The sequence below is a fragment of the Klebsiella sp. HN106 genome, from assembly GCF_051209435.1.
Taxonomy (GTDB): Bacteria; Pseudomonadota; Gammaproteobacteria; order Enterobacterales; family Enterobacteriaceae; genus Klebsiella; species Klebsiella oxytoca.
On record NZ_JBLURD010000006.1, the window covers coordinates 1 to 104,691 of the forward strand.

Sequence of the window (104,691 nt, forward strand, 5' to 3'; positions counted from 1 at the left end):
ATGAAGGCGCTGACCAGCGAGAAGGAGCGGAAAATCCGCATGGTGCAGCTGCGCACGGTGAGTAAGCGGGAAAAAATCCTCTTCCCGGCGGTGCTGTTGCTGCTGGTGGCGCTGCTGCTGCCGGATGCGGCGCCGCTGCTGGGGATGTTCTGCTTCGGCAACCTGATGCGCGAGAGCGGGGTGGTGGAGCGCCTGAGCGACACGGTGCAGAACGGGCTGATAAATATCGTGACGATATTCCTCGGATTATCGGTGGGCGCGAAGCTGGTGGCGGACAAGTTCCTGCAGCCGCAGACGCTGGGGATACTGGTGCTGGGGGTGACAGCGTTCTGCGTGGGCACGGCGGCGGGCGTGCTGATGGCGAAGCTGCTGAACCTGTGCAGCCGGCACAAAATCAACCCGCTGATTGGCTCCGCCGGGGTGTCGGCGGTGCCGATGGCGGCAAGGGTGTCGAATAAGGTGGGGCTGGAGTCGGACGCGCAGAACTTCCTGCTGATGCACGCGATGGGGCCGAACGTGGCGGGGGTGATTGGCTCGGCGATTGCCGCCGGGGTGATGCTCAAGTACGTGCTGGCGATGTGAATCGTTACCTTTCCCCGGATTGCGCCGTAAACGGCTTATCCGGGCCACCAGACTGCACGGACCCGTAGCCCGGTCAGCGCAGCGCCACCGGGAGATTTCCTATAAGGAGGCTTTGATGAATGAAACCATAACATTACGCCCCGAAAGCAGGGCATCGACAAAAGATGTCATTATCGATTACATGCTGGCATCAGTAGATGAAGTTGAACAACTGCAGCCCGCGCTTAACCTGTTAGCGCACCCATCGGTTGCCCGCGGAGGCCATGATTTTTTTGTCCATTGCTATGAGGCGGGTACGCAAAATAAAGCAGCTGAAACAGAACCGGCGCTACCTGATACGGTATTTCGGGACTCCACGCCGTGGATGCAAAGAAGTGGGCTGCTGTGTGCCGCAGCGGGTCATCTGGATGCCCGGGGGCTGGCGCTGACGCACAATCGTCTGTGCGACCTGGCCGGTCAGTATTGTGCCGGCGCGGCGGATGCCGATGCTGAAATCCGCAGCGGATTTTATACCGTGCGCAGCATATCGCTGCCGGTTTACCGGCGACTGCTGCGGGACAAGCATCCTCATGGCGTCTGCCTGCAGCAGTCGCTGCTGCATCTGCTGGCCTGGAAGAGCGAATCACCCTGGGCGCGGCAGCAGGCTCAACGGTTGCTCTGGCAGGGCGGCGTACTGGGTGATAACGGCGAATTTGCGCTGATGACGCTCGATGACGAGCTGCGGGAGCGGCAGTTTGCCTGGCCGGGGCTGTGGTCGCTGCTGGCCGTCACCGGGTTTCTGGCGAAATTCCCGGCCGGGCCGATTTTTGCTGATTAAATAGCGCTCCCCGTTCGGGGAGCCTGTTAGTTGGTCGCAGGATATTCCTGTACGGCGATATGCAGCGTAATTTTTTTATCGTCACGCATAATCACCACCGGAATTTCCGAGCCCGGACGGATCTCTGCGACCTGATCCATGGTTTCCAGGGCGGAAACGGCGGGTTTATCGTTAACCGAAATAATCACGTCATTGGCGCGGATCCCTGCCTGGGCTGCCGGGCCTTCCGGCGCCACATCATTGACTACAATCCCCTGCAATTGATCGATACCGCCGCCGCTCTGCGCGTGCAGCGGCGCAATTTCGCGGCCGCTGATCCCAATGTAGCCACGAATCACGCGGCCATCGCGGATCAGCTTATCCATAATCTTGGTCGCCAGCTGGAAAGGAATCGCAAAGCCGATGCCCTCCGGCGTTTCGCCATCGTTGCTTTTATCAAATGACAGGGTATTGATACCCATAAGCTCGCCCAGCGAGTTCACCAGCGCGCCGCCGGAGTTACCGTGGTTGATTGACGCATCGGTCTGCAGGAAGTTCTGGCGCCCAGTGGGGTTCAGACCGATACGCCCGGTGGCGCTGATAATGCCCTGGGTAATGGTTTGCCCGAGGTTGTACGGGTTGCCAATCGCCAGCACGACGTCACCGATATGCGGCACGCGTTTCGGGTTAATCGGAATAACCGGCAGACCGCCGCTGGCGTTGATTTTTAATACCGCCAGATCGGTGAGGGTATCTGAGCCGACCAGCAGCGCTTCAAAGACCCGGCCATCCTGCAGGGCAACAATAATCTGATCGGCATCGTTGATGACGTGCTTGTTGGTCAGAATATAGCCGCGCTGGTCCATGATCACGCCGGAGCCGAGCGTTAACTGATTATGACTGGTGCTGTTAAGGGCGCGGTTATAGACATTGACGACCGCAGGCGCCGCGCGACGGACGGCGGAATTATAGCTGGCGGGGGATTCATCCGCGCTATCGTATTGCGTGGTCGGCGAAAGCTGCCACTGGCGCAGGGAAGGCATGACGGCCAGCAGCAAACCGCCGACGATCAAACCGATAAGTATCGAACGTAAAAGCTTTGCAGGCATGATGCAGATATCTTTGATGGATAGACAGGCGAAGCATAACACGACTTGTCCGGACATCGCACTGCACGCGATGTCCGGAAGGCGAGTTAGCGCAGCAGTAGATAGATGCTTTCGCTGCCGCGAACGACGTTCAGTGCAATGACCGTCGGTTTGCTTTCGAGTACTTTTCGCAGTTCGGCAATCGAGCGCACGCGTTCGCGATTGAGGCCAATAATGATATCGTCCTTATGCAGGCCGGCCTGCGCGGCAGGGCTGCCTTTATCGACGTTATCAATGATGACGCCTTTGGTCCCATCCTTCATCTGACCGTCGCTTAACGATGCGCCCTGTAGCGCCGGAGCGATAAGCTCTGCGCTGGCGGAAGACGAGGTGCTCTTGTCCAGCGTGACCTCCACTTCAACGGGTTTCCCTTCACGCAATAGTCCTAATTTCACCTTGGTTCCCGGCTCGGTCGTGGCGATGCGTGAACGCAGTTCGGCGAAGCTGTTGAGCGGTTTGCCGTTCAGGCTGACGATAACGTCGCCAGATTTAACGCCCGCTTTAGCCGACCCCGAGTTTGGCAGGACTTCGCTAACGAATGCGCCGCGCTGGACGTCAAGATTCATCGCTTTGGCGATATCCGCGCTCATTTCCATTCCTTTAATACCCAACAGGCCGCGTTTGATTTCGCCAAACTGGATAAGCTGCTGAGAGAGGATTTTTGCCATATTGCTGGGAATGGCGAAACCAATGCCGACGCTGCCGCCGCCCGGGGCCAGAATGGCGGTGTTGATGCCAATCAGCTCGCCGTTGAGATTCAGCAGCGCGCCACCGGAGTTGCCGCGGTTAATGGAAGCATCGGTCTGGATAAAGTTTTCCAGCCCCTCAAGGTTCAGGCCGCTGCGGCCAAGGGCGGAAACAATCCCGGATGTGGCGGTCTGACCCAGGCCAAACGGGTTACCGACGGCGACGGCGAAGTCGCCAACCCGCAGCTTGTCCGAGTCGGCGATAGCGATTTGCGTCAAATTACTGGGCTTGAGGATCTGCAGCAGTGCAATATCGCTCTGCTCGTCGCTGCCGACCAGTTTGGCATCGAACTCACGCCCGTCGTTGAGCTGGACGCTGATCTTCTGGGCCTGATTAATGACGTGATTATTGGTCAGCACGTAGCCTTTTGCGGCATCAATGATGACCCCAGAACCCAGTCCTTCAAAAGGCTGCGCCTGCTCTTGCGGCGCGTTGTCGCCAAAATATTTTTTCAACTCTTCCGGCATATCCTGCGCGGGTGACGCGGTACCCTCAACCTGTACGCTCACCACCGCCGGCAACACTTTTTCCAGCATTGGCGCGAGGCTTGGCAGCGCGCCCTGGCCCGGAACTTGTGTCGGTAAAGACGCTGCTGCCGGAGGTAAGGCTGACAACGACAACCCAATGCTTAACGCTAACGCACTCAACAGCAAAGTTGGTTTATTCATTAGTTGCTGGCTCTCGTAACCTGAGGTGTATGGGAAACGTCCCGAATGGCCCGATGTTATTGAATTTTCGACCCGGTAACAACGTGGGCAATAGTTAAATTGTAGCTGGGATGAGAGGTTGAAACGGGCGCAGAGGGTGCGCCCGGAAAATATTTTTACTGGCGTTGCCGAATCAATCGCGCTTTACACCGCCGCGCAGCAGACCGGATGCGCCTTCAGAATAGTCGCGCGGCATCTGGACCGGAGCCTGATCGTTGCCCGCTTCGGACTCTTCCAGACGATTGCGGAACGGATTAGCGTCCGCCATGGTGTCCGGCAGGAGGTTGCTGGAGCTTTTCGCCATATGCTGATACAGCTGGCGGTAATCATGCGCCATGTTATCCAGAAGCTCGGCGCTCTGGGCGAAATGGCTCACCAGCTCTTCGCGGTACTCCTCCAGCTCTGCTTTATTCTTTTCCAGTTCAAACTGCAGCGCCTGCTGTTGGCGTAATTTACGATTGCCAAAACGCATCGCGACGGCACCGATAATGATGCCGACAACTAGCCCAATTAGCGCGTATTCCCAGGTCATGAACATCTCCCGTTGTTTTGTGGTTCCGTAGGGTGGCTATGAGGCTCTCCGCCTGCGCCCGATAGTGCCACTATAACCGCTAATTCCACAGAAGTGGAATCCTGGCGTATCATCACGTAGTGTAGAGCAGCCTTTTTTTCGTCAATCGTGAGCTACGGCATTACGGTTTTCAAGGAATAACAATTAGATCATGCAAAGCCTGTCCCCAACATCGCGTTACCTTTCCGCTCTCAAAGAGGGAAGCCATCAACCTGACGACGTTCAGCGAGAAGCGGTCAGCCGCCTCGATACGATTTATCAAGAATTGCAGAATAAACCTTCGGTAGCGCCGCAAACCGGCGGCGGTCTGCGGGCGAAATTCGGCAAGCTGCTGGGCAAGCGTGAACCCGCTGTCGAAACGGCCGCAGTTCGCGGTCTCTATATGTGGGGTGGGGTCGGCAGAGGGAAAACCTGGCTGATGGATCTGTTCTTTCAAAGTCTGCCGGGAGAACGTAAACAACGTCTGCATTTTCATCGCTTTATGCTGCGGGTACATGAAGAGTTAACCACGCTGCAGGGGCACAGCGATCCGCTGGAAATCGTTGCGGACCGTTTTAAAGCTGAAACCGATGTGCTCTGCTTTGATGAGTTTTTTGTCTCTGACATTACCGATGCGATGCTGCTGGGCGGTCTGATGAAAGCGCTGTTTGCCCGCGGGATAACCCTGGTGGCGACGTCGAATATTCCTCCTGACGAACTGTACCGTAACGGTCTGCAGCGCGCCCGCTTCCTGCCTGCGATCGACGCGATTAAGCAGCACTGCGATGTGATGAATGTCGACGCCGGCATCGATTATCGTCTGCGCACGCTGACCCAGGCGCACCTGTGGCTGTCGCCGCTGAACGCTGAGACCCGCCAGCAGATGGACAAACTGTGGCTGGCGCTGGCGGGCGCAAAGCGCGAGCAGATGCCAACGCTGGAGATAAACCACCGCCCGCTGCCGACGTTAGGCGTTGAGAACCAGACGCTGGCGGCTTCCTTTGCGACGCTGTGCGTGGATGCGCGTAGCCAGCACGACTATATTGCGCTTTCGCGTCTGTTTCATACCGTCATGCTCTTTGATGTGCCGGTGATGACCGGGCTGATGGAGAGCGAGGCGCGGCGCTTTATCGCCCTCGTCGATGAATTCTACGAACGCCACGTCAAACTGGTGGTCAGTGCGGCGGTTCCGCTGTATGAGATCTATCAGGGCGAGAGATTAAAATTCGAGTTCCAGCGCTGTTTATCGCGCCTGCAGGAGATGCAGAGCGAGGAGTATCTGAAGCGAGAACACCTGGCGGGGTAAAACCGGGTACAAATCACATAAAGGGGTCGATCTTTGACCCCGACTTCTCTATAATCTTGCGACCCCACGTTACGAGAAGGTTTTTTTCCCAAAACTTTCTATGTGCCGGCATAGGCTATTCGAAGGGGTAGGTTTGCTGGACAATGTCGTGTGAACCTCAACTGACTAAACGTTTGGGTGTTCACCAACGTGTAACTTATTTATTTGGGTAAGCTTTTAATGAAAACTTTTACAGCTAAACCAGAAACCGTAAAACGCGACTGGTATGTTGTTGACGCGACCGGTAAAACTCTGGGCCGTCTGGCTTCCGAACTGGCTCTGCGCCTGCGCGGTAAGCACAAAGCGGAATACACTCCGCACGTTGATACCGGTGACTACATCATCGTTCTGAACGCAGAAAAAGTTGCTGTAACCGGCAACAAGCGCGAAGACAAAATGTACTATCACCACACCGGCCACATCGGTGGTATCAAAGAAGCGACCTTTGAAGAGATGATTGCCCGCCGTCCTGAGCGTGTGATTGAAATCGCGGTTAAAGGCATGCTGCCAAAAGGCCCGCTGGGTCGTGCTATGTACCGTAAGCTGAAAGTTTACGCGGGTAACGAGCACAACCACGCGGCACAGCAACCGCAAGTTCTTGACATCTAATCGGGATTATAGGCAATGGCTGAAAATCAATACTACGGCACCGGTCGCCGCAAAAGTTCCGCAGCTCGCGTTTTCATCAAACCGGGCAACGGTAAAATCGTTATCAACCAGCGTTCTCTGGAACAGTACTTCGGTCGTGAAACTGCCCGCATGGTAGTTCGTCAGCCGCTGGAACTGGTCGACATGGTTGAGAAATTAGATCTGTACATCACCGTTAAAGGTGGTGGTATCTCTGGTCAGGCTGGTGCGATCCGTCACGGTATCACCCGCGCTCTGATGGAGTACGATGAGTCCCTGCGTGGCGAACTGCGTAAAGCTGGTTTCGTTACTCGTGATGCTCGTCAGGTTGAACGTAAGAAAGTCGGCCTGCGTAAAGCACGTCGTCGTCCGCAGTTCTCCAAACGTTAATTGTCCTCTGCTTATGCAGAACAATTTGCGAAAAAACCCGCTTCGGCGGGTTTTTTTATGGATAAATTTGCCATTTTCACTCTACAAACGCCCCATTATTACCACTTTTTCAGCATTTCCAGAATACCCTCACCACAACGTCTTCAAAATCTGGTAAACTATCATCCAATTTTCTGCCCAAATGCAGGTGATTGTTCATTTTTTGTTTGGATGATAAGCAAAAGTGATATCACGCAAATGGGGTTTTTACATCTGGCTGGCCATCCGTGGTCGGCAGCAGTACAAAATTCTGAATATACCTGGAGGTTTTCATGGCTGTCGCTGCCAACAAACGTTCGGTAATGACGCTGTTTTCTGGTCCTACTGACATCTATAGCCATCAGGTCCGCATCGTGCTGGCCGAAAAAGGTGTTAGTTTTGAGATAGAGCACGTGGAGAAGGATAACCCGCCTCAGGATCTGATTGACCTCAACCCGAATCAAAGCGTGCCGACGCTTGTGGATCGTGAGCTCACTCTGTGGGAATCTCGCATCATTATGGAATACCTGGATGAGCGTTTCCCGCATCCGCCGCTGATGCCGGTTTATCCGGTGGCCCGTGGGGAAAGCCGTCTTTACATGCAGCGTATCGAAAAAGACTGGTATTCTCTGATGAATACTATTCAGACCGGTACCGCTTCGCAGGCCGATACTGCACGTAAGCAGCTGCGTGAAGAGTTGCAGGCCATTGCGCCGGTCTTCACCCAGAAGCCCTACTTCCTGAGCGATGAGTTTAGCCTGGTGGACTGCTACCTGGCTCCGCTGCTGTGGCGCCTGCCGGTTCTTGGCGTCGAGCTGGTTGGTGCTGGCGCGAAAGAGCTTAAAGGCTATATGACTCGCGTATTTGAGCGCGACTCCTTCCTCGCTTCTTTAACTGAAGCCGAGCGTGAAATGCGCCTCGGTCGGGGCTAAATGATGGATGTATCACAGCTGACGCCTCGTCGCCCGTACCTGCTGCGGGCGTTCTATGAGTGGCTGCTGGATAACCAGCTGACTCCGCATCTGGTCGTTGACGTGACTCTGCCGGGCGTACTTGTGCCGATGGAGTATGCGCGTGATGGGCAAATTGTTCTCAATATTGCTCCGCGTGCTGTCGGTAACCTGGAGCTGGCGAACGACGAAGTGCGTTTTAACGCGCGTTTCGGCGGTGTGCCGCGCAATGTCTCCGTGCCGATGGCTGCCGTACTGGCGGTTTACGCGCGTGAGAACGGTGCGGGGACCATGTTCGAACCAGAAGCCGCTTACGATGAAGATGTCACCAGCCTGAACGATGAAGAAGAGCTGCCTGACAGCGAAACGGTCATGTCGGTGATTGATGGCGATAAGCCTGACAATCATGATGACGATCCGGATGATACGCCGCCGCCCCGTGGCGGACGTCCAGCGCTACGCGTTGTGAAGTGATATCAATAACAGGCCCTGCGGGGCCTGATTCATATATGAATTCATATGTGAATCAGACAGCATCCCCTATCCCGAGCGAAGCATTCATAGATATGCTTCGCTTTTTTTTCATTTTATAACTTTACTGCTGGCGTCGAGTCTCTTCTCCGTCAGGGCAAAGTGTGTTTCTGCGGCGGGCTGGGTCTGCACAGATTATTTTGCTGTGCCCTATGGTCATCCAGCACAGGAGATAGGGTATATTAGATGAAATGGGAGTGTGAATTCATATTTTTCTGGGTTTATTTATTGTAACTTTAATTAAGGTGTTTCTATGATGAATATGTGTTCTTATTTTACTATTGATGCCGTTTATTTATAAAGAGCAGATTAATTAACTGACCTGTGTTTTATTTAACTTACCTGCAGTTCATGTACTATCTTCTTGTAATCATTGAAGGTTTTTACTTTTTAAAATTTGCAATTATTTTTCTTGAGATTAGTCGTTCAATTAAGTAGATTAGCCGGCGGTGAGAGGAGTCTCTTTCATCATTACTTCCAGTGACTAATTCTTTTCTCAATAATTATTGAGGGGATGATTAGTGATAATGATTTAATTGGATAAAGGATATGCCGATATTTTAATTCATATCGGTCGTACTATACATTAAGGAAAATTGATATGTTCTCTAAAAAGTCACTTTCTGCGCTGTGCGTTTGCGCTGCTATTGTTTCTACTGCAGGCGCCAATGCTGCCACGGATGCCAATCTTACGGTAAAAGGAACTTTTACTCCGGCAGCATGTACTCCGGAACTAAGCAACAGTGGCGTCGTTGATTATGGCTCCATGAACAACTCGGTTCTCGAGAAAACAATTAACGGTAACTCCTTAGTTCAGCTGGGAAAAAAATCCATTACTTTAACGGTAAGCTGCGATGCGGCGACCAGCGTGGGTATTATTGCGCAGGATAACCGCGCGAGTTCTAAAGTCACGCTTTCAAGTTCGGCCTATATTGCAGACTATGTACCGGGTCAGAATATGTCGAATACTAATGCAGTATTTGGCCTCGGCACCGTTAACAACGTGAACATTGGTGCTTACACCGTTACGGCAATGAAGGATGGGTTAACTGCCGATGGTGCAGCAGTGGATATGATTGTGAAAGATACGGATGTAGCAAGTTCCGTATGGAAGAATGCGAACGGTGGTGGGTTATATTATCCTGATACTACCCGTATCGTTACCGTTGCTGAAACCGGCAAAACCACCCCAATGTTGTTTAAAGATTTAGTGATGCCGCTGGATATTGTTTCCGCCGTTCAGGACAATGGCGTACTGGGTGCCGGAACAAAAATCGAGCTCGATGGTAATGCCACGCTGAGTCTTGTTTATCTCTAATATTTATATGCTGTCCTTCTGAAATTCGGCCCAATAAATATTTTTATAAAATTTATTGGGCCTGTTAATAAGCTCTATCTCATTTTAATACACACCACTAATATGAAAAAAACGCTGCTGTTGTCGATATTGATATTGACGACCCGGGCCAATGCCAGCGGCATGGTGCCTGAGACATCTGTTTTACTCGTTGATGAACAAAAAGGTGAGGTGTCGATGAACCTCACCAATTCAGATCCGCATCCGTCCCTGCTTTATACCAAAGTGGTTGATTTAGCCGATAGCGATAAATCTATCCGCTTAATTGTTACACAACCGGTAGTACGCGTAGAGCAAGGGGACACGCAAAAGATCCGTTTTATTTTGCAAACCTCTAAACCGCTGCAGCATGAAGAGTTTAAACGGGTCACCTTTGAAGGCATTCCGCCGAAGGAAAAGGAAAAACTGAAAACAACGGTCACAATTCGTCAGGATTTACCGGTCATTATCCATCCGGCTGGCCTGCCGGAGGAGCCCGCGCCGTGGAAGCATCTGGTCTGGCGCAAAAAGGGCGGCCAGGTGGAGATCAGTAATCCGAGCGACTATGTCGTCAGGATGACGGCCATGTTTAATACTTTGCCGTCAGGTTCTCCCGGCGAGTTAGCGAAAACGTATCTCCTGCCGCACACCAGCGTCAGCGTAAAATTACCTGCTAAAGCGGGAGCGGATACGAAAGTCGAGTTTTATCCGGCAAGCCGCTATGGATATAAAGGAGAGCGCTACATCACCTCGTTGCAGTAACCATGTTCAAGGATGAACGGAATGCTCAGGAAAAAGCTGTTGGCCTGTCTTATCGGGTTGGGAAGCGCTCAACTGGCGGTAGCTGAAGAGGCCAAAAAGAGCGCGATAGAATTTGATAGTGAAACCTTAACGTCTTTGGGTATCGATCCGCAAATTGCGCATTATTTCTCCTCAGAAGCCAAATTCCTGCCAGGGGCGACCTCGGTTATGCTGGGCGTTAACGGTAAGGATAAGGGGAATATCGTTGCCCACTTTGATGATGACGGCCAGCTGTGTTTCGATAAAGCGTTTATGGAACAGGCCGGTGTTCACCAGCCCAGGAACGATAGCGAGGGCTGCTATGACTATTTACAGGCCCATCCTGAAACGATCCTAAAAGCGTCGCCCGGAAAAGGGCGAATCGATCTGATATTACCGCAGGAGCAGTTAGTCCACCAAAGTACCGACCTCAGCGGATACGACACGAGCGGTACGGCTGGGGTGCTGAATTATACCTTTTTCGCTTCGCGCAACGATTATAGCGGCGGTCATTCCGAGTATTCGCAGCTGATGCTGGACGGCGGTCTAAACGTGAATACCTGGCTGCTGCGTAGCCATCAGCTATTAAGCCGTGCGAATAATCAGTTTACCAGCGAAAATTCGCAGACCTACCTACAGCGCACCTTTACGCAGATAAAAAGCACCGTCAAGGCGGGTGAAATAGGCATGAATAACCCTTTGCTCGACGGCACCGAGCTATACGGTATCTCCTTGATGCCGGAGAGCGCCCTTAACGATGCCGGGAGCGGCGTGCTGGTAACCGGGATCGCCAGTACCCCGCAGGCGCGGGTTGAGATCCGCCAGCAAGGGATCATGGTGTATTCCACTTTAGTGCCTGCCGGCCCCTTTACTTTAACGGATATTCCCCTGCGCAACGTCACCAGCGATCTGACGGTCACCGTTATTGAGACCGATGGCAGCCAGCATAGCCAGGTGGTTCCCGCCTCATTGTATCGCTCCGGGCTGGGGCCTGCGGGCGGATATCAATTTTCATTAGGCCGGGTGAGCGATGCATATAGCCAGCAGCCCTGGGTAGCCAGCCTGGCTGGCGGCTGGAAGCTGAACGCCAGGCATAATTTAACTAGCGGCGCGATCGTTGCCCAGAGCTACCAGGCCTTAGGAATACGCGTTGACTCAGTACTGCCGCAGGAAATTTCGCTTTCTCTTCAGATTAACCAGGCGTTCGATCGCGATAATGCGCAGCAGGGCCAGAAGTACACTCTATCGACCTCCTGTGCAACACAGTCCGGTTTTGGGCTGAATGCTTCGTTGAGCAAATATTCTGAAAAGTATCGTGAGTTTTCTCAGGCCATTGATAAGAGTTTTAGCGCCACCAATAAAATGGAGTACTCATTGGGTGCGAGCTGGGGACACCCTGTTATAGGTACGATGAGCGCCAGCTTCTATGATGTAACAGGGTTCGATAGCCAAAATAATTCTCGCTACGCGACGCTTAACTGGGGAAAGAGTTTTAGCGCATTTTCCGTATCGGCAAGCTGGCAGCGCCAGCTCAGCGGCGGGAGTATCGAACAAAGCAATGATAATATTTTTTACCTGAACCTGAATATTCCCTTCCAGCAGCATTCGGTCAACGCTTACGCGCGCAGTGAAAAAGGGCGGAAGAGATACGGTACTTCGGTAACGGGCACTATCAGCGATGACACCACTTATACCCTCGGCGCCGAACGTGACCAGACCGAGAGTCGGAACAGCTTCAGCGGCGGGATAAATCAGAATCTGCATTACACGCAGCTAAGCATGAATGCGAGTACCAACGGTTCGCAGAGCCATAGCTATTCCGGAACGCTGCGCGGGGGAATGGCCGCCCACCGCCATGGTGTGACTTTTACACCGTGGGCGATTCGCGACACCTTTGCCATTGCCAGCCTGGATAAGCCGGTTTCCGGAGTGCGCATCGAGACATCGCAGGGGCCGGTGTGGACTGACTTCAGCGGTCAGGCAGTCATTCCTTCCGTTTCGGCCTGGCGAGAGGCAGCCGTTGAAATCAACACCGCGACTTTGCCAAAGAACATGGATATTGGCAATGGGCTCAGAATGCTCAAGCAAGGCCGAGGGGCCGTAGGCAAAATCCGCTTTTCTACCATCACGGAACGCCGGGTGCTGCTGGATGTCACGATGGGGAACGGTGATCCGCTGCCGAAGGGGGTCGCCGTAACGGATTCAGCGGGCAATTACTTAACGACTTCCGTCGATGACGGCGTGCTTTTTTTGAACAACCTCACAGGGAGACAAACATTGGTGGCGAAACTGGAAAAGGGAAGTTGCCGCATCTCGCTAACGCTGCCTGAAGCGCCAGACGCAGATGCGTTCTATGAAAATGCCAGCGGGGTATGTCAATGATTCGTCTATGGCTGGGCCTTAGCCTGCTGGCATTTTCCGGCGCCCTTCTGGCCGAATGCGAATTAAATAGCACGCAGCGTTCGGTTGACTATCTGCCCGTTCGCCCGGCAGAACGTCAGCAGGCGGGAGATAAGCCTGTGGTACTTCCGGAAAAGCAGTTCGTCCTGCATGTACATTGTGATAAGCCACAACGTATTCGGCTTTTCTTCGGTAGCGCCTATGCGCAAAACGGCAGGTTCGCACTTGGCAATCGTGGGGAAATGAATATTACCGCCGGGCAAGCGGTGGCTGACGATCGCGACGTGATGCTGGTCCCTGTACGGAGCGCCGGGGCGCCGATTACCGCTGAAGCAGCAAAGCGATCCCGCATTGTGCTCAATCAAGGGATCGCCTTTGTACAGGGAGAAGAGATTGAAGCCAGTCAGCTCTCTGTGGTTCTGAACGTGGCTTCAATGATGGAGAGCCAGGCGATTACGGATCGCGTAACGTATCGTGGGAATCTGCAGATCAGGGTGGTAACTCCATGAGGTACGCCTTTGTTTTATTCGCGCTTTTACTCAGTCCGATCCTTCACGCCGGCGACAACCTTAGTATTGATTTTACCGTGACCGCAGAAGCGGCGGCGTGCACGCCAACGCTGAGCCATAACGGCATCGTAGATTTCGGTGAACGGCATGTCGGGTCGCTATCAACGTCCGCATTTACCCAGCTAGGCGTGCGGGATATTACCTTAACGATTACCTGCGAATCCTCCACCGGGATCGCTATTACGGCGAGAGATGCGCGATCCAGTTCCGCTATCACGGGAAAAGATACACACGGCCATGAGGGAGTGCTTTTTCAGGTCAATGGCGGCGGATACATAAGCGACAAATTACGGCTTTTTGGTCTGGGTATGACGATGGAAAATAAACCTATTGGCAGCTATGCGATGCAAATCGATTCCGCCAATACCATCGCGGTTGATGATAAAAAAGTTGCCGTTGATATCGCCGGATCGGCCAGCAAGGAGGGACCGTGGGAAGTTTCCTCGCTTTTACCGCTCCCAACGGGACAGGACTATTTCTATACCTTTGTTAAAAAAGGCTCTTCGGTGCCGCAGCCAATCACGGCGGCAACGGTGCCTCTGCAGATAAGCGCATCGGTGGGAAGTAATCTCAGGAGCGGGCAAAAGGTGACGTTGGACGGCGAGGCGGTAATCAGTATTGTCTATCTCTGAATGAATAAGCTTGCGGGCTCCGGGACCCGCAAGCTTTTTTCGTTACACTTCCAGGTAGTTCAGGATGCCGTCAGCCGCCTTACGGCCTTCGGCAATCGCGGTGACCACCAGGTCAGAGCCGCGAACGATATCGCCGCCGGCGAAGATTTTCGGGTTGCTGGTCTGGAAAGCATTGTCGCTGCCTTCCGGCGCAATCACGCGGCCCTGAGAATCGAGCTCAACGCTGTGCTTCGCCAGCCATTCCATGCTGTGCGGACGGAAACCAAATGCCATGACTACGGCATCTGCTGGCACCACATGTTCTGAGCCGGCAACGATTTCCGCGCGGCGGCGGCCTTTCGCATCCGGCTGGCCCATCTCCGTACGCGCCATCTTCACGCCGCAGACTTTACCGTTGGCATTCACTTCAATGCCCAGCGGCTGAACGTTGAACTGGAATTCCACGCCTTCTTCCCGCGCGTTTTTCACTTCGCGCTTCGAGCCCGGCATGTTCTCTTCATCACGGCGATAGGCGCAGATGACGTGAGTCGCGTTCTGGCGAATCGAGGTACGCACGCAGTCCATTGCGGTGTCGCCGCCGCCAAGAACCACGACGCGTTTGCCTTCCATGCTGACGTACGGCTCGTCCGCCGTTTCACCAAAGCCCATGATCTGCTTGGTATTGGCGATCAGGAAGGGCAGCGCATCAAAGACGCCGCTGGCGTCTTCGTTTTCCAGACCGCCGCGCATTGACTGATAGGTACCAACGCCGAGGAATACCGCATCGTACCCTTTCAGCAGATCGTCGAGCTGTACATCGCGACCCACCTCGGTATTGAGTTTGAACTCAATGCCCATACCGGTAAAGATCTCGCGACGACGGGTCATCACCTCTTTTTCCAGCTTAAAGGCTGGAATACCAAAGGTCAGGAGGCCGCCGATCTCCGGATGGCGATCGAAGACTACCGCCTTCACGCCGTTACGGGTCAATACGTCGGCGCACGCCAGACCTGCCGGACCCGCGCCGATAATGGCGACGGTTTTGCCGGTTTGTTTCACGCCGCTAAGGTCAGGACGCCAGCCCATTTCGAACGCTTTATCGTTGATATAGCGCTCAATGTTACCGATGGTTACCGCGCCGAACTCATCGTTCAGGGTGCAGGAACCTTCGCACAGGCGGTCCTGCGGGCAAACCCGTCCGCAGACTTCCGGTAGGGTATTGGTCTGATGCGACAGCTCAGCCGCTTCGAAAATACGTCCTTCATTAGCCAGCTTCAGCCAGTTCGGGATGTAGTTATGCACCGGGCATTTCCATTCGCAGTACGGGTTGCCGCAGGACAGGCAGCGATCTGCCTGTGCTTTAGCCTGGCCTTCTGAAAACGGCTCGTAAATTTCCACAAATTCAATTTTACGGATCTTCAGCGCTTTTTTAGGCGGATCAACTCGCTGTAAGTCGATAAATTGATAGACATTCTGACTCATCTTAACCCCTTACTGCGCCTGCACCCGCAGCTCAGCTGCGGAACGACTACGGTGACCCAACAGTGCTTTAACATCGCTGGACTTCGGTTTGACCAGCGCAAACTTCGCCGAGAAGGCCGGCCAGTTGGCCAGAATCTCTTCACCGCGCTGTGAACCGGTAAGCTGCACATGCTCGGTAATTAAACCGCGCAGGTGCTCTTCATGGATGGCCAGAGAGTCAACGTCCAGCACTTCTACCAGTTCAGAGTTCACGCGTTTACGGAAGTCGCCGTCTTCATCCAGTACGTAACCAAAGCCACCGGTCATGCCTGCGCCGAAGTTGACGCCGGTTTTGCCCAGCACGCAGACGATGCCGCCGGTCATATATTCACAGCCGTTGTCGCCGATACCTTCGACGACGGTGATAGCCCCGGAGTTACGCACTGCGAAACGCTCGCCCGCACGACCCGCAGCATACAGACGACCGCCGGTCGCGCCGTACAGACAGGTGTTGCCGATAATGCTGGCTTCATGGCTACGGAAGGCCGAGCCTACCGGAGGACGAATGGCGATCAGGCCGCCGGCCATCCCTTTACCCACGTAGTCGTTCGCGTCGCCGGTCAGATGCAGCTCAACGCCGCCGGCATTCCACACGCCGAAGCTCTGACCTGCGGTACCGCTGAAGTGGGCGGTAATAGGATCTGCTGCCAGGCCCTGGTCACCGTGGGTCTGGGCGATGTAGCCGGACAGCGAGGCTCCTACGGAACGGTCGGTATTGCGGATATCGAACCAGAACGTTTTGCTCTGCTTGCCGTCAACAAAGGGTTTTGCCTGCTGCAGCAGCTGCGCATTCAGGACGCCATTATCGAACGGCGGGTTGTTCTCCGTGCAGTACAGCGCTTTGCCTGGATGCGGCTCCGCGGTTTCCAGCAGCTTGCTCAGATCCAGCTTCTGCTGCTTGGCGGTAAAACCGTCCAGCTCTTTCAGCAGATCGGTACGGCCAATCAGATCCACCAGACGCTTCACGCCCAGCTGTGCCATCAGCTCGCGCGTTTCGCGGGCGATGAATTCAAAGTAATTGGTCACTTTAAACGGCAGACCGTGGTAGTGGTTCTTACGCAGTTTGTCATCCTGGGTTGCTACGCCGGTTGCGCAGTTGTTCAGGTGACAAATACGCAGATATTTACAGCCCAGCGCCACCATTGGTCCGGTCCCGAAGCCGAAGCTCTCAGCGCCGAGGATAGCCGCTTTGATGATATCGAGGCCGGTTTTCAGCCCACCATCGACCTGCAGACGAATTTTATGGCGCAGCCCGTTAGCAACCAGCGCCTGCTGGGTTTCTACCAGTCCAAGCTCCCACGGACATCCCGCGTACTTCACTGACGATAGCGGGCTGGCGCCGGTGCCGCCGTCGTAGCCGGCAATGGTGATTAAATCCGCGTAAGCTTTTGCTACGCCGGTGGCAATAGTCCCGACGCCCGGTTCAGAGACCAGCTTCACGGAGATCATCGCTTTCGGGTTGACCTGTTTCAGGTCGAAAATCAGCTGTGCCAGATCCTCGATCGAGTAGATATCGTGGTGCGGCGGCGGAGAAATTAACGTTACGCCAGGTACTGAATAGCGCAGTTTGGCGATATACGGAGTCACTTTATCGCCGGGTAACTGGCCGCCTTCGCCAGGCTTAGCACCCTGGGCGACTTTAATCTGGATAACGTCGGCGTTGACCAGATAAGCCGGAGTCACGCCGAAGCGGCCGGAGGCGACCTGCTTTATGCGCGACACTTTATTGGTGCCGTAGCGCGCCGGGTCTTCGCCGCCTTCGCCGGAGTTGGAGTTGCCGCCGAGGCTATTCATGGCTTCCGCCAGCGCTTCGTGCGCTTCCGGGCTCAGCGCGCCGATAGACATCGCCGCGGTATCGAAGCGTTTGAACAGTTCGCTCGCCGGTTCAACGTCGTCCAGGTTCACCGTGGTTCCGTTCGGGGTGACGGAAAGCAGGTCGCGCAGCGTTGCCGCCGGGCGCTCGTTAACCAGCTTCGCGTACTGCTGATAATCGCTGTACTCACCGCTTTGTACCGCTTGCTGCAGGGTGCGCACCACGTCCGGGTTGTAGGCGTGATATTCGCCGCCGTGAACGTATTTCAGCAGACCGCCCTGATCCAGCGGTTTACGCGCCAGCCAGGCACGTTTCGACAGATTCAGCAGATCCTGCTGGAAATCATCGAAGCCCGCGCCGCCGATACGGCTGACAACGCCCTGGAAGCACAGATCGGAGACTTCGCGATGCAGGCCGACCGCTTCAAACAGCTTCGAGCAGCGATAGGATGCAATGGTCGAAATCCCCATCTTCGACATGATCTTATACAGACCTTTGTTGATGCCGTTACGATAGTTCAGCATCACCGCGCGGTACTCTTTGTCGATGGCTTTATTATCGACCAGCTTCGCCAGGGTTTCATAGGCGAGGTACGGATAGATAGCCGTCGCGCCGAAGCCGAGCAGCACGGCAAAGTGGTGCGGATCGCGGGCGCTGGCGGTTTCGACAATAATGTTGGCATCGCAGCGCAGGCTCTTATCGACCAGGCGGGTCTGGATCGCGCCTACCGCCATCGGTGCCGGTACCGGCAGACGATTTTTAGCGATGTTACGGTCTGAGAGCACCAGCAGAACGGTACCGTTACGCACCATCTGTTCGGCTTTATCGCACAGCGCCTTCACGGTTTCAGCCAGCGTGGTTTCGGCGGCATCAAAAGTGATATCCAGGACGTCGGCGCGATAGTGCTCCTCTTCCATGGTGGTCAGCTGTTTAAAATCCGAGTACAGCAGAATCGGCGATTTGAAGCTCAGGCGATGCGCCTGGCCTTCCGCTTCACAGAAGACGTTCATTTCACGGCCGATGCTGGTGGCCAGCGACATAACGTGCGCTTCGCGCAGCGGATCGATCGGCGGGTTAGTGACCTGCGCGAACTGCTGGCGGAAGTAATCGTAAATGATACGCGGCTGGCTGGAGAGCACGGCAAATGGGGTATCATCGCCCATCGAGCCGACCGCTTCCTGGCCATTTTCACCCAGTACGCGCAGGACGGAATCCAGCTCTTCGGCACTGTAGTTGAACTGTTTCTGATAGCTGGCGAGGGTATCATCATCCAGCTGGCGGCTACCGACCTCTTCGTCCGGCAGTTCTTCGAACGGCACCAGACGACGGACGTTTTTCGCCATCCACTCTTTATACGGGTGACGGCTTTTCAGATCGTTGTCGGTTTCCGCGGAGTGCAGAATACGCCCCTCGCGGGTATCGATAACCATCAGTTCGCCTGGACCGACGCGGCCTTTTTCAACGACTTCATCCGGCTGATAATCCCAGATACCCACCTCGGATGCGCAGGTGATGAGCTTATCTTTGGTGATCACATAGCGTGCCGGACGCAGGCCATTACGGTCGAGGTTACAGGCGGCGAAGCGACCATCGGACATCACGATGCCCGCCGGGCCGTCCCACGGTTCCATATGCATGGAGTTAAAGTCAAAGAACGAGCGCAGCTCGGGATCCATATCCGGGTTATTTTGCCAGGCTGGCGGAACCAGCAGGCGCATTGCGCGAATGATGTCCATCCCGCCCGCCAGCAGCAGCTCCAGCATGTTATCCATAGAGCTGGAGTCAGAGCCGGTTTCGTTAACGAACGGCGCGGCGTCGTGGAGGTCAGGGATTAGCGGCGTCTGGAACTTATAGGTACGGGCGCGGGCCCACTGGCGGTTACCGGTAATGGTGTTGATTTCACCGTTGTGTGCCAGGTAACGGAACGGCTGAGCCAGCGGCCAGCGCGGCACGGTATTGGTGGAAAAGCGCTGGTGGAACAGACAGATGGCTGACTCCAGGCGCAGATCCGCGAGGTCCAGGTAGAAGCGCGGCAAATCCGCCGGCATACACAGACCTTTATAAATGTTGACCAGGTTCGACAGGCTGCAAACGTAAAAATCTTTATCTTCCTGCAGACGCTTTTCGATACGACGGCGCGCGATGAATAAGCGGCGCTCCATGTCGCGCGGGCGCCAGCCAGCCGGGGCGTTAACAAAGATTTGTTCTATACGTGGCAGCGAGGAGAGGGCGATTTCACCTAGTACGCCTTCATTGGTTGGCACATCGCGCCAGCCGACGATAGACAGCGTTTCGCGCTGAAGTTCTTCTTCGACGATGCGGCGCGCCGCGTTTGCCAGTTCAGGATCCTTATTAAGGAACAGCATCCCAACGGCGTAATTTTTGGCTAAACGCCAGCCGCGCTCTTCCGCAACAATTCGGAAGAAACGATCGGGTTTTTGTAGCAGCAAGCCACAACCGTCGCCGGTTTTTCCATCGGCAAGAATCGCGCCGCGGTGCTGCATTCGGGCCAGTGCGTGTATAGCGGTTCGCACTACCTTGTGGCTAGGTTCGCCTTCTATGTGGGCGATCAGGCCGAAACCACAGTTATCCCTCTCAAGGGATTTATCGTACAACATATCAGTGAACCTCCCCAGGCTCTACGGGACACCCTCCGTTACCGATTGCGCACGGGCACAGAAAGAGCATGGCGACGGGGTTTACACCTCGCATTCGCCCTCTTTAAATCCTTTTCGCATCGGTACACAAGTTTGAGGACTTGCTGTTAAGAGGGAATCTCAATTACTGCATAAATATGATGAGCAGAGCGCTCATCCAGAAAGCTTCCAGCGGATTCCCAACTTATCGGGAATCCACACATACGTCAAATGGCAATCTTATTTATACAAAAATGTGCTATGCAACAGCTAATTAAATGATTTTTAAGAGAATAAATGCGTTTTAAATACTACTGAAACGCGCCAGGAGACAGAAACGAGTGTGATCTGTCTCACTGTATCGACGGCACGACATTATCTGTCTGTGCTGAATTGTTTTTTTATCACAGTTTTTTAAACTGCTTTTTATTTATTTTTTGGTTGCTAATACTGTTTTGTGCCAGGGTAAAGATAATTGCCAATCAGCGGCTATGTATAAGGAAAACTCATTACCCTGACTATGAATTAAATTGCAGTTATCTTGATTGTTTATGCAATGAGGTAAGCGGCCGCGTTGACGATTGATCCAGGTCATCGCCGTCGGTAGCTAAAAATGGCAGGCTTGGCCCCTTTCTTAAGGCCGGTCTATCAGATTATGCAGTTACAAAAATTAGTCAACATGTTTGGTGGGGATCTTGCGCGCCGATATGGAGAAAAGGTTCACAAACTGACGCTGCACGGTGGATTTAGCTGTCCAAATCGCGATGGCACCATTGGTCGTGGCGGCTGTACCTTTTGTAATGTCGCTTCTTTTGCCGATGAAGAGCAGCAGCACCGTTCGATTGCTGAGCAGCTAGCCCATCAGGCGCAGCGGGTAAACCGGGCTAAGCGCTATTTGGCCTATTTCCAGGCCTATACCAGTACGTTTGCCGAAGTTCAGGTACTGCGATCCATGTATCAGCAGGCAATCAGCCAGGCCAGCATCGTCGGGCTGTGCGTGGGCACCCGCCCGGACTGCGTCCCCGGAGCCGTATTGGACCTGCTGAGTGAGTATCGGGAGCAGGGCTACGAAGTATGGCTCGAGCTGGGTTTACAAACCGCGCATGATAAAACGCTGCACCGAATTAACCGCGGCCACGATTTTGCCTGCTATCAGCGAACCACCCGCCTGGCACGCGAGCGCGACCTTAAAGTGTGTAGCCACCTTATCGTGGGCCTGCCGGGCGAGGGACAGGGTGAATGCCTGGAGACCTTAGAGCAGGTAGTGGAGACCGGCGTAGACGGCATTAAGCTGCATCCACTTCATATTGTGAAGGGGAGCATTATGGCCAGGGCCTGGCAGGCAGGAAGGTTAAACGGTATTGCGCTGGACGACTATACGGTTACCGCAGGAGAGATGATCCGTCACACCCCTCCGGAAGTGATTTTTCACCGTATCTCCGCCAGCGCGCGCCGCCCAACGCTGCTGGCGCCGCTGTGGTGTGAGAACCGCTGGACCGGGATGGTTGAACTGGATAAATACCTCAATGAACACGGCGTTCAGGGGTCTGCTCTCGGTCGTCGCTGGATCTCTCCATAGCAGGCGGATAACGTCATCGCTACGGCGCATTTATTTTGCTTTATCCTCTGAAAAAAAGTGGTGTGACCAACGTCACTGCCGTTGATATAAATCTGGTTATTTTATCTTGTATGGTAGTAGGCTATTGCCGTTAATAACATTGAATCAGGTGATTTCGTATGCAAATGACAATGCGTTGGTTTGGGCCGGAGGAAGACAAGGTCTCTCTGGAATATATCCGCCAGGTTCCCGGCGTTGAAGGCGTGGTGGGGGCGCTCTATGATGTCGCGGTTGGTGAGGTCTGGCCGCTGGAAAAAATCCAGCGCCTGGTAAATCAGGTTCATGATGCCGGGCTAAAAATGGAAGTTATCGAAAGCGTCAATATTCATGACGATATTAAAATAGGGCTGCCTTCCCGCGATCGCTATATCGCCAACTATCAACAGACTATCCGTAATCTTGCCCGGTTTGGCGTAAAAGTGATTTGCTATAACTTCATGCCGGTTTTTGACTGGATGAAGACCGATATGAACTATGTTCTGCCGGATGGCTCCCGGACGATGGCTTTTGAAAAAAAAGATATTGATAAGAGCCTGGAAGAGGTGGTGAAAGAGGTTCTGGATAACTCAAATGGTTTTGCTCTGCCGGGCTGGGAACCTGAGCGTCTGGCCAAAGTTCAGGAGCTGTTTGCGCAGTACAAAGATGTTGATGACAAGACGCTGCGGGAGAATCTGGTCTATTTCCTGAAGGCGGTTATCCCCGTCTGCGAAGAGGTCGGCGTGAAAATGGCTATTCACCCAGACGATCCGCCGTACTCTATTTTTGGCTTGCCGCGTATCGTGAAAAATCGCGACGATCTGGATTGGATCTGCCGGGCGGTAGATTCTGAGGCCAATGGCATCACGCTCTGCACCGGTTCAATCGCGGAAGATCCTGCCAATGACGTCTACTCGATTCTGGCCGAGTTTACACGGCGCAAGCGTATCCATTTTGCCCATGTGCGTAATATTAATCTTATTAAAGATAAAGACTTTTATGAATGCGCTCATCCGTCAGAATTCGGCTCTTTGGACATGTATAAAGTGATGCAGGCGCTCTATGACAATGGTTTTAGTGGCTATATACGCCCGGATCATGGACGTTTTATCTGGGGTGAAACAGGGCGGCCAGGTTATGGATTATACGACCGTGCGCTGGGCGTGACCTACCTGAAGGGGCTGTGGGAAGCGCTCAGTAAACGCTAACGCTCGTTTTGTTCTCTTCTCTATTTCCGGCTGACGCCAGTTCAGCGTCAGCCGCGTAACTGCAATCCTTCCCGCATTTTTTGCACAACTTACAGCGTCTTGCTCAGAATTGAGTATTATTGTGCGAAGTTGTCGCGAAGGAATCCCTTATGAAGCAAATCCGTATGCTGGCGCAGTATTATGTTGACCTGATGATGAAGCTGGGTCTGGTGCGCTTTTCAATGCTGCTGGCCTTTGCGCTGGTGGTGCTGGCGATAGTTGTGCAGATGGCCGTTACGATGGTGCTGCATGGCCAGGTGGAAAGTATTGATGTGATCCGCTCCATCTTCTTCGGCCTGCTGATTACCCCGTGGGCGGTCTATTTCCTTTCGGTGGTGGTTGAGCAGTTGGAAGAGTCCCGGCAGCGCCTCTCGCGGCTGGTAGAGAAACTGGAGGAGATGCGCGAGCGCGATCTCAAGCTGAATGTGCAGCTTAAGGACAATATCGCCCAGCTTAATCAGGAAATCGGCGAACGTGAAAAGGCGGAAGCGGAACGTGAAACGACGCTTGAGCAGCTCAAAATTGAGATGAAAGAGCGTGAAGAGGCGCAAATTCAGCTTGAGCAACAATCCTCTTTTCTGCGCTCCTTCCTTGATGCTTCTCCGGATCTGGTTTTCTATCGTAATGAAGATAAAGAGTTTTCCGGTTGTAACCGTGCGATGGAGCTTTTGACAGGCAAAAGTGAAAAGCAGCTTATCCATCTGAAGCCGCAGGATGTTTATACCGAAGAAGTGGCGGAAAAGGTGCTGGAAACGGATGAGAAAGTCTTCCGCCATAACGTCTCACTAACCTACGAACAGTGGCTGGATTATCCGGACGGGCGTAAGGCCTGCTTTGAAATCCGTAAGGTTCCTTATTACGACCGCGTAGGTAAGCGGCGCGGCCTGATGGGTTTTGGCCGCGATATCACGGAGCGTAAGCGCTATCAGGACGCTCTGGAGCGAGCCAGCCGAGATAAGACCACCTTTATCTCAACGATCAGCCACGAGCTGCGTACGCCGCTTAACGGCATTGTAGGGCTTAGCCGAATTCTGCTGGATACCGATTTGACCGGCGAACAGGAAAGATACCTGAAAACCATCCATGTCTCAGCGGTAACCCTTGGTAATATCTTCAATGATATTATTGAGATGGATAAGATGGAGCGGCGTAAAATTCAGCTGGACAACCAGCCGGTTGATTTTACCGGTTTCCTTGCGGACCTGGAAAACCTCTCCGGCCTGCAGGCGCAGCAGAAAGGCCTGCATTTTGTGCTGGAACCCACGCTTCCGCTGCCGCATAAAGTGATCACCGACGGAACGCGTTTACGCCAAATCTTGTGGAATCTTATTAGTAATGCGGTGAAATTTACTCCGCAAGGCGGGAATGTGAACGTCCGCGTGCGCTATGACGAGGGGAATATACTGCACTTCGAGGTGGAAGATTCAGGTATCGGCATCCCTGAAGCGGAGCAGGATAAGATTTTCGCCATGTACTACCAGGTTAAAGATAGCCAGGGCGGCAAGCCTGCGACGGGCACCGGTATCGGTCTTGCCGTATCACGTCGCCTGGCGCGAAATATGGGGGGGGATATCTGCGTTTCCAGCCTGCCGGGTAAAGGCGCGACATTTACCCTCACCGTACATGCTCCGGCCGTTGCGGAAGAGGTTGAAGATACGCTGGCGGAAGATGAAATGCCATTACCTGCGCTGAACGTGCTGCTGGTGGAAGATATTGAGCTAAACGTGATCGTTGCGCGATCGGTACTTGAGAAGCTTGGCAATAGCGTCGATGTGGCGATGACCGGTAAGGCTGCGCTGGAGATGTTCGTCCCCGGCGAATACGACCTGGTGCTGCTTGATATCCAGCTGCCGGATATGACCGGCCTTGATATCTCTCGTCAGCTTAAACAGCGCTTTGCCGCCGACGAGCTTCCGCCGTTGGTTGCGCTTACCGCTAACGTACTGAAGAACAAGAATGAGTATCTGGAAGCGGGAATGGATGATGTCCTGAGTAAGCCGTTATCGGTTCCGGCATTAACCGCGATTATCAAAAAATTCTGGGATGCGCCGGAAGAAGAGGAGAATGAGATGCCATCTGTAGATAGCAGTAAATCGGCTTCAGTACTGGATATTCCGATGCTTGAGCAGTACATCGAACTGGTAGGGCCGAAGCTTATTTATGACGGTCTGGCCGTCTTTGAAAGAATGATGCCGGGCTATATGGCGGTTCTGGAGTCTAATTTGACCGCTCGCGACCAGAAAGGAATTGTTGAAGAGGGGCACAAGATTAAAGGGGCTGCGGGCTCGATCGGTTTGCGCCATATTCAACAGTTAGGTCAGCAGATCCAGACGCCGGATTTACCCGCATGGGCGGATAACGTTGGCGAATGGGTTGAAGAGATGAAATCCGAATGGCAAAGCGATGTCGCGGTACTGAAAGCGTGGGTCGCGGCGGCAGATAAAAAATGACCCCGGATAAACCGGGGTGCGCGAATACTGCGCCAACACCAGGGAACTGGACATTGCGCCAGAATCATTTAAGTGATTTTTTTTACACGGCGCAACCTGAGGATTTGGCTTACTCGCTCATTAAGATAGCAAACCTTAAATATTTTGTTACGTGAAACAGTAAAATATGTGAAGCATAGCGAGTAAATCAAAATTTTTGACTGCTTTCATAAACTTGTACTAAGGGGCTGATGTGATGAAGAAAATTGGTGTCGTGCTGAGCGGATGCGGCGTTTATGACGGAAGTGAAATCCATGAAGCCGTCATTACCCTGCTGGCAATTGCCCGCAGCGGGGCTCAGGCCGTTTGCTATGCGCCGGATAAAGTACAAACCGATGTTATCAATCATCTGACCGGCGAAGCGCAGGCGGAAAGCCGTAATGTGCTGGTGGAAGCGGCGCGTATCGCGCGCGGAGAGATTCAGCCTTTGGCCAATGCCCGAGCGGATGAGCTGGACGCGCTGATTGTGCCCGGCGGTTTTGGCGCGGCAAAGAATCTTAGTAGCTTTGCCTCGCAGGGGAGCGAATGTGAAGTGGATAGCGATCTTAAAGCGTTGGCTCTGGCGATGCATCAGGCCGGTAAGCCGCTGGGCTTTATCTGCATCGCTCCGGCGCTGTTGCCGAAAATTTTCGCTATTCCGCTACGCGTGACCATCGGTACCGATCTCGATACCGCCGATGCGGTAGAGGAAATGGGCGCTGAGCACGTGCCTTGCCCGGTGGATGATATTGTAGTTGATGAAGATAACAAAGTGGTGACGACTCCGGCGTACATGCTGGCGCAGAACATCGCGGAGGCGGCGAACGGAATTGAAAAACTGGTCGCTCGCGTCCTGGTGCTGGCCGCATGACCCTCCGCTTTTCGCCGCTGCGGATGATGAAGCGTTTTGTTCTGAGGCTGCTGTTGGCTTGCGTGGTGCTTTGGGGCGGCGGAATTGCGCTGTTTAGTATCGTGCCCGTCCCTTTTTCGGCAGTGATGCTGGAGCGCCAGGTCAGCGCCTGGCTTTCCGGGAATTTTCATTATGTCGCCCATTCCGATTGGGTGGGGATGGATGAAATCTCGCCGTGGATGGGGCTTGCCGTTATTGCTGCAGAAGATCAGAAATTCCCGGAGCACTGGGGGTTTGATGTTTCGGCCATTGAGAAGGCGCTGGCGCATAACGAGCGCAATGACAGCCGGATCCGCGGAGCGTCAACGCTGTCGCAGCAAACGGCAAAAAACCTGTTCCTGTGGGATGGCCGCAGCTGGCTGAGAAAAGGGCTGGAGGCGGGGCTGACCGTCGGCATCGAGACGGTCTGGAGCAAAAAACGGATCCTCACCGTTTACCTCAATATTGCTGAGTTTGGCGACGGAACGTTTGGCGTAGAAGCCGCATCGCAGCGCTATTTTCACAAACCTGCCAGTAGACTGACGGCTGCAGAAGCCGCGCTTTTAGCTGCGGTTTTGCCCAATCCCATTCGCTTTCGCGCCGATGCGCCGTCGGGTTATGTTCATCGCCGTCAGGCGTGGATCCTGCGCCAGATGAGGCAGTTGGGTGGGGAAGGTTTTATGCGGGCGAATAAGCTACATCAATAAACTTGCTATCAGATCTCCCCGGTCAGCACCGCTGCAGCCGGGGAATACCTCTAGTCTTCATCAAACCCGGCGTTGAATAGCGCGATAACGGCGGCCAGCGCTTCAACCTCCTGCGGGCCGTTAGCTTCAATCTCAATCTGACGGCCTTTAGCCGAGTCGAGCATCAGCAAGGCAATCACGCTATTCGCTTCAGCTTCAGTACCTTCATCATTGCGCAGCAGGACTTCAGCATCATAGTTCTGCATTAATTCAAACAGCTTCATCGCCGGGCGAGCGTGCATGCCCAGCTTATTGGTGATTTCAACGGTTTGCTTAACGGTCATGATTTGCGTTTTTCCAGCGTCCGATGACGGGACTGCACGTTCTTACCGCGTGAGCGGAAGTAGTCAGCCAGCTGTTCGGCGATATAAACCGAACGGTGTTTACCACCGGTACAACCAATAGCTACCGTCAGATAGCTGCGGTTATTGGTCTCCAGCATAGGTAACCATAGCTCAAGATAGCTGCGGGTCTGGTAAATGAAATTATGAACTTCCGTGTGCCGGTCGAGGAAAGCGGCCACGGGTTTATCAAGGCCGGTCATCGGGCGCAGCTTCGGATCCCAGTGCGGGTTCGGCAGAAAGCGCACGTCAAAAACGTAGTCGGCATCGATAGGGATGCCGTGCTTAAAGCCAAAGGATTCAAATACCATCGTCAGTTCGCGTTCGCGTTTGCCCAGCAAACGCGTGCGCAACATTTCTGCCAGCTCATGCACCGACATTTCAGAAGTATCGACGATCAGGTCGGCGCGGGAGCGCAGAGGTTCCAGCAGATCGCTCTCTTCATCAATGGCGCTTTCCAGCGACAGGTTTTTGCTCGATAGAGGATGTAAACGACGGGTGTCGCTATAGCGGCGAATCAGGGTGTTACGATCGGCATCAAGGAACAGCAACTGAGGTGAAAACTCTGCGGGCAGATTTTTCATCGCCTGCTCGAAGATTTCCGGCGATTCGGGCATGTTTCGCACGTCAATACTGACGGCCGCCGAGATGTTTCTGTCGGCGAGCGAACGCGCCAGCTCTGGCAACAGCACAACCGGCAGGTTATCGACGCAGTAAAAACCCATATCTTCCAGCGCTCGCAGGGCGACGGATTTCCCCGACCCTGAACGGCCGCTGACGATCATCAGTACCATGTACCGTTTCTCCTCAGTACGAAAAAGAGTAAGGTGCGACTTCCGTTATGCCTCATTGTTGCTTCCCGCTTCAGTGATGATTTCATAGAGCTCTTCATCACTTTGTGCAGCGCGCAGACGGCGGCAAATAGTTTTATCTGCCAGGCGCTTCGCCACCAGCGAGAGCGTATGCAGATGCGTTTTAGTTTGATCGGCCGGGACGAGAAGGGCAAACAGCAGATCGACAGGTTGATTGTCGATAGCATCAAAGGCAATCGGGGTTTCCAGTTGAACAAAAACGCCCACGGCCCGCAGCGTATCCTCTTCGAGTTTACCGTGGGGGATCGCAATGCCGTTACCAATCCCGGTACTGCCCATTTTCTCACGGGTGAGAATCGCCTCGAACACCACCTGGGGCGCTAAGCCTAACTGCTTTGCCGCCAGCTCGCTGATGATTTCCAGCGCGCGCTTTTTGCTCTGGCAGTGAACCTGGCTACGGGTACATTCCTGGTTAAGGACATTGCTCAGTTGTAGAGCCGAATCGTTATTTATCATAATTTCACCTGAGCTCACCCTGGCCAACCGCCTGCAGGCGGTTGGCGTAGGCTATTGCCCGGACAATTAGTGTTGTTTCAGTTTATCTTTATGTTTTGTTAACTGTCTTGCCAGCTTATCGATAAGGCCATCGATAGCAGCATACATATCCTGCCCTTCCGCACTGGCATGGATTTCGCCACCGTTGACATGCAGATTGGCGTCCGCAATTTGCGTCACCTTCTCCACTTTTAACACAATATAGACCTGATTGATCCTGTCGAAAAACTGCTCCAGTTTGCTGAACTTCGCCGTCACGAAATCGCGCATGGCGGGAGTTATTTCGACGTTGTGTCCTGTAATGTTGAGCTGCATAGTGTCTTCCTTATCGGTTGGGTCAAACCAGCTGCTTGCGCTGATTCGACGGCGGGATGGATAAAGACTCTCGGTACTTAGCAACGGTTCGCCGCGCCACCATAATACCCTGATCGGACAGCATGGTGGTGAGCTTACTGTCACTCAATGGTTTCGCGGGGTTTTCCGCGGCGATTAATTTCTTCACCAGCGCGCGAATGGCCGTCGACGATGCTTCGCCGCCGCCTTCGGTGTTCACATGGCTGGAGAAGAAATACTTCAGCTCAAAAATACCGCGTGGACTGTGCAGGTATTTTTGCGTGGTAACGCGTGAAATAGTGGATTCATGCATTTCGACGGCCTGAGCGATATCCGCCAGCACCATCGGCTTCATAAACTCTTCACCTTGTTCAAAAAAGGCCTGCTGCTGTTCGACGATGCAGCGGCTGACGCGCAGCAGGGTGTCGTTGCGGCTCTCCAGGCTCTTGATAAGCCAGCGGGCTTCCTGGAGATTGCTGCGGATAAACTGGCCGTCAGCATCATTGCGCGCGCTGTTACCCATTGCCGCATAGTGCTGATTGATCTTCAGGCGGGGAAGGCTATCTGAATTGAGTTCGACAACCCAACGATCGTGAACCTTACGCACCAGCACGTCAGGGATGACATATTCCGGCTCGCCAGTTTGAATCGACTGGCCCGGGCGCGGATCCAGCGATTGGATCAGATTCACCGCTTCCTTTAACACCTCTTCTTTCAGGCGGGTAACGCGCATCAGAGTACGGAAGTCATGGTTGGCCAGCAGATCGAGATGATCGCTGATGATCAGGCGAGCTTCATCAATCCACGGCGTCTCTTTGGCAAACTGTGAAAGCTGAACCAGCAGGCAATCGCGCAAGTCTTTCGCCGCCACGCCGACGGGGTCGAAACGCTGGATGCGCTTGAGCACCGCTTCAACTTCTTCAAGTCCGATTTCATCATCGCCAATACTTTCAACGATCTCTTCGACAGGAATAGTCAGGTACCCTGTGTCATCAACGGCATCGACGATTGAGGTCGCAATGGCGCGATCGGTATCGGTAAATGGCGTGAGTTCAACCTGCCACATCAGGTAATCCTGCAGGCTTTGCGTGGTCTCGCCCTGATAGACGGGCAGTTCATCATCCTGATAATCGACGCCGTTGCCTGAGGGCGTTCCCGCGGTATAGATCTCATCCCAGCGGGCATCAAGCGGCAGCTCGTCGGGCATCTCTTTCTGCTCAAGGGCATCGACGGTATCCAGAGATTCGCGATCCTCGGCCTCTTTGGTTTCTACCTCATCGTGAAGATCGGTTTGCTCCAGCAACGGGTTGCTGTCCAGCGCCTGCTGGAGTTCTTGCTGGAGTTCTAACGTAGACAACTGCAGTAAACGAATCGCCTGCTGCAGTTGTGGCGTCATGGCAAGCTGTTGGCTTAGCCTTAATTGCAAACCTTGCTTCATATTCAGGGCCAATATCTCCGGCTAAAACGTCTGGAACCTCTACCCTATCAGAGTCTGAAGTCTTCCCCAAGATACACGCGCTTAACCTGCTCGTCTTCAAGGATTTGCTGTGGCGTACCGTGAGCAATCAGGTGGCCCTGGCTGACGATATAAGCGCGTTCGCAAACGGCCAGCGTTTCCCTGACGTTATGGTCGGTAATCAACACGCCGAGGCCGCTGTCGCGCAGGTGTTCAATAATACGTTTGATGTCGATAACGGAAATGGGGTCAACGCCGGCGAAGGGTTCATCAAGCAGGATGAATTTCGGATTAGCGGCCAGCGCGCGGGCGATTTCAACGCGGCGGCGTTCACCACCGGAGAGCGCCTGACCGAGACTGTCGCGCAGGTGCTCAATGTGAAACTCTTCCATGAGCTCTTTCGCGCGATCTTCACGCTGTTCGGTGCTCAGGTCGTCGCGAATCTGCAATACCGCCATCAGGTTATCGTATACGCTCAGGCGGCGAAAAATAGAGGCTTCCTGAGGGAGATAGCCGATTCCGCGACGCGCGCGCGCGTGCAGCGGCAGCAGGCTAATATCTTCGTCATCGATGATAATATTCCCTGCGTCGCGCGGTACGATGCCAACGACCATATAGAAGGTGGTCGTTTTACCGGCGCCGTTTGGGCCGAGCAGGCCTACAATTTCGCCCGAGTTCACGGTCAGACTGACATCTTCCACGACGCGGCGGCCTTTATAGGCTTTAGCAAGGTTCTTTGCAGTTAATGTTGCCATAACGAATTACTTACCTTTCTTTGACTGATCGCCACTTTTGTCCTGCAGCTGCGAAGGAACCAGAACCGTGGTCACGCGCCCGCCTTTATTGCTGAAAGCCTGCATTTTTTGTTCTTTCACCAGGTAAGTGATTTTGTCACCCTGGATATTGCTATCGACCTGCTCCAGATGCGCATTGCCGGTCAGGACGACAAAGTCATTTTGCAGTTCATAATGCATTTTCGACGCGCGGCCTTTCACCGGCTTGCCGTTGTCCTGCATCTGGTAGAAGGTGGCAGGGTTACCGTAGCCATCGATAACCTCTTTACCTTTTTCGCCGCCAGGACGGGTCACAACGACTTTGTCGGCATTGATTTTGATGGTTCCCTGAGTGACGACAACATTCCCCGTAAAGGTCACGACGTTGCCCTGCATATCCAGCGACTGCTGATCGGATTCAATGTGAATCGGCTGATCGGTATCACCCGTCTTTGCCTGAGCCGACAGGCTGGCCGCCAGTAAGGCGCTGGCGAGCGCAATCTTAAGGCTGAGTTTGTTTGTTCTGAATTTCATATGAGGTTCTAACCTTTTCAATCAGCTCGGCATTTTTGCTGCGCAGGTTCCCGCGCATTTTCAGGCCGCTGGAATTAAATGTTGTTCCGTACAACGTCACCATGTCATCGGAGGTAACATCCTGCGTCACCAGGTTTATCTGGGCGTTATCCGTCGTAATTTTGCGCAGTTGAGAGTCAGCCGACAGCGCATCGACTTCAACGTGCCCGTAAAGATACAGCATGCGATCATTGGTCAACTTAGCTTTATCCGCTTTGATAGACCAGGTTGGTGCTTTATTCGTATCAAAGGTGGTCATCACCGGTTTGGCAAACCACGACAGCTGCTGCGCGGAGAAGTACTCCACGTGTTCAGCGATGAGCCGGTAGTTAAGCGCCCCCTCGGGACTATACACGACGGTATCGGTATGTTCGCTGGTATACGTTGGGTCATCAGGATTGATCGCTTGCTGGGTCGTATCGTCCGTACTCGCCAGGTTCAGGCCGATCAGAATCAGCGCGACCAGCGACAGTAAAATGATAACCCAACGTCTGGTTTTACTCATATAGATTGCCCTTTGGCCTCATCCAGCTTGCCCTGCGCCAATAGTAGCAAATCGCATACTTCCCGTACCGCTCCGCGACCGCCGTTAATACGCGTGACGTAATCCGCGCGCGGGAGCAGCAACGGATGCGCATCGGCTACCGCTACACTTAAACCCACTTTAGCCATCACCGGCCAGTCAATCAGATCGTCGCCAATGTAGGCGACTTCATCAGCATCAACGGCCAGCTTATTCAATAGTTCATGGAACGCCAGCAGCTTATCGGACTGTCCCTGGTACAGATGCCTGATGCCCAGCGTTTGGCAGCGATCTTCCACCAGTTTAGCTTTTCGCCCGGTAATTATCGCCACTTCAATATCTGAAGTCAGGGCGCAGCGGATGCCGTAGCCATCGCGCACGTTAAACGCTTTCAGCTCTTCACCGTTATTGCCCATGTAGATAACGCCGTCGGATAGAACGCCGTCCACATCAAGTATGAGTAAACGGATTTTTGCCGCCCGGTCAATAAAGTCCTGGCTCACCGGCCCATAGCAGGTCGCGATCAGGGCATCAGCATTATTCATTATTTTTTCCTTACTTACACTACGCCCGCGCGCAGGAGATCGTGCATATGTATCACACCTACCAGGCGGTCGCCATCGGCAACCAGTACGCAGGTGATATGACGGGACTGCATCAGGTTGAGCGCATCAACGGCCAGAGTGCCGGGACGGATACGGATACCGCCTCGCGTCATCACCTCGGCAATGCTGGCGTTACGCATATCAATACCGGTATCAAATACGCGGCGCAGATCGCCATCGGTGAAGATGCCGATGATATTCATCTCATCATCGCAAATGGCAGTCATGCCTAAATTTTTGCGCGTGATTTCCAGCAGCGCATCGCGCAGCGTAGCCTCCAGGCTCACGTGCGGAATTTCATCACCGGTGTGCATGATATCATTGACCCGCAGCAGTAGCTTACGGCCCAGCGCGCCGCCGGGATGCGATAGCGCAAAATCCTCTGCGGTAAAACCGCGGGCTTCCAGCAGCGCTACGGCAAGCGCATCGCCCATGACCAGCGCGGCGGTGGTGCTGGATGTCGGAGCCAGCCCTAACGGGCAAGCCTCTTTGGGCACCTTTACGCACAGATGAATATCCGCCGCGCGCGCCATGCTGCTGTCCGGTCGGCTGGTGATACAAATCAGCGACACCTGCTGGCGCTTAAGCACCGGGATCAGGGCGAGGATTTCGTTTGATTCGCCGGAGTTGGACAGCGCAATCACCACATCGCAGGGGGTGACCATACCCAAATCGCCGTGCGCGGCCTCTCCGGGGTGAACGAAGAAAGATGAAGTACCGGTGCTGGCAAACGTCGCCGCCATTTTTCGCCCGATATGGCCGGATTTGCCCATCCCCATCACCACAACTTTACCGTTACAGCGGAAGATGGTCTCACAGGCACGGGTAAAATCTTCATTAATATATTGATCGAGCTGGGCCAGACCTTCACGTTCAATTTCCAGAACCTCACGGCCTGCCCGTTGAAAGTCAAAATCCGCTGGCAAATCTGTTTGCGACATAATGTTATCCCGAATCATTCAACGAAGAGCGGCGCTGTCCAGTACAGCATCGCTAACCAAAGCATAAAACCGCCAACCAGCAGGGCGCCGGCAAGGCGACCTGGCTGCTGCTTACGGCGCCAGCACAGCGCAGCGAAGATCAGGCTGACCAGCAGCATAACGCCATAGTCGCGGGTAAAGGCCTCGGCGGCAAAGGTACCCGGCGCAATCAGCGCGGGGAGCCCGAGGACCAGTACAATATTCAGAATATTAGCGCCAATGATATTGCCGATGGCGATATCGTTCTCGCCTTTGCGCGCTCCGGCAATGGCGGTAGCCAGCTCGGGCAGGCTGGTGCCTATCGCGACGACCGTTAAGCCGACGGTCAGTTCGCTGATGGCAAAAAAGTTCGCCAGAACCGTGGCGTTATCAACGACCATTCGCGTGGCCATCGGCATCACTATCATCGCAACGCCCAACCAGAGCAGCGCGACGGGAAGCGAACCCTCCCGCGGCAGCTCCGCCAGCTGTTCGCGGGTCAGGCTGTCGTTCCCCTGACGCTCTGCCAGGCGGGCGATTTTAATGGTAAACAGCAGCCATAATATGGCCAGCGCCAGCAAAAAAAGGCCGTCTATCCGCGTGAGCTGTCCGTCGTACAGCACGAATCCCGCCAGTAAACTGACCAGCAACATTAACGGCAATTCGCGGCGCAGGATATCAGAATGCACGGTAAAAGGTTGAAACAGAGCTGTGAGGCCGAGGATCAGCAGGATGTTGGTGATATTCGATCCGAGAGCCGTTCCGATCGCTAAATCGGTTTGCCCATGCAGAGAAGCGGCGGCGGAAACGATCGTTTCCGGTAAGCTGGTTCCGATGCTTACCACCGTCATGCCAATAATCAGGGGAGGGATCCCCAGCATACGGCAGAGTATTGAAGCGGCGTAGACCAGACGATCGGCGCTGTAGACAACCAGCAATAAACCAATAATTAACAGAGCCGTCGCTAAGAGCATCTAAAGTCCTTTATTCAGGTATAATCGTCGCCTCGCTGGCCGTCCGTAGGCAGCGTAACGAATTCTTAATTTTGACTTTATGTGTGCCAAAAGTAAAACAAATGCCAGCTTTCGCTAACCTGGGCAGGTAAGATTCTGTAAAAATGTTGGGTTTGTGGTGAAAGAAAGCGCCATGCTTAGCCCGAAGGGTGTCTAGTAAGGATGATTTTATGAGCCAGAGTTTGGCGAATCTAGTCGAAGTGCGCGGTATTCGCTTCTCGCGGGGCGATCGCGTGATCTTCGATGATATCTCGCTATCGGTACCCCGCGGAAAGATCACCGCGATTATGGGGCCATCAGGGATCGGCAAAACCACCCTGTTACGCCTGATCGGCGGCCAGATCCTGCCGGACAAGGGCGAGATCCTGTTTGATGGTGAAAACGTACCGCAGATGTCGCGCTCGCGCCTGTACACCGTGCGCAAGCGTATGAGCATGCTGTTTCAATCCGGCGCGCTGTTCACCGACATGAACGTGTTTGATAACGTCGCCTATCCGCTGCGCGAGCATACTCGTCTGCCGGAAGCGCTGCTGCACAGCACGGTAATGATGAAGCTGGAAGCCGTCGGCCTTCGCGGAGCCGCTAAGCTGATGCCTTCCGAACTTTCGGGGGGGATGGCGCGCCGTGCTGCGCTGGCGAGGGCGATTGCGCTGGAACCTGATCTCATCATGTTCGATGAGCCCTTTGTCGGACAGGACCCCATTACGATGGGGGTACTGGTGAAATTGATTTCTGAACTCAACAGCACCCTGGGTGTCACCTGTATCGTAGTTTCGCATGATGTGCCGGAAGTGCTCAGCATTGCGGACTTTGCGTATATTGTGGCGGACAAAAAAGTCGTGGCGCATGGGAGCGCGCAGTCGCTGCGTGAAAATGCCGATCCTCGCGTTCGTCAGTTCATTGATGGTATCGCTGACGGCCCGGTGCCGTTCCGCTATCCGGCGGGTGATTATCATCATGATTTATTGGGCAAAGGGAGTTAAGCGACTCATGTTGTTAAATGCGCTAGCCGCGCTCGGACATCGCGGTATTAAAACTATCGCGACGTTCGGGCGTGCTGGATTGATGCTCTTCAACGCAGTTGTGGGCAAGCCTGAGTTTCGCAAGCATGCGCCGCTGCTGGTACGCCAGCTGTATAACGTTGGCGTGCTGTCGATGCTGATCATTATTGTATCGGGGTTGTTCATCGGTATGGTGCTGGGTCTGCAGGGCTATCTGGTGTTAACCACCTATAGCGCTGAAACCAGCCTCGGCATGCTGGTGGCGCTGTCGCTGCTGCGTGAACTGGGGCCGGTTGTTGCCGCGCTGCTGTTTGCCGGACGTGCCGGTTCGGCATTGACGGCCGAAATTGGTCTGATGCGCGCCACTGAACAACTCTCCAGCATGGAGATGATGGCGGTCGACCCGCTTCGCCGCGTGATTTCACCGCGTTTCTGGGCCGGGGTGATTTCACTGCCGTTGCTAACCATTATTTTTGTGGCGGTCGGCGTATGGGGCGGTTCGCTGGTTGGGGTTAACTGGAAGGGCATTGATGCCGGCTTCTTCTGGACGGCGATGCAAAATGCCGTCGACTGGCGGATGGATCTGGTCAACTGCCTGATTAAGAGTCTGGTTTTCGCCATTACGGTAACATGGATCGCGTTATTTAACGGTTATGACGCTATCCCCACTTCCGCCGGGATTAGCCGGGCGACGACGCGTACGGTAGTACATGCGTCGCTGGCGGTTCTGGGGCTGGATTTTGTGCTGACTGCGCTGATGTTTGGGAATTGAGTTCATGCAAACGAGAAAAAATGAAATCTGGGTTGGGGTATTCTTACTGGTGGCGCTGCTGGCGGCGCTGTTTGTCTGCCTGAAGGCGGCAAACGTGACCTCTATACGTACTGAACCGACCTACCGGCTCTATGCCACTTTTGACAATATCGGCGGTCTGAAAGCGCGCTCACCGGTGCGAATTGGCGGCGTGGTCGTAGGACGCGTGGCGGATATTACCCTCGATCCTAAAACCTACCTGCCTCGCGTGGCTCTCGATATTGATGAGCGCTATAACCATATCCCCGATACCAGTTCGCTGGCGATCAGAACTTCCGGTCTGCTGGGCGAACAGTACCTGGCGATGAACATCGGGTTTGAAGACCCTGAGCTGGGAACGGCTATCCTTAAAGATGGCGGCACCATTCAGGACACCAAATCCGCCATGGTGCTGGAAGATTTGATAGGCCAGTTCCTCTACAACAGTAAAGGTAGTGACAATAAGAATTCTGGCGATGAACAGGCTGCTGGAGAGAGTCATACTGACGCTACGCCGCCTGCCGGCACGACGCATTAATTTCAGGAGAGAGAAGACATGTTTAAACGCTTACTAATGGTCGCCATGCTGGTGATTGCCCCATTGACTGCGGCTACCGCCGCGGACCAGTCCAATCCGTATAAGCTGATGAACGAAGCGGCGCAGAAAACCTTCGACCGCCTGAAAAACGAGCAGCCGAAGATTCAGGCTAATCCGAACTACCTGCGCGAAATCGTCGATCAGGAATTGCTGCCGTACGTTCAGGTAAAATACGCCGGTGCGCTGGTGCTGGGGCGTTATTACAAAGAAGCGACCCCGGCGCAGCGTGAAGCCTATTTTGCCGCCTTCCGTGAATATCTGAAGCAGGCCTACGGCCAGGCGCTGGCGATGTACCACGGTCAGACCTACCAGATAGCGCCGGAGCAGCCTCTGGGCGATGCGACTATTATCCCTATCCGCGTCACGATCCTTGACCCGAATGGCCGTCCGCCGGTGCGTCTGGATTTCCAGTGGCGTAAAAATACCCAGACCGGCAACTGGCAGGCGTACGACATGATTGCGGAAGGGGTGAGCATGATCACCACTAAACAAAATGAGTGGAGCGACCTGCTGCGCACCAAAGGCGTTGATGGTCTGACGGCGCAGCTGAAGGCAAGCTCCGCGCAGCCGATTACCCTGGAACAGAAAAAATAATGACCGGGCAGCTGAGCTGGGCTCGCGATGGTGAGACGCTGGCGCTGCGCGGAGAGCTGGATCAGGATCTCCTGGTCCCGCTGTGGGATGCACGCGCTCAGGCGACGGATGGCGTGTCGGCAATTGACCTGAGCGCAGTGACCCGCGTGGATACCGCCGGACTGGCGCTATTGGTGCATTTTATCGCGCTGATTCGTCGGCAGGGTCGGGAAGCGAAATTGATCGGTAAGAGTGAAAATCTGCAAACCCTGGTCAGGTTGTATAACCTTCCTGCTGATATGATCCCATAAATTTTTCAGTGCCTTACTGCTGAAGCTATTCTGAAAGCCCCATCAAACTTTTCGATGGGGCTTTTTGCTTGTTTAAGACAGCGCCACTTTCCTCTAAGATGTTGGGCTGTTTTCACTATCAGATAAATGTAGCCCATGGAAAATCATGAAATTCAGACCGTGCTGATGAACGCACTCTCCCTTCAGGAAGTCCACGTCTCTGGCGATGGCAGCCACTTTCAGGTTATTGCTGTGGGTGAGATGTTCGACGGCATGAGCCGGGTCAAGAAGCAACAGGCTATCTACGCCCCGCTGATGGAATATATTGCCGATAACCGCATCCATGCTCTGTCGATTAAAGCGTTTACTCCGCAGGAGTGGGCGCGAGACCGCAAACTTAATGGCTTATAAGCTGTGGGGATGTTCCTCGCAGCGTATGTGAATTCTTAACAGAGAACAGAATCAATGGATAAATTCCGTGTTCAGGGGCCAACTCGCCTTCAGGGCGAGGTCACCATTTCCGGCGCGAAAAACGCCGCCCTGCCAATCCTCTTTTCCGCGCTATTAGCCGAAGAGCCGATTGAGATCCAAAACGTACCGAAGCTGAAAGACATCGATACCACCATGAAACTGCTGAGCCAGCTGGGCGCGAACGTTAAGCGCAACGGCTCCGTCTGGATTGATGCCGGCCCGGTCGACGTTTTCTGTGCTCCGTATGATCTCGTTAAAACTATGCGCGCGTCTATTTGGGCGCTGGGGCCGCTGGTGGCCCGCTTTGGCCAGGGTCAGGTATCTCTGCCTGGCGGCTGCGCTATCGGCGCGCGCCCCGTTGATTTACACATTACCGGCCTTGAGCAGTTGGGCGCGGAAATCAAACTGGAAGAAGGGTATGTTAAGGCGTCGGTCAACGGCCGTCTGAAAGGCGCGCATATCGTGATGGACAAGGTCAGCGTTGGCGCAACCGTGACCATCATGAGCGCAGCGACGCTGGCGGAAGGCACGACCGTTATCGAAAACGCCGCGCGTGAGCCGGAAATCGTTGATACCGCAAACTTCCTTAATACGCTGGGCGCGAAAATCAAAGGTCAGGGTACCGATCGTATCACCATCGAAGGCGTAGCGCGCCTCGGTGGCGGCGTGTACCGCGTTCTGCCGGATCGTATTGAAACCGGGACGTTCCTGGTGGCAGCGGCGATTTCTGGCGGTAAGATTTTGTGCCGCAATGCTCAGCCCGATACCCTGGATGCGGTTCTGGCGAAGCTACGTGATGCCGGCGCGGATATCGAAACGGGCGAGGACTGGATTAGCCTCGACATGCATGGCAACCGGCCGAAGGCTGTCAACGTGCGTACTGCCCCACACCCGGGCTTCCCGACCGACATGCAGGCCCAGTTCACATTACTGAATCTGGTTGCTGAGGGAACAGGGGTGATCACCGAGACGATCTTCGAAAACCGTTTTATGCATATTCCGGAACTGATCCGTATGGGTGCGCATGCGGAAATCGAAAGCAACACGGCGATTTGCCACGGCGTGCAGCAGCTTTCTGGCGCTCAGGTAATGGCGACGGATCTGCGCGCGTCAGCCAGCCTGGTACTGGCGGGCTGTATCGCGGAAGGTACGACGATTGTCGATCGTATTTACCACATTGACCGCGGCTACGAGCGTATCGAAGACAAACTGCAGGCGCTGGGCGCGAATATCGAACGCGTCAAAGGCGAATAAGCCTGTAGCAGCAGCCCTCTGACGTTGGTCCGGGGGCTGTTTTCTGCAACCTCGCTTTACTTGTTATTCTTCCTCTGACGCATCATCTGCGTTCTGTCGATAAACTGATGGGTATGGGGGTCGTGATAGCGCGATGGCCATATCACCCACGGATCGGTTTCCAGCGCATTCGCAATAATCAGCTCGCCTTTGGGCCAGGGACGAGTCAACGCGTTGGCAAGCGTTGAAGAACTTAAACCATTACGCCGCGATTCAGCTGCCAGCGACGTCCCTTTTTTGCGTAATCCGGCAATAATATCCGCCGGATGCCAGTCGATGAACTTATCCATAAATTCTCCTGGTATTAAACATTCCGTTCGTCCTTAATGGGCGACAAAATGACTATACCTTGAGTTCCAGTAATGTTCTAACAAGTTCTTTTAATGGATGGGATATTAGGAATATATCAAGAAATAAAGCAGCTTTTGAGTTTACAGGAGTTTATTGGAACTTTCCCGCGATTGACGCGGGAAAGGAGGGCGGGAATTAATGATCGCGCTGTACAGCGATGTGGGCGAGGCCAATTAGCGCTTCCCGCCATGGAGAATCGGGAAGGACCTGAAGCGCGGCAATAGCTTTATCAGCTTCTTCCTCCGCGCGTTTTTGGGTCCATTCAAGCGAACCACAGGTGGCCATGGTTTCCAGCACGGCTTCAAGAAGATGACGACCGTTACCCTGTTCAATCGCTCCGCGGATCATGGCGGATTGTTCGGCGTTGCCGTGCCGCATCGCGTGCAGCAGCGGAAGGGTAGGTTTGCCTTCATTCAGATCGTCACCGACGTTTTTACCGAGTCGCTCGCCGTCAGAACTGTAGTCCAGCAAATCATCGATCAGCTGGAAAGCGGTCCCCAGATAGCGTCCGTAATCCTGTAACGCTTTTTCTTGTTCCGCGGTACAGTCGGCCAGAATACCGGAGCACTGAGCTGCAGCTTCAAACAGACGGGCAGTCTTGCTGTAAATAACCCGCATGTAGTTTTCTTCGGTGATGTCCGGATCGTTGACGTTCATCAACTGCAGCACTTCGCCTTCAGCGATAACGTTAACGGCTTCCGACATCACTTCCAGAACTCTCAGCGAGCCAAGGCTGGTCATCATCTGAAAGGCGCGGGTGTAGATGAAATCACCAACCAGCACGCTAGCGGCATTACCAAAAGCGGCGTTTGCTGTGGCTTTTCCGCGACGCATATCAGACTCATCGACGACATCATCATGCAGCAGGGTGGCGGTGTGGATAAATTCGATCAGCGCGGCAATGGCGACATGAGCGTTGCCCTGATATCCAACGGCACGCGCGGCCAGTACGGCGATCATCGGACGAATGCGTTTACCGCCTCCGCTAACAATGTAATAGCCTAACTGATTGATAAGCTGAACATCAGAGTCGAGTTGCTCAAGAATTGTCGCATTGACGCCCGCCATATCCTGCGCGGTTAACTCATTGATTTTTTCTAAATTCATCGCAAAAGCCGGGCCAAATGTCCTGTTATCGCGTATCCGAATAGGATCACAGAAGGATTAAGACAGAATTAAAAGAAGATGTGATTGTACTGAAAAATTGCCGTAGATAAACGCTGGAGTGAAAGTTGTGTTTTTTTTCTGCGTTGATCGCTGATCGCTCTTGTCAAAGGCTCGCGTTTTGCGTAATATTCGCGCCCTATTGTGAATATTTATAGCGCACTCTGAATCATACGAAGAGGTGCGCGGAAGCGGAGTTCTATATGTACGCGGTTTTCCAAAGTGGTGGTAAACAACACCGAGTAAGCGAAGGTCAAACCATTCGCCTGGAAAAGCTGGACATCGCAACTGGCGAAGCTGTTGAGTTCGCTGAAGTGCTGATGATCGCAAACGGTGAAGAAATTAAAATCGGCGTTCCTTTCGTTGAGGGCGGCGTAATTAAAGCTGAAGTTGTTGCACATGGTCGTGGCGAGAAAGTTAAAATCGTTAAGTTTCGTCGTCGTAAACACTACCGTAAGCAGCAGGGCCATCGTCAGTGGTTCACTGATGTGAAAATTACTGGCATCAGCGCCTAAGACCTGAGGAGAGATTTAAATGGCACATAAAAAGGCTGGCGGCTCAACTCGTAACGGTCGCGATTCAGAAGCTAAACGCCTAGGCGTTAAGCGTTTCGGTGGCGAATCCGTTCTGGCGGGTAGCATCATCGTTCGTCAACGTGGTACCAAATTCCACGCTGGCACTAACGTAGGTTGCGGTCGTGACCACACTCTGTTTGCTAAAGCAGACGGTAAAGTGAAATTCGAAGTTAAAGGCCCGAACAACCGTAAATACATCAGCATCGTTGCTGAGTAAGTTTTTCGTGGTCCGGTAACGGATTAAAGCCCCGCAACGTGTTGCGGGGCTTTTTACATTGAAAACCCGGAAAATTTTCTGCAGGGAAAACGGGCATGAAGCAGCAGGCCGGCATCGGCATTATTTTAGCGCTCACCACGGCGATGTGTTGGGGCGCTTTGCCGATCGCAATGAAGCAGGTTCTTGAAGTGATGGAACCGCCGACGGTGGTGTTTTACCGCTTTTTGATGGCAAGTATTGGTCTCGGCGCCATTCTGGCCATGAAAAGAAAACTGCCTCCGCTGCGTATTTTTCGCAAGCCGCGCTGGTTGATACTGCTGGTCATTGCGACGGGTGGTTTGTTCGGTAACTTCATTCTGTTTAGTTCTTCCTTGCAATATCTCAGCCCCACCGCTTCTCAGGTGATTGGCCAGCTGTCCCCGGTCGGCATGATGGTGGCCAGCGTTTTTATCCTTAAAGAGAAAATGCGCGGCACCCAGGTTGCGGGAGCGCTAATGCTGGTGAGCGGTCTGGTGATGTTTTTTAACACCAGCCTGATTGAGATATTTACCCGCCTGACGGACTACACATGGGGGGTAATTTTCGGCGTAGGCGCCGCGACGGTGTGGGTGAGCTACGGCGTCGCGCAAAAGGTGTTATTGCGCCGTCTGGCATCGCAGCAAATCCTTTTTTTGCTGTACACTTTATGTACGATATCGCTATTGCCATTAGCAACGCCTTCACAGGTGCTGGCATTAAGCGACTGGCAGCTGGCCTGTCTGGTTTTTTGCGGGCTCAATACCCTGGTGGGCTACGGTGCGCTGGCGGAAGCCATGGCGCGCTGGCAGGCGGCGCAGGTGAGCGCGTTGATTACCTTAACGCCGTTATTTACGCTGCTATTTTCAGATTTATTATCACTGGCCTGGCCCGACGTTTTCGCCAGACCGCTGTTGAACCTGATGGGTTATCTCGGTGCGTTTGTCGTGGTTGCGGGCGCGATGTATTCCGCCGTCGGCCACCGTCTTTGGGGACGGTGGCGTAAGCGAGAAGCGGTTGTGCCGCTCCCCCGCTCAGGCGAATGATTTACGGAGAGTAAAATGAAGTTTGTTGATGAAGCAACGATCCTGGTCGTAGCAGGTGATGGCGGCAATGGTTGCGTTAGCTTCCGCCGCGAAAAATATATCCCGAAAGGCGGCCCCGACGGCGGCGACGGCGGCGACGGTGGTGATGTCTGGCTCGAGGCGGACGAAAACCTGAATACCCTGATCGACTACCGTTTTGAGAAGTCTTTCCGCGCCGAACGCGGGCAGAACGGCCAGAGCCGCGATTGTACCGGCAAACGCGGTAAAGACGTGACGGTGAAAGTGCCGGTAGGGACCCGCGTGATTGACCAGGGCACCGGCGAGACGATGGGTGATATGACCAAACATGGTCAGCGCCTGATGGTCGCTAAAGGCGGCTGGCACGGTCTCGGCAACACCCGTTTCAAATCGTCCGTTAACCGTACTCCGCGTCAAAAGACGATGGGGACGCCGGGCGATAAGCGCGATCTGCAGCTGGAGCTGATGCTGCTGGCGGATGTCGGAATGCTGGGGATGCCTAATGCGGGTAAATCGACCTTCATTCGCGCCGTTTCCGCGGCGAAGCCTAAAGTTGCTGACTACCCGTTCACTACGCTGGTACCGAGCCTCGGCGTGGTGCGTATGGACAACGAGAAGAGCTTCGTGGTGGCCGACATCCCTGGGCTGATTGAAGGCGCAGCTGAAGGCGCAGGCCTCGGCATTCGCTTCCTGAAGCACCTGGAGCGTTGCCGCGTACTGCTGCATCTCATCGATATTGAGCCGATTGACGGTTCCGATCCGGTTGAGAATGCGCGGATCATCATCGGCGAGCTGGAAAAATACAGTGAGAAACTGGCTTCTAAGCCGCGCTGGCTGGTCTTTAACAAGATTGACCTGATGGATAAAGCTGAGGCGGAAGAGAAAGCGAAAGCCATCGCGCAAGCGCTGGGCTGGGAAGATAAGTTCTATCTGATTTCCGCCGCCAGCCAGCAGGGCGTAAAAGACCTGTGCTGGGATGTCATGACCTTTATCATCGAAAACCCGATAGTGCATGCGGAAGAAGCGAAGCCCGCAGAAAAAGTCGAGTTTATGTGGGATGACTACCACCGTCAGCAGCTTGAAGAAGCTGAAGTGGAAGATGATGAAGACTGGGATGACGATTGGGACGAAGACGACGAAGAAGGTGTCGAATTCATCTATAAACGTTAATTCCGGGTAAACTAAAAGGGCCGCAGAAGATGCGGCCCTTTTGCTTAATTATTCTGATACAGGTCTTTATACAAGCGGCTTTCGAAGCGCACCAGCGGAATACGTCGGTTACGCTGGTCGGCCGGAGGCACGGCGTAGCCTGATAAATACTGCACGAACGCCATCTTCTGCCCGCTGGCCGTGGTAATGAATCCAGCCAGGTTATACACCCCCTGCAGTGAGCCCGTTTTCGCCGAAACTTTGCCGTCAACGTCTGCCTGATGCAGACCCGCGCGGTATTGCAGAGAGCCATCGTGGCCAGCCAGGGGCAGCATCGAGATAAAGTTGAGCGCGTTATCATGCTGGGCGATGTACTGTAGCACCTGCATCATCGTCGCTGGCGCGATCAGGTTATGGCGCGACAGGCCTGAGCCATCGGCAATGATTGTATTCCCGAGATCGACACCGGCCTGCTGACGCAGGATCTGCCGTACGGCATCGGATCCGGCTCGCCAGGTTCCCGGCACGCCGAAGCGAGCATGGCCAATGGTGCGAAACACCGTATCGGCGATCATGTTGTCCGATTTTTTCAGCATTATACGCAGCAAATCGTGCAGCGGCGCAGATTGCGTACTCGCCAGTACGGTACCCGGCTCGTTTGCCAGGGTCTGACGCAGCAGCGTACCGCTCCAGGTGATATCGGCGTCGGTCAGCTCCGCTTTCAGAATCGCGCCGGCATAGCTGGCGCCATCCTGAATGGCAAAAGCCAGCGGCAGCGGCTCGCTGCGCTGCGGTAGACAGCCGGTCAGGGTGTAACGGTTGAGATCGCCGGGAACCACGTCCAGCTCACAGTATTGTGCTTCAGAAGAGCCGCGAGCGAGGGTGCGCACCTGGCTGAACATGGTCACCGGGTAGTAAGACGCCACGCGGATAAACGCCAAATCGCCCGGCTTTTGCGCGCTATAAAGCGAGATGGAGAAACAGTTTCGATCGACAATCGCCGCCGCCGGAGGTGCGCTAAAGCACTGCGTCATATCGTTCCATGGCCAGCCTGGCGCTTTATCATGACTGGCGAAAATGGAGGTATCGATCAGAACATTGCCTTCAATTCGCTGGACGCCTGCTTTCTTCAGCGTGGCAACCATATTACGAATATCCTGGCGCTTGAGGGTAGGGTCGCCGCCAAAGCGCGCAATCAGGTCTCCTTTCAGGATGCCACCGCTGAGGCTGCCTTTTGTTTCCAGCGTCGTGGTGAAGCGGAAATCCGGACCCAGCTGCAGCAGCGCGGCCAGCGCGGTGATCACTTTTTGGGTGCTGGCGGGTAGCGCCATCTGCTGGCTATGGTAGTCTATCTCCGGCGTCGGGGAGCCTACCTTCTGCGCCATAAAGGCAAGGTTTGCGCCCGCAGGAAGCTGATTGATGTACTCGTCAATATTCGCCGCATGAGCGCTAATCGCTATACCGGCAGTCAATCCGATGATAAATCTGGGAAATCGCATAATCTCGCGCTAACAACCTGAAACCAGTCCGTCATACTACGGTGCAACGCCCTGTAAAGTAAACGATGACCCATAATGAACTTCGGGTTAAAATACGTATCAAATTGAAAATTGCTGCTGGCCTGGGGATCGCTTTCCGGGTCGGTTTTCTTTTGCTCCGGCCATGCTCAAGACTTGACCGGCTGCGGAGCAGCGGCGTCTGCTCCATGAAGGATCGATAAAGAGGTATAACAAATGCAAGCTATTCCGATGACCTTACGTGGCGCTGAAAAACTGCGCGAAGAACTGGATTTCCTGAAGTCCGTACGTCGTCCTGAAATCATCGCGGCTATCGCTGAGGCGCGCGAGCACGGCGATCTGAAAGAAAATGCTGAGTATCACGCTGCCCGCGAACAGCAGGGTTTCTGTGAAGGACGCATCAAGGATATCGAGGCGAAGCTGTCTAACGCGCAGGTCATCGATATCACCAAAATGCCTAACAATGGCCGAGTGATTTTTGGTTCCACAGTCAGCGTTCTGAATCTTGATACCGATGAAGAGCAAACTTATCGTATCGTCGGCGATGACGAGGCCGATTTTAAGCAAAATCTGATCTCTGTAAACTCACCGATTGCGCGTGGTTTAATCGGTAAAGAACAGGATGATGTTGTCGTCATCCGTACACCGGGCGGTGAAGTCGAATTCGAAATTATCAAGGTTGAGTACCTTTAATCCGAATTTAACGCTACGATGTTGATGGATTGTAAAGAAAGGAAAAAGGCCGCGTAGCGGCCTTTTATCAACGTCCGGAGCATGGCATTTTGCTCGTCTACCCGCAGAAAACCCTCGATTTACACAAAGTTGTGTCGATAACCAGGATATTCTTAGCGTGGCAGCGAGATTTTACGCTCTTTAGTCGGGCGGTACAGAACCAGCGTTTTACCGATGACCTGTACATTACAGGCGCCGGTTTCGCGCACGATAGCTTCCACGATCAAGGTTTTAGTTTCGCGATCTTCCGAGGCGATCTTCACCTTGATAAGTTCATGGTGCTCTAACGCTTGTTCAATCTCGGCCAGTACCCCTTCGGTCAAACCATTGTTGCCAAGCATAACTACCGGCTTGAGCGGATGTGCCAGACCTTTCAGGTGCTGTTTTTGTTTAGTACTCAGATTCATCGTATTTTTTTGCTTACGTTGGGATTGAAAACGGTTCATTCTACCGCCATCTCCCATATATCGCCAAACTACCGCGTCGATTTTTACGTCGCGAAGTACGATGAACCCGAAATGGGAATGTTAAATGACAGGTAAAAAGCGTTCTGCCAGCTCAAGTCGTTGGCTTCAGGAACACTTTAGCGATAAATATGTTCAGCAGGCACAGAAAAAGGGGTTACGTTCCCGAGCCTGGTTTAAACTTGATGAAATACAGCAAAGTGACAAGATTTTTAAACCGGGGATGACGATAGTTGACCTCGGCGCTGCACCCGGTGGCTGGTCGCAATACGCGGTTACGCAGATCGGTAACAGCGGCCGCATCATTGCTTGCGATCTTTTACCTATGGATCCAATCGTTGGTGTGGACTTCCTTCAGGGCGACTTTCGTGATGAATTAGTCCTGAAAGCGTTACTTGAGCGTGTAGGTGACAGTAAAGTACAAGTTGTCATGTCCGATATGGCGCCAAATATGTGTGGAACACCGGCGGTGGATATTCCCCGGGCCATGTATCTGGTGGAGCTGGCGCTTGGAATGGCTCGAGATGTATTAGCGCCAGGTGGTAGTTTTGTAGTGAAGGTGTTCCAGGGCGAAGGCTTCGATGAGTATCTAAGAGAGATTCGCTCCCTGTTTACGAAGGTCAAAGTTCGTAAGCCGGACTCTTCTCGCGCCCGTTCGCGTGAAGTGTATATTGTAGCGACCGGGCGTAAACCATAGCCGGCAGATTTCAAACGAAAGTTTGAAAGACGCGGGATATAGAGTATCCTGACGCTGTTTTTAACACAGTTGTAATAAGAGGTTAATCCCTTGAGTGACATGGCGAAAAACCTAATACTCTGGCTGGTCATTGCCGTTGTGCTGATGTCAGTTTTCCAGAGCTTTGGGCCCAGCGAGTCGAATGGCCGAAAGGTAGATTATTCAACCTTCCTGCAAGAGGTCAATCAGGACCAGGTTCGCGAAGCGCGTATCAACGGACGTGAGATCAACGTTACCAAGAAAGATAGTAACCGTTACACGACTTACATTCCGGTTAACGATCCGAAGCTGCTTGATAACCTGTTGACGAAAAACGTCAAAGTGGTTGGCGAACCGCCGGAAGAGCCAAGCCTGCTGGCTTCTATCTTCATTTCCTGGTTCCCGATGCTGCTTCTTATCGGCGTCTGGATCTTCTTCATGCGTCAGATGCAGGGCGGCGGTGGCAAAGGCGCCATGTCGTTCGGTAAGAGCAAGGCGCGCATGCTGACGGAAGACCAGATCAAAACCACTTTTGCCGACGTCGCCGGTTGTGACGAAGCGAAAGAAGAAGTCGGTGAACTGGTTGAATACCTGCGTGAACCGAGCCGTTTCCAGAAGCTGGGCGGCAAGATCCCGAAAGGCGTCCTGATGGTCGGCCCTCCGGGTACCGGTAAAACCCTGCTGGCCAAGGCCATTGCAGGCGAAGCGAAGGTTCCATTCTTTACAATTTCAGGTTCTGACTTCGTTGAAATGTTCGTGGGCGTTGGCGCATCTCGCGTGCGCGACATGTTCGAACAGGCCAAGAAAGCGGCACCGTGCATCATCTTTATCGATGAAATCGACGCCGTAGGCCGCCAGCGTGGCGCGGGCTTAGGCGGCGGTCACGATGAACGTGAGCAGACGCTGAACCAGATGCTGGTTGAGATGGATGGTTTTGAGGGTAACGAAGGTATCATCGTTATCGCGGCGACCAACCGTCCGGACGTTCTTGACCCTGCGCTGCTGCGTCCGGGCCGCTTTGACCGTCAGGTTGTTGTTGGTCTGCCGGATGTTCGCGGTCGTGAACAGATCCTGAAAGTGCATATGCGTCGCGTACCGCTGGCGCCGGATATCGATGCGGCAATTATCGCCCGCGGTACGCCAGGCTTCTCCGGTGCTGACCTCGCAAACCTGGTAAACGAAGCTGCGCTGTTTGCCGCTCGTGGCAACAAGCGTGTGGTCTCGATGGTTGAATTCGAGAAAGCGAAAGACAAAATCATGATGGGTGCGGAACGTCGCTCCATGGTGATGACGGAAGCGCAGAAAGAGTCCACCGCGTACCACGAAGCGGGTCATGCGATTATCGGTCGTCTGGTGCCGGAACACGATCCGGTGCACAAAGTGACGATTATTCCGCGCGGTCGTGCGCTCGGTGTTACCTTCTTCCTGCCTGAAGGCGACGCTATCAGCGCCAGCCGTCAGAAGCTGGAAAGTCAGATTTCGACCCTGTACGGCGGTCGTCTGGCTGAAGAAATTATCTACGGCGTAGAGCATGTTTCTACCGGTGCGTCTAACGACATTAAAGTCGCGACTAACCTGGCGCGTAACATGGTGACCCAGTGGGGCTTCTCTGACAAACTCGGCCCGCTGCTGTATGCCGAAGAAGAAGGCGAAGTTTTCCTTGGCCGCAGCGTCGCGAAAGCGAAACATATGTCCGATGAAACGGCTCGTATCATCGACCAGGAAGTGAAGTCACTGATTGAGCGTAACTACAATCGTGCACGCCAGCTTCTGAACGATAACATGGACATCCTGCACGCGATGAAAGATGCGCTCATGAAATATGAGACCATCGATGCTCCGCAGATTGATGACCTGATGGCTCGCCGCGATGTTCGCCCGCCAGCTGGCTGGGAAGAACCGGGTTCGTCCAACAATTCTGACAATAACGGCACGCCTCGTGCGCCGCGTCCTGTTGATGAACCGCGTACGCCAAACCCGGGTAATACCATGTCAGAACAGCTGGGCGACAAATAAGTTAGCCGTCATTGATGCTGTTGTACTTTTAAAACCCCAGGGCGTTTGCTCCGGGGTTTTTCTTTTTCAATCTTTCTCTGACTCAGGGACATAGCGATGAAACTTGAAGCCCAGGGTTCAACCCTCGATCTCTCCCACCCCCATGTAATGGGAATTCTTAACGTTACCCCGGATTCGTTCTCTGACGGCGGGACTCACAATACGCTGGTAGAAGCCGTTAAACATGCCAATCTGATGATTAATGCCGGAGCGACTATTATTGATATCGGTGGGGAATCGACGCGCCCGGGGGCCGCAGATGTCAGCGTTGAGGAAGAGCTTGCTCGAGTCATTCCGACGGTAGAAGCCATTGCCCAGCGCTTCGAAGTGTGGATCTCCGTTGATACCTCTAAACCGGAGGTGATTCGTGAATCAGCGCGCGTGGGGGCGCATATCATCAATGATATCCGTTCGTTAACCGAGCCGGGAGCGCTGGAGGCTGCGGCGGAAACCGGCTTGCCGGTGTGCCTGATGCATATGCAGGGCCAGCCGAAGACTATGCAGGATGCCCCTAAATACGCGGATGTCTTTGCTGACGTTGAACGCTTTTTTGTCGAACATATTGTGCGCTGCGAGCGGGCCGGTATCGCAAAAGATAAATTGCTGCTCGACCCGGGATTCGGTTTCGGTAAAAATCTTTCCCATAATTATGAACTGCTTGCCCGACTCAGCGAGTTCCATCATTTCGGTCTTCCGCTACTGGTCGGTATGTCGCGTAAGTCGATGGTAGGCCAGTTGCTTAATGTCGGGCCGAAAGAACGCCTGAATGGCAGCCTGGCTTGCGCAGTCATTGCTGCAATGCAGGGCGCGCAGATTATTCGCGTCCATGATGTCAAAGAAACGGTAGAAGCGCTGCGTGTGGTGGAAGCTACCCTGGCCGCTAAGGAAAATAAACGTTATGAGTAACCGCAAATATTTTGGTACTGATGGTATCCGTGGCCGCGTAGGCGATGCGCCAATAACGCCAGAATTTGTCTTAAAGCTGGGCTGGGCGGCTGGAAAGGTGCTGGCGCGCCACGGTTCGCGCAAGATTATTATCGGTAAAGATACCCGTATTTCAGGCTATATGCTGGAGTCCGCGCTGGAGGCTGGCCTGGCTGCCGCAGGGTTATCGGCTTCTTTTACCGGCCCAATGCCAACGCCGGCAATTGCCTATCTGACGCGAACCTTCCGCGCGGAGGCCGGAATTGTGATCTCCGCTTCGCATAATCCGTTCTATGATAACGGCATTAAATTCTTCTCTATCGAAGGGACTAAGCTCCCGGATGAAGTTGAAGAAGCCATTGAAGCCGAAATGGAAAAAGAGCTGACCTGCGTTGATTCCGCCGAGCTGGGCAAAGCCAGCCGTATCGTCGACGCCGCTGGCCGCTATATCGAGTTTTGCAAAGGCACCTTTCCGAACGAGCTGAGCCTCAACTCCTTGAAGGTGGTGGTCGATTGCGCTCACGGCGCGACTTACCATATCGCCCCGAGTGTTTTCCGCGAGCTGGGCGCTCAGGTGATCGCCATGGGCTGTGAGCCTGATGGACTCAACATCAATGAAGAAGTCGGAGCGACGGATGTTCGTGCTCTGCAGGCGCGCGTGCTGGAGGAAAAAGCCGACCTGGGTATTGCCTACGATGGCGATGGCGATCGGGTCATAATGGTGGACCATGAAGGCAATAAAGTCGACGGTGACCAGATCCTCTACATCATAGCTCGCGAAGGTCTGCGCCAGGGGCAACTGCGTGGCGGCGCCGTCGGGACGCTCATGAGCAACATGGGGCTTGAACTGGCGCTCAAACAGCTGGGTATTCCTTTCGTTCGCGCGAAGGTAGGTGACCGTTATGTGCTGGAAAAACTGCAGGAGAAAGGCTGGCGCATCGGTGCCGAAAACTCCGGCCATGTGATCCTGCTGGACAAAACCACAACGGGGGATGGGATTGTCGCCAGCCTGCAGGTGGTGGCGGCGATGGTGCGTAACCATATGAGCCTGCACGATCTGTGTAGCGGAATGAAAATGTTCCCGCAGCTGCTGGTTAATGTCCGCTTTACCGAAGGTAGCGGTAACCCACTGGAACATGAACACGTAAAAGCGGTCACGGCAGAAGTGGAAGCCGAGCTGGGCAATCGTGGCCGCGTACTGCTGCGTAAATCAGGCACCGAGCCGCTGATTCGCGTTATGGTGGAAGGCGAGCATGAAGAAAAGGTACACGAGTTCGCCCATCGTATCGCTGATGCCGTAAAAAGCGTGTAATTTGTCTGGCTAAGTAATTAAAAAGGCGACGCTTGCCGCCTTTTTAATCGACAAAAAATCGCTTTTTGCTGTTTTTTTCCGCACTTGATACAATGCGTTGAAATTGCCCTTGCGAAGGTCATTCGCTTTGGTTAGTATTCACACCCGCTTCAGTGGGAAACGTTAATACGTCCCGCTTTATTGGTCGAAGCACTTGGTATGCGGCGAATCCGCAAGGAACAGGTTGATTATGTACGAAGCTCTTTTAGTTGTTTTCCTTATTGTAGCAATTGGCCTTGTTGGTCTGATTATGCTGCAGCAAGGTAAAGGCGCTGATATGGGAGCCTCCTTCGGAGCAGGCGCTTCCGGCACTCTGTTTGGATCCAGCGGTTCTGGTAACTTCATGACCCGCATGACTGGTATCCTGGCTGCGCTGTTCTTCATCATCAGTCTGGCGCTGGGTAATATCAACAGCAACAAGACCAACAAAGGAAGTGAGTGGGATAACCTGAGCGCTCCGAAAACTGAGCAAACTCAGCCGACAGCTCCGGCACAGCCGAGCAGCGACATCCCGCACTGATAAGTAGTATCCGTACCGAGGTGGTGGAATTGGTAGACACGCTACCTTGAGGTGGTAGTGCCCTAACGGGCTTGTGGGTTCGAGTCCCATCCTCGGTACCAATTTCCTGAAAAAAGACGCTGAAAAGCGTCTTTTTTTTCGTCCAGAGAAAAGTGCGCAGTCGCATAAGCGGCTGATATTCCTCTTCAGTTGGGGTCGGGATTTCACAGCATAAAAAAGGCCGCTTGCGCGGCCTTTACTGTTTTCTCAGGGATGTTACTTAGCTTTATTTTCCAGGTTTTCCACCTGCGGCAAGCCGGTGGCGGAAGAGGCGGTCAGCAGTCCGGACTGAGCGTAGCCAAACAGCTTATCGCGGGTATCGGTGATATCCAGATTGCGCATTGTCAGCTGGCCGATACGGTCCTCAGCGGAGAACATTGAGTCGCCTTTTTCCATGGTCAGGCGTTCTGCTTTATAGGTCAGATTATCTGACACGGTATTCAGGATGGAATAGTCGTTGCCGCGACGCAGTTCAAGGGTCACTTCGCCGGTGATTTGGCTGGCCACCCAGCGCTGCAGGCCGTCGCGTAGCATCAGAGCCTGTGAGTCGAACCAGCGCCCCTGATACAGCAGGCGACCCAGCTGACGACCGTGTGCGTGATATTGTTCGATGGTATCTTCATTATGAATACCGGTCAGCAGACGCTCATAGGCAATATGCAGCAGCGCCATCCCGGGGGCTTCATAAATGCCGCGGCTCTTCGCTTCGATGATACGGTTTTCGATCTGATCGCTCATGCCGAGTCCATGGCGGCCGCCGATGCGATTAGCTTCCAGCATCAGCTCAACGTCATCGCTAAAGGTCTGTCCATTCAGCGCAACCGGGTGGCCTTGTTCAAAGCGGACGGTGACTTCTTCCGCAGGAATTTTGACGCTTTCATCCCAGAACTTCACACCCATAATCGGGTTCACAATCTTGACGCTGGAGTTCAGGAACTCAAGATCTTTAGCCTCGTGCGTAGCTCCCAGCATATTGGAGTCGGTTGAGTAGGCTTTTTCAACGGACATTTTATAGTCAAACCCGCAGGAAATCATAAATTCTGACATTTCCTGGCGGCCGCCTAACTCGTCGATAAAGTCGCTATCCAGCCACGGTTTGTAAATTTTCAGCTCTGCGTTGGTCAGCAGGCCGTAACGATAGAAACGTTCGATATCGTTGCCTTTATAGGTACTGCCGTCGCCCCAGATGTTAACGCCGTCTTCTTTCATCGCGGCAACCAGCATAGTACCGGTCACTGCGCGGCCCAGCGGAGTGGTATTAAAGTAGGTCAACCCGCCGGTGGTGTTATGAAATGCGCCGCACTGGATTGCAGCAATACCTTCCGCAACCAGCTGCTTACGGCAGTCGATCAGACGAGCTCCTTCAGCACCATACTCTTTGGCACGACGAGGAATGGCTTCGTAATCGTCTTCGTCTGGCTGTCCCAGGTTAGCGGTATATGCATAAGGGACTGCTCCCTTTTTACGCATCCACAGCAGCGCGGCGCTGGTATCCAGCCCACCAGAAAAAGCAATACCAATACGTTGTCCTACCGGGAGATGCTTGAGAATCGTCGTCATAAAATAAAACCCTGCTAGAGAGACTGTGGTGAGTTTGACTCAACAATCTTTATTGCATTTTTATGCATTAATTGTGAGTTTTCATTTAATCATCTTTTGCTGGTGACAGGAAGAGGCGAAACCGCTTTTTACCAAAAAACCCTGAAATACCAGCACGAACCGAAACCCGCTATGTGAAATTCATGTTGACAAAATATATGAAGTATCAATACAATTCACTACGATTTTATGTCCCGTCTCTCGGTACCAAATCCCAGCAGTATTTGCGTCTTTTGCTCAAAACGAGTAAAATATGCCACGTTTCAGGCGCGGGGTGGAGCAGCCTGGTAGCTCGTCGGGCTCATAACCCGAAGGTCGTCGGTTCAAATCCGGCCCCCGCAACCACTTTCCCATTAAGTACTTTTTCAAATATACTGTGAGGACCGGGTCCTTCGTAGACGAATTTGAAAGAATTCTTCTGGAAAGTGTTCCAGATCGCAGTTGCGATCTCAGGGTTCAGTTATCTAAAGCCCCGATTTATCGGGGTTTTTTGTTATCTGACTTCAGAATAACTGGGCTATACGCCCTTTTTTTATGTCTTGGGGGTGGGTTTGTCCACATTAGAGCAAAAATTAACAGAGATGCTCACAGCGCCAGTTGAAGCGCTTGGCTTTGAGCTGGTCGGCATCGAATTTATTCGCGGTCGCACATCCACACTGCGCATCTATATTGATAGTGAAGATGGCATCAATGTTGATGATTGTGCTGATGTGAGTCACCAGGTCAGTGCTGTTATGGACGTAGAAGACCCGATTACAGTCGCTTATAACCTGGAAGTTTCTTCCCCTGGTCTCGATCGTCCTATGTTTACCGCCGAACACTATGAGCGTTTCATCGGCGAAGAAGTTTCGCTGGTTTTGCGCATGGCGGTACAGAACCGACGCAAATGGCAGGGCCTTATCAAAGCGGTAGACGGTGAGATGATCACGGTAACCGTCGAAGGCAAAGATGAAGTGTTCGCGCTGAGTAACATCCAGAAGGCGAACCTGGTTCCCCACTTTTAACAGTCTGGATTGAGGTGAAAGGCCCCGATGAACAAAGAAATTTTGGCTGTTGTTGAAGCCGTTTCCAACGAAAAGGCGCTGCCGCGTGAGAAAATTTTCGAAGCGTTGGAAAGTGCGTTAGCAACGGCTACTAAGAAAAAATATGAACAAGAGATCGACGTTCGCGTAGAAATCGATCGTAAAAGCGGTGATTTCGACACATTCCGTCGCTGGCTGGTTGTGGAAGAAGTCACCCAGCCGACGCGCGAAATCACGCTGGAAGCTGCGCGTTTCGAAGATGAAAGCATGAATCCTGGCGATTACGTCGAAGACCAGATTGAATCTGTCACCTTTGACCGTATCACTACGCAGACTGCGAAGCAGGTTATCGTACAAAAAGTACGTGAAGCCGAACGCGCAATGGTCGTTGATCAGTTCCGTGAGCACGAAGGTGAAATTATCACGGGCGTAGTGAAGAAAGTGAATCGCGACAACATTACGCTGGATCTGGGCAACAACGCTGAAGCCGTGATCCTGCGTGAAGACATGCTGCCGCGTGAAAACTTCCGTCCGGGTGACCGTATCCGCGGCGTACTGTACGCAGTCCGTCCGGAAGCGCGTGGCGCGCAGCTGTTCGTGACGCGTTCCAAGCCGGAAATGCTGATTGAACTGTTCCGCATTGAAGTTCCGGAAATTGGTGAAGAAGTTCTCGAAATTAAAGCGGCGGCTCGCGATCCTGGCTCTCGTGCCAAAATCGCGGTTAAAACCAACGATAAGCGCATCGATCCGGTGGGTGCCTGCGTCGGTATGCGCGGCGCGCGCGTTCAGGCGGTCTCGACTGAACTGGGCGGCGAGCGTATTGATATCGTGCTGTGGGACGATAACCCGGCGCAATTTGTCATTAACGCCATGGCTCCGGCTGACGTCGCCTCTATCGTGGTAGATGAAGACAAGCACACCATGGATATCGCAGTCGAAGCGGGCAACCTGGCGCAGGCCATTGGCCGTAACGGTCAGAACATCCGTCTGGCGTCTCAGCTGAGCGGCTGGGAACTGAACGTCATGACCGTTGATGACCTCCAGGCTAAGCATCAGGCTGAAGCCCATGCAGCGATTGATACCTTCACTAAATATCTTGATATTGATGAAGATTTCGCCACGCTGCTGGTTGAAGAAGGTTTCGCCACTCTGGAAGAACTGGCCTATGTGCCAATGAAAGAACTGCTGGAAATTGACGGTCTGGATGAACCGACCGTTGAAGCACTTCGTGAGCGGGCGAAAAACGCGCTGACCACGCTGGCGCTGGCCAAAGAAGAGAGCCTGGGAGACAGCAAACCTGCCGACGATCTGTTGAATCTGGAAGGCATGGATCGCACCCTGGCATTCACCCTGGCCGCCCGTGGTGTTTGTACGCTGGAAGATCTCGCCGAGCAGGGCATTGATGATCTGGCTGATATCGAAGGCTTGACCGACGAGAAAGCCGGAGAACTTATCATGGCCGCTCGTAATATTTGTTGGTTCGGCGACGAAGCGTAATAAACTGTAGCAGGAAGGAACAGCATGACAGATGTGACCATTAAAGCGCTGGCCTCAGAGATTCAGACCTCTGTGGATCGCCTGATACAGCAATTTGCTGATGCAGGGATCCGCAAATCGGCTGATGATTCTGTGACCGCGCAAGAGAAGCAAACCTTGTTGACGCACCTGAACCGTGAACACGGCTCAGCGCCCGACAAGCTGACGCTGCAGCGCAAAACGCGCAGCACGTTAAATATTCCGGGTACCGGTGGAAAGAGTAAGTCGGTACAAATCGAAGTCCGCAAGAAACGCACCTTTGTGAAACGCGATCCGCAAGAGGCCGAACGCCTTGCCGCGGAAGAGCAGGCGCAGCGTGAAGCGGAAGAGCAAGCCCGTCGTGAGGCAGAAGAAGCTGCCAAGCGCGAGGCGCAATTAAAAGCTGAACGTGAGGCCGCAGAACAAGCGAAACGTGAACTCGCCGATAAAGCGAAACGTGAAGCCGCGGAAAAAGACAAAGTGAGCAATCAACAAACCGACGATATGACCAAAACCGCCCAGGCTGAAAAGCAACGCCGCGAAAACGAAGCTGCGGAGCTGAAGCGCAAATCGGAAGAAGAAGCACGCCGCAAACTTGAAGAAGAAGCGCGCCGTGTAGCGGAAGAAGCACGCCGTATGGCTCAAGAAAACGAAAAGAACTGGACTGAAGCGCCAGAAACGCCTGAAGAGACCACTGACTATCACGTAACAACTTCTCAGCATGCGCGTCAGGCTGAAGACGATAACGATCGTGAAGTTGAAGGCGGTCGCGGCCGTGGACGTAATGCGAAAGCAGCGCGTCCGGCTAAGAAAGGCAACAAACACGCTGAATCGAAAGCCGATCGTGAAGAAGCCCGTGCGGCCGTTCGCGGCGGTAAAGGTGGTAAACATCGTAAGGGTTCGGCTCTGCAGCAAGGCTTCCAGAAGCCGGCTCAGGCGGTTAACCGTGATGTTATCATCGGTGAAACCATCACCGTTGGCGATCTGGCCAACAAGATGGCCGTTAAAGGTTCTCAGGTCATCAAAGCGATGATGAAGCTGGGCGCTATGGCGACGATTAACCAGGTCATCGACCAGGAAACCGCACAGCTGGTTGCCGAAGAGATGGGCCACAAAGTTATCCTGCGTCGTGAAAACGAGCTGGAAGAAGCGGTAATGAGCGACCGTGACACCGGCGCTGCGGCGGAACCGCGCGCACCGGTTGTGACTATCATGGGTCACGTTGACCACGGTAAAACCTCTCTGCTGGACTACATTCGTTCAACGAAAGTGGCCTCTGGCGAAGCGGGCGGCATTACCCAGCATATCGGTGCGTACCACGTCGAAACCGACAACGGTATGATCACCTTCCTGGATACCCCGGGCCACGCCGCGTTCACCTCTATGCGTGCTCGTGGTGCTCAGGCGACGGATATCGTGGTTCTGGTTGTGGCCGCAGACGACGGCGTGATGCCGCAGACCATCGAAGCAATCCAGCACGCGAAAGCGGCGGGTGTGCCGGTCGTGGTTGCGGTGAACAAAATCGATAAGCCGGAAGCGGATCCGGATCGCGTTAAAAATGAACTGTCCCAGTACGGCATTCTGCCGGAAGAGTGGGGCGGTGAAAGCCAGTTCGTCCACGTGTCTGCTAAAGCGGGTACCGGCATCGACGAACTGCTGGACGCAATCCTGCTGCAGGCTGAAGTTCTGGAGCTGAAAGCGGTTCGTAAAGGTATGGCGAGCGGCGCGGTTATCGAATCCTTCCTGGATAAAGGTCGTGGTCCGGTTGCTACCGTTCTGGTACGCGAAGGTACGCTGCACAAGGGTGACATCGTCCTGTGCGGTTTCGAATATGGTCGCGTTCGTGCGATGCGTAACGAACTGGGTCAGGAAGTGCTGGAAGCGGGTCCATCCATTCCGGTGGAAATCCTCGGCCTGTCAGGCGTACCGGCTGCCGGTGACGAAGTGACCGTCGTTCGTGACGAGAAGAAAGCACGTGAAGTTGCGCTGTATCGTCAGGGTAAATTCCGTGAAGTTAAGCTGGCTCGTCAGCAGAAATCTAAACTTGAGAACATGTTCGCCAACATGACCGAAGGCGAAGTTCACGAAGTGAACATCGTCCTCAAAGCGGACGTGCAGGGTTCTGTGGAAGCGATCTCCGACTCCTTGCTGAAACTGTCTACTGACGAAGTGAAAGTGAAGATTATCGGTTCCGGCGTAGGTGGTATCACCGAAACCGACGCAACCCTGGCCGCTGCCTCCAACGCGATTCTGGTTGGCTTTAACGTTCGTGCTGATGCATCCGCACGTAAAGTTATCGACGCGGAAAGCCTGGATCTGCGCTACTACTCCGTCATCTATCATCTGATCGACGAAGTGAAAGCAGCTATGAGCGGCATGCTGTCTCCGGAACTGAAACAGCAGATCATTGGTCTGGCCGAAGTCCGTGATGTGTTCAAATCGCCGAAATTCGGCGCCATCGCAGGCTGTATGGTTACTGAAGGTACGATTAAGCGTCATAACCCAATCCGCGTACTGCGCGACAATGTGGTTATCTATGAAGGCGAGCTGGAATCCCTGCGCCGCTTCAAAGATGACGTTAACGAAGTTCGTAACGGCATGGAGTGTGGTATCGGCGTTAAGAACTACAACGACGTTCGCGTTGGCGATATGATCGAAGTGTTCGAAATCATCGAGATTCAACGTACCATCGATTAATCGTTTAGTAGGCCGGGGAAGCGCAGCGCCACCCGGTTATACAAAATTAAAGGGGGCCGCGTGGCCCCCTTATTTGTCTGGAGAATTTATTATGGCGAAAGAATTTGGTCGCCCGCAGCGCGTGGCTCAGGAGATGCAAAAAGAGATCGCAATCATCCTGCAGCGCGAAATTAAAGACCCGCGTCTGGGCATGATGACCACGGTTTCAGGCGTCGAGATGTCCCGCGACCTGGCCTATGCCAAAGTGTTTGTGACCTTCCTGAACGACAAAGACGAAGCCGCCGTGAAAGCGGGCATCAAGGCTTTGCAGGAAGCGTCTGGTTTTATTCGCTCGCTGCTGGGCAAAGCAATGCGCCTGCGTATCGTGCCGGAACTGACCTTCTTCTACGACAATTCATTAGTCGAAGGAATGCGCATGTCGAACCTGGTGACCAGCGTGGTGAAACATGACGATGAGCGTCGTGTGAACCCGGACGACAGTAAGGAGGACTAATGAGTCGTCCTCGTCGTCGCGGTCGCGACGTGCACGGCGTACTGTTGCTGGATAAACCGCAAGGCGCATCCAGCAACGACGTGCTGCAGAAAGTTAAACGACTTTATAATGCTAACCGGGCAGGGCATACGGGAGCGCTGGATCCGCTGGCGACCGGCATGCTGCCGATTTGCCTCGGGGAAGCGACAAAGTTTTCCCAGTATCTGCTTGATTCTGACAAGCGCTACCGCGTGATTGCTAAACTTGGCCAGCGCACCGATACCTCTGATGCCGACGGCCAGGTGGTGGAAGAACGTCCGCTGACTTTTAGTCCTGAGCAGCTGGCAGCCGCGCTCGATGGCTTTCGTGGCGAAACCCAGCAGGTGCCGTCGATGTATTCGGCGCTGAAATACCAGGGGAAAAAACTGTACGAATATGCCCGTCAGGGGATTGAAGTACCGCGTGAATCCCGGCCGATTACGGTTTACGAGCTGCTGTTTATCCGCCATGAGGGGACGGAGCTTGAGCTGGAAATTCACTGCTCCAAAGGCACCTACATTCGCACGATTATTGATGATTTAGGCGAGAAACTTGGATGCGGCGCGCACGTCACTTTCCTGCGTCGCCTGGCGGTCAGTAAATATCCCGTCGAACGGATGGTGACGCTGGAACAGCTGCAGGCGCTGGTTGAACAAGCCAATGCGCAGGATATTCCCGCAGCCCAGCTGCTGGACCCGCTATTGATGCCGATGGACAGCCCGGCTTCGGATTACCCGCTGGTGAATATTCCGGAAACCTCCGCCATCTACTTTAAAAACGGTAATCCGGTGCGGACATCGGGTGCGCCGCTGCAGGGGCTGGTTCGCGTCACCGAAGGTGATGACGAGAAGTTTCTTGGCATGGGGGAAATCGATGATGAAGGCCGCGTGGCGCCTCGTCGTCTGGTGGTTGAATACCCTGCCTGAGCGCTTTCCTTGCGATAAAAGGCTGCTGCGAGTAGAATATCGCCGCTTAACGTCCGCCAAAGTGTTTTAACATTTGCGAGCGTTATATCAGGGGTTGCTGAATTAGAGATCGGCACCCTTTCTTTCTTTTAATTTTGGAGTTCGAAAATGTCTCTAAGCGTTGAAGCTAAAGCAAAAATCGTTTCTGAGTTCGGTCGTGGCGAAAACGACAGCGGTTCTACTGAAGTTCAGGTTGCACTGCTGACTGCACAGATCAACCACCTGCAGGGTCACTTTGCAGAGCACAAAAAAGATCACCACAGCCGTCGTGGTCTGCTGCGCATGGTTTCTCAGCGTCGTAAACTGCTCGACTACCTGAAACGTAAAGATGTTGCACGTTACTCTTCGCTGATCGAGCGTCTGGGTCTGCGTCGCTAATTCTGCGAGTTTCAGAAGAAGGGGCCTCACGGCCCCTTTTTTCGACCGGGCGGCAGCAATTCATTAAAAACTCATGTATTGTTGCTATTAATGATCTTCATGCAGAGGTTCGCGCGGCTAATGAGAGGCTTGACTCGCAGGGGCGGGTAAAGGTTGTCATTAGTCGCGAGGATGCAGAAGATCGGGTCATACGATGTCTTATCGTGGATTTGACATCATCTATAGATAAAAGGATAGAATTTTGCTTAATCCGATCGTTCGTAAATTCCAGTACGGCCAACATACCGTAACGCTGGAGACCGGCATGATGGCGCGCCAGGCAACTGCCGCCGTTATGGTTAGCATGGATGACACCGCGGTATTCGTTACCGTAGTCGGCCAGAAAAAAGCGAAGCCAGGCCAGGATTTCTTCCCGCTGACCGTTAACTATCAGGAGCGTACTTACGCTGCTGGTAAAATCCCGGGTGGTTTCTTCCGTCGTGAAGGCCGTCCGAGCGAAGGCGAAACCCTGATTGCGCGTCTGATTGACCGCCCGGTTCGCCCGCTGTTCCCGGAAGGCTTCGTTAACGAAGTTCAGGTTATTGCGACCGTCGTTTCCGTTAACCCACAGGTTAACCCGGATATCGTCGCGATGATCGGCGCTTCCGCTGCGCTGTCTCTGTCCGGTATTCCGTTTAACGGCCCAATTGGCGCCGCGCGCGTGGGTTATATTAATGACCAGTACGTGCTGAACCCGACCCAGGAAGAGCTGAAGTCCAGCAAACTGGATCTGGTTGTTGCGGGTACCGAAGCCGCAGTACTGATGGTTGAATCCGAAGCTGAACTGCTGAGCGAAGACCAGATGCTGGGCGCGGTCGTGTTTGGTCACGACCAGCAGCAGGTTGTTATTCAGAACATCAACGACCTGGTGAAAGAAGCCGGTAAACCGCGTTGGGACTGGCAGCCGGAAGTGGTTGATGCCGCGCTGAACGCGCGCGTCGCTGCGCTGGCTGAATCTCGCCTGAGCGATGCGTACCGTATCACCGACAAACAGGAGCGTTATGCTCAGGTTGACGTGATCAAATCCGAAACTATCGCGACCCTGGTTGCGGAAGATGAAACCCTGGACGCTAACGAACTGGGCGAAATCCTGCACGCAATCGAGAAAAACGTGGTGCGTAGCCGCGTACTGGCCGGTGAGCCGCGTATCGATGGTCGTGAAAAAGATATGATTCGTGGTCTGGACGTTCGTACCGGCGTTCTGCCGCGTACCCACGGTTCAGCACTGTTTACCCGTGGTGAAACTCAGGCGCTGGTTACCGCGACCCTGGGCACCGCACGTGACGCGCAGAACATCGATGAGCTGATGGGCGAGCGTACCGACTCCTTCCTGTTCCACTATAACTTCCCTCCGTACTCCGTAGGCGAAACGGGAATGGTCGGCTCTCCGAAGCGTCGTGAAATCGGTCACGGTCGTCTGGCTAAGCGCGGCGTACTGGCCGTGATGCCGACTATCGAAGAGTTCCCGTACACCGTACGCGTGGTTTCTGAAATCACCGAATCGAACGGTTCCTCCTCCATGGCTTCCGTTTGTGGCGCTTCTCTGGCGCTGATGGACGCAGGTGTGCCGGTGAAAGCCGCCGTTGCGGGTATCGCAATGGGTCTGGTGAAAGAAGGCGACAACTTCGTCGTACTGTCTGACATTCTGGGCGATGAAGATCACCTGGGCGATATGGACTTCAAAGTTGCGGGTTCCCGTGAAGGTATCTCTGCTCTGCAGATGGATATCAAAATTGAAGGTATCACCAAAGAGATCATGCAGGTTGCTCTGAACCAGGCTAAGGGTGCGCGTCTGCACATCCTGGGCGTGATGGAACAGGCGATTAACGCGCCGCGCGGCGATATCTCTGAGTTCGCACCGCGTATTCACACGATCAAGATCAGCCCGGACAAAATTAAAGACGTTATCGGTAAAGGCGGCTCCGTTATTCGCGCGCTTACCGAAGAAACCGGCACCACTATCGAAATCGAAGATGACGGTACCGTCAAAATCGCAGCAACCGATGGCGACAAAGCGCAGCACGCGATTCGTCGTATCGAAGAGATCACCGCTGAGATCGAAGTTGGCCGTATCTATAACGGTAAAGTGACCCGCATCGTTGACTTTGGCGCATTCGTTGCCATTGGCGGCGGTAAAGAGGGTCTGGTTCACATCTCTCAGATCGCCGACAAGCGCGTTGAGAAAGTGACCGACTATCTGCAGATGGGTCAGGAAGTGCCGGTTAAGGTTCTGGAAGTTGACCGTCAGGGCCGTGTCCGTCTGAGCATCAAAGAAGCAACTGAACAAACTCAGCCTGCGGCTGCGCCGGAAGCTCCGGCTGCCGAACAGCAGGGCGAGTAAGGTTGCCGTTTGCCCTCCGCATTGCGGAGGGCGCATTGCGGGCAGGAAGCCCTGTTTGCAGCCGGGGAACTGGACGTTCATCCAATCGTTGTCTTCGGGAGTGGGAAATGAAGCCTTTTTTGCGCTGGTGTTTCGTGGCGACAGCTCTCACGCTGGCAGGATGCAGCAACTCTGCCTGGCGTAAGGACGCAGTCCTCGCGGTGCCATTGCAACCGACTTTGCAGCAGGAAGTGATTCTGGCGCGCATGGAACAAATTCTTGCCAGTCGGGCTTTAACCGATGACGAACGCGCACAGCTTTTATATGAGCGCGGAGTGTTGTATGATAGTCTCGGTCTGAGGGCATTAGCGCGAAATGATTTTTCACAAGCGCTGGCAATCCGACCGGATATGCCTGAAGTATTCAATTACTTAGGCATTTATTTAACGCAGGCAGGCAATTTTGATGCTGCCTATGAAGCGTTTGATTCTGTACTTGAGCTTGATCCAACTTACAACTACGCGCACTTAAATCGCGGCATCGCTCTGTATTACGGCGGTCGTGCTAAGTTAGCGCAAGATGATCTGCTGGCGTTTTATCAAGACGATCCCAATGATCCTTTCCGAAGCCTGTGGCTTTATCTCGCCGAGCGTCAGCTCGATGAGAAGCGGGCGCTTGAAGCACTGAGACAGCGCTTAAACAAGTCGGACAAAGAACAATGGGGATGGAACATTGTCGGGTTCTACCTTGGCGACATTAGCGAAAAAGAGCTAATGGACCGTCTGAAGGCAGACGCAACGGATAACACCTCGCTCGCTGAGCATCTCAGTGAAACCAACTTCTATTTAGGTAAGTACTACCTAAGTCTGGGGGACAAGGACAGCGCTACGGCACTGTTCAAACTGGCGGTCGCAAACAACGTTCATAACTACGTTGAGCACCGATACGCATTGTTGGAATTATCGCTCTTGGGCCAGGAGCAAGATGACCTGGCAGAATCGGACCAGCAATAGCTGACGAACACATCAGCCCTTTTTTGATTGCCATCACCTTAGCGGGTGAGGGCGTTGTTGTTCGTTAATACACCTACTTTGAGCCGGTTCACACTTTTCAATGAAAATTACCGTAAATTTTCACGATGAGTTATGTAGACTGGCCGCCATTAATTTTGAGGCACACGTACTACATGGCTGAATTCGAAACCACATTTGCAGATCTGGGCCTGAAGGCTCCCATCCTTGAAGCGCTTAACGATCTGGGTTACGAAAAACCATCTCCGATCCAGGCTGAGTGCATTCCGCATCTGCTGGGCGGCCGCGACGTTCTGGGTATGGCCCAGACGGGTAGCGGTAAAACCGCAGCGTTCTCTTTACCGCTGCTGAACAACATTGATCCTGAGCTGAGAGCACCGCAGATTCTGGTGCTGGCGCCGACCCGCGAACTGGCGGTTCAGGTTGCTGAAGCAATGACGGAGTTCTCTAAACATATGCGCGGCGTAAACGTGGTTGCCCTGTACGGCGGCCAGCGTTATGACGTGCAGCTGCGCGCACTGCGTCAGGGGCCGCAAATCGTTGTCGGTACCCCGGGTCGTCTGCTGGACCACCTGAAACGCGGTACGCTGGATCTCTCTAAACTGAGCGGTCTGGTACTGGATGAAGCTGACGAAATGCTGCGCATGGGCTTCATCGAAGACGTAGAAACCATTATGGCGCAGATCCCGGAGGGTCATCAGACCGCTCTGTTCTCTGCCACCATGCCGGAAGCGATTCGTCGTATTACCCGCCGCTTTATGAAAGAGCCGCAGGAAGTGCGCATCCAGTCCAGCGTCACGACTCGCCCGGACATCAGCCAGAGCTACTGGACTGCTTACGGTATGCGTAAAAACGAAGCGCTGGTGCGTTTCCTGGAAGCGGAAGATTTTGATGCGGCGATTATCTTCGTTCGTACCAAAAATGCGACCCTGGAAGTGGCCGAAGCGCTGGAGCGTAGCGGCTATAGCAGCGCTGCGCTGAACGGCGACATGAACCAGTCCCTGCGTGAGCAGACTCTGGAGCGTCTGAAAGACGGTCGTCTGGATATCCTGATTGCAACCGACGTTGCGGCTCGTGGCCTGGACGTTGAGCGTATTAGCCTGGTGGTTAACTACGATATCCCGATGGATTCCGAGTCTTACGTTCACCGTATCGGCCGTACCGGTCGTGCGGGTCGCGCTGGCCGCGCGCTGCTGTTCGTTGAGAACCGCGAGCGTCGTCTGCTGCGCAATATCGAACGTACGATGAAGCTGACCATTCCGGAAGTTGAACTGCCGAACGCAGAGCTGCTGGGCAAACGTCGCCTGGAAAAATTTGCCGCGAAAGTTCAGCAGCAGCTGGAAAGCAGCGATCTGGATCAGTACCGCGCGCTGCTGGCGAAAATCCAGCCGTCTGCCGAAGGCGAAGAGCTGGACGTGGAAACGCTGGCCGCAGCGCTGCTGAAAATGGCGCAGGGCGAACGTCCGCTGATCCTGCCGCCGGATGCGCCTATGCGTCCTAAGCGCGAGTTCCGCGACCGTGACGATCGTTTCGAACGTCGTGGCGACCGTAACGATCGTGGCCCGCGCGGCGATCGCGGTGGCGAAGATCGTCCGAAGCGTGAGCGTCGTGACGTTGGCGATATGGAACTGTACCGCATTGAAGTGGGCCGTGATGACGGCGTTGAAGTTCGTCATATCGTTGGCGCCATCGCGAACGAAGGCGATATCAGCAGCCGTTACATTGGTAACATCAAGCTGTTTGGTTCTCACTCCACCATCGAACTGCCGAAAGGCATGCCGGGCGAAGTGCTGCAGCACTTTACGCGTACCCGCATCCTGAACAAGCCGATGAACATGCAGTTGCTGGGCGATGCTCAGCCGCGCCCTGAGCGCAGCGGCGAACGTCGTGGCGGCGGTGAGCGTCGTGAAGGCGGCCGTAGCTTCGGCGGCGGTGAACGTCGTGAAGGTCGTGGTTTCGGCGGTGAGCGTCGCGAAGGCGGCCGTGGTGAAGGTCGCCGTTTCAGCGGTGAACGTCGCGAGGGTGGCCGCGCGCCGCGCCGCGATGATGCTTCAGCGCCGCGTCGTGACGACTCCGCAGGTCGTCGTCGTTTCGGTGGCGATGCATAATTAGCGCTTTCCGCTAACGTAAAGTAAACGATACAGCCCCGATCTTAACGATTGGGGCTTTTTTTATTTCCTTTGTACTCGTGTACTGGTACAGTGCTTCACGTTGATAACAAAAAAAGTATTTTCGACTGGAGATTTCGGCAAATGGCGACACTTACCACTACGGCAACCCGACCGTCCTTATTTGGCGGCGTAGTGATTATCGGCGGGACAATTATTGGTGCGGGCATGTTTTCGCTGCCGGTTGTAATGTCCGGCGCATGGTTCTTCTGGTCTCTGGCGGCGCTGGTTTTTACCTGGTTTTGTATGCTGCATTCCGGGTTGATGATCCTCGAAGCGAACCTGAATTATCGGATTGGTTCGAGCTTCGATACCATTACTAAAGATCTGCTCGGTAAAGGCTGGAATCTGGTTAACGGCGTGTCGATCGCCTTTGTACTTTATATTCTGACTTACGCCTATATCTCCGCCAGCGGCTCGATCCTGCACCATACGTTTAGTGAAATGTCGCTGAACGTACCGGCAAGGGCGGCTGGTTTTGGTTTTGCGCTACTGGTGGCGTTTATCGTCTGGTTGAGCACCAAAGCGGTGAGCCGCATGACGGCCATTGTGCTGGGAGCTAAGGTCATTACCTTCTTTCTGACCTTTGGCAGCCTGTTGGGACACGTCCAGCCGACCACGCTGTTTAACGTGGCTGAACAAAATGCCTCGTATATGCCCTATCTGCTGATGACGCTGCCGTTCTGTCTCGCATCTTTCGGCTATCATGGCAACGTGCCGAGCCTGATGAAGTACTACGGCAAAGATCCGCGCACAATCGTGAAATGCCTGGTTTACGGTACGCTGCTGGCGCTGGGTCTGTACGTGGTGTGGCTGCTGGTGACGATGGGTAATATCCCGCGCCCTGAATTTATCGGCATCGCGCAGAAGGGGGGCAATATAGATGTCCTGGTCCAGGCGCTTAGCGGAGTGCTGAACAGCCGGAGCCTGGATCTGCTGTTAGTCATCTTTTCGAACTTTGCCGTTGCCAGTTCATTCCTTGGCGTAACGCTGGGGCTGTTTGATTATCTGGCGGATCTGTTCGGCTTCGATGACTCCGCGCTGGGACGTTTTAAAACAGCGGTACTGACCTTCGTTCCGCCGATGGCGGGAGGCTTGCTGTGGCCGAACGGATTCCTCTATGCGATCGGCTATGCAGGTCTGGCCGCGACGATCTGGGCGGCAATTGTACCGGCGCTGTTGGCTCGCGCATCGCGTAAACGTTTTGGCAGCCCATTGTTTCGCGTTTGGGGTGGAAAGCCGATGATCGCTTTGGTGCTGCTGTTTGGGCTGGGTAACGTTATCGTGCATTTCCTCTCAAGCTTTAACGTATTACCCACCTATCAATAATTGAAAATGCGGCAAAAATGCCGCATTGCTCACTACCCGATCAGCTCTTCTTTCACCTGCATCGCCAAATCAAATGAATGCAGGCGCGCCTGATGATCGAAGATTTGGCCGTTAACCATGATCTCATCAGCCTGGGTCTCCCGTAGGATCGATGCCAGCCCGTGGCGGATTTTCGCTTTATCGCCGACCAGCGACATGCTCAGCGCCTGCTGAACGCCGTACTGCTCTGAAGCGGACCACAGCTGATGCATATTTTGCACCGGCGGCGGCAGCTGTCCGGTCTCGCCGCGGCGCAGTTTGACGAACGCCTGCTGCATGGACGTAAACAGAAATTCCGCATCTCTGTCGCTATCGGCGGCAATAATGTTAATGCATACCATCGCATACGGCTTCTCTAACCGTTCTGACGGCTGGAAGTGGGTGCGGTAGAGGTGCAGGGCCTGGAAGAGCATATCCGGCGCGAAGTGCGAGGCAAAGGCGAACGGCAGCCCCAGCTGCGCCGCCAGCTGAGCGCTGTAAAGGCTTGAGCCGAGCAGCCAGACAGGTATCTTCTCGCCATAGCCGGGAACCGGCCGTACGTGCGGATTAGGATCGCGGGCGTCGAACCAGTCCACCAGCTCCGCGACATCGCGCGGGAAGTTATCAACATCGCCGCTCATATGGCGACGCAGCGCGCGCATGGTCGGCTGATCGCTACCTGGCGCGCGCCCAAGGCCGAGATCGATACGACCGGGGTAGAGCGTATTGAGCGTGCCGAACTGCTCGGCAATCACCAGCGGCGAATGGTTCGGTAGCATCACGCCGCCGGAGCCCAGATGCAGAGTGGTGGTATGGGCGGCAAGATAGCCAATCAGCACCGAGGTCGCGGCGCTGGCAATACCGACCATATTATGGTGCTCGGCCAGCCAGTAGCGATGATAACCGCGTTTTTCCGCCAGCTGCGCCAGATCTAAAGAGTGGGAGAAAGCTTCCTTTGCGGAAGATCCTTGCGGGATTGGCGCCAGGTCGAGCACCGAGAATGAAACAGATTTGTCAGTCATAAAGGCTCACTTTGCTACAGCATAGTCATCAGATTGAAGGTCTTCTTCCAGCCTGGCGCATCCGCGATACGCCTGCCAGAAAAGCTGCATCTTTAATAGTGCATTAAAAAGCAGCGATAGCCATTAACAAAGTGAGCGGTTAATCAGCTCTGCAGTTCCAGTCCGGCCAGCCGCCGCCAGTAGCCGTTGCAGTCGCTGTTCGCCGTCAGCGGTAGCGGCGCTGCGCCGTTCTCATTTGCCCGGAAGGCGTCCAGCATCGCAAAGGTCTCGATGCCCAGCGGCGACAGGCGGACCATATCCACCAGCCCGTGCATGGTGCTCAGCTCATTCCCGAGGTTATAGACGTAGCCGCTCATGGTCTGAATGCCGTTGAGGACGAATACCTGCTGGTTCTCCTGTGAGAGCACGTTGCGCCCGTTAGGATATTTAATGCAGCAGGTTTCGCACTCGTCTTTGGGTCGGTCTTCCGAACGGGCGGTAAAGCAACGGGCGGAGTAGGCCAGCGGCAGATGGCCGTAGCTCAGCACCTCTACCTCAAACTGGTTGCGAATGCCCAGTTCGTCGCACTGGGTCAGCAAGTTCGCCAGCCAGTCGCGGGAAAGCTCGACCGGCATACACCAGCGCACCATACCTTGCTTAAGCAGCAGACGCAGGGTGACGGCGTTGTAGCAGTTGAGCGCATGGCCAGCGACGAACGGCAGCTTACGTTCCGCGCACAGGTTAACGACGCCGAGATCGCTGGCTTCAATCAGAAATTCGCCGTTATCGACATAGCGCTTCAGTTCGCCCAGTTCCGAGGACGCCTGCACCAGCGCGAGGGTGGAAAGCACTACCTGTTTGCCGCTTCCCGCCAGCGCTTTCGCCATCTCGATCCAGTCGCCGACTTTGGTGGCGCGGCGTTTGCTGCATACCGCTTCGCCGAGATAAATCGTGTCCGCGCTGCAGCTGGCTGCCTGCTGGTAAAAATCTTCCAGCGTCTCTTTTGGCCAGTAATAAAGCACCGGCCCTAATGAATATTTCATTGCTGTTCTCACTGCCATTTACGGTGATAGGCGCCAAGGGTGGTTTGCGTCCCTTCGGACATCGAACCGAGGGTCTCCATCCACGCGGACTGCGGCACGAAGTTTTGCGGATCGGCTTTGCAGCGATCGATCGCCTGACGCCAGACTTTCGCCACCTGGGTGACGTACGCCGGACTGCGCTGGCGGCCCTCGATTTTGACCGAGGCAATATTTGCCGCCATCAGCTCCGGCAGCAGCTCCAGGGTGTTCAGGCTGGTGGGCTCTTCCAGTGCGTGGTAGCGCTCGCCGTCGACCAGATACCGCCCTTTACAGAGGGTGGGATAGCCGGCATTTTCACCATCTCGATAGCGGTCGATCAGCACTTCGTTAAGGCGTGATTCCAGTCCCTGCGGCGTTTGCTGCCAGCGCACGAAGCGTGCCGGCGAACAGGCGCCGACGGTATTCGGTGATTCGCCGGTCAGATAAGAGGAAAGATAGCAGCGGCCTTCCGCCATAATGCACAGGCTGCCGAAGGCGAAGACCTCCAGCGGCACCGGCGTGGCGCGGGCCAGCTGTTTGACCTGGTGAATCGACAGTACGCGCGGCAGCACCACGCGGGCGACGTCAAAGTTGCGATGATAAAATTTTACCGCTTCTTCGTTAGTGGCCGAGGCCTGAACGGAAACGTGACGCTCGATGTGCGGGTAGCGCTCGGCGGCATACTCCAGCATTGCGATATCGGCGAGGATCAGCGCGTCGGCGCCCAGCTGGGCCGCCATATCTACCGCGCGCTGCCAGCGGGCATAGCCATCAGGATGCGCGAAGGTATTGATGGCAATATGCAGTTTACGACGATGCTGGTGCACAAAGCTGACGGCTTCCTGCAGTTTCTTTTCGGTGAAATTAAGGCCGGCAAAGTGGCGGGCGTTGGTGTCATCTTTCAGCCCGATATAGACGGCATCGGCGCCGTTTTCGATGGCCGCCTTAAGCGCCGGAAGGTTACCGGCTGGGCAGAGCAGCTCCATAATTTTTCCTGAAAAACGCGGCCCGTCAGGGACGCTGGATGGTTAATGAGCTGGGATTTTAGTTAACCTTCTGGTGACAATTTTTGATTTGAGGCAGTTAAAAGCGTATTGGCGGGATCAATACCAGCGGCCCGACATTGTGATTTTGTTGATTTACGCCGCTATGTCGTTTATTTGATATGGCACAATAGAGGAACTATTGCATTCATGGAGTAAAGCTTGTGTTGGATAAACTGCGTTCCCAACTGGTTCACTTTGGCCCGTCGTTAATAAGCGTGCCGGTTAAGCTGGCGCCTTTTGCCCTCAAGCGCCAGGTGCTGGAACAAGTATTAAGCTGGCAGTTTCACCAGGCGCTGGCGGATGGGGAGCTGGATTTTCTCGAGGGGCGCTGGTTAAGTATTCATGTGCGTGATATCGGCCTGCTGTGGTATACCTCGGTGATTAACGGCCGTCTGGTGGTCTGCCCGGAGGCTGAAGCGGACGTCAGCTTTAGCGCCGACGCCAGCGACCTGCTGATGATTGCGGCGCGCAAGCAGGATCCGGATACGTTGTTCTTCCAGCGTCGCCTGGTTATCGAAGGCGATACCGAGCTGGGTCTTTATGTAAAAAACCTGATGGATGCCATTGAGCTGGAGCAGATGCCCAGGGCGCTGCGTATTATGCTGCTGCAGCTGGCGGACTTTGTTGAAGCAGGCCTGAAAGGCCCGCAGAAACCTGAACAGACATCGGTAGGTGAGGCATGCTGATTCGAGTAGAAATTGGGATTGATGCACCGGGAATCGACGCGCTATTGCGTCGTACCTTCGGCAGCGATGCGGAAGCGCAGCTGGTGCACAGCCTACGTGAAGATGGCCTGATCACGCTGGGCGTGGTGGCGACGGATGACGAAGGTCAGGTCGTGGGCTATGCGGCCTTTAGCCCGGTTGCCGTTGAAGGCGAAGAGCTGCAGTGGGTTGGACTGGCTCCGCTGGCGGTCGATGAAAGCTACCGCGGTCAGGGCATCGGTCGTCAGCTGGTCTATGAAGGGCTCGATTCACTGAACGAGTTTGGCTATGCCGCTGTTGTCACCCTTGGCGATCCGGCGCTTTATGGTCGTCTGGGCTTTGAACCCGCAGCGCGTTTTAATCTGCACTGCCGTTGGCCGGATAGCGCGGATGCTTTCCAGGTTCACCGCCTGGCCGATAACGCCCTTGATGGCGTCAGCGGGCTGGTCGAATACAGCGACCACTTTAACCGCTTCTGAGGCTTTCCAGCAGCGCCTCAAACGAACCGTCTCCGGCAACGAGGCGCTCTTTCTGGCGCTTCGTTAGCTGCTTGATACGATACTCCAGTCGCAGTGCTAGTGAGTGTTCACCAACCTCCTGGCTGAAGGCCAGCTGAAGCTCTCCCTTACCACGCAGCGCTTTCGCGCCTTTGCCGTCCTGGTGCTGGCAAAAGCGGCGTGAGACATCGGTAGTAATCCCGGTATAAAGGCGATTATCGGCGGTACGAATCAGATAGAGAAACCAGCACACGGTACAGAGGTCGCTATGTTAAGGTGTGAGCACCATAACATACTGGAGAGTAAAGATGGATACGCTCGCCGCTATCAGCCGTTGGCTGGGAAAGCAGCATGTCGTGACCTGGTGCGTCGCCCGCGATGACGAGCTGTGGTGCGCCAATGCCTTTTACGTTTATGACCCGGAAAAGGTCGCCTTTTATTTGCTTAGCGATGAAAAAACGCGCCACGGCCAGATGACCGGGAAAGGCGCCAGGGTGGCCGGAACGGTAAACGGCCAGCCGAAGACCGTCGCCTTGATCCGCGGCGTCCAGTTTAAAGGCCAAATTCGCCGCCTGTCCGGGGAGGAAGAGGCGGCGATGCGTAAGCGTTACGTCAGCCGTTTTCCGGTTGCCCGCATGCTATCGGCTCCCGTCTGGGAGATTCTCCCCGATGAGCTTAAGTTCACCGATAACACGCTGGGTTTTGGTAAAAAGCTGCACTGGCTGCGTGAATCAGGCACCGAGCAGACGTAACGTTTCTCGATTAAACGCCGGCAGGTCGTCCGGGGTTCTGCTGGTCACCAGCTGCTCGTTGTCGATAACCACTTCCTGATCGTAGAATTCGCCACCGGCGTTTTTCACGTCGACGATGATAGGCTTCACGGCCGTCAGCTTACGCCCGCGAATCACATCGGCGCTAATCAACAGCTGCGGACCGTGACAGATGGCGAATACCGGTTTGCCGCTGTTCACAAAATCGCGGGTGAAGGTGACAAAGCGTTCGTCTCCGCGCAGCGCGTCCGGTGAATAACCGCCCGGTAGCAGCAGAGCGTCGAAGTCGGCAGGGGTGACGTCATCAATGGCTTTATCGATAACGACTTCAGCTTCCCCTTTTTTCCCTTGTACCTTCTTCCCCGCCTGTTTTTCAATCGTCACGACCTCATGACCGGCCAGACGATAGGCGTCCGCGGGTGAGGTGAACTCCGAGTCTTCAAAGTCGTCGGTAATTAAAACGGCTATCTTCTTACTCATTCTTCCTCCAGTGTTTTGGTGTGGAATGAGGCATTTCCCTGATGATGATGGATAATTACCTCGTAGAGTATTAAGTCTGGAACATGAGGCTGGGATCGCAACATAGAAAAATCTGCAAAGGAGTTTCGATGAGTCAGGTACTGATAACGGGGGCAACCGGGTTAGTTGGCGGTCACTTACTTCGAATGCTACTCAACGCGCCGGGCGTTAAGTCCGTTGCCGCCCCGACGCGTCGGCCGCTGGCCGATATCTCCGGCGTCTTTAACCCCCACGATCCGCAGCTAACGGACGCCCTGGCGCAGGTTGTCGATCCGATAGATATCGTTTTCTGCTGTCTGGGGACTACCCGCCGGGAAGCGGGTAGCAAAGAGGCGTTTGTGCATGCCGATTATACGCTGGTCATTGATACCGCGCTGGTGGGAAAAAAGCTGGGCGCGCAGCATATGCTGGTCGTCAGCGCGATGGGGGCCAATGCGCATTCGCCCTTTTTCTATAATCGTGTAAAGGGTGAGATGGAAGAGGCGCTGATTGCGCAGCAGTGGCCGCGCCTGACCATTGCCCGCCCGTCAATGCTGATAGGCGAGCGCGAAAAAAAACGCGCCGGCGAAACGCTCTTTGCGCCGATTTTCAATCTGCTGCCGGGAAATCTGAAGTCAATAGAGGCGCGGGACGTGGCGAGCGCGCTACTCGCGGAGGCGCTATCGCCCACGCAGGAGGGCGTACAAATTCTCTCTTCGTCGCAGCTGCGCGAAAGGGCGGCACGCTCGGGGGATTACTGATTTCCAAAATTTCCCCGGAGGCGTAGTATTCATGTCCTCAATTTATCATGACACTCCCCGGGGAATGCTATGGCTGGTCAGTCTTCATCTCAGGCGGCATCACCGTTTCAATGGTGGAAGCCCGCGCTCTTTTTTCTCGTCGTTATCGTTGGTCTGTGGTTCGTTAAATGGCAACCCTACTATGGCAAAGCCTTCACCGCCGCAGAGACGCACAGTATCGGCAAATCTATCCTTGCTAACAGTAACGCTAACCCTTTCGCTGCGGCCTGGGATTACGCCCTGGTCTATTTCCTGGCCGTATGGAAAGCGGCGGTCCTGGGCGTGCTGCTGGGTTCGCTGATTCAGGTGCTGATTCCGCGTGACTGGCTGCTACGCACGCTGGGGCAGGCGCGTTTTCGCGGTACGCTGCTGGGAACCGTATTCTCTCTGCCGGGCATGATGTGCACCTGCTGCGCCGCGCCGGTGGCGGCAGGAATGCGTAAACAGCAGGCCTCGATGGGCGGCGCGCTGGCGTTCTGGCTGGGCAATCCGCTGCTCAATCCGGCGACGCTGGTGTTTATGGGTTTTGTGCTGGGCTGGCAGTTTGCGCTGGTGCGCCTGCTGGCTGGTCTGGCGACGGTGCTGGTGGTCGCAACGCTGGTGCAGAAATGGGTAAAAGAGGCGGCGACGCAGCCGGTTTCGGTGCCTGAACAGCCGGTTGTAACCGTGCAGGACGGTTTCTTTAGCCGCTGGCTGCGCGCTCTCTGGACGCTGTTCTGGAACACTATCCCGGTTTATATTCTGGCGGTGCTGGTGCTGGGAGCCGCGCGGGTGTGGTTATTCCCTCATGCCGATGGGGTGGTGGATAACACGCTGTTCTGGGTGATTGCTATGGCGATTGCCGGCTGCCTGTTTGTTATTCCGACAGCGGCGGAGATTCCGATAGTGCAGACGATGATGCTGGCAGGTATGGGCGTGGCGCCCGCGCTGGCGCTGCTGATTACGCTGCCTGCTGTCAGCGTACCGTCACTGATTATGCTGCGGAAAGCGTTTCCGGCGAAGGCGCTGTGGCTGACCGGCGTGATGGTGGCGCTGTGCGGCGCGGTGGTTGGCGGGCTGGCTTTAATCTGATGACTTTCCCGGAGGCGGCGCTGTGCGCCTGTCCGGGCTACGGGTCTACAGCAGGCGATGAACCCGTAGCCCGGCTCAGCAAAGCGCAAGCCGGGGGGTTAACGTTTACTTGATATAGGTAAAAGCGGTGGTGACGCGAGTCACGCCGCTTACCCGGCTGGCGATATCCGCCGCCGCGCGTCCTTCACGATCGGTAACCAGACCCATCAGGAACACTTCGCCATTTTCGGTTGTTACCTTCACGTTGGAGGATTTCACCTGGTCGGTACCCAGCAACTGGGAGCGGACTTTGGTGGTGATCCAGGTATCCGAAGAGGCGGTACCTAAGCCGATCGGCTGGCCCTGACGCACCTCATTAAACACCTCCGTTGTCCCTTCTACGCCCATTGCGATTTGCTTCGCGCGCGCGGAGAGGTCTGGCGTTGGAGACTGACCGGTCAGCAGGACTTTACCCTGGTAGGCGGTCACGTTGATGCGGGCCTGTTTCTTAATTTGTTCATCTTTGGATAGCGCGCTGTTGACGCGTAGCTCCAGCGTGCTGTCATCCACCTGAGTACCTACCGTACGCGGGTCCGTCGCGGCTTTGGTGCCGACCGCTGCCGTGCCAACTACCGCTGCGGCAACGCATCCCTGAAGCAGTAGCGCAGACAGCAGAATGGCGAGGGGCGAGAGAGCCTTCATGTGTTCTCCTTAATCGTCCTGGTGTGGAAAAAGCGTGTTATCGATCAAATCGCACAGACAATTGACGGTGAGCATATGCATTTCCTGAATTCGCGCGCTGCGATGCGAGGGAATGCGGATTTCGACGTCCTGCTGCCCTAAGAGGCCAGCCAGTTCACCGCCGTCATAACCGGTTAACGCCACGATAGTCATATCGCGGGTGACTGCCGCTTCCACGGCTTTCACGATATCCCGGCTATTGCCGCGCGTAGAAATCGCCAGCAGTACGTCGCCGGCGTGTCCCAACGCCCGCACCTGCTTGGCATAGATTTCATCATGCAGGCGATCGTTGGCAATTGCGGTTAAGACCACATTATCGGTATTTAGTGCAATGGCGGGTAAACCAGGGCGTTCAGTTTCGAAACGATTAATCATGCTGGCAGCAAAATGCTGTGCGTTGGCGGCGGAAGTGCCATTACCACAACAGAGAATTTTGTTGCCGTTCAGCAGCGATTGTACGAGCGTCATAGCCGCACGGGAGATGGCGTCCGGGAGTGCTTCCGCTGCTGCAATTTGGGTTTGAATGCTTTCGGTGAAGCAGGCTTTGATTCTGTCGAGCACGGGATCCCTTAATTCATTTTACCCATCATACTTCAGGTTGCTTGTGCGTTGGCTACGCTCGTTCGCCCGAATCACTGACTTGAGTCAGCTCATCGGGACTTTCTCGCTTGCCGCGTTACTCGGCCTGCGGTCTCGCCCCTTCGGGGCCAGCGCCAGCGCTGTTCAAAGCACAAGTGCTTTGTCCTGCAACTCCAATTATTTTAGGTATACGCTATTCGCCAAAGGCGTTTTTTAGCCATTGGATGTCGTTTCCGGTGAAGGCTACCACATCGAAACGGCAATCCACAGTCTCAAAGCTCCCATTCTGTCGGCAGAGCCACAGACGCGCGGCTTTGAGCAGTCTTTGTTGCTTTTGCGGCGTGACGCTGGAAGCGGCATCGCCGTAGCTTGCGCTGCGACGATAGCGTACTTCGACAAATACGGTGACGCTACCGTCGCGCATGATGAGGTCAATCTCGCCGCCGCGCTCGCGGACATTGGCGGCGATAAAGCGCAAACCCTGGCGCTCCAGCCAGCGGCGCGCCTGCATTTCCCAGGCATCGCCGGTCTGTTTACTTAGTTGGCTGCGACGATTTGCCCACCCTGGTATTTGAGCCATGACAGTTTCCTGTTGATCACGCAATCCTGCGTGGCCGTAAGATCGCCGGTATTGCCGTTCAGCTCAAAGCCTGGCACCTGGCGCATCTGCGAGAAGTGGTTGGCCAGAGACCAGGCGTCGGCGCCCATGGCGTACAGGCGCGCCAGCGAGTAGTCGTTACGAACGGCGGCCAGCGCCTGCTGCTGCAGCGCCGGGTTGCTTCCCGCCAGCATCGGGATTTCGCTGTATTGCAGGCCTTCCATCTCCAGACGGAAGTCCGGGCCGGAGGTTCCCTGGGCGCTGCGGGAGCTGGCGTACAACGTCACGCCGCTCTGGCTACCGTTACGCAGGGCAATCATCGGCTTGACGTAAGCAATTTGTTCCGGCGTCGCCAGGATGTAAGCGGCGTCGACGCCGCCGGTGCTGCTGACCGGCACATCGCTCGGGCTTCCCAGAGCGCTGTCCTGCGCTGACGGCAGGGTAGAAACCGGCGTACCGCTTAATGAAATACCGCTGTTAACGCTGCCGCGCAGCTCGGCCGTGGAACCTAAACGCTGTTGCAGTACCGTGCCGCCCCCCAGCTTCAGCCACTCATTGGCAAAGGCATTAACCACGCGATCGCCCAGCGCGCCGCGCGGCACCAGCAGCAGCGGAGTCTGTTTACCCTGATCGTGTATGTGGTGCGCCGCGTCGCGAGCTTCGTCTTCCGGAGAGAGGGCGAAATAGCAGATATTAATCCGGTTTTCGATTTTCTCCGGCTGGTTGAGCGCCAGCACGTTCAGCGAGGTATTGCTCTTGATGACCTGTTCGACGTTATCTTTCAGCAGCGGGCCGACGACGATGGTCGCGCCGTCCTGCTGTACCTGAGCCAGTAGCTGGCTCATCGGTTGCGTGGTGGTGTCATAGATTTTCAGCTCGGCGGCCGGGTTAGCCGGGGTGGCGGACACAGCCTGCGTCTGCGGTGCCTGTACCGGCTGGCTGGCGGTCTCCGGCGCCGGGGCGGATGTCGCCTCCGGTGCAGTGACCGGCGCCTGAGCTTGCGCCTGGTCGGCAGCTGGCGTTTGTACCGGCGCCTGAGCACTGTTCGTCGCCGTCAGATCGGTTACTTCCGCCTGCGACGGGCTTACCACTGCGCTATCGGCAACATTCGCCGCCTGGGCGACCTGGGCGGGCACTGCGCTTCCGGAAACGGCAGGCGCGCCGTTTTTCGCTGCTTCAAAGCCCTGCTGGATAGTCCGGCCAAAAATGGCCGCCTGGCCGTTAAGCGGCAGCAGCAGCGCGATTTTATTGGTCGATGCGGCCTGGTAGTTTTGCATATTGACGAGCTGCGTCGGCAGCATTTTCGCGCCCGGGTTTTGCGGATAGCGGGTCTGCCAGTCTTTGATGCCTGCTTTGAGCATCGTCGGATCGCTGCGGTTATCAAACCACATGCGCTGCAGGTCCAGCCAGCCCTGCAGAACGTTCTCGTCGGCGTTAATCACCAGCGCGTAGGCCTGATCTTTGGTCATCGCGGTGAGCGCTTTCCAGGTCGCGTCGATGTTCTTCTGCTTTTGCGCGGCCAGGCTCAGCAGCGGCTGCTGGGCGACCAGGGCCCGCAGCAGGTTCAGCGAAGGCTGCCCCTGGCTGGCGTCAATTTGCGCCTGCCAGTAGCGCGGCAGCTGGTTCTGCTCAAAGCTTGCCGGATCGAGTTTGCTCAGCAGCGCCTGCGCGCCCTGGAAGTCGTTCTGCGCCAGCTTCACTTCTACCGCCAGCAACGACCGTTCGCGACTTTGCGCAGCGTTAAGACCGGACGGCAGCTGGTTGAACAGCTCAACGGCCTGCGGTTTCTTACCTTCTTTCAGCAGTGCACGAATGGCGAGTAATTGCCAGTTGGTCTTGCTATCATTCGAGCTTTGCTGCATCTGTTGCAGATAGTAACTGGAGTCTGCCTGTGCCGTACCCTGCAAATACGCCGTGCTTTGGTCCGGGGTGTGGGTGCCGCAGCCGGCAAAGATCAGAGCGGCCAGCAGTACGGGCAGACAACGCACGGGTTTAGAACGAAGAAATGTTGACGGTACCATATGTGTCCAGTGATATTTTTTTGGCTCAATGCTCAATATTAATTCGGCAATACGGACGAGACAATGAAACAACACGAATCAGCAGATAATTCTCAGGGACAGCTCTATATTGTGCCCACTCCGATAGGGAATCTGTCTGATATCACGCAACGCGCTCTGGAAGTGTTGCAAGCCGTTGATTTAGTTGCGGCCGAGGATACCCGCCATACCGGTTTGCTGCTGCAGCATTTTGCGATTAACGCCCGGTTATTTGCGCTTCATGACCATAACGAGCAGCAAAAAGCGGAAACGCTGGTGGCGAAGCTAAAAGAGGGGCAAAACATCGCCCTGGTTTCCGATGCCGGAACCCCGCTGATTAACGATCCCGGTTACCATCTGGTGCGCACCTGCCGCGAGGCCAATATCCGCGTGGTGCCGCTGCCCGGCCCCTGCGCGGCGATTGCGGCGCTGAGCGCGGCGGGGCTGCCGTCGGATCGTTTCTGCTACGAAGGTTTTCTGCCTGCGAAGTCTAAAGGGCGTCGCGATACGCTGAAGGCGCTGGAAGAAGAGCCGCGCACCATTATCTTCTATGAATCGACCCACCGCCTGCTGGAAAGCCTGGAAGATATCTGCACGGTACTGGGCGAGTCCCGCTACGTGGTGCTGGCGCGGGAGCTAACCAAAACCTGGGAATCGATTCACGGCGCGCCCATCGGCGAGCTGCTGGCATGGGTGAAAGAAGATGAAAACCGCCGTAAAGGCGAGATGGTGCTGATCGTCGAGGGTTTTAAAGCGCAGGAAGAGGCGCTGCCGGCGGTGGCGCTGCGCACGCTGGCCCTGCTGCAGGCCGAGCTACCGTTGAAAAAAGCCGCTGCCCTGGCCGCAGAAATTCACGGCGTGAAGAAAAACGCGCTGTATAAGTATGCTCTGGAGCAGCAGGGGTAATACTGCGAATTACCGCCTTCCTGATAGCGCGTCAGGAAAGGCGGATGTGGCTATCTAACCGTTGCGGTGAGGGTCACTGAGCCGTGGAACGGGCCTGGCTGCAGTACTCCGCCGACCAGATTAATGGGTTGGGCTTGCAGCTGTACAGCGCCTGGAGCTGATTTATCTAAAGTTATCGATCCACCATTCATGGGTATATTGACGTTATGGCGCATCATAATACCAACATCAGCAACATTATCTGATTCCCTGCGGCGGGCTGCGAGCACGTACTGACTCACGACGTCATCACCCTGCACAACAAGTTCAAGAGTGTCAGATTTTTGATATAATGACGCATCCCCACAATCGTAGACAATATCAAACTTTACAGGCGTATATCCGTCAGGCATGTGGTCCTTAGTGGTGAATTTTGAGGCGCTGATTTGCCCAAGGTCGACCCGAATGACATCGCCTTCGTTAATCTTACAGCTTTGCGGAACGGTGATGCTGCCCTCGAGATAGATATCGGCAATATCTTTGTAGACGTTTTTTGCATAACCAACAGTGCTACTCCAGGCCGACTGGAGGGTAGCAATATGCGTGCTGGGGATCTCCATCCGGCCTAAAAAAGATTGCGTGACGCGAAAGGTAATGCTGACGTTACTGCCTACGGTAAATGTCCCGGCGCGCTGATCGTCAGGATCCCCATTACATACGCCATTATCGTTTGCAGCCTTAAAATAACCTTCGCCTCTAGCCGGTGAGTTTATGTTAGTAGGAACCGTAAGCGCCGATACGCCAGGTACATCGGTAATCACCGTTTTAATATCCAGACTGTCATTTAATTTTTGAAATCCGGAATAGCCGGAGTTAGCTAACGGCGTGGTTGTTGAATAGTAGAGATTAACCCCGGTGTTGGCAGGACAGTCGCAAACCATTTTATAGCTACCGCCAGATGTGGTGCCGGAGGTCAGGTCTATTAAAGTCCCGGCGACGTTTTGCTCTTTTGTCCACTCGTTGGCAAAGCTGGTGGTAAAATTAACAGGCCCGCCTACGGCTTCGCAGCCGCCCATCGCCGCGCGTGCCGGTGCTGCGGCAAACAGGGCGAGAGCAATGCCGCCGGTTAAAAGATAAATCGCGTTTTTCATGGTGTTTTGTTCCTTAGCGGCATGTTGTCGTGGCCCGAATAACGGAGGCTGTGCGCTGGCCGTTAGCGGGCAGGCTAAACGTAAATCGGCACTGCTGATGCTCTTCATTCCCCCAGCGCACGTTCCAGGCCTGCGGCCGTTCGTTGACGCCGGTGAGATAGAGCACGCCGCCTTCATCAACAATGCTCTGCTGCTGGCTTTCGCTGCTGGCCATCGCGCCAAACGGCAGCGGTTTACCGTTTCTGTCGGTCAGCGTCAGCAGCACGCGCTGGCCAATTTTGGCGCTAAACTGCGCGGTCACAGCCGCTCCCTGACTCGGAACCACCAGCTTCATGGTCTGGGTGACGTCGACGTCATCCGGCATCATGGTGGTATCCAGATAGATACGGTTCTCCTGATAAGAGGTCAGGTAGGGGATCACGGCATAGCCGAAGTAGTCGGTAGCGATTCCGGGATAGTTTTTGACGCGTATACCAGAGGCGCCATCGGCATCAATCAGCGCAAAGGCGTTACCCAGCGGCTGCGACAAGGTGACGCCGTGGCCGTGCGCCACGATGCCGCCGGCCAGGCCATAGCTCATCTGGCGGTTATCGGAACTGTAATCGTAACCGGCGTTGACGGTGCCGTAGGCGGAACGATAGCTGCCGTAGAGGCTGCTGCCGTTGCTGTCGTTATTCTCGCTCTGACGCTGTTTCAGGCTGTAGCTCAGACGGCTATCTTCCAGTAGGGAGCCGTTGATTCCGACTTCATGCTGGGTCGCTTGCTCCTTCTGGCTGGTGATCCGCCAGTTGGCGTTAGCGTGCGGCAGCCAGCGGTCCAGCGGTACGCTGAGGCTGATGGACAGCGAACGATCGCTGTCGCGATCGGCATAGTCGGTAAACTGGCCGCTGACGTTATAGCTGACACCCCACAGGTTGCCGCTGAGGCCAATCGACAGGTTTTTGTCCTTCTGCCCTTTGTCCCAGTATTCCTGCTGCGAACCGGAAGCGTAAAAACTGACGCCGGTAAACAGATTCTGATTAATGCTGAACTGGATTTCGCTGCTCTGCCGATCGCCGGCGTCGATATCCCGCTGGTTGGCATCTGAGAACGTGAAGTAGCCAGTGCTGGTATAGCGGTAATAGCCCAGCGATAGATTGGTGCCGGTCTCTGGAATATCTTTAATGTACTGGGTGCGCCAGCTGTAGCCGGAATCGCTGTCGCCGTTATCAAAGCGGGTATCCGCCCGGCCAATATCCATCGACAGGGCGCCAAACTCTCCCAGCGTACCGCCGATACCCAGAGTTAACGCCTGGTAATCCTCGGAGCCCGTCAGGCCGCCGTACAGCGTAAAGGTGTTACTCAGGCCGTAAATCCCCGTAGTTTCAATGAACTCCGGTTCTTTACTGTCCTCCGAGTCTGCCGCCCGAAAGCGCCCGGCGGTGACGCTATATTTGAGGTGCCCCGGCCGCTGCATCATTGGCAGGGAGGAGAACGGCTGTACAAAATGGCGCGTGGTACCGTCAGCCTCTTCAATCGTCACGTCTAAATCGCCGCTGAATGAGGAGGGATACAGATCGTTGATCTCGAACGCGCCGGCAGGCACGGTGCTCTGGTAAATGGTGTAACCGTTCTGACGAACCGTCACGATAGCGCTGGAGTTAGCGATCCCGCGGATCGTCGGCGCAAAGCCGCGCTGGCTGTTAGGTAGCATGCTGTCATCGGAATAGAGCCGCGCGCCGGTAAACTGATAGCTGGAGAACACGCTGCCGTCAGTCGCGCTTTCGCCCATCACCAGCTGCGATTTGAGGCTTTTGATATCCCGCTGCAGCCAGGTATTAATGCTGTCCCACTGCGAAGTGTCGCTGTTGTGCGTCCAGGTCGAGTAGTTGCGCAGCCGCCACGGGCCGAGGTTGGCGCCGTTCTGCATGTTCAGATACTGGCGCCTGCTGCGCTCGCCGCCGTCGTAGCGGCTCTCTGAACCGGTAAAGTTATAGTTGGTGAACAGCACCGGGATGCCATTGTCCCAGCGGGAGGGATCAACATAGCCTCTGGCATCGCGGTAGAGCATAATTTGCGGTACGCTCATGTTCAGCTTACCGTGGTTGAGATCCAGCTCGCTGCTGCTGTTCGGCACCGTTTGCGCGAGGTTGGTGACTTTTGCTGCATCGTCCAGCTCCGCCAGCGCCGGGATCTCATCAACTTTAAAGCCCAGCTCGCGCAGCTGGCCGACGGTAAACTGGGGGATAAGCTGGTGGTTATCTCCGGCGACAAACGGGATTTTACGCTGCGTCAGCTTCTTATTATTAATATAAATATCAACGATATACTCGCCCGGTAGCTGGGCGCTGTCCTGAGAGAAGGCTGATAGATCTACCGTTTGCAGGCCGCTTTTGTTGGTTTCCAGCAGCGAAGGATCGAAATAAAAGTCGTCGGCCTGCGCGACATGGCATATCAGGCCGCTGCCGGCCAGCATCATCGGCAAAGCGTGCCTGACCCTGTAAGCAAGGCTTTTAAGCGCCAGCACGTTTTTTTTCCCTGTGGTGTTGCTTTGCATTCCCTGATTGCCCGTATCCGTTATTTATTGTTATTTACGTCTTGTCTGCGTAAGCGTTATTGCAGTACCCGAGTTTCTTTTGCCGTGGTACCGCCATAGTCATTGATGGCGGCCCACTGCACGGTATTACCCGATGCGGCAGGTAGCGGAATTTGTTTGTGCTCGCCGGGAGCGATATAGTCAACCTGATTGGTTAAATCTGTTTTACCCAATGCGATGCCGGCAAATACCACGTAATAGGCGGATGGGTTATAGATGTCTAAGGTATTATTCGTTCGCTTATATTGTATAGATTTCCACGCATCCTGCGGGGCGCCTTTAAGATGCGCCGGGCGATAGAAAAGCTTTATTCTGGTTTTAAATACCAGGGTCAGCGCGTTGGTTTTTTCCGCTTCACTTTTCGATTGGGCCGGAATAGCCCGCACGTTAACGTAAAACAGCGACTCTTTATCTTCCGGCAAATTGCCTTCGGTTTTAATAATGCGCAATGAGGAGTCGTCGCCGGCATTCAGGCGAAACAGCGGCGGGGTCATAATAAACGGCCCGCGGATTGTTCCTTGCGGATTATCAATCCATGATTGCAATAAATAGGGCATTTTGCTGCTGTGATTGGCAACGGGCAGGGCGGCCTCTTTTTTACTGGCGTCGTAAATCACCCGCGTGGTTTGCAGAACGATCCCGCCGGCCAGGCTTTGGCTGACCCATCCTCCAAGCAACAAGGCCAATGCTACCAGGGTTTTCCCTTTCATCCTGCGGCTCCAATAAAAAGTTTTACCCACCATATGGTGGGTAAAAGCACAACGTGAGAATTAACGATAATCGATGGTAACGTCGACGGAAGCGTTCGCTTCCCCGGCGGTGATGGCCGAAGATTCAACGGTAGAGACGTAGTAAGCCTGCAGATTGACGTCCGTTTGTTCACCCGTGATATCAAAAGTGACCGGGGTGTCGTTCAGTTTATTGAGCGCCAGCTGGGCTCCGTCGGAAGCGCGGTCGATGCGAATACCGACGCCGGTCGCAGGCGTGGCCGAACCCGTTACTGCAACCAGATCGTTATTTGCGCCCGTAGTACCGCCATTACGCGTTTCCAGCCAGAGCTGGAACGACTTGCTTTCGCTGCCATCAACATGTTTCCAGGCTTCAGTTGGGCAATTGGTCAGCGGAATGGTGAACGGGGTAGTCGGTGATTTGTCGCCTACGGTTTTAAACTGGGTATTAGAGTAATGGCCCAGTTCAACATTTACCGTATCGCCGTTAGCGAATTCACAGGTAGAGGTGGTGATTTCACCCGTGAATTCAATAGTACCATCGCTTGCCCAGGCGCTGCCTGCAGCCATTGCCAGTAATCCAACTGCAACGGACTTTGCAATTACATTCATTTTTTACCTCATCCATGTATTTTTTTTGGAAAACATCTTTTATGGTGATTAAGCTTTTTTCATAAATCATCACGACGAAGATTATATTGAACTTTTTATGAATTCATATTGGCTGAGGCGGGTTTTAGGATTGTATTTATGGTAATTCGCTGTAAAGTTAAATGTGCTTAATTTACGTTTAAATAAAAGTTTTCAGGAATGGGTTTATGAACTGATTTTATTAAAAATGAATTCATGAACATACTGGTTGGCAAGCTATTTTTATAGGTTTTGTTTTTTATAATATTAATCAAGTGACAAAAGGCAGATGTTTAATATCTGCCGGGTTGTCTAGACGATTTGTAACTCAATGGGTGTGTTTTTTAACTCGGCGAGATATTCCCCGCTAATCCCGTCATCGGTAATCACGCAGTTTATTTTCTCCATCGGCAGAACCTGGTTGAAGCCGCGACGATTAAATTTGCTGGCATCCAGCACGGCAACGACCTTATGCGCAGCGGCGGCCATGACGCCGCTGATGGAGTAGCCTTCGTTGAAGGTCGTGATGCCGTTGGTGGTGTCGATACCGTCCGCGCCGACGAACATGAGATCGGCGCTGATGCCCTGAAGCGAGCGTTCAGCGATGGTGCCGTGCATCGAGTGCGTTTTGTGGCGCACGGTGCCACCGCACACCACCAGGGTGATATCTTTATTTTCTGAAAGCGTAAACGCTGCGGGTAAGCTATTGGTAATCACCGTAATATTGGTCATACGTACCAGCGCCTCGGCAATCAGCAGGGTGGTGCTGCCGCTATCCAGGATCACCGTCATGCCTTCGCTAATCATTGCCGCCGCGGCCTGGGCTATTCGCTTTTTCGGGTCGCTGGCCAGTTGATAACGCTCTTCCAGCACCACTTCCTGGCTATCTCCTTCGGTTAAATTACTGCCGGGCCTCGCGGCGCCGCCGTGAAAGCGGGTGAGTAATCCCTTTTCCTCCAGCAAGCGGAGATCGGCCCGGATAGTCACTTCGGAGATGCCAAAGAGATTCGAAAGGTCCAGCACCAATACGCTACCCTGCGTATTGACCATTTCGACAATTTTGTTCCTTCGCTCGAATGAGTTCATATTAATTTGCCTGATAATTAACTGATCTTAGTGTAATCGAAGGATAATGAAAGTTGAACGATAATTTTCGAAAGGTTATGTGAGCCAGCGCAGATTGCTGGCTCAGGCGGTCAGGAGAGTTTAAGCAGGATTTTCCCCTGCATCGGCGCGCCGTTGAGCGCCTGGACTTCGCGGGCAAAGCTTTCGGCATCGCCGATGTGGGCGATAAGCGGGGCAAGCTGAATGCGTTTTTCCGTCAGCAGCCGAGCCGCCGTTTGCCACTCTTCTCCCGGCCACGGACCGGAGTAATTCATCCAGCTACCAACGATAGTCAGCTCTTTACGGAGAATCTGGCCAAAGGTGGCGGAAGGCAGCGTCAAATCATGGTGCAACGTTCCCACCAGCGCCAGCTGCGCACGCGGTCCGGCGACCTCAATGCCCAGCGCTACGGTTTGCGGCGTGCCGGCGGTTTCCAGCACCAACTGGTCGAACTGAATCTCTTCCAGCGCCGTTTGAATCTGTTTGCCGCTCATCTCCTTACTGTTAAAGACGTGCGTTGCGCCGAGCGTTTTTGCCAGCTCCAGCTTCTGCGGGTTGATATCAATAGCCGTAATACTTTTGGCGCCCAGTTCGCGGGCGCACTGCAGCGCCAGCAGGCCAATCGTGCCTGCGCCAATAATAATCACGTTTTTCCCTTCGCAGCCCTGCGCCAGATGAAAGGCGTGCAGACCGACGGTAATCGGTTCAATAAACGCGCCGTCATCAATCGGCATCTGATCCGGCAGACGGAACAGGTTGGCGCGTTTAACCACCACGTACTGCGCATTTCCGCCTTCGCTGCGCGAACCGACAAACTGATACTGCTTGCAGAGAGAGTAATATTCGCGCTGACATTGGGGACAACTAAAGCAGGGGAGCAGAGGCACGCAGGCTACCGCGTCACCCGGTTGCAGGTCGGTCACTGCTGAGCCGTAAGATTCAACATAACCGCTGAACTCGTGACCCAGGGTGATGGGATAGTAGTGGGCGCCTTTGGCGAAGATGCGCGGAATATCAGAACCGCACAATCCAGAGCTGACGACTTTGACCAGGACATCGTTTTCCGTTTGTAGGGCCGGTATCGGGCGTTCTTCAACGCGCACTGTCCCCTCAGCATGGATAACCACTGATTGCATAATATTCTCCAGAAATGTCCGGGGGAGCGAATGCTCCCCCTTGAGATTAAGAAACGCTCGGGCTTTGCTGCGCGGCGGTGGCTTTCTCTGCGGCGGCGAAGCTGCGCGCCCGACGCCACGTCAACAGCACGCCGGCGACATAGATGACGCCGATAACCACAAAACCCACCACGTTTTGCCAGGTGAAGAGCTGAATGAGCAGCCAGGTAACCGGTGAACCGCCCTGGTCCATAGAGGCTACAAGACCGCCTGTCTTCAGAGCCCCGGCGTTAGCCGCCAGCTGGGTATGCAGGCCGATGGTCTGCGTCGCAATCCATAGCGTGATCCCCATCAGGATGATCCCGGAAATCAGCGTGCGGAACAGGTTCCCCTGGTGTACCGCCACCGCCATGGCGACGAAGAATCCAATGGTCGCGAGATCGCCGAACGGCAGGACCTGGTTGCCCGGCACCACAACCGCGATCAGAATAGTGAGCGGAATAAAGATCAGGCTGGCCGATACGACCGAGGTATGCCCAAGCAGTAGCGCCGGATCGAGACCAATCAGGAAATCCTGGCCGCCAAACTTCGCCTGCAGACGTTTACGCGCCTGTTTGGCAATCGGGTTCAGGCCATCCATGATAGGTTTGATAACGCGCGGCATCAGCAGCATGACGGCCGCGGTTTTGACCGCCAGCTGGAGAATTCCCTTCAGGTCGTAGCCCGCCAGCGCGCCGATGACCAAACCCATCACAAAACCGACGGTGACCGGTTCGCCAAACGGACCGAAGCGTTTCTGAATGTCGTCAGCGCTGAAGTGAATGCGGTTCAGGCCGGGGATTTTTTCGATAATCGTATCGACCAGCACCGCTATCGGCCCTAAATAAGCCGAGCTACCGTGCGGTATGGCGATGCCATCAAGGCCGAAAAAGTCGCGGGTATCCTTCGCAAACCAGTCGCCGAGCTTGTAAACGAAAGCTGCATGCACCACTACGCCAAGAATACCAATCCAGTAAGAACCGGTCGCGATATGCAGCATGGCGCCGGTAAAGGTCATATGCCAGATGTTCCAGATATCGACGTTCACGACGCGAGTCATCCGGGTGACCAGCATGAAAATGTTGACTGCGATGGCGATAGGAATCGCCACCAGCGCGATTTGCGACGCCCAGGTCATCGGTGACGACCCCGGCCAGCCAATATCAATCACGTGCAGGTTAATCTGGAAATGCTCAGCCATCGCTTTTGCCGCCGGGCCGATAGAGTCGAGCATCAGGCCGATAACCAGGCCGATACCGACAAAGCCAATGCCGATATGCAGGCCAGATTTAAAACAATCCCCGAGCTTCATCCCCAGTATTTTGGAGAAGATAATGATCACGATAGGCAGCATCACCGTCGGACCAAGATCGAGGATATAACGCATGATTTCGCTAAACATGGGCGTTACTCCGTCAGGATGTTCAGGATTTTTTGCTGCAGCTCTTCAATGCCTACGCCGGATATGAAAGGCATACCGTGAACCACCGGAATGTCGCCAAAGGTTCTGTCAACCCGGGCGGTGGTGCAAATGAGGTGTGCGCCGTCCATATAGGTTTCGATTTCATTCACCCGGCACTGCACCAGGTCCAGCTCGATGCTGTGGTCCGCGCACAGATCTTTGATCTCTTCTGCGGCCATGGTCGAGGTGGCGACAGCGCCGCCACAGGCGACGATTACTTTGCGTTTCATAGGGTACCCCTTTTATTATCAGTGTCTTATAAAGCCTGAGCGCTCGGCTCTGACTCAAGGATAGAGCGCCGAAACAGCTCGGGCAGCTGCTCCTGCGGGGCAGCGAGCAATGCTTCAAGCGTGGTCGGGTTCTGTAGCTCACTAAATAACCGGCGCAGCAGCTGTAGCTGTGCAGTCGGATTTTCTACAATCAGCGCGATGATTAACGAAACGTCGATTTCGCCGTCGTCGTCAGCACGCTGAAAAGGGACCGGATTGTCCGGGCGAATCAGATAGATAGCCGGAGACTTCGCATGTACCGCCTCGCAGTGGGGAATCGCGACCGCATGCTGCTCCAGCGCAATACCGGTTGGGAAAGTCGCTTCTCGTTCGAGCAGCGCCAGCGGATAGCTATCGTGCACGACGCCGCGCGCCAGCATCTCTTCGCCAATGTGTTCCAGCGCCTGCTGGCTGGAACGAAAATGAATGCCGGTACGAACAAACAATTGACTCATAAATCCTCTTTAACTTCAGGCGATTTCAGATGAACAGCCGTAACGGTAGGCACGCAGCACATCCTGAATTTTGTCGAGGATGAGGTCGTGCGGTACGGCGGCGAGTTCGTTTAACGACAGTCGTTCAAACTGCACGGGCATATACTGGCTGATAAGGCCCAAAGGCAGCTTAGTTTCGGTCAGGTTTGCCATTAACTTTTCCACGCTCTGGCGAATACGCGGATGCGGCCAGTAGTAGCGAATGCGATCGGACAGGCTGAAGTGAATATCAACCATTGCCTGGCTCCAGGTCGGACGATAGTACTTCTGCCAGTAGCCCGGTTCGTTAAGCATCACTTCATCAATCACTTCCATTACGCGGCTGCGGGACTCCGGAGCGACCAGTTCATTCTCCATTTGCGCGAGAGCAAAGATGGCTTCACGCAGCGCGAAGGTTAGCGCCGGACCCACTTTCAGGATGGCGTAATGGTCGCGTACCAGCGCCCGGTAGGCCTGACGGGACTGGTAGTCAGTCGAGTGCGCTTCGTAGACCATGGGCGTGCTTTCGATCCACGCGGAGAGTGCTTTGGCTGCCTCCGGTTGGTAATGAATAATTTGCGTATGGTCGAACTCAACGCCGGGCTGCACCACGATAGCGATGACGCGATCCAGCGCGGCGTTCAGCCCCAGATTACGAAAGGCGGCTTCATGGGTTTCCAGCGTTGCCGCCGCATCCTGGGCGCGGGTCACGTGGACGCTGCCGATGGTGCTGGCTTCGCCGCCGGGAACCGGAACTTCGGTGCCGATGACGTAGGTCAGATGGCGTTTCTGCTCGTCGGTTGCGGTCTCTTCCGCAGCCTGGCACAGGCGAGCGGCGCGTTCGGCGACGACGGCCGGGTTCAGCGGCACCGGATCGTCTGCACAGGACATTGAAGCATCGAGATGGATTTTGCTGAATCCTGCGGCGACGTAGGCTTTAATCAGATCGACTGATTTTTCCATCGCTTCAGCGGCGGGTTCGCCCTGCCAGCAGTTGGGGCCGAGATGGTCGCCGCCGAGGATGATGCGTTCTGACGGGAAACCGACTTCGCGGGCGATTTTATTTACGAAATTACGGAAGTCCGCAGGCTGCATTCCGGTGTAGCCGCCAAACTGGTTAACCTGGTTAGAGGTGGCCTCGATGAGGACCTTATTGTTGGTATGCAGATCGAAACGTAGCGCGGCTTCGATGACCAACGGGTGTGCGGAACAAACTGAGCAGATGCCGATGTGTTCGCCAGCTTTGTGGCGGGAAATAATATCTTTCATTTCAAACCTCCGTTTTCTTTCGAATATATTCGTTATGTTTTGTTTTGCTCGCAAACTCCTTTGTTTTGATTTGTGATCAATCTCGAAAAAAAGAAAGGTAAAACGTAATGTTGCGAAAGTTAAAGATAAAAAAACGCTCTGGCGATGACGGCAGAGCGTTTTTAATTGTTTGAAATTTAACTAAATAATCGAGACAGCCAGCTCCGTTTAGGTTTTTCTACGGGCGGAACGGCACGCTGCGGCTGAGCGGCGATTTCGCCTAATCCGGCATTAAAGGCCGCGCCAATAGCCTCCAGCGCCTGATGAGCATCCTCTCCGCTGGCCATAAAGTGCAGCCGATGGCCCTGTTTTGCACCGAGAGAGACAACCCGCATCAGATTTTTGGCGTCAACAATGGCGGAACGCGTGTCGAGATTTTCCACCCGGATTTGCGACTGCCACTGCTTCACCGCTTTCACCAGTACCGCGCTTGGTCTCGCGTGCAGTCCGTGGGGATTGCGCAGGGTAAAGGTCGCCTCTTCGTCGAACATCGGGGGCGGTTCCGTCTCTTCTCCTCCGGCCGGGAAGATATTGCCGGCCAGTATCTCCAGCACCGCCTGTGGGCTCTCAGCACGCGAAAGCGCTGCCGGCACGCGCTCATCGCTCAGGGCGTGGGTAAGCTGGCGGAGAATATCAAGGTGTTCGTTATCCTGGGCGGCGATGCCCACAATCAGATATGCCGTTTGTTCTTCTCCCCAATCCACACCCTGCGGGCAGGCCAGTACTTTGACACCGGTTTTCAGTACCGCATCGCGGCTCTGTGGCGTGCCGTGAGGGATCGCGATACCGTTGCCGAGGTAAGTGCTGATTTGTCCTTCACGGTCGCGCATGCCGCTCAGATAAGCGGGCGTGGTATGCCCGGCTTCGGTTAATTTGCCAACGACGCGTTGCAGCGCTTCATCTTTCGTTTTGATCGCGCGATCGAAATGGATATCTGCGCAAGTCAGTTGCATACATAGCTCCTTATTTAATAGCGCCGGCCAGCGATGTCGCTTCCAGGGCCCGCTTTTGCCACAGCCTCCAGCATCCCAGCATGACCGCGCCGCAGGCGGAACCGGCGAGAATGCACAGCACCCACATCAGTGGTTTGCTCACCAGCGGCAGGATCAGGAAGCCGCCGTGCGGAGCGGGAACCTGAATATGCAGGCTGTAGCTAAGAACCGCAGAGATGGAAGAGGCGATCATCATCATGGGGATAACGCGTAAAGGATCTTTCGCGGCGAACGGAATAGCGCCTTCAGTAATATGGGTGCAGCCGAGAATATAGTTGACCATCCCGGCGGCGCGCTCTTCTTCGCTGAACCCTTTCGGGAAGAAGGTCGTTGCCAGAGCGATAACCAGCGGCGGTGTGATGCAGGCGGCGGAAACCCCGGCCATAAAGAAGTAGTTGCCCTGGCCAAGCAGCAGCGTACCGGTGACGTAGGCGGCTTTATTCACCGGGCCGCCGAAGTCGAAGGAGCACATCGCGCCGACCACAATACCTAACAGAATCGGGTTTGCTTCCTGTAATGAACTTAGCCAGTTCATCATCGCGTTATTGATGGCGGCGACGGGTTGACCGAGGAGGACCATCATTACACCAATCACCAGCACGCCGATGAGCGGCATAATGAATATCGATTTGAGCCCTTCATACTGTCGCGGCAGGCCGTTGAGCATATTGCGGATCAGCAGCATAAAATAACCGGCGGCAAAACCGGCGATAATTCCGCCGAGAAAGCCTGCGCCGGTCGCATTGGCCAGTAAGCCACCGACGAAGCCCGCGACCATACCGGGACGCCCGGAAATAGACCAGGCGATATAGGCGGTGAAAATCGGTACCATGATTGAGAAGGCTTGTTGGCCCACTTTCATTAGCGTTGCGGCGATCGCGTTATATTGCGGCGAGTTTGCATCGGCGGAGTAGATGCCCCACAGGAAGGAGATGGCAATCAAAATCCCTCCCGCTACGACAAACGGCAGCATGTTGGACACGCCGCTCATCAGGTGCTTATAAACCTGACGGCCGAAAGACTCTTGCTCGTATTTCTCCGTTGACTCGGCGGAAGCAGAAATTCCCTGGCGACGCGCCGCCTGACCGCCGATCACTTTATTAATTAAATCGGCCGGATGGTGAATGGCTTCTTTAACCGGAACCTCAATGACCGGCAGGCCATTAAACCGCTCGGCGTTCACGTCTTTATCGGCGGCGATAATCACGCCATAAATATCTTTTAAATCCGCGGGGGTAATCGCGTTTTCAACGCCGGAAGCGCCGTTGGTTTCCACTTTAATATCGACATTTAATTTCTTTGCTGCGGTTTTTAAGGCCTCTTCAGCCATAAAAGTATGTGCAATACCCGTAGGGCAGCCGGTAACTGCAATGATTTTTTTCATAATCGGACCTTTATAATTGGACGACCTGAATTTGTTGTAATAATTCTTCTGTGCGTTGTAATTTGCCTAACCCGGCGGAAGCGGCGACATCGGCGCCGGTCGCGCTGGCTAATGCCAGAGCGTGAGTGACATCTTCTTTGTTAAGCCATTTACTGAGAAAAGCACCCAGTGCGGCGTCACCAGCGCAGGCGGAGCTGACCAGTTCAATTTTCGGTGCGGAGCAAAACCACACGCCTTCGCCGTTGGAAAAGTAGAGACCCTCGGCTCCCATCGTCAGCAGCACGTTGCGAGCGCCCAGTTGATGCAGCGTGCGCATGGCCTCACGCACCTGCTGGCGGCTACTGACGTCAAGACCGAAGATTTCCCGCAGCTCGTCATCGTTGGGTTTAATCAACAATGGCCGCAATTCCAGCAGCTGGCGCAGTACCGGATGGCTGATATCGAGAATAACTTCACAGCCTTTCTGCTGGCATAATTCAATGATTTCAGCATAAAATCGGCTTTCAATTCCCGGCGGCAGGCTGCCGCTGATCGCTAAATAATCCCCGGAAGTGACGCATTGCAGATGATGAATAACCTGTTGTTTGCACTCATCATCAATTTTTGCTCCGGGATTAACGAGCTTATATTCCTCAGCTCCGTCATTAATAAAAATATTAATTCGGGTTGGCTCAGAGACCCATGCCGGCGTCACTTTAATGTTTTTCTGACGTAACTCTTCCACAATATAACGGCCAGTGAAACCACCGAAAATGCCCATAATGTGAGTGGGCTGCTGATAGTGATTTAATATCAGCGAAACGTTCACTCCTTTGCCATTCGGGCAATATTCCGTGTGCCGGGTTCGGTTCACTGCCGACGGCTTCAGCGGATCGCAAAAGATATTCATATCGATTGCAGTATTGAGTGTCAGGGTATGGATCACGACATTGCTCCTTCGATCCGAAAATTACAGTTGTCCTTCACAGCCGCAAACGTGAATGACTTTGCGTACGATATCCTTCATCGCCGCTTTTGCCGGTTTCATATAATGACGCGGATCGTTAGCGTCTGGATTTTCCTCGAAATAGTGCTTCAGGGCATCGGAGAAGGCGATTTTCAGCTCGGTGGCGACGTTGACCTTGCACACGCCCAACGAGATTGCCCGGCGGATATCGCTATCGGCCAGACCCGATGCGCCATGAAGAACCAGAGGAACCTCAACGCGATCGCGAATGGCGGCGAGGCGGTCAAAATCGAGCTTGGGTTCTGCAGCGTACATGCCGTGGGCAGTACCGATAGCGACCGCCAGCGAGTCGATACCGGTGCGGGCGACAAATTCACGCGCCTGTTCCGGGTTGGTATACAGCGCATCTTTTGCATCGACCACGAGATCATCTTCCACACCGCCCAGGCGACCAAGCTCGGCTTCGACGCTGGCATCATAACGGTGGCTCAGTTCAACCACGCTCTTGACTAACGCGACGTTTTCTTCAAAAGGTGCGTGTGAACCGTCGATCATGACCGAGCGGATACCGGCCTGTACTTTACGTGTGATATCGGCCAGATCTTCATGGTGATCGAGGTGGACCGCTAAAGGGAGATCCCAGATCTTAGCCAGATCGCGAGCGATCGCCACCACGTTACCGGTTCCTGCATAGCTATAAGTTCCAGGGGTGCCGGCAAGGATCAGCGGAGAACGCAGCTCGGCCGCCGTCTCTACCACCACCTGCATCGTTTCCAGGTTGTGGATATTAAAGGCCGGAACAGCGTATCCAAGCCGCTGAGCTTTCAACAGCATGTTTTTACTCGAGATAATGTACATTCTTGCTCCTTAACTTTCATTTTGTAAATTTATTTGTTACTTACGCCTTCGTTTTGAAAGTAATGTAGCGATCGCTACGTTTTGTTGTTGTGATCAATCGCACACTACTGTGATGTTATTTTAAAAATGAAAGTTATATGCTCTTGTTTGTTTTCTTTTTTAAAAGTATCTTAAAAAGCGTGATTAAACATAACCTACTGAATTAAATAATTTTAATTCGCTATTGAATGCTTAAAGAAGGCCTGGCGTTTGACAATGCAGCGGGGAAATTTAAAAATGAAAGTTATTCTGGGAGAAAATAAGAAGGCACAACACTGTGGCAAAACCGTCTACAAGTCTGCTGAAAAGGCGCCTGGACATCGCGGAGATCGTGCGCAAAAACGGAGAGATCAAAGTCGACGATCTGGCTGAAATGCTGGCTGTATCTGGGGTAACGATCCGTAATGACCTGAACTACCTTGAACAGCAGGGCTACCTTAAGCGCTCGTTTGGCGGCGCAATTTACACTTCCCAGGCCGGGACCCCGATCGCCTTGGCTCAGGAGGCTCCGGTAGTAACGGATAAAGCCCTGGAGACCGAAATGGCTCGCCAGATCGCCGTGCAGATCGAAGATAGCGAAACGCTCTTTCTGGGGCAGGGGTCGATCTTACGCAAAGTGATCCCGTTCCTTGCTGGCTATGACGAGCTTTGTCTGCTGTTAAACGACCTGGCGCATGTGCCGCTGGCGCAGGAGTTTCTGAATGGGGAAACCGTGCTGCTCGGCGGCGTACTCGGGAGCAGCGGCAAAATAGTCGAAGGCGATCTGGCGCTGAACGCGCTGGGTCAATATCGCCCCTCACGAGCGCTGATCGCTGTCGACCACATTGCGGAAGATGGCACCTTGAGCGTCAGACAGGAAGCCAGCGCTCGCCTGCTGAGCGAAGCGGTGGCGCAAAGTGAGAGGGTGATTGCGGTCGTTGCGCATCGTCCGGTGTATGGCGATAAACGCTACGCGATTGGCGACTTGCAGCAAATTAGCGGCATCGTGACGCCGCAGGTGGTCGCCGCGGAGTATCACGCCCGCCTTCTCGCCGCTGGCATGACTAACAGCTATACCAACAACGAGTGCCTGACATGGCTCAACCCTGCTTTGCAGAAGGCAAAGTAAAGGAGCGATGATGAATGTGACCATTTGCACCATCGGCGAACTACTGGTGGAGTTTCTGGCAAAAGAAGAGAACCAGGGTTTTTCTCGCCCGGGTGAATTTTGGGGGCCATATCCCAGCGGCGCCCCGGCAATTTTCGCCGATCAGGTGGCAAAGCTGGGGCTGGGCTCGGTGCTTTTCAGCTGTGTCGGCAACGATGCGTTTGGTGAAATGAATATCGCGCGGCTGGAAAGCGACGGCGTAAACGTTAATGGGATCGCCATACTGCAAAAGGCGACCACCGGCAGCGCTTTCGTGAGCTACCGTAGCCAGGCGCAGCGCGATTTTATTTTTAATATGCCGAACAGCGCCTGTGGTTTGCTAACCGCTGACCATATTGACGACCGTCTGCTTAACCAGTGCAATCATTTTCACATTATGGGCTCTTCGCTGTTTTCGTTTCGCATGATCGACGCGATGCGTAAAGCGATTGAAAATATTAAAGCGCGCAACGGCACGGTTTCGTTCGATCCGAATATCCGCAAAGAGATGCTCAACATCCCTGAAATGTCGCAGGCTTTTGAATATATCCTTGATTATACAGATATTTTTTTGCCCAGCGATGGCGAACTGGATTACTTTGGCCTCAACCCTGGGCGCAATGAGCAGGTGCTGGTGGATAAGCTTTTAAAGCGCGGCGTTAAGCACGTGGTAATTAAACGCGGCCCGCGCGGAGCGAGCTATTACAGCGCCAGAGAAACGCATCATGCTGCCGGTTTTCATGTCCCGGTTGTCGATCCGACGGGGGCCGGCGACTGCTTTGGCGCCACCTTTGTCAGCCTTTTCCTGTCCGGCGCATCGCCGCAGGAGGCGCTGAGATGGGCCAACGCCAGCGGCTCTCTGGCGATTACCCGGCGTGGGCCGATGGAAGGGACTTCCACCAAAGCGCAGATAGAGGGGTTTCTCAACGCGCATCAATAGCAGAGGTATCCCGCCCGAAGCATCACGAGCGGGATAAGTTGCTGAGCCGATCAGGTCACCGGCGCCGGGTTAAACACCGCCAGCTGATTGTGCAGGCCCCACTGATCTGAGAAAGTCTTCTTGCGGCCGCTGGCGACATCAAGAATAAATTCAAACAGCTTCAGCCCTACCTCTTCAATGGTTTCTTCGCCGGTGGCGATGGTTCCCGCATTGATATCCATTAGGTCATACCAGCGGTTTGCCAGCTCGGTACGCGTCGCCATTTTAATCACCGGTACGGCGACCAGGCCATACGGCGTACCGCGACCGGTAGTAAAGACCTGCACAGTGATCCCGGAGGCCACCTGCTGAGTACCGCAGACGAAGTCGCTCGCCGGCGTCGCGGCGTAAATCAAACCGCGTTTGGTCGGGCGCTGCCCCGGAGAGAGCACTTCGGCAATCGCGCTCTTTCCGGATTTAGCGATAGAACCCAGCGCCTTTTCTACAACGTTGGCCAGACCGCCTTTTTTATTGCCCGGGGAGGGGTTGGCGCTGCGGTCGGTTTTACCCATATCAAGATAGTTATCGTACCAGGCCATCTCCTCCAGCAGGCGTCTGCCGACTTCTTCGTTGATGGCGCGCGGCGTCAGCAGATGAATCGCATCGCGTACTTCGGTGACTTCGGAAAACATGACGGTCGCCCCGCAGCGCACCAGCAGATCGGAGGCATAGCCCACCGCCGGGTTGGCGGTCACGCCAGAAAACGCATCGCTGCCGCCGCACTGCATACCGACCACCAGTTCGGAGGCCGGGCAGGTTTCGCGCTGGCGCTGGTTCAGCTTCTCCAGATGGCGCTCGGCGACCTGCAGAATGTCATCCACCATTGATTTAAAACCGACGTGCTTCTCATCCTGCAGGCTGACGATGCTGGCGCTATCTACGGGAATGCTTTTTACATCGTCGGTGCCTTCCAGCAGGCGCTCCGGCTGCAGTTTCTCGCAGCCAAGGCCAATCACCATCACTTCGCCGCCGAAGTTTGGATTGAGGGCCAGGTTATGAATGGTGCGGATCGGAACGACCGCTGCCGGAGCGTTAATCGCCACGCCGCAGCCATAAAGATGGTTCAGACCCACGACGCCATCGACGTTGGGATACTTCGGCAGCAGATCGCGTTCGATAATTTTCACTACGTAATCGACGACTCCCGCCACGCAGTGCACGCTGGTGCTAATACCGAGCAGATTTTTGGTGCCAACGCTGCCGTCGGCGTTGCGATAGCCTTCGAAGGTATAGCCTTCCAGCGGCGGCAGCGGCGCCGGAACTTTGGTCGCCAGAGGTAAGGTGTGCAGAGGCGGCGCCTTCGGCAGTTCCACCAGCGATTCGTCAATCCAGCTGCCCTGCGGAATATCGCGTACCGCGTAGCCAATCACCTCGCCATAGCGGATGATTTCACCGTGTACAGGAATATCGACCAGCGCGACCTTGTGGCCTTGCGGGATATGCTCAACCAGCGTGAGCCCGTCAGGGAAACGCGTTCCGGCTTTTAAACCTCGATCGTTAACAATAATCGCCACGTTATCCGTTTCGTGCACTTTTATATAAAACGCCGTTGGCGATTCTTGTCTAATTTCAATGTCAGCCATTGTCCAGTATTCTCCAGCAAGGTGCGAATAATAAAATAAAACGTTTATACCCGTCATATTTCAAGCTGCATTTGCGTTGGCTTTCCTCGCTCACCCCAGTCACTTACTTTAGTAAGCGCCAGGGGATTCCCTGCGTTGCCGCCTTCATGCAACTCGAAATATTTAGGGTATATTCAATTTCTGATGCGCAGATTTGTGAAATAAAGAATGTCAGGTGTTTGAATTTGAAAATGTGATCTAAATCACCCATTGCTACGCAAGAGAACCCGCGCATGGGGGAAATCGCTGGAACTGTGGATCAGCGCCCATTGATTATTGCATTTGCACAACATTAGAGATAATTAAACGCCATTTACAGGTTGTATGCACAGTGTTTAACGGTCGCAAGCTGATTATACTGAGTCATGCTTGCAATGCGCCGGATGAGTAAATCGATACCTCCTGATATTGATTTCTGAATAATTAAGAATCACACCAAAATAAATAATGGAAGGTGTGTTGTACCTGAGGAATATGAGATGAGTCTGGATGCAACAATAGAACAGAAAAAAAGTGTGCCAACCCGCTATTTAATTCTGTTAATTATTTTTATTGTCACTGCCGTTAACTATGCCGACCGCGCGACGCTTTCGATCGCCGGTACCGAGGTGGCGAAAGAGCTGCAGCTGAGTGCGGTCTCAATGGGCTATATTTTCTCCGCTTTTGGCTGGGCCTACCTGCTAATGCAAATCCCCGGCGGCTGGCTGCTCGATAAATTTGGATCGAAAAAGGTCTACTCTTACAGCCTGTTCTTCTGGTCGCTGTTCACCTTCCTGCAAGGCTTTGTGGATATGTTTCCGCTGGCGTGGGCGGGCATCTCAATGTTTTTTATGCGCTTTATGCTGGGCTTCTCTGAAGCGCCATCTTTCCCGGCAAACGCCCGTATCGTCGCGGCGTGGTTTCCGACGAAAGAGCGCGGCACCGCATCGGCGATCTTTAACTCCGCGCAGTATTTCTCCCTGGCGCTGTTCTCGCCGCTGCTGGGCTGGCTGACCTTTGCCTGGGGTTGGGAGCATGTCTTCACCGTCATGGGCGTGATTGGCTTTGTGCTGACCGGCCTGTGGATAAAACTGATCCATAATCCCACTGACCATCCGCGCATGACGCAAGAGGAGCTGAAGTTTATCTCCGAGAATGGCGCAGTCGTTGATATGGACCATAAAAAGCCCGGCAGCGCGGCGGCCAGCGGTCCGAAGCTTCACTATATCAAGCAGCTGTTGACCAACCGCATGATGCTGGGCGTATTCTTCGGTCAATATTTTATCAATACCATTACCTGGTTCTTCCTCACCTGGTTTCCGATTTATCTGGTGCAGGAAAAGGGTATGTCGATTCTGAAAGTGGGTCTGGTCGCATCGATTCCGGCGCTGTGCGGTTTTGCCGGCGGCGTGCTGGGCGGCGTGTTCTCTGACTATCTGATTAAACGCGGTTTTTCCATCACCGTGGCGCGTAAGCTGCCGATCGTCCTCGGAATGCTGCTCGCTTCCACCATCATTCTGTGTAACTACACCAATAATACCGCGCTGGTGGTCACCCTGATGGCGCTGGCATTCTTCGGTAAAGGGTTTGGCGCGCTGGGCTGGCCGGTGATTTCCGATACTGCGCCGAAAGAGATTGTTGGCCTGTGCGGCGGCGTATTTAACGTATTTGGTAACGTTGCTTCCATCGTAACCCCGCTGGTTATCGGTTACCTGGTGAGCGAACTGCACTCATTCAACGCAGCGCTGGTCTTTGTTGGATGTTCCGCCCTGATGGCGATGGTTTGCTATCTGTTTGTGGTCGGCGACATCAAACGTATGGAACTGCAGAAATAATTAACGGTTAAGTGACAAGGTATAAGTGATGAATAACGATATCTTCCCGAATAAATTTAAGGCGGCCCTGGCGGCGCATCAGGTTCAGATTGGCTGCTGGTCCGCGCTGGCGAGCCCAATTAGCACCGAAGTTTTAGGCCTGGCCGGTTTCGACTGGCTGGTACTGGACGGCGAACATGCGCCGAACGATATCTCTACCTTTATCCCGCAGCTGATGGCGCTGAAAGGTAGCAACAGCGCGCCGGTCGTTCGCGTACCGACCAACGAACCGGTGATCATTAAACGCCTGCTGGATATCGGTTTTTATAACTTTCTGATCCCGTTTGTAGAAACGGAAGAGCAGGCGATTAACGCCGTTGCCTCAACCCGCTATCCGCCTGAAGGCATTCGCGGCGTATCCGTCTCGCACCGCGCCAATATGTTTGGCACCGTGCCGGATTACTTCGCGCAGTCGAACAAAAATATCACCATTCTCGTGCAAATCGAGAGCCAGCAGGGCGTGGATAACGTTGATGCGATAGCCGCCACGCCTGGCGTGGACGGTATTTTTGTCGGCCCAAGCGATCTGGCCGCTGCGCTGGGTCATCTGGGCAATGCTTCCCATCCGGAAGTTCAAAAAGCAATCCAGCACATTTTTGCCAGCGCGAAGAAGCACGGTAAGCCGAGCGGTATTCTGGCGCCGGTTGAAGCCGACGCGCGCCGCTATCTGGAATGGGGCGCGACCTTTGTCGCCGTCGGCAGCGACCTGGGCGTTTTCCGTTCTGCCACGCAGAAGCTGGCTGACTCCTTTAAGAAATAACCACCACCGAAACTAGAGAGATAAAGACATGACAATGAAAGTTGGTTTTATTGGCCTCGGTATCATGGGTAAACCAATGAGTAAAAACCTCCTCAAGGCGGGTTACTCGTTGGTGGTTGCTGACCGTAATCCGGAAGCGATTGCCGAAGTGATTGCCGCAGGCGCAGAAACCGCCGCATCAGCGAAAGCGATTGCCGAGCAGTGCGATGTGATCATCACCATGCTGCCGAACTCCCCGCACGTGAAAGAGGTCGCGCTGGGCGAAGGCGGGATCATTGAAGGCGCGAAGCCGGGCACCGTTTTGATTGATATGAGCTCCATCGCGCCGCTGGCGAGCCGCGAAATCAGCGAAGCGCTGAAAGCGAAGGGCGTCGATATGCTGGATGCCCCGGTCAGCGGCGGCGAACCGAAGGCTATCGACGGTACGCTGTCGGTGATGGTGGGCGGTGATAAAGCGATTTTCGATAAATATTACGATCTGCTGAAAGCGATGGCGGGATCCGTGGTACACACCGGCGAGATCGGCGCGGGCAACGTCACCAAGCTGGCCAACCAGGTGATTGTGGCGCTGAACATTGCGGCGATGTCCGAAGCGCTGACGCTGGCGACTAAAGCGGGCGTGAACCCGGATCTGGTTTATCAGGCCATCCGCGGCGGGCTGGCCGGGAGCACCGTGCTGGATGCCAAAGCGCCGATGGTGATGGATCGTAACTTTAAGCCGGGCTTCCGTATCGATCTGCATATTAAAGATCTGGCGAATGCGCTGGATACTTCTCACGGCGTGGGCGCCCAGCTGCCGCTGACCGCCGCAGTAATGGAGATGATGCAGGCGCTGCGCGCTGATGGCCTGGGTACCGCCGACCATAGCGCACTTGCATGCTACTACGAAAAACTGGCGAAAGTGGAAGTCACTCGCTAACAAGAAGGGCGCGGATGCGCGCCCTGTAATTCTTGCCTTGCGCGGCACTGTCAGGCTACATAACTATGAAAATCGTAATCGCCCCAGACTCTTATAAAGAAAGCCTCTCGGCCACCGAGGTTGCTCAGGCTATAGAAAAAGGTTTTCGGGAAATTTTCCCCGATGCGCTCTACGTGAAGGTTCCTCTCGCTGATGGCGGAGAAGGTACCGTTGAGGCGATGATTGCCGCGACGCAGGGAACCGAGATGAGCGCCTGCGTGACGGGGCCGCTGGGTCTCCCGGTTGATGCCTGCTGGGGGCTTTCCGGTGACGGCAAAACCGCGTTTATCGAAATGGCTGCGGCCAGCGGGCTGGGGCTCGTGCCGCCCGTACAGCGTAACCCGCTATTGACGACATCGCGCGGTACCGGCGAGCTGATTCTGCAGGCGCTGGATCACGGGGCGAAAAATATCATCATTGGCATTGGCGGCAGCGCCACCAACGATGGCGGCGCAGGAATGGTGCAGGCGCTGGGCGCGCGGCTTTGCGATGCCAACGGCGCAGAGATTGGCAACGGCGGCGGTAGTCTGTGTAGCCTCAATTCGATAGATATCTCCGGTCTTGATGCCCGACTGCATGATTGCGCTATTCGGGTCGCCTGCGATGTCACCAATCCGCTGATCGGCGATAGCGGCGCGTCAAGAATTTTTGGCCCGCAGAAAGGGGCTACCGAAGCGATGATCCGCGAGCTGGACAGCAATCTGGCGCACTATGCCGATATTATTAAGGCCGATCTGCATGTCGATGTGAAGCAGGTTGCCGGTGCGGGCGCGGCGGGCGGTATGGGTGCCGCGCTGATGGCGTTTCTGAAGGCTGAATTACGCAGCGGGATTGAAATCGTGACCCAGGCGCTGAACCTGGAAGAGCATATCCTTGATTGTTCGCTGGTGGTGACCGGCGAAGGTCGGCTGGATAGCCAGAGTATTAACGGTAAAGTGCCGGTTGGCGTGGCAAGCGTGGCGAAAAAGTATCATAAGCCGGTGATTGGCATCGCCGGTAGTCTGACCCGGGACGTCGGTGTGGTTCACCAGTATGGGATTGATGCGGTGTTTAGCGTGCTGACCAGCGTAACGACGCTCGAAGAGGCGTTTCGCGGCGCGGCGGACAATATTTATCATGCGTCGCGTAATATTGCGGCGACATTGCAGGTTGGGATGGCGACGGAAGGATGACAACCGTCGGTAAACCCTCTATACTTCGCGCCGAAGCTGACCAGACAGTCGCCGCTTCGTCGTCGTCCTCTTCGGGGGAGACGGGCGGAGGGGAGGAAAGTCCGGGCTCCATAGGGCAGGGTGCCAGGTAACGCCTGGGGGGCGCAAGCCCACGACCAGTGCAACAGAGAGCAAACCGCCGATGGCCCACGCAAGTGGGATCAGGTAAGGGTGAAAGGGTGCGGTAAGAGCGCACCGCGCGTCTGGTAACAGTTCGCGGCACGGTAAACTCCACCCGGAGCAAGGCCAAATAGGGGTTCACAAGGTACGGCCCGTACTGAACCCGGGTAGGCTGCTTGAGCCAGTGAGCGATTGCTGGCCTAGATGAATGACTGTCCACGACAGAACCCGGCTTAACGGTCAGCTTCAACTTTTCAGCAAAACCCCTGCCAGCAATGGCGGGGGTTTTTGCTTCTGGCTTCGGGTTGAAACACGG

Annotated in this window: 102 protein-coding genes, 2 tRNA genes and 1 other RNA gene; 60 read left to right on the top strand and 45 right to left on the bottom strand. The window is 54.5% G+C overall.

The window, feature by feature from the left end:
* The coding region (locus tag ACSIPU_RS15710) for a sodium ion-translocating decarboxylase subunit beta (RefSeq protein WP_226907483.1) at nucleotides 1–582 on the top strand (582 nt) is incomplete at its 5' end.
* A gap of 115 nt (nucleotides 583–697) precedes the next feature.
* Entirely contained in the window at nucleotides 698–1,399 is a 702-nt protein-coding gene (locus tag ACSIPU_RS15715; protein ID WP_023321687.1) for a hypothetical protein, read from the top strand.
* Nucleotides 1,400–1,425: 26 nt separating this feature from the next.
* On the opposite strand, the gene degS is transcribed toward ACSIPU_RS15715, so the two are convergent.
* From degS to zapG, 3 genes are all read right to left on the bottom strand, one after another.
* Complete coding sequence (gene degS, locus ACSIPU_RS15720; RefSeq protein WP_024274763.1) at nucleotides 1,426–2,487, bottom strand: outer membrane-stress sensor serine endopeptidase DegS; 1,062 nt, start codon at nucleotides 2,485–2,487, stop codon at nucleotides 1,426–1,428.
* An 86-nt stretch (nucleotides 2,488–2,573) separates the two neighbouring features.
* Entirely contained in the window at nucleotides 2,574–3,941 is a 1,368-nt protein-coding gene (gene degQ, locus ACSIPU_RS15725; RefSeq protein WP_004106206.1) for a serine endoprotease DegQ, read from the bottom strand.
* 172 nt (nucleotides 3,942–4,113) lie between these two features.
* Nucleotides 4,114–4,512, bottom strand: coding sequence for a Z-ring associated protein ZapG (gene zapG, locus ACSIPU_RS15730; protein ID WP_004106204.1), 399 nt, complete (start codon nucleotides 4,510–4,512; stop codon nucleotides 4,114–4,116).
* Nucleotides 4,513–4,702: 190 nt separating this feature from the next.
* Here zapG and zapE point away from each other — a divergent pair, with 190 nt between their 5' ends.
* The 10 genes from zapE (at nucleotide 4,703) to ACSIPU_RS15780 (ending at nucleotide 14,108) form a co-directional block, all read left to right on the top strand.
* Nucleotides 4,703–5,836: a cell division protein ZapE gene (gene zapE, locus ACSIPU_RS15735; RefSeq protein ID WP_004106202.1), complete on the top strand. Its 1,134-nt coding sequence runs from the start codon at nucleotides 4,703–4,705 to the stop codon at nucleotides 5,834–5,836.
* A 219-nt stretch (nucleotides 5,837–6,055) separates the two neighbouring features.
* Nucleotides 6,056–6,484, top strand: coding sequence for a 50S ribosomal protein L13 (gene rplM, locus ACSIPU_RS15740; RefSeq protein WP_004106200.1), 429 nt, complete (start codon nucleotides 6,056–6,058; stop codon nucleotides 6,482–6,484).
* Nucleotides 6,485–6,499: 15 nt separating this feature from the next.
* Nucleotides 6,500–6,892 carry a 30S ribosomal protein S9 gene (gene rpsI / locus ACSIPU_RS15745; RefSeq protein ID WP_000829815.1) on the top strand — a complete coding sequence of 131 codons (393 nt, stop codon included), beginning with the start codon at nucleotides 6,500–6,502 and terminating at the stop codon, nucleotides 6,890–6,892.
* 311 nt (nucleotides 6,893–7,203) lie between these two features.
* Nucleotides 7,204–7,842 (top strand): stringent starvation protein SspA, encoded by a 639-nt coding sequence (sspA, locus tag ACSIPU_RS15750; protein WP_004106197.1) that lies wholly within the window; start codon nucleotides 7,204–7,206, stop codon nucleotides 7,840–7,842.
* A gap of 3 nt (nucleotides 7,843–7,845) precedes the next feature.
* Complete coding sequence (sspB, locus tag ACSIPU_RS15755; RefSeq protein WP_024274762.1) at nucleotides 7,846–8,334, top strand: ClpXP protease specificity-enhancing factor; 489 nt, start codon at nucleotides 7,846–7,848, stop codon at nucleotides 8,332–8,334.
* Between the two features lie 658 nt (nucleotides 8,335–8,992).
* On the top strand, nucleotides 8,993–9,709 hold the full coding sequence (locus tag ACSIPU_RS15760; RefSeq protein ID WP_126489598.1) for a DUF1120 domain-containing protein: 717 nt from the start codon (nucleotides 8,993–8,995) through the stop codon (nucleotides 9,707–9,709).
* 102 nt (nucleotides 9,710–9,811) lie between these two features.
* Nucleotides 9,812–10,489 carry a fimbria/pilus chaperone family protein gene (locus tag ACSIPU_RS15765; RefSeq protein ID WP_126489597.1) on the top strand — a complete coding sequence of 226 codons (678 nt, stop codon included), beginning with the start codon at nucleotides 9,812–9,814 and terminating at the stop codon, nucleotides 10,487–10,489.
* A gap of 21 nt (nucleotides 10,490–10,510) precedes the next feature.
* Nucleotides 10,511–12,889 carry a fimbrial biogenesis usher protein gene (locus ACSIPU_RS15770; RefSeq protein ID WP_196558151.1) on the top strand — a complete coding sequence of 793 codons (2,379 nt, stop codon included), beginning with the start codon at nucleotides 10,511–10,513 and terminating at the stop codon, nucleotides 12,887–12,889.
* Nucleotides 12,886–13,416 (top strand): hypothetical protein, encoded by a 531-nt coding sequence (locus ACSIPU_RS15775; RefSeq protein ID WP_004106188.1) that lies wholly within the window; start codon nucleotides 12,886–12,888, stop codon nucleotides 13,414–13,416. Before ACSIPU_RS15770 ends, ACSIPU_RS15775 begins: the two co-directional genes overlap by 4 nt.
* Nucleotides 13,413–14,108 (top strand): DUF1120 domain-containing protein, encoded by a 696-nt coding sequence (locus ACSIPU_RS15780; protein WP_016809821.1) that lies wholly within the window; start codon nucleotides 13,413–13,415, stop codon nucleotides 14,106–14,108. The genes ACSIPU_RS15775 and ACSIPU_RS15780 overlap by 4 nt, the downstream gene beginning before the upstream one ends.
* A 42-nt stretch (nucleotides 14,109–14,150) precedes the next feature.
* Here the strand turns inward: ACSIPU_RS15780 and gltD are convergent, their stop codons facing one another.
* Together gltD and gltB are read right to left on the bottom strand one after the other, a co-directional pair.
* The gene (gene gltD / locus ACSIPU_RS15785; RefSeq protein ID WP_004106184.1) at nucleotides 14,151–15,569 is read right to left on the bottom strand and encodes a glutamate synthase subunit GltD; all 1,419 of its coding nucleotides are present in this window, start codon (nucleotides 15,567–15,569) and stop codon (nucleotides 14,151–14,153) included.
* A 9-nt stretch (nucleotides 15,570–15,578) separates the two neighbouring features.
* Nucleotides 15,579–20,039: a glutamate synthase large subunit gene (gene gltB / locus ACSIPU_RS15790; RefSeq protein ID WP_126489595.1), complete on the bottom strand. Its 4,461-nt coding sequence runs from the start codon at nucleotides 20,037–20,039 to the stop codon at nucleotides 15,579–15,581.
* Between the two features lie 673 nt (nucleotides 20,040–20,712).
* On the opposite strand from gltB, the gene ACSIPU_RS15795 reads away from it, so the two are divergent.
* From ACSIPU_RS15795 to mtgA, 5 genes are all read left to right on the top strand, one after another.
* A complete protein-coding gene (locus ACSIPU_RS15795; protein WP_017145348.1) occupies nucleotides 20,713–21,636 on the top strand; it encodes a TIGR01212 family radical SAM protein in 924 nt (307 codons plus the stop codon).
* A 158-nt stretch (nucleotides 21,637–21,794) separates the two neighbouring features.
* A complete protein-coding gene (gene uxuA, locus ACSIPU_RS15800; RefSeq protein ID WP_004106177.1) occupies nucleotides 21,795–22,859 on the top strand; it encodes a mannonate dehydratase in 1,065 nt (354 codons plus the stop codon).
* A 149-nt stretch (nucleotides 22,860–23,008) separates the two neighbouring features.
* Nucleotides 23,009–25,348, top strand: coding sequence for an aerobic respiration two-component sensor histidine kinase ArcB (arcB, locus tag ACSIPU_RS15805; RefSeq protein WP_004106175.1), 2,340 nt, complete (start codon nucleotides 23,009–23,011; stop codon nucleotides 25,346–25,348).
* Between the two features lie 235 nt (nucleotides 25,349–25,583).
* The gene (gene elbB, locus ACSIPU_RS15810) at nucleotides 25,584–26,237 is read left to right on the top strand and encodes an isoprenoid biosynthesis glyoxalase ElbB (protein ID WP_004106173.1); all 654 of its coding nucleotides are present in this window, start codon (nucleotides 25,584–25,586) and stop codon (nucleotides 26,235–26,237) included.
* Nucleotides 26,234–26,962, top strand: coding sequence for a monofunctional biosynthetic peptidoglycan transglycosylase (gene mtgA / locus ACSIPU_RS15815; protein WP_004106171.1), 729 nt, complete (start codon nucleotides 26,234–26,236; stop codon nucleotides 26,960–26,962). Before elbB ends, mtgA begins: the two co-directional genes overlap by 4 nt.
* A 50-nt stretch (nucleotides 26,963–27,012) precedes the next feature.
* Here mtgA and npr read toward each other — a convergent pair whose 3' ends face one another.
* The 11 genes from npr to ACSIPU_RS15870 all read right to left on the bottom strand — a co-directional run bounded on the left by npr (nucleotide 27,013) and on the right by ACSIPU_RS15870 (nucleotide 34,905).
* Nucleotides 27,013–27,285, bottom strand: a complete 273-nt coding sequence (gene npr, locus ACSIPU_RS15820; RefSeq protein WP_004106170.1) for a PTS phosphocarrier protein NPr — start codon at nucleotides 27,283–27,285, stop codon at nucleotides 27,013–27,015.
* A complete protein-coding gene (gene rapZ, locus ACSIPU_RS15825; RefSeq protein ID WP_004106169.1) occupies nucleotides 27,282–28,136 on the bottom strand; it encodes an RNase adapter RapZ in 855 nt (284 codons plus the stop codon). The genes npr and rapZ overlap by 4 nt, the downstream gene beginning before the upstream one ends.
* Before the next feature lie 45 nt (nucleotides 28,137–28,181).
* Nucleotides 28,182–28,670, bottom strand: coding sequence for a PTS IIA-like nitrogen regulatory protein PtsN (gene ptsN / locus ACSIPU_RS15830; protein ID WP_004106168.1), 489 nt, complete (start codon nucleotides 28,668–28,670; stop codon nucleotides 28,182–28,184).
* 66 nt (nucleotides 28,671–28,736) lie between these two features.
* Nucleotides 28,737–29,024, bottom strand: a complete 288-nt coding sequence (hpf, locus tag ACSIPU_RS15835; RefSeq protein WP_004106167.1) for a ribosome hibernation promoting factor — start codon at nucleotides 29,022–29,024, stop codon at nucleotides 28,737–28,739.
* A 22-nt stretch (nucleotides 29,025–29,046) separates the two neighbouring features.
* Complete coding sequence (rpoN, locus tag ACSIPU_RS15840) at nucleotides 29,047–30,480, bottom strand: RNA polymerase factor sigma-54 (RefSeq protein WP_133497544.1); 1,434 nt, start codon at nucleotides 30,478–30,480, stop codon at nucleotides 29,047–29,049.
* A gap of 47 nt (nucleotides 30,481–30,527) precedes the next feature.
* Nucleotides 30,528–31,253 carry an LPS export ABC transporter ATP-binding protein gene (gene lptB / locus ACSIPU_RS15845; RefSeq protein ID WP_004106165.1) on the bottom strand — a complete coding sequence of 242 codons (726 nt, stop codon included), beginning with the start codon at nucleotides 31,251–31,253 and terminating at the stop codon, nucleotides 30,528–30,530.
* Nucleotides 31,254–31,259: 6 nt separating this feature from the next.
* Nucleotides 31,260–31,805: a lipopolysaccharide ABC transporter substrate-binding protein LptA gene (gene lptA, locus ACSIPU_RS15850; RefSeq protein WP_004106163.1), complete on the bottom strand. Its 546-nt coding sequence runs from the start codon at nucleotides 31,803–31,805 to the stop codon at nucleotides 31,260–31,262.
* Nucleotides 31,774–32,349: an LPS export ABC transporter periplasmic protein LptC gene (gene lptC, locus ACSIPU_RS15855; protein ID WP_004106160.1), complete on the bottom strand. Its 576-nt coding sequence runs from the start codon at nucleotides 32,347–32,349 to the stop codon at nucleotides 31,774–31,776. The genes lptA and lptC overlap by 32 nt, the downstream gene beginning before the upstream one ends.
* Complete coding sequence (kdsC, locus tag ACSIPU_RS15860; protein WP_004106158.1) at nucleotides 32,346–32,912, bottom strand: 3-deoxy-manno-octulosonate-8-phosphatase KdsC; 567 nt, start codon at nucleotides 32,910–32,912, stop codon at nucleotides 32,346–32,348. The genes lptC and kdsC overlap by 4 nt, the downstream gene beginning before the upstream one ends.
* A gap of 14 nt (nucleotides 32,913–32,926) precedes the next feature.
* Entirely contained in the window at nucleotides 32,927–33,931 is a 1,005-nt protein-coding gene (gene kdsD / locus ACSIPU_RS15865; protein WP_004115845.1) for an arabinose-5-phosphate isomerase KdsD, read from the bottom strand.
* Nucleotides 33,928–34,905, bottom strand: coding sequence for a calcium/sodium antiporter (locus tag ACSIPU_RS15870; RefSeq protein WP_004106154.1), 978 nt, complete (start codon nucleotides 34,903–34,905; stop codon nucleotides 33,928–33,930). Before ACSIPU_RS15870 ends, kdsD begins: the two co-directional genes overlap by 4 nt.
* Nucleotides 34,906–35,114: 209 nt before the next feature.
* Here ACSIPU_RS15870 and mlaF point away from each other — a divergent pair, with 209 nt between their 5' ends.
* From mlaF to murA, 7 genes are all read left to right on the top strand, one after another.
* Nucleotides 35,115–35,927: a phospholipid ABC transporter ATP-binding protein MlaF gene (gene mlaF, locus ACSIPU_RS15875; protein WP_049593654.1), complete on the top strand. Its 813-nt coding sequence runs from the start codon at nucleotides 35,115–35,117 to the stop codon at nucleotides 35,925–35,927.
* Nucleotides 35,928–35,934: 7 nt separating this feature from the next.
* On the top strand, nucleotides 35,935–36,717 hold the full coding sequence (gene mlaE, locus ACSIPU_RS15880; RefSeq protein ID WP_004106151.1) for a lipid asymmetry maintenance ABC transporter permease subunit MlaE: 783 nt from the start codon (nucleotides 35,935–35,937) through the stop codon (nucleotides 36,715–36,717).
* Between the two features lie 4 nt (nucleotides 36,718–36,721).
* A complete protein-coding gene (gene mlaD / locus ACSIPU_RS15885; RefSeq protein WP_004106149.1) occupies nucleotides 36,722–37,273 on the top strand; it encodes an outer membrane lipid asymmetry maintenance protein MlaD in 552 nt (183 codons plus the stop codon).
* Nucleotides 37,274–37,291: 18 nt separating this feature from the next.
* Nucleotides 37,292–37,927, top strand: coding sequence for a phospholipid-binding protein MlaC (gene mlaC, locus ACSIPU_RS15890; protein WP_004106146.1), 636 nt, complete (start codon nucleotides 37,292–37,294; stop codon nucleotides 37,925–37,927).
* A complete protein-coding gene (mlaB, locus tag ACSIPU_RS15895) occupies nucleotides 37,927–38,217 on the top strand; it encodes a lipid asymmetry maintenance protein MlaB (RefSeq protein ID WP_004106144.1) in 291 nt (96 codons plus the stop codon). Before mlaC ends, mlaB begins: the two co-directional genes overlap by 1 nt.
* Nucleotides 38,218–38,352: 135 nt before the next feature.
* Nucleotides 38,353–38,607: a BolA family iron metabolism protein IbaG gene (gene ibaG / locus ACSIPU_RS15900; RefSeq protein WP_004106141.1), complete on the top strand. Its 255-nt coding sequence runs from the start codon at nucleotides 38,353–38,355 to the stop codon at nucleotides 38,605–38,607.
* 54 nt (nucleotides 38,608–38,661) lie between these two features.
* A complete protein-coding gene (gene murA, locus ACSIPU_RS15905) occupies nucleotides 38,662–39,921 on the top strand; it encodes a UDP-N-acetylglucosamine 1-carboxyvinyltransferase (protein ID WP_004106129.1) in 1,260 nt (419 codons plus the stop codon).
* A gap of 56 nt (nucleotides 39,922–39,977) precedes the next feature.
* Here the strand turns inward: murA and sfsB are convergent, their stop codons facing one another.
* Nucleotides 39,978–40,250, bottom strand: a complete 273-nt coding sequence (gene sfsB / locus ACSIPU_RS15910; RefSeq protein WP_004106127.1) for a DNA-binding transcriptional regulator SfsB — start codon at nucleotides 40,248–40,250, stop codon at nucleotides 39,978–39,980.
* Nucleotides 40,251–40,446: 196 nt separating this feature from the next.
* Nucleotides 40,447–41,418, bottom strand: a complete 972-nt coding sequence (gene ispB, locus ACSIPU_RS15915; protein WP_004106125.1) for an octaprenyl diphosphate synthase — start codon at nucleotides 41,416–41,418, stop codon at nucleotides 40,447–40,449.
* Nucleotides 41,419–41,678: 260 nt separating this feature from the next.
* On the opposite strand from ispB, the gene rplU reads away from it, so the two are divergent.
* The 4 genes from rplU (at nucleotide 41,679) to cgtA (ending at nucleotide 44,516) form a co-directional block, all read left to right on the top strand.
* Nucleotides 41,679–41,990 (top strand): 50S ribosomal protein L21, encoded by a 312-nt coding sequence (gene rplU, locus ACSIPU_RS15920; RefSeq protein ID WP_004106123.1) that lies wholly within the window; start codon nucleotides 41,679–41,681, stop codon nucleotides 41,988–41,990.
* A 19-nt stretch (nucleotides 41,991–42,009) separates the two neighbouring features.
* Nucleotides 42,010–42,267: a 50S ribosomal protein L27 gene (gene rpmA / locus ACSIPU_RS15925; RefSeq protein ID WP_003861831.1), complete on the top strand. Its 258-nt coding sequence runs from the start codon at nucleotides 42,010–42,012 to the stop codon at nucleotides 42,265–42,267.
* A gap of 95 nt (nucleotides 42,268–42,362) precedes the next feature.
* Nucleotides 42,363–43,328, top strand: coding sequence for a DMT family transporter (locus ACSIPU_RS15930; protein ID WP_004106120.1), 966 nt, complete (start codon nucleotides 42,363–42,365; stop codon nucleotides 43,326–43,328).
* 15 nt (nucleotides 43,329–43,343) lie between these two features.
* Complete coding sequence (cgtA, locus tag ACSIPU_RS15935) at nucleotides 43,344–44,516, top strand: Obg family GTPase CgtA (protein ID WP_004106119.1); 1,173 nt, start codon at nucleotides 43,344–43,346, stop codon at nucleotides 44,514–44,516.
* A 44-nt stretch (nucleotides 44,517–44,560) separates the two neighbouring features.
* Here cgtA and dacB read toward each other — a convergent pair whose 3' ends face one another.
* A complete protein-coding gene (dacB, locus tag ACSIPU_RS15940; protein WP_196558152.1) occupies nucleotides 44,561–45,994 on the bottom strand; it encodes a serine-type D-Ala-D-Ala carboxypeptidase in 1,434 nt (477 codons plus the stop codon).
* Between the two features lie 234 nt (nucleotides 45,995–46,228).
* On the opposite strand from dacB, the gene greA reads away from it, so the two are divergent.
* Nucleotides 46,229–46,705, top strand: coding sequence for a transcription elongation factor GreA (gene greA / locus ACSIPU_RS15945; protein ID WP_004106115.1), 477 nt, complete (start codon nucleotides 46,229–46,231; stop codon nucleotides 46,703–46,705).
* Nucleotides 46,706–46,857: 152 nt separating this feature from the next.
* Here greA and yhbY read toward each other — a convergent pair whose 3' ends face one another.
* Nucleotides 46,858–47,151: a ribosome assembly RNA-binding protein YhbY gene (gene yhbY, locus ACSIPU_RS15950; protein WP_004139797.1), complete on the bottom strand. Its 294-nt coding sequence runs from the start codon at nucleotides 47,149–47,151 to the stop codon at nucleotides 46,858–46,860.
* Nucleotides 47,152–47,275: 124 nt separating this feature from the next.
* On the opposite strand from yhbY, the gene rlmE reads away from it, so the two are divergent.
* The 6 genes from rlmE to ACSIPU_RS15980 all read left to right on the top strand — a co-directional run bounded on the left by rlmE (nucleotide 47,276) and on the right by ACSIPU_RS15980 (nucleotide 52,874).
* Nucleotides 47,276–47,905 carry a 23S rRNA (uridine(2552)-2'-O)-methyltransferase RlmE gene (gene rlmE, locus ACSIPU_RS15955; protein WP_004106110.1) on the top strand — a complete coding sequence of 210 codons (630 nt, stop codon included), beginning with the start codon at nucleotides 47,276–47,278 and terminating at the stop codon, nucleotides 47,903–47,905.
* Between the two features lie 99 nt (nucleotides 47,906–48,004).
* The gene (ftsH, locus tag ACSIPU_RS15960) at nucleotides 48,005–49,939 is read left to right on the top strand and encodes an ATP-dependent zinc metalloprotease FtsH (protein ID WP_004854549.1); all 1,935 of its coding nucleotides are present in this window, start codon (nucleotides 48,005–48,007) and stop codon (nucleotides 49,937–49,939) included.
* A gap of 96 nt (nucleotides 49,940–50,035) precedes the next feature.
* Entirely contained in the window at nucleotides 50,036–50,884 is an 849-nt protein-coding gene (folP, locus tag ACSIPU_RS15965) for a dihydropteroate synthase (RefSeq protein ID WP_004106106.1), read from the top strand.
* On the top strand, nucleotides 50,877–52,214 hold the full coding sequence (glmM, locus tag ACSIPU_RS15970) for a phosphoglucosamine mutase (RefSeq protein ID WP_004106105.1): 1,338 nt from the start codon (nucleotides 50,877–50,879) through the stop codon (nucleotides 52,212–52,214). Before folP ends, glmM begins: the two co-directional genes overlap by 8 nt.
* A 229-nt stretch (nucleotides 52,215–52,443) precedes the next feature.
* A complete protein-coding gene (gene secG / locus ACSIPU_RS15975; RefSeq protein ID WP_004106103.1) occupies nucleotides 52,444–52,773 on the top strand; it encodes a preprotein translocase subunit SecG in 330 nt (109 codons plus the stop codon).
* Nucleotides 52,774–52,787: 14 nt separating this feature from the next.
* Nucleotides 52,788–52,874 (top strand) — tRNA-Leu (locus ACSIPU_RS15980).
* Between the two features lie 154 nt (nucleotides 52,875–53,028).
* On the opposite strand, the gene argG is transcribed toward ACSIPU_RS15980, so the two are convergent.
* A complete protein-coding gene (argG, locus tag ACSIPU_RS15985; protein WP_004106101.1) occupies nucleotides 53,029–54,372 on the bottom strand; it encodes an argininosuccinate synthase in 1,344 nt (447 codons plus the stop codon).
* Nucleotides 54,373–54,679: 307 nt separating this feature from the next.
* Here argG and ACSIPU_RS15990 point away from each other — a divergent pair.
* The 12 genes from ACSIPU_RS15990 to mtr all read left to right on the top strand — a co-directional run bounded on the left by ACSIPU_RS15990 (nucleotide 54,680) and on the right by mtr (nucleotide 68,386).
* Nucleotides 54,680–54,756 (top strand) — tRNA-Met (locus ACSIPU_RS15990).
* 206 nt (nucleotides 54,757–54,962) lie between these two features.
* Nucleotides 54,963–55,415 carry a ribosome maturation factor RimP gene (rimP, locus tag ACSIPU_RS15995; protein WP_004125659.1) on the top strand — a complete coding sequence of 151 codons (453 nt, stop codon included), beginning with the start codon at nucleotides 54,963–54,965 and terminating at the stop codon, nucleotides 55,413–55,415.
* A 27-nt stretch (nucleotides 55,416–55,442) separates the two neighbouring features.
* A complete protein-coding gene (gene nusA, locus ACSIPU_RS16000) occupies nucleotides 55,443–56,930 on the top strand; it encodes a transcription termination factor NusA (RefSeq protein WP_435322237.1) in 1,488 nt (495 codons plus the stop codon).
* 24 nt (nucleotides 56,931–56,954) lie between these two features.
* Entirely contained in the window at nucleotides 56,955–59,645 is a 2,691-nt protein-coding gene (gene infB, locus ACSIPU_RS16005) for a translation initiation factor IF-2 (RefSeq protein ID WP_004106093.1), read from the top strand.
* A gap of 91 nt (nucleotides 59,646–59,736) precedes the next feature.
* The gene (gene rbfA, locus ACSIPU_RS16010) at nucleotides 59,737–60,138 is read left to right on the top strand and encodes a 30S ribosome-binding factor RbfA (RefSeq protein ID WP_004106092.1); all 402 of its coding nucleotides are present in this window, start codon (nucleotides 59,737–59,739) and stop codon (nucleotides 60,136–60,138) included.
* Nucleotides 60,138–61,082: a tRNA pseudouridine(55) synthase TruB gene (gene truB / locus ACSIPU_RS16015; protein ID WP_004106091.1), complete on the top strand. Its 945-nt coding sequence runs from the start codon at nucleotides 60,138–60,140 to the stop codon at nucleotides 61,080–61,082. Before rbfA ends, truB begins: the two co-directional genes overlap by 1 nt.
* Before the next feature lie 147 nt (nucleotides 61,083–61,229).
* Entirely contained in the window at nucleotides 61,230–61,499 is a 270-nt protein-coding gene (gene rpsO, locus ACSIPU_RS16020; protein WP_004106090.1) for a 30S ribosomal protein S15, read from the top strand.
* Between the two features lie 241 nt (nucleotides 61,500–61,740).
* Nucleotides 61,741–63,879: a polyribonucleotide nucleotidyltransferase gene (gene pnp, locus ACSIPU_RS16025; protein WP_004106089.1), complete on the top strand. Its 2,139-nt coding sequence runs from the start codon at nucleotides 61,741–61,743 to the stop codon at nucleotides 63,877–63,879.
* A gap of 107 nt (nucleotides 63,880–63,986) precedes the next feature.
* Nucleotides 63,987–64,871: a lipoprotein NlpI gene (gene nlpI, locus ACSIPU_RS16030; protein ID WP_004106088.1), complete on the top strand. Its 885-nt coding sequence runs from the start codon at nucleotides 63,987–63,989 to the stop codon at nucleotides 64,869–64,871.
* Nucleotides 64,872–64,971: 100 nt separating this feature from the next.
* Nucleotides 64,972–65,052 carry a protein YrbN gene (gene yrbN / locus ACSIPU_RS16035; RefSeq protein WP_085903200.1) on the top strand — a complete coding sequence of 27 codons (81 nt, stop codon included), beginning with the start codon at nucleotides 64,972–64,974 and terminating at the stop codon, nucleotides 65,050–65,052.
* Nucleotides 65,045–66,997 (top strand): DEAD/DEAH family ATP-dependent RNA helicase, encoded by a 1,953-nt coding sequence (locus ACSIPU_RS16040; RefSeq protein WP_016809829.1) that lies wholly within the window; start codon nucleotides 65,045–65,047, stop codon nucleotides 66,995–66,997. Before yrbN ends, ACSIPU_RS16040 begins: the two co-directional genes overlap by 8 nt.
* A 144-nt stretch (nucleotides 66,998–67,141) precedes the next feature.
* Nucleotides 67,142–68,386, top strand: a complete 1,245-nt coding sequence (mtr, locus tag ACSIPU_RS16045) for a tryptophan permease (RefSeq protein ID WP_017145353.1) — start codon at nucleotides 67,142–67,144, stop codon at nucleotides 68,384–68,386.
* Between the two features lie 32 nt (nucleotides 68,387–68,418).
* On the opposite strand, the gene ACSIPU_RS16050 is transcribed toward mtr, so the two are convergent.
* The 3 genes from ACSIPU_RS16050 to ubiU all read right to left on the bottom strand — a co-directional run bounded on the left by ACSIPU_RS16050 (nucleotide 68,419) and on the right by ubiU (nucleotide 71,452).
* Entirely contained in the window at nucleotides 68,419–69,426 is a 1,008-nt protein-coding gene (locus tag ACSIPU_RS16050; protein ID WP_004106061.1) for a luciferase-like monooxygenase, read from the bottom strand.
* A gap of 143 nt (nucleotides 69,427–69,569) precedes the next feature.
* Nucleotides 69,570–70,448, bottom strand: a complete 879-nt coding sequence (locus ACSIPU_RS16055; RefSeq protein ID WP_053064456.1) for a U32 family peptidase — start codon at nucleotides 70,446–70,448, stop codon at nucleotides 69,570–69,572.
* Between the two features lie 8 nt (nucleotides 70,449–70,456).
* On the bottom strand, nucleotides 70,457–71,452 hold the full coding sequence (gene ubiU / locus ACSIPU_RS16060) for a ubiquinone anaerobic biosynthesis protein UbiU (RefSeq protein WP_004106058.1): 996 nt from the start codon (nucleotides 71,450–71,452) through the stop codon (nucleotides 70,457–70,459).
* Nucleotides 71,453–71,673: 221 nt separating this feature from the next.
* Between ubiU and ubiT the strand changes: the two genes are divergently transcribed.
* Both ubiT and ACSIPU_RS16070 read left to right on the top strand, forming a co-directional pair.
* Nucleotides 71,674–72,198 carry a ubiquinone anaerobic biosynthesis accessory factor UbiT gene (gene ubiT, locus ACSIPU_RS16065; RefSeq protein WP_196558153.1) on the top strand — a complete coding sequence of 175 codons (525 nt, stop codon included), beginning with the start codon at nucleotides 71,674–71,676 and terminating at the stop codon, nucleotides 72,196–72,198.
* A complete protein-coding gene (locus ACSIPU_RS16070) occupies nucleotides 72,192–72,695 on the top strand; it encodes a GNAT family N-acetyltransferase (protein WP_004115804.1) in 504 nt (167 codons plus the stop codon). The genes ubiT and ACSIPU_RS16070 overlap by 7 nt, the downstream gene beginning before the upstream one ends.
* Here ACSIPU_RS16070 and ACSIPU_RS16075 read toward each other — a convergent pair.
* Nucleotides 72,682–72,966 carry a GIY-YIG nuclease family protein gene (locus tag ACSIPU_RS16075; RefSeq protein WP_004115802.1) on the bottom strand — a complete coding sequence of 95 codons (285 nt, stop codon included), beginning with the start codon at nucleotides 72,964–72,966 and terminating at the stop codon, nucleotides 72,682–72,684. The genes ACSIPU_RS16070 and ACSIPU_RS16075 overlap by 14 nt on opposite strands.
* 55 nt (nucleotides 72,967–73,021) lie before the next feature.
* Between ACSIPU_RS16075 and ACSIPU_RS16080 the strand changes: the two genes are divergently transcribed.
* Nucleotides 73,022–73,465 carry a YhbP family protein gene (locus ACSIPU_RS16080; RefSeq protein ID WP_004106054.1) on the top strand — a complete coding sequence of 148 codons (444 nt, stop codon included), beginning with the start codon at nucleotides 73,022–73,024 and terminating at the stop codon, nucleotides 73,463–73,465.
* On the opposite strand, the gene ACSIPU_RS16085 is transcribed toward ACSIPU_RS16080, so the two are convergent.
* The gene (locus ACSIPU_RS16085; protein WP_196558154.1) at nucleotides 73,445–73,963 is read right to left on the bottom strand and encodes a type 1 glutamine amidotransferase domain-containing protein; all 519 of its coding nucleotides are present in this window, start codon (nucleotides 73,961–73,963) and stop codon (nucleotides 73,445–73,447) included. The genes ACSIPU_RS16080 and ACSIPU_RS16085 overlap by 21 nt on opposite strands.
* 128 nt (nucleotides 73,964–74,091) lie before the next feature.
* Here ACSIPU_RS16085 and ACSIPU_RS16090 point away from each other — a divergent pair, with 128 nt between their 5' ends.
* Both ACSIPU_RS16090 and ACSIPU_RS16095 read left to right on the top strand, forming a co-directional pair.
* Nucleotides 74,092–74,742, top strand: a complete 651-nt coding sequence (locus tag ACSIPU_RS16090) for an NAD(P)H-binding protein (RefSeq protein ID WP_004106052.1) — start codon at nucleotides 74,092–74,094, stop codon at nucleotides 74,740–74,742.
* A gap of 69 nt (nucleotides 74,743–74,811) precedes the next feature.
* Nucleotides 74,812–75,852 carry a permease gene (locus ACSIPU_RS16095; RefSeq protein WP_016809833.1) on the top strand — a complete coding sequence of 347 codons (1,041 nt, stop codon included), beginning with the start codon at nucleotides 74,812–74,814 and terminating at the stop codon, nucleotides 75,850–75,852.
* Nucleotides 75,853–75,957: 105 nt separating this feature from the next.
* Here the strand turns inward: ACSIPU_RS16095 and dolP are convergent, their stop codons facing one another.
* From dolP to ACSIPU_RS16115, 4 genes are all read right to left on the bottom strand, one after another.
* Nucleotides 75,958–76,533, bottom strand: coding sequence for a division/outer membrane stress-associated lipid-binding lipoprotein (dolP, locus tag ACSIPU_RS16100; protein ID WP_004106049.1), 576 nt, complete (start codon nucleotides 76,531–76,533; stop codon nucleotides 75,958–75,960).
* A gap of 9 nt (nucleotides 76,534–76,542) precedes the next feature.
* Nucleotides 76,543–77,133 carry a DnaA initiator-associating protein DiaA gene (gene diaA / locus ACSIPU_RS16105; protein ID WP_002918211.1) on the bottom strand — a complete coding sequence of 197 codons (591 nt, stop codon included), beginning with the start codon at nucleotides 77,131–77,133 and terminating at the stop codon, nucleotides 76,543–76,545.
* A 211-nt stretch (nucleotides 77,134–77,344) separates the two neighbouring features.
* Nucleotides 77,345–77,731: a YraN family protein gene (locus ACSIPU_RS16110; RefSeq protein ID WP_004106044.1), complete on the bottom strand. Its 387-nt coding sequence runs from the start codon at nucleotides 77,729–77,731 to the stop codon at nucleotides 77,345–77,347.
* A complete protein-coding gene (locus ACSIPU_RS16115; RefSeq protein ID WP_017145360.1) occupies nucleotides 77,689–79,770 on the bottom strand; it encodes a penicillin-binding protein activator in 2,082 nt (693 codons plus the stop codon). Before ACSIPU_RS16115 ends, ACSIPU_RS16110 begins: the two co-directional genes overlap by 43 nt.
* Before the next feature lie 63 nt (nucleotides 79,771–79,833).
* Here ACSIPU_RS16115 and rsmI point away from each other — a divergent pair, with 63 nt between their 5' ends.
* On the top strand, nucleotides 79,834–80,694 hold the full coding sequence (rsmI, locus tag ACSIPU_RS16120; protein ID WP_016809836.1) for a 16S rRNA (cytidine(1402)-2'-O)-methyltransferase: 861 nt from the start codon (nucleotides 79,834–79,836) through the stop codon (nucleotides 80,692–80,694).
* A gap of 50 nt (nucleotides 80,695–80,744) precedes the next feature.
* Here rsmI and ACSIPU_RS16125 read toward each other — a convergent pair whose 3' ends face one another.
* From ACSIPU_RS16125 to ACSIPU_RS16190, 14 genes are all read right to left on the bottom strand, one after another.
* The gene (locus tag ACSIPU_RS16125) at nucleotides 80,745–81,824 is read right to left on the bottom strand and encodes a fimbrial protein (RefSeq protein WP_196558155.1); all 1,080 of its coding nucleotides are present in this window, start codon (nucleotides 81,822–81,824) and stop codon (nucleotides 80,745–80,747) included.
* A 13-nt stretch (nucleotides 81,825–81,837) separates the two neighbouring features.
* Nucleotides 81,838–84,360 carry a fimbria/pilus outer membrane usher protein gene (locus ACSIPU_RS16130; protein WP_017145363.1) on the bottom strand — a complete coding sequence of 841 codons (2,523 nt, stop codon included), beginning with the start codon at nucleotides 84,358–84,360 and terminating at the stop codon, nucleotides 81,838–81,840.
* A 56-nt stretch (nucleotides 84,361–84,416) separates the two neighbouring features.
* On the bottom strand, nucleotides 84,417–85,109 hold the full coding sequence (locus tag ACSIPU_RS16135) for a fimbrial biogenesis chaperone (protein ID WP_004106031.1): 693 nt from the start codon (nucleotides 85,107–85,109) through the stop codon (nucleotides 84,417–84,419).
* Nucleotides 85,110–85,169: 60 nt separating this feature from the next.
* The gene (locus tag ACSIPU_RS16140) at nucleotides 85,170–85,739 is read right to left on the bottom strand and encodes a fimbrial protein (protein WP_004106030.1); all 570 of its coding nucleotides are present in this window, start codon (nucleotides 85,737–85,739) and stop codon (nucleotides 85,170–85,172) included.
* Nucleotides 85,740–86,069: 330 nt separating this feature from the next.
* A complete protein-coding gene (locus ACSIPU_RS16145; protein WP_004106029.1) occupies nucleotides 86,070–86,843 on the bottom strand; it encodes a DeoR/GlpR family DNA-binding transcription regulator in 774 nt (257 codons plus the stop codon).
* A gap of 110 nt (nucleotides 86,844–86,953) precedes the next feature.
* Entirely contained in the window at nucleotides 86,954–87,997 is a 1,044-nt protein-coding gene (gene gatD / locus ACSIPU_RS16150; RefSeq protein ID WP_004115763.1) for a galactitol-1-phosphate 5-dehydrogenase, read from the bottom strand.
* A gap of 46 nt (nucleotides 87,998–88,043) precedes the next feature.
* Nucleotides 88,044–89,417, bottom strand: coding sequence for a galactitol-specific PTS transporter subunit IIC (locus tag ACSIPU_RS16155; RefSeq protein WP_017145366.1), 1,374 nt, complete (start codon nucleotides 89,415–89,417; stop codon nucleotides 88,044–88,046).
* Between the two features lie 5 nt (nucleotides 89,418–89,422).
* Nucleotides 89,423–89,707 (bottom strand): PTS galactitol transporter subunit IIB, encoded by a 285-nt coding sequence (gene gatB / locus ACSIPU_RS16160; protein ID WP_004106023.1) that lies wholly within the window; start codon nucleotides 89,705–89,707, stop codon nucleotides 89,423–89,425.
* Nucleotides 89,708–89,733: 26 nt separating this feature from the next.
* The gene (gene gatA / locus ACSIPU_RS16165) at nucleotides 89,734–90,201 is read right to left on the bottom strand and encodes a PTS galactitol transporter subunit IIA (RefSeq protein WP_004106021.1); all 468 of its coding nucleotides are present in this window, start codon (nucleotides 90,199–90,201) and stop codon (nucleotides 89,734–89,736) included.
* A 15-nt stretch (nucleotides 90,202–90,216) separates the two neighbouring features.
* The gene (gene gatZ, locus ACSIPU_RS16170) at nucleotides 90,217–91,488 is read right to left on the bottom strand and encodes a tagatose-bisphosphate aldolase subunit GatZ (protein WP_064351604.1); all 1,272 of its coding nucleotides are present in this window, start codon (nucleotides 91,486–91,488) and stop codon (nucleotides 90,217–90,219) included.
* 176 nt (nucleotides 91,489–91,664) lie between these two features.
* Nucleotides 91,665–92,480 (bottom strand): HPr family phosphocarrier protein, encoded by an 816-nt coding sequence (locus ACSIPU_RS16175; RefSeq protein WP_004115756.1) that lies wholly within the window; start codon nucleotides 92,478–92,480, stop codon nucleotides 91,665–91,667.
* A gap of 10 nt (nucleotides 92,481–92,490) precedes the next feature.
* Entirely contained in the window at nucleotides 92,491–93,903 is a 1,413-nt protein-coding gene (locus ACSIPU_RS16180) for a PTS fructose transporter subunit IIC (protein ID WP_196550881.1), read from the bottom strand.
* A 10-nt stretch (nucleotides 93,904–93,913) separates the two neighbouring features.
* A complete protein-coding gene (pfkB, locus tag ACSIPU_RS16185) occupies nucleotides 93,914–94,828 on the bottom strand; it encodes a 1-phosphofructokinase (RefSeq protein WP_004115752.1) in 915 nt (304 codons plus the stop codon).
* A gap of 24 nt (nucleotides 94,829–94,852) precedes the next feature.
* Nucleotides 94,853–95,707 carry a tagatose bisphosphate family class II aldolase gene (locus tag ACSIPU_RS16190; protein ID WP_004106011.1) on the bottom strand — a complete coding sequence of 285 codons (855 nt, stop codon included), beginning with the start codon at nucleotides 95,705–95,707 and terminating at the stop codon, nucleotides 94,853–94,855.
* Nucleotides 95,708–96,059: 352 nt separating this feature from the next.
* On the opposite strand from ACSIPU_RS16190, the gene ACSIPU_RS16195 reads away from it, so the two are divergent.
* A complete protein-coding gene (locus tag ACSIPU_RS16195) occupies nucleotides 96,060–96,854 on the top strand; it encodes a DeoR/GlpR family DNA-binding transcription regulator (protein WP_162556702.1) in 795 nt (264 codons plus the stop codon).
* 10 nt (nucleotides 96,855–96,864) lie between these two features.
* Complete coding sequence (locus ACSIPU_RS16200; RefSeq protein WP_004106007.1) at nucleotides 96,865–97,812, top strand: sugar kinase; 948 nt, start codon at nucleotides 96,865–96,867, stop codon at nucleotides 97,810–97,812.
* Between the two features lie 50 nt (nucleotides 97,813–97,862).
* On the opposite strand, the gene garD is transcribed toward ACSIPU_RS16200, so the two are convergent.
* Nucleotides 97,863–99,434: a galactarate dehydratase gene (garD, locus tag ACSIPU_RS16205; RefSeq protein ID WP_004106006.1), complete on the bottom strand. Its 1,572-nt coding sequence runs from the start codon at nucleotides 99,432–99,434 to the stop codon at nucleotides 97,863–97,865.
* A gap of 518 nt (nucleotides 99,435–99,952) precedes the next feature.
* Between garD and garP the strand changes: the two genes are divergently transcribed.
* From garP to rnpB, 5 genes are all read left to right on the top strand, one after another.
* Nucleotides 99,953–101,287 carry a galactarate/glucarate/glycerate transporter GarP gene (gene garP / locus ACSIPU_RS16210; RefSeq protein ID WP_004106004.1) on the top strand — a complete coding sequence of 445 codons (1,335 nt, stop codon included), beginning with the start codon at nucleotides 99,953–99,955 and terminating at the stop codon, nucleotides 101,285–101,287.
* Between the two features lie 28 nt (nucleotides 101,288–101,315).
* Complete coding sequence (gene garL / locus ACSIPU_RS16215) at nucleotides 101,316–102,086, top strand: 2-dehydro-3-deoxyglucarate aldolase (RefSeq protein ID WP_004115747.1); 771 nt, start codon at nucleotides 101,316–101,318, stop codon at nucleotides 102,084–102,086.
* A 28-nt stretch (nucleotides 102,087–102,114) separates the two neighbouring features.
* A complete protein-coding gene (garR, locus tag ACSIPU_RS16220) occupies nucleotides 102,115–103,005 on the top strand; it encodes a 2-hydroxy-3-oxopropionate reductase (protein WP_004105999.1) in 891 nt (296 codons plus the stop codon).
* Nucleotides 103,006–103,070: 65 nt separating this feature from the next.
* Nucleotides 103,071–104,216, top strand: a complete 1,146-nt coding sequence (gene garK, locus ACSIPU_RS16225; protein WP_004105997.1) for a glycerate 2-kinase — start codon at nucleotides 103,071–103,073, stop codon at nucleotides 104,214–104,216.
* Nucleotides 104,217–104,248: 32 nt separating this feature from the next.
* Nucleotides 104,249–104,627: RNase P RNA component class A (gene rnpB, locus ACSIPU_RS16230), an RNA gene on the top strand.
* The last annotated feature ends 64 nt before the right edge of the window (nucleotides 104,628–104,691 follow it).

What these genes read in the sequence shown, in the direction of transcription:
- truB (WP_004106091.1), top strand. Translation starts at nt 60,138, where the DNA reads ATGAGTCGTCCTCGTCGTCGCGGTCGCGACGTGCACGGCGTACTGTTG.
- elbB (WP_004106173.1), top strand. Translation starts at nt 25,584, where the DNA reads ATGAAGAAAATTGGTGTCGTGCTGAGCGGATGCGGCGTTTATGACGGA.
- mtgA (WP_004106171.1), top strand. Translation starts at nt 26,234, where the DNA reads ATGACCCTCCGCTTTTCGCCGCTGCGGATGATGAAGCGTTTTGTTCTG.
- ACSIPU_RS15770 (WP_196558151.1), top strand. Translation starts at nt 10,511, where the DNA reads ATGCTCAGGAAAAAGCTGTTGGCCTGTCTTATCGGGTTGGGAAGCGCT.
- ACSIPU_RS15765 (WP_126489597.1), top strand. Translation starts at nt 9,812, where the DNA reads ATGAAAAAAACGCTGCTGTTGTCGATATTGATATTGACGACCCGGGCC.
- ACSIPU_RS15715 (WP_023321687.1), top strand. Translation starts at nt 698, where the DNA reads ATGAATGAAACCATAACATTACGCCCCGAAAGCAGGGCATCGACAAAA.
- yhbY (WP_004139797.1), bottom strand. Translation starts at nt 47,151, where the DNA reads ATGAATCTGAGTACTAAACAAAAACAGCACCTGAAAGGTCTGGCACAT.
- ACSIPU_RS16155 (WP_017145366.1), bottom strand. Translation starts at nt 89,417, where the DNA reads ATGTTTAGCGAAATCATGCGTTATATCCTCGATCTTGGTCCGACGGTG.
- sfsB (WP_004106127.1), bottom strand. Translation starts at nt 40,250, where the DNA reads ATGGATAAGTTCATCGACTGGCATCCGGCGGATATTATTGCCGGATTA.
- infB (WP_004106093.1), top strand. Translation starts at nt 56,955, where the DNA reads ATGACAGATGTGACCATTAAAGCGCTGGCCTCAGAGATTCAGACCTCT.
- zapE (WP_004106202.1), top strand. Translation starts at nt 4,703, where the DNA reads ATGCAAAGCCTGTCCCCAACATCGCGTTACCTTTCCGCTCTCAAAGAG.
- ftsH (WP_004854549.1), top strand. Translation starts at nt 48,005, where the DNA reads ATGGCGAAAAACCTAATACTCTGGCTGGTCATTGCCGTTGTGCTGATG.
- ACSIPU_RS16125 (WP_196558155.1), bottom strand. Translation starts at nt 81,824, where the DNA reads ATGAAAAACGCGATTTATCTTTTAACCGGCGGCATTGCTCTCGCCCTG.
- gatB (WP_004106023.1), bottom strand. Translation starts at nt 89,707, where the DNA reads ATGAAACGCAAAGTAATCGTCGCCTGTGGCGGCGCTGTCGCCACCTCG.
- ACSIPU_RS16140 (WP_004106030.1), bottom strand. Translation starts at nt 85,739, where the DNA reads ATGAATGTAATTGCAAAGTCCGTTGCAGTTGGATTACTGGCAATGGCT.
- ACSIPU_RS16080 (WP_004106054.1), top strand. Translation starts at nt 73,022, where the DNA reads ATGGATACGCTCGCCGCTATCAGCCGTTGGCTGGGAAAGCAGCATGTC.
- ACSIPU_RS16110 (WP_004106044.1), bottom strand. Translation starts at nt 77,731, where the DNA reads ATGGCTCAAATACCAGGGTGGGCAAATCGTCGCAGCCAACTAAGTAAA.
- ACSIPU_RS16055 (WP_053064456.1), bottom strand. Translation starts at nt 70,448, where the DNA reads ATGAAATATTCATTAGGGCCGGTGCTTTATTACTGGCCAAAAGAGACG.
- arcB (WP_004106175.1), top strand. Translation starts at nt 23,009, where the DNA reads ATGAAGCAAATCCGTATGCTGGCGCAGTATTATGTTGACCTGATGATG.
- kdsD (WP_004115845.1), bottom strand. Translation starts at nt 33,931, where the DNA reads ATGATTCGGGATAACATTATGTCGCAAACAGATTTGCCAGCGGATTTT.
- ACSIPU_RS16095 (WP_016809833.1), top strand. Translation starts at nt 74,812, where the DNA reads ATGGCTGGTCAGTCTTCATCTCAGGCGGCATCACCGTTTCAATGGTGG.
- rpoN (WP_133497544.1), bottom strand. Translation starts at nt 30,480, where the DNA reads ATGAAGCAAGGTTTGCAATTAAGGCTAAGCCAACAGCTTGCCATGACG.
- nlpI (WP_004106088.1), top strand. Translation starts at nt 63,987, where the DNA reads ATGAAGCCTTTTTTGCGCTGGTGTTTCGTGGCGACAGCTCTCACGCTG.
- ACSIPU_RS16040 (WP_016809829.1), top strand. Translation starts at nt 65,045, where the DNA reads ATGGCTGAATTCGAAACCACATTTGCAGATCTGGGCCTGAAGGCTCCC.
- hpf (WP_004106167.1), bottom strand. Translation starts at nt 29,024, where the DNA reads ATGCAGCTCAACATTACAGGACACAACGTCGAAATAACTCCCGCCATG.
- gatZ (WP_064351604.1), bottom strand. Translation starts at nt 91,488, where the DNA reads ATGAAAGATATTATTTCCCGCCACAAAGCTGGCGAACACATCGGCATC.
- rlmE (WP_004106110.1), top strand. Translation starts at nt 47,276, where the DNA reads ATGACAGGTAAAAAGCGTTCTGCCAGCTCAAGTCGTTGGCTTCAGGAA.
- rpmA (WP_003861831.1), top strand. Translation starts at nt 42,010, where the DNA reads ATGGCACATAAAAAGGCTGGCGGCTCAACTCGTAACGGTCGCGATTCA.
- dacB (WP_196558152.1), bottom strand. Translation starts at nt 45,994, where the DNA reads ATGCGATTTCCCAGATTTATCATCGGATTGACTGCCGGTATAGCGATT.
- mlaE (WP_004106151.1), top strand. Translation starts at nt 35,935, where the DNA reads ATGTTGTTAAATGCGCTAGCCGCGCTCGGACATCGCGGTATTAAAACT.
- rbfA (WP_004106092.1), top strand. Translation starts at nt 59,737, where the DNA reads ATGGCGAAAGAATTTGGTCGCCCGCAGCGCGTGGCTCAGGAGATGCAA.
- ibaG (WP_004106141.1), top strand. Translation starts at nt 38,353, where the DNA reads ATGGAAAATCATGAAATTCAGACCGTGCTGATGAACGCACTCTCCCTT.
- ACSIPU_RS16130 (WP_017145363.1), bottom strand. Translation starts at nt 84,360, where the DNA reads ATGCAAAGCAACACCACAGGGAAAAAAAACGTGCTGGCGCTTAAAAGC.
- mlaC (WP_004106146.1), top strand. Translation starts at nt 37,292, where the DNA reads ATGTTTAAACGCTTACTAATGGTCGCCATGCTGGTGATTGCCCCATTG.
- ACSIPU_RS16135 (WP_004106031.1), bottom strand. Translation starts at nt 85,109, where the DNA reads ATGAAAGGGAAAACCCTGGTAGCATTGGCCTTGTTGCTTGGAGGATGG.
- rsmI (WP_016809836.1), top strand. Translation starts at nt 79,834, where the DNA reads ATGAAACAACACGAATCAGCAGATAATTCTCAGGGACAGCTCTATATT.
- ACSIPU_RS16050 (WP_004106061.1), bottom strand. Translation starts at nt 69,426, where the DNA reads ATGACTGACAAATCTGTTTCATTCTCGGTGCTCGACCTGGCGCCAATC.
- ACSIPU_RS15930 (WP_004106120.1), top strand. Translation starts at nt 42,363, where the DNA reads ATGAAGCAGCAGGCCGGCATCGGCATTATTTTAGCGCTCACCACGGCG.
- nusA (WP_435322237.1), top strand. Translation starts at nt 55,443, where the DNA reads ATGAACAAAGAAATTTTGGCTGTTGTTGAAGCCGTTTCCAACGAAAAG.
- ACSIPU_RS15870 (WP_004106154.1), bottom strand. Translation starts at nt 34,905, where the DNA reads ATGCTCTTAGCGACGGCTCTGTTAATTATTGGTTTATTGCTGGTTGTC.
- greA (WP_004106115.1), top strand. Translation starts at nt 46,229, where the DNA reads ATGCAAGCTATTCCGATGACCTTACGTGGCGCTGAAAAACTGCGCGAA.
- garR (WP_004105999.1), top strand. Translation starts at nt 102,115, where the DNA reads ATGACAATGAAAGTTGGTTTTATTGGCCTCGGTATCATGGGTAAACCA.
- ubiU (WP_004106058.1), bottom strand. Translation starts at nt 71,452, where the DNA reads ATGGAGCTGCTCTGCCCAGCCGGTAACCTTCCGGCGCTTAAGGCGGCC.
- ACSIPU_RS16145 (WP_004106029.1), bottom strand. Translation starts at nt 86,843, where the DNA reads ATGAACTCATTCGAGCGAAGGAACAAAATTGTCGAAATGGTCAATACG.
- sspB (WP_024274762.1), top strand. Translation starts at nt 7,846, where the DNA reads ATGGATGTATCACAGCTGACGCCTCGTCGCCCGTACCTGCTGCGGGCG.
- ACSIPU_RS16090 (WP_004106052.1), top strand. Translation starts at nt 74,092, where the DNA reads ATGAGTCAGGTACTGATAACGGGGGCAACCGGGTTAGTTGGCGGTCAC.
- degS (WP_024274763.1), bottom strand. Translation starts at nt 2,487, where the DNA reads ATGCCTGCAAAGCTTTTACGTTCGATACTTATCGGTTTGATCGTCGGC.
- mlaD (WP_004106149.1), top strand. Translation starts at nt 36,722, where the DNA reads ATGCAAACGAGAAAAAATGAAATCTGGGTTGGGGTATTCTTACTGGTG.
- ACSIPU_RS16175 (WP_004115756.1), bottom strand. Translation starts at nt 92,480, where the DNA reads ATGCAACTGACTTGCGCAGATATCCATTTCGATCGCGCGATCAAAACG.
- degQ (WP_004106206.1), bottom strand. Translation starts at nt 3,941, where the DNA reads ATGAATAAACCAACTTTGCTGTTGAGTGCGTTAGCGTTAAGCATTGGG.
- gltD (WP_004106184.1), bottom strand. Translation starts at nt 15,569, where the DNA reads ATGAGTCAGAATGTCTATCAATTTATCGACTTACAGCGAGTTGATCCG.
- argG (WP_004106101.1), bottom strand. Translation starts at nt 54,372, where the DNA reads ATGACGACGATTCTCAAGCATCTCCCGGTAGGACAACGTATTGGTATT.
- ACSIPU_RS15795 (WP_017145348.1), top strand. Translation starts at nt 20,713, where the DNA reads ATGCAGTTACAAAAATTAGTCAACATGTTTGGTGGGGATCTTGCGCGC.
- ACSIPU_RS16070 (WP_004115804.1), top strand. Translation starts at nt 72,192, where the DNA reads ATGCTGATTCGAGTAGAAATTGGGATTGATGCACCGGGAATCGACGCG.
- yrbN (WP_085903200.1), top strand. Translation starts at nt 64,972, where the DNA reads ATGAAAATTACCGTAAATTTTCACGATGAGTTATGTAGACTGGCCGCC.
- garD (WP_004106006.1), bottom strand. Translation starts at nt 99,434, where the DNA reads ATGGCTGACATTGAAATTAGACAAGAATCGCCAACGGCGTTTTATATA.
- dolP (WP_004106049.1), bottom strand. Translation starts at nt 76,533, where the DNA reads ATGAAGGCTCTCTCGCCCCTCGCCATTCTGCTGTCTGCGCTACTGCTT.
- ACSIPU_RS16085 (WP_196558154.1), bottom strand. Translation starts at nt 73,963, where the DNA reads ATGAGTAAGAAGATAGCCGTTTTAATTACCGACGACTTTGAAGACTCG.
- gatA (WP_004106021.1), bottom strand. Translation starts at nt 90,201, where the DNA reads ATGAGTCAATTGTTTGTTCGTACCGGCATTCATTTTCGTTCCAGCCAG.
- mlaF (WP_049593654.1), top strand. Translation starts at nt 35,115, where the DNA reads ATGAGCCAGAGTTTGGCGAATCTAGTCGAAGTGCGCGGTATTCGCTTC.
- npr (WP_004106170.1), bottom strand. Translation starts at nt 27,285, where the DNA reads ATGACCGTTAAGCAAACCGTTGAAATCACCAATAAGCTGGGCATGCAC.
- kdsC (WP_004106158.1), bottom strand. Translation starts at nt 32,912, where the DNA reads ATGAATAATGCTGATGCCCTGATCGCGACCTGCTATGGGCCGGTGAGC.
- rplU (WP_004106123.1), top strand. Translation starts at nt 41,679, where the DNA reads ATGTACGCGGTTTTCCAAAGTGGTGGTAAACAACACCGAGTAAGCGAA.
- garL (WP_004115747.1), top strand. Translation starts at nt 101,316, where the DNA reads ATGAATAACGATATCTTCCCGAATAAATTTAAGGCGGCCCTGGCGGCG.
- lptA (WP_004106163.1), bottom strand. Translation starts at nt 31,805, where the DNA reads ATGAAATTCAGAACAAACAAACTCAGCCTTAAGATTGCGCTCGCCAGC.
- ACSIPU_RS15780 (WP_016809821.1), top strand. Translation starts at nt 13,413, where the DNA reads ATGAGGTACGCCTTTGTTTTATTCGCGCTTTTACTCAGTCCGATCCTT.
- murA (WP_004106129.1), top strand. Translation starts at nt 38,662, where the DNA reads ATGGATAAATTCCGTGTTCAGGGGCCAACTCGCCTTCAGGGCGAGGTC.
- lptC (WP_004106160.1), bottom strand. Translation starts at nt 32,349, where the DNA reads ATGAGTAAAACCAGACGTTGGGTTATCATTTTACTGTCGCTGGTCGCG.
- ispB (WP_004106125.1), bottom strand. Translation starts at nt 41,418, where the DNA reads ATGAATTTAGAAAAAATCAATGAGTTAACCGCGCAGGATATGGCGGGC.
- sspA (WP_004106197.1), top strand. Translation starts at nt 7,204, where the DNA reads ATGGCTGTCGCTGCCAACAAACGTTCGGTAATGACGCTGTTTTCTGGT.
- rpsO (WP_004106090.1), top strand. Translation starts at nt 61,230, where the DNA reads ATGTCTCTAAGCGTTGAAGCTAAAGCAAAAATCGTTTCTGAGTTCGGT.
- rplM (WP_004106200.1), top strand. Translation starts at nt 6,056, where the DNA reads ATGAAAACTTTTACAGCTAAACCAGAAACCGTAAAACGCGACTGGTAT.
- garP (WP_004106004.1), top strand. Translation starts at nt 99,953, where the DNA reads ATGAGTCTGGATGCAACAATAGAACAGAAAAAAAGTGTGCCAACCCGC.
- ACSIPU_RS16115 (WP_017145360.1), bottom strand. Translation starts at nt 79,770, where the DNA reads ATGGTACCGTCAACATTTCTTCGTTCTAAACCCGTGCGTTGTCTGCCC.
- lptB (WP_004106165.1), bottom strand. Translation starts at nt 31,253, where the DNA reads ATGGCAACATTAACTGCAAAGAACCTTGCTAAAGCCTATAAAGGCCGC.
- mtr (WP_017145353.1), top strand. Translation starts at nt 67,142, where the DNA reads ATGGCGACACTTACCACTACGGCAACCCGACCGTCCTTATTTGGCGGC.
- ACSIPU_RS16190 (WP_004106011.1), bottom strand. Translation starts at nt 95,707, where the DNA reads ATGTACATTATCTCGAGTAAAAACATGCTGTTGAAAGCTCAGCGGCTT.
- glmM (WP_004106105.1), top strand. Translation starts at nt 50,877, where the DNA reads ATGAGTAACCGCAAATATTTTGGTACTGATGGTATCCGTGGCCGCGTA.
- folP (WP_004106106.1), top strand. Translation starts at nt 50,036, where the DNA reads ATGAAACTTGAAGCCCAGGGTTCAACCCTCGATCTCTCCCACCCCCAT.
- gatD (WP_004115763.1), bottom strand. Translation starts at nt 87,997, where the DNA reads ATGCAATCAGTGGTTATCCATGCTGAGGGGACAGTGCGCGTTGAAGAA.
- cgtA (WP_004106119.1), top strand. Translation starts at nt 43,344, where the DNA reads ATGAAGTTTGTTGATGAAGCAACGATCCTGGTCGTAGCAGGTGATGGC.
- ACSIPU_RS16200 (WP_004106007.1), top strand. Translation starts at nt 96,865, where the DNA reads ATGAATGTGACCATTTGCACCATCGGCGAACTACTGGTGGAGTTTCTG.
- rpsI (WP_000829815.1), top strand. Translation starts at nt 6,500, where the DNA reads ATGGCTGAAAATCAATACTACGGCACCGGTCGCCGCAAAAGTTCCGCA.
- ACSIPU_RS16180 (WP_196550881.1), bottom strand. Translation starts at nt 93,903, where the DNA reads ATGAAAAAAATCATTGCAGTTACCGGCTGCCCTACGGGTATTGCACAT.
- rapZ (WP_004106169.1), bottom strand. Translation starts at nt 28,136, where the DNA reads ATGGTACTGATGATCGTCAGCGGCCGTTCAGGGTCGGGGAAATCCGTC.
- secG (WP_004106103.1), top strand. Translation starts at nt 52,444, where the DNA reads ATGTACGAAGCTCTTTTAGTTGTTTTCCTTATTGTAGCAATTGGCCTT.
- garK (WP_004105997.1), top strand. Translation starts at nt 103,071, where the DNA reads ATGAAAATCGTAATCGCCCCAGACTCTTATAAAGAAAGCCTCTCGGCC.
- mlaB (WP_004106144.1), top strand. Translation starts at nt 37,927, where the DNA reads ATGACCGGGCAGCTGAGCTGGGCTCGCGATGGTGAGACGCTGGCGCTG.
- zapG (WP_004106204.1), bottom strand. Translation starts at nt 4,512, where the DNA reads ATGACCTGGGAATACGCGCTAATTGGGCTAGTTGTCGGCATCATTATC.
- ptsN (WP_004106168.1), bottom strand. Translation starts at nt 28,670, where the DNA reads ATGATAAATAACGATTCGGCTCTACAACTGAGCAATGTCCTTAACCAG.
- uxuA (WP_004106177.1), top strand. Translation starts at nt 21,795, where the DNA reads ATGCAAATGACAATGCGTTGGTTTGGGCCGGAGGAAGACAAGGTCTCT.
- gltB (WP_126489595.1), bottom strand. Translation starts at nt 20,039, where the DNA reads ATGTTGTACGATAAATCCCTTGAGAGGGATAACTGTGGTTTCGGCCTG.
- ACSIPU_RS15760 (WP_126489598.1), top strand. Translation starts at nt 8,993, where the DNA reads ATGTTCTCTAAAAAGTCACTTTCTGCGCTGTGCGTTTGCGCTGCTATT.
- ACSIPU_RS15775 (WP_004106188.1), top strand. Translation starts at nt 12,886, where the DNA reads ATGATTCGTCTATGGCTGGGCCTTAGCCTGCTGGCATTTTCCGGCGCC.